The organism is Gemmatimonadales bacterium (genome assembly GCA_030697825.1).
Lineage (GTDB): Bacteria > Gemmatimonadota > Gemmatimonadetes > Gemmatimonadales > JACORV01 > JACORV01.
In genome coordinates this window covers 1-108801 of the sequence record JAUYOW010000049.1, presented here as the reverse complement: position 1 = coordinate 108801, position 108801 = coordinate 1, and the positions used below count along the sequence as shown (strand labels likewise).

109 protein-coding genes, 2 tRNA genes, 1 rRNA gene and 1 pseudogene are annotated in these 108801 nt (G+C 69.1%); 50 read left to right on the top strand and 63 right to left on the bottom strand.

Annotated elements, in window-relative coordinates; genetic code table 11:
• From Q8Q85_02530 to Q8Q85_02500, 7 genes are all read left to right on the top strand, one after another.
• A 23S ribosomal RNA gene (locus Q8Q85_02530) occupies window positions 1–245 on the top strand; the annotation flags it as partial.
• 463 nt (window positions 246–708) lie between these two features.
• On the top strand, window positions 709–1581 hold the full coding sequence (gene era / locus Q8Q85_02525) for a GTPase Era (protein MDP3773120.1): 873 nt from the start codon (window positions 709–711) through the stop codon (window positions 1579–1581).
• Window positions 1578–1748: a Trm112 family protein gene (locus Q8Q85_02520; protein ID MDP3773119.1), complete on the top strand. Its 171-nt coding sequence runs from the start codon at window positions 1578–1580 to the stop codon at window positions 1746–1748. The genes era and Q8Q85_02520 overlap by 4 nt, the downstream gene beginning before the upstream one ends.
• Window positions 1729–2706, top strand: coding sequence for a PorV/PorQ family protein (locus Q8Q85_02515; GenBank protein MDP3773118.1), 978 nt, complete (start codon window positions 1729–1731; stop codon window positions 2704–2706). The genes Q8Q85_02520 and Q8Q85_02515 overlap by 20 nt, the downstream gene beginning before the upstream one ends.
• Window position 2707: 1 nt before the next feature.
• Complete coding sequence (locus tag Q8Q85_02510) at window positions 2708–3604, top strand: hypothetical protein (GenBank protein MDP3773117.1); 897 nt, start codon at window positions 2708–2710, stop codon at window positions 3602–3604.
• A complete protein-coding gene (cax, locus tag Q8Q85_02505) occupies window positions 3586–4650 on the top strand; it encodes a calcium/proton exchanger (protein MDP3773116.1) in 1065 nt (354 codons plus the stop codon). Before Q8Q85_02510 ends, cax begins: the two co-directional genes overlap by 19 nt.
• 105 nt (window positions 4651–4755) lie before the next feature.
• Window positions 4756–5667 carry a diguanylate cyclase gene (locus Q8Q85_02500; protein ID MDP3773115.1) on the top strand — a complete coding sequence of 304 codons (912 nt, stop codon included), beginning with the start codon at window positions 4756–4758 and terminating at the stop codon, window positions 5665–5667.
• A gap of 26 nt (window positions 5668–5693) precedes the next feature.
• On the opposite strand, the gene Q8Q85_02495 is transcribed toward Q8Q85_02500, so the two are convergent.
• Window positions 5694–6038: a hypothetical protein gene (locus Q8Q85_02495; protein MDP3773114.1), complete on the bottom strand. Its 345-nt coding sequence runs from the start codon at window positions 6036–6038 to the stop codon at window positions 5694–5696.
• Between the two features lie 175 nt (window positions 6039–6213).
• Between Q8Q85_02495 and Q8Q85_02490 the strand changes: the two genes are divergently transcribed.
• The 40 genes and pseudogenes from Q8Q85_02490 (at window position 6214) to Q8Q85_02295 (ending at window position 45050) form a co-directional block, all read left to right on the top strand.
• Window positions 6214–6543, top strand: a complete 330-nt coding sequence (locus tag Q8Q85_02490; protein ID MDP3773113.1) for a hypothetical protein — start codon at window positions 6214–6216, stop codon at window positions 6541–6543.
• Complete coding sequence (locus Q8Q85_02485) at window positions 6540–7073, top strand: glycerol-3-phosphate acyltransferase (protein MDP3773112.1); 534 nt, start codon at window positions 6540–6542, stop codon at window positions 7071–7073. Before Q8Q85_02490 ends, Q8Q85_02485 begins: the two co-directional genes overlap by 4 nt.
• 117 nt (window positions 7074–7190) lie before the next feature.
• The gene (gene prfB / locus Q8Q85_02480) at window positions 7191–8234 is read left to right on the top strand and encodes a peptide chain release factor 2 (protein MDP3773111.1); all 1044 of its coding nucleotides are present in this window, start codon (window positions 7191–7193) and stop codon (window positions 8232–8234) included.
• On the top strand, window positions 8231–9736 hold the full coding sequence (lysS, locus tag Q8Q85_02475) for a lysine--tRNA ligase (GenBank protein MDP3773110.1): 1506 nt from the start codon (window positions 8231–8233) through the stop codon (window positions 9734–9736). Before prfB ends, lysS begins: the two co-directional genes overlap by 4 nt.
• Window positions 9733–10983 (top strand): ABC transporter permease, encoded by a 1251-nt coding sequence (locus Q8Q85_02470; GenBank protein MDP3773109.1) that lies wholly within the window; start codon window positions 9733–9735, stop codon window positions 10981–10983. The genes lysS and Q8Q85_02470 overlap by 4 nt, the downstream gene beginning before the upstream one ends.
• The gene (locus tag Q8Q85_02465) at window positions 10980–11681 is read left to right on the top strand and encodes an ABC transporter ATP-binding protein (GenBank protein MDP3773108.1); all 702 of its coding nucleotides are present in this window, start codon (window positions 10980–10982) and stop codon (window positions 11679–11681) included. The genes Q8Q85_02470 and Q8Q85_02465 overlap by 4 nt, the downstream gene beginning before the upstream one ends.
• Window positions 11681–12181, top strand: coding sequence for a UvrB/UvrC motif-containing protein (locus Q8Q85_02460; protein ID MDP3773107.1), 501 nt, complete (start codon window positions 11681–11683; stop codon window positions 12179–12181). Before Q8Q85_02465 ends, Q8Q85_02460 begins: the two co-directional genes overlap by 1 nt.
• Window positions 12178–13263: a protein arginine kinase gene (locus tag Q8Q85_02455; GenBank protein MDP3773106.1), complete on the top strand. Its 1086-nt coding sequence runs from the start codon at window positions 12178–12180 to the stop codon at window positions 13261–13263. Before Q8Q85_02460 ends, Q8Q85_02455 begins: the two co-directional genes overlap by 4 nt.
• Before the next feature lie 36 nt (window positions 13264–13299).
• Entirely contained in the window at window positions 13300–15771 is a 2472-nt protein-coding gene (locus Q8Q85_02450; protein MDP3773105.1) for an ATP-dependent Clp protease ATP-binding subunit, read from the top strand.
• Between the two features lie 10 nt (window positions 15772–15781).
• Entirely contained in the window at window positions 15782–18208 is a 2427-nt protein-coding gene (gene bamA, locus Q8Q85_02445) for an outer membrane protein assembly factor BamA (GenBank protein MDP3773104.1), read from the top strand.
• A gap of 18 nt (window positions 18209–18226) precedes the next feature.
• On the top strand, window positions 18227–18916 hold the full coding sequence (locus Q8Q85_02440) for an OmpH family outer membrane protein (protein ID MDP3773103.1): 690 nt from the start codon (window positions 18227–18229) through the stop codon (window positions 18914–18916).
• Between the two features lie 23 nt (window positions 18917–18939).
• The gene (gene lpxD / locus Q8Q85_02435; GenBank protein ID MDP3773102.1) at window positions 18940–19977 is read left to right on the top strand and encodes a UDP-3-O-(3-hydroxymyristoyl)glucosamine N-acyltransferase; all 1038 of its coding nucleotides are present in this window, start codon (window positions 18940–18942) and stop codon (window positions 19975–19977) included.
• A pseudogene (gene lpxC / locus Q8Q85_02430) lies at window positions 19955–20779 on the top strand (UDP-3-O-acyl-N-acetylglucosamine deacetylase). Before lpxD ends, lpxC begins: the two are co-directional and overlap by 23 nt.
• A gap of 42 nt (window positions 20780–20821) precedes the next feature.
• Window positions 20822–21256: a 3-hydroxyacyl-ACP dehydratase FabZ gene (gene fabZ, locus Q8Q85_02425; GenBank protein MDP3773101.1), complete on the top strand. Its 435-nt coding sequence runs from the start codon at window positions 20822–20824 to the stop codon at window positions 21254–21256.
• Between the two features lie 16 nt (window positions 21257–21272).
• The gene (lpxA, locus tag Q8Q85_02420; GenBank protein MDP3773100.1) at window positions 21273–22043 is read left to right on the top strand and encodes an acyl-ACP--UDP-N-acetylglucosamine O-acyltransferase; all 771 of its coding nucleotides are present in this window, start codon (window positions 21273–21275) and stop codon (window positions 22041–22043) included.
• Window positions 22040–23020: a Gfo/Idh/MocA family oxidoreductase gene (locus tag Q8Q85_02415; protein ID MDP3773099.1), complete on the top strand. Its 981-nt coding sequence runs from the start codon at window positions 22040–22042 to the stop codon at window positions 23018–23020. The genes lpxA and Q8Q85_02415 overlap by 4 nt, the downstream gene beginning before the upstream one ends.
• Window positions 23017–24132 carry a lipid-A-disaccharide synthase gene (gene lpxB, locus Q8Q85_02410; protein MDP3773098.1) on the top strand — a complete coding sequence of 372 codons (1116 nt, stop codon included), beginning with the start codon at window positions 23017–23019 and terminating at the stop codon, window positions 24130–24132. Before Q8Q85_02415 ends, lpxB begins: the two co-directional genes overlap by 4 nt.
• Window positions 24129–25208 (top strand): tetraacyldisaccharide 4'-kinase, encoded by a 1080-nt coding sequence (locus tag Q8Q85_02405; protein ID MDP3773097.1) that lies wholly within the window; start codon window positions 24129–24131, stop codon window positions 25206–25208. The genes lpxB and Q8Q85_02405 overlap by 4 nt, the downstream gene beginning before the upstream one ends.
• On the top strand, window positions 25205–26500 hold the full coding sequence (locus tag Q8Q85_02400; GenBank protein MDP3773096.1) for a Glu/Leu/Phe/Val dehydrogenase: 1296 nt from the start codon (window positions 25205–25207) through the stop codon (window positions 26498–26500). The genes Q8Q85_02405 and Q8Q85_02400 overlap by 4 nt, the downstream gene beginning before the upstream one ends.
• Window positions 26463–27101 carry an AmmeMemoRadiSam system protein A gene (amrA, locus tag Q8Q85_02395; protein MDP3773095.1) on the top strand — a complete coding sequence of 213 codons (639 nt, stop codon included), beginning with the start codon at window positions 26463–26465 and terminating at the stop codon, window positions 27099–27101. Before Q8Q85_02400 ends, amrA begins: the two co-directional genes overlap by 38 nt.
• Window positions 27098–27817 (top strand): methyltransferase domain-containing protein, encoded by a 720-nt coding sequence (locus tag Q8Q85_02390; GenBank protein ID MDP3773094.1) that lies wholly within the window; start codon window positions 27098–27100, stop codon window positions 27815–27817. The genes amrA and Q8Q85_02390 overlap by 4 nt, the downstream gene beginning before the upstream one ends.
• The gene (bshC, locus tag Q8Q85_02385; protein ID MDP3773093.1) at window positions 27814–29367 is read left to right on the top strand and encodes a bacillithiol biosynthesis cysteine-adding enzyme BshC; all 1554 of its coding nucleotides are present in this window, start codon (window positions 27814–27816) and stop codon (window positions 29365–29367) included. The genes Q8Q85_02390 and bshC overlap by 4 nt, the downstream gene beginning before the upstream one ends.
• A 9-nt stretch (window positions 29368–29376) precedes the next feature.
• The gene (locus tag Q8Q85_02380) at window positions 29377–29667 is read left to right on the top strand and encodes a hypothetical protein (GenBank protein ID MDP3773092.1); all 291 of its coding nucleotides are present in this window, start codon (window positions 29377–29379) and stop codon (window positions 29665–29667) included.
• Between the two features lie 2 nt (window positions 29668–29669).
• The gene (murJ, locus tag Q8Q85_02375) at window positions 29670–31235 is read left to right on the top strand and encodes a murein biosynthesis integral membrane protein MurJ (protein ID MDP3773091.1); all 1566 of its coding nucleotides are present in this window, start codon (window positions 29670–29672) and stop codon (window positions 31233–31235) included.
• A complete protein-coding gene (uvrC, locus tag Q8Q85_02370) occupies window positions 31228–33036 on the top strand; it encodes an excinuclease ABC subunit UvrC (protein MDP3773090.1) in 1809 nt (602 codons plus the stop codon). Before murJ ends, uvrC begins: the two co-directional genes overlap by 8 nt.
• 47 nt (window positions 33037–33083) lie before the next feature.
• Window positions 33084–34250, top strand: coding sequence for a threonine synthase (locus Q8Q85_02365; protein MDP3773089.1), 1167 nt, complete (start codon window positions 33084–33086; stop codon window positions 34248–34250).
• A 104-nt stretch (window positions 34251–34354) separates the two neighbouring features.
• Window positions 34355–35797 (top strand): tetratricopeptide repeat protein, encoded by a 1443-nt coding sequence (locus tag Q8Q85_02360; protein MDP3773088.1) that lies wholly within the window; start codon window positions 34355–34357, stop codon window positions 35795–35797.
• Between the two features lie 45 nt (window positions 35798–35842).
• Window positions 35843–35914, top strand: a tRNA-Gly gene (locus Q8Q85_02355).
• Window positions 35915–35977: 63 nt separating this feature from the next.
• Entirely contained in the window at window positions 35978–37255 is a 1278-nt protein-coding gene (locus Q8Q85_02350; GenBank protein ID MDP3773087.1) for a DUF512 domain-containing protein, read from the top strand.
• Complete coding sequence (gene der / locus Q8Q85_02345) at window positions 37252–38580, top strand: ribosome biogenesis GTPase Der (GenBank protein ID MDP3773086.1); 1329 nt, start codon at window positions 37252–37254, stop codon at window positions 38578–38580. Before Q8Q85_02350 ends, der begins: the two co-directional genes overlap by 4 nt.
• The gene (plsY, locus tag Q8Q85_02340; GenBank protein MDP3773085.1) at window positions 38577–39182 is read left to right on the top strand and encodes a glycerol-3-phosphate 1-O-acyltransferase PlsY; all 606 of its coding nucleotides are present in this window, start codon (window positions 38577–38579) and stop codon (window positions 39180–39182) included. Before der ends, plsY begins: the two co-directional genes overlap by 4 nt.
• Entirely contained in the window at window positions 39179–40180 is a 1002-nt protein-coding gene (locus tag Q8Q85_02335; GenBank protein ID MDP3773084.1) for an NAD(P)H-dependent glycerol-3-phosphate dehydrogenase, read from the top strand. The genes plsY and Q8Q85_02335 overlap by 4 nt, the downstream gene beginning before the upstream one ends.
• A 3-nt stretch (window positions 40181–40183) precedes the next feature.
• The gene (locus tag Q8Q85_02330) at window positions 40184–40573 is read left to right on the top strand and encodes a MerR family transcriptional regulator (GenBank protein ID MDP3773083.1); all 390 of its coding nucleotides are present in this window, start codon (window positions 40184–40186) and stop codon (window positions 40571–40573) included.
• Window positions 40566–41264 carry a glycosyltransferase family 2 protein gene (locus tag Q8Q85_02325; GenBank protein ID MDP3773082.1) on the top strand — a complete coding sequence of 233 codons (699 nt, stop codon included), beginning with the start codon at window positions 40566–40568 and terminating at the stop codon, window positions 41262–41264. Before Q8Q85_02330 ends, Q8Q85_02325 begins: the two co-directional genes overlap by 8 nt.
• Window positions 41261–42010 (top strand): 5'/3'-nucleotidase SurE, encoded by a 750-nt coding sequence (gene surE / locus Q8Q85_02320; protein ID MDP3773081.1) that lies wholly within the window; start codon window positions 41261–41263, stop codon window positions 42008–42010. The genes Q8Q85_02325 and surE overlap by 4 nt, the downstream gene beginning before the upstream one ends.
• A gap of 2 nt (window positions 42011–42012) precedes the next feature.
• A complete protein-coding gene (locus tag Q8Q85_02315; protein ID MDP3773080.1) occupies window positions 42013–42663 on the top strand; it encodes a protein-L-isoaspartate(D-aspartate) O-methyltransferase in 651 nt (216 codons plus the stop codon).
• Window positions 42656–43333, top strand: a complete 678-nt coding sequence (locus Q8Q85_02310) for a DedA family protein (GenBank protein MDP3773079.1) — start codon at window positions 42656–42658, stop codon at window positions 43331–43333. The genes Q8Q85_02315 and Q8Q85_02310 overlap by 8 nt, the downstream gene beginning before the upstream one ends.
• A 310-nt stretch (window positions 43334–43643) precedes the next feature.
• Window positions 43644–44171 (top strand): adenine phosphoribosyltransferase, encoded by a 528-nt coding sequence (locus tag Q8Q85_02305; GenBank protein ID MDP3773078.1) that lies wholly within the window; start codon window positions 43644–43646, stop codon window positions 44169–44171.
• Between the two features lie 57 nt (window positions 44172–44228).
• Window positions 44229–44303: transfer RNA gene (locus Q8Q85_02300), tRNA-Arg, on the top strand.
• A 42-nt stretch (window positions 44304–44345) separates the two neighbouring features.
• Complete coding sequence (locus tag Q8Q85_02295; GenBank protein ID MDP3773077.1) at window positions 44346–45050, top strand: hypothetical protein; 705 nt, start codon at window positions 44346–44348, stop codon at window positions 45048–45050.
• 166 nt (window positions 45051–45216) lie between these two features.
• Here Q8Q85_02295 and dapF read toward each other — a convergent pair whose 3' ends face one another.
• From dapF to Q8Q85_02015, 56 genes are all read right to left on the bottom strand, one after another.
• Entirely contained in the window at window positions 45217–46065 is an 849-nt protein-coding gene (gene dapF, locus Q8Q85_02290) for a diaminopimelate epimerase (GenBank protein ID MDP3773076.1), read from the bottom strand.
• The gene (locus Q8Q85_02285) at window positions 46062–46787 is read right to left on the bottom strand and encodes a polyprenol monophosphomannose synthase (GenBank protein MDP3773075.1); all 726 of its coding nucleotides are present in this window, start codon (window positions 46785–46787) and stop codon (window positions 46062–46064) included. The genes dapF and Q8Q85_02285 overlap by 4 nt, the downstream gene beginning before the upstream one ends.
• Entirely contained in the window at window positions 46777–49176 is a 2400-nt protein-coding gene (locus tag Q8Q85_02280) for a hypothetical protein (GenBank protein MDP3773074.1), read from the bottom strand. The genes Q8Q85_02285 and Q8Q85_02280 overlap by 11 nt, the downstream gene beginning before the upstream one ends.
• Window positions 49166–50080: a lysylphosphatidylglycerol synthase domain-containing protein gene (locus Q8Q85_02275; GenBank protein ID MDP3773073.1), complete on the bottom strand. Its 915-nt coding sequence runs from the start codon at window positions 50078–50080 to the stop codon at window positions 49166–49168. Before Q8Q85_02275 ends, Q8Q85_02280 begins: the two co-directional genes overlap by 11 nt.
• The gene (locus tag Q8Q85_02270) at window positions 50077–51273 is read right to left on the bottom strand and encodes a glycosyltransferase (GenBank protein ID MDP3773072.1); all 1197 of its coding nucleotides are present in this window, start codon (window positions 51271–51273) and stop codon (window positions 50077–50079) included. Before Q8Q85_02270 ends, Q8Q85_02275 begins: the two co-directional genes overlap by 4 nt.
• Before the next feature lie 6 nt (window positions 51274–51279).
• Window positions 51280–52254 (bottom strand): glycosyltransferase family 2 protein, encoded by a 975-nt coding sequence (locus Q8Q85_02265; GenBank protein ID MDP3773071.1) that lies wholly within the window; start codon window positions 52252–52254, stop codon window positions 51280–51282.
• Window positions 52251–53714 (bottom strand): RNA polymerase factor sigma-54, encoded by a 1464-nt coding sequence (gene rpoN / locus Q8Q85_02260; GenBank protein ID MDP3773070.1) that lies wholly within the window; start codon window positions 53712–53714, stop codon window positions 52251–52253. Before rpoN ends, Q8Q85_02265 begins: the two co-directional genes overlap by 4 nt.
• The gene (gene lptB, locus Q8Q85_02255) at window positions 53711–54454 is read right to left on the bottom strand and encodes an LPS export ABC transporter ATP-binding protein (GenBank protein MDP3773069.1); all 744 of its coding nucleotides are present in this window, start codon (window positions 54452–54454) and stop codon (window positions 53711–53713) included. Before lptB ends, rpoN begins: the two co-directional genes overlap by 4 nt.
• Window positions 54455–54906: 452 nt before the next feature.
• Window positions 54907–56283: a hypothetical protein gene (locus Q8Q85_02250; protein MDP3773068.1), complete on the bottom strand. Its 1377-nt coding sequence runs from the start codon at window positions 56281–56283 to the stop codon at window positions 54907–54909.
• A 1-nt stretch (window position 56284) separates the two neighbouring features.
• Window positions 56285–56788, bottom strand: a complete 504-nt coding sequence (gene lptC / locus Q8Q85_02245; protein ID MDP3773067.1) for an LPS export ABC transporter periplasmic protein LptC — start codon at window positions 56786–56788, stop codon at window positions 56285–56287.
• A gap of 107 nt (window positions 56789–56895) precedes the next feature.
• Window positions 56896–57876 (bottom strand): KpsF/GutQ family sugar-phosphate isomerase, encoded by a 981-nt coding sequence (locus tag Q8Q85_02240; GenBank protein ID MDP3773066.1) that lies wholly within the window; start codon window positions 57874–57876, stop codon window positions 56896–56898.
• Window positions 57860–58414 (bottom strand): HAD hydrolase family protein, encoded by a 555-nt coding sequence (locus tag Q8Q85_02235; protein MDP3773065.1) that lies wholly within the window; start codon window positions 58412–58414, stop codon window positions 57860–57862. Before Q8Q85_02235 ends, Q8Q85_02240 begins: the two co-directional genes overlap by 17 nt.
• Window positions 58411–59226 carry a 3-deoxy-8-phosphooctulonate synthase gene (gene kdsA / locus Q8Q85_02230; protein MDP3773064.1) on the bottom strand — a complete coding sequence of 272 codons (816 nt, stop codon included), beginning with the start codon at window positions 59224–59226 and terminating at the stop codon, window positions 58411–58413. Before kdsA ends, Q8Q85_02235 begins: the two co-directional genes overlap by 4 nt.
• Before the next feature lies 1 nt (window position 59227).
• Window positions 59228–60889 carry a CTP synthase gene (locus Q8Q85_02225; GenBank protein ID MDP3773063.1) on the bottom strand — a complete coding sequence of 554 codons (1662 nt, stop codon included), beginning with the start codon at window positions 60887–60889 and terminating at the stop codon, window positions 59228–59230.
• A gap of 13 nt (window positions 60890–60902) precedes the next feature.
• Window positions 60903–61655 carry a 3-deoxy-manno-octulosonate cytidylyltransferase gene (kdsB, locus tag Q8Q85_02220; GenBank protein MDP3773062.1) on the bottom strand — a complete coding sequence of 251 codons (753 nt, stop codon included), beginning with the start codon at window positions 61653–61655 and terminating at the stop codon, window positions 60903–60905.
• A 169-nt stretch (window positions 61656–61824) separates the two neighbouring features.
• Complete coding sequence (locus Q8Q85_02215) at window positions 61825–62421, bottom strand: aminodeoxychorismate/anthranilate synthase component II (protein MDP3773061.1); 597 nt, start codon at window positions 62419–62421, stop codon at window positions 61825–61827.
• 8 nt (window positions 62422–62429) lie between these two features.
• Window positions 62430–62843 carry a hypothetical protein gene (locus Q8Q85_02210; protein ID MDP3773060.1) on the bottom strand — a complete coding sequence of 138 codons (414 nt, stop codon included), beginning with the start codon at window positions 62841–62843 and terminating at the stop codon, window positions 62430–62432.
• Entirely contained in the window at window positions 62840–64696 is a 1857-nt protein-coding gene (locus Q8Q85_02205) for a pre-peptidase C-terminal domain-containing protein (GenBank protein MDP3773059.1), read from the bottom strand. The genes Q8Q85_02210 and Q8Q85_02205 overlap by 4 nt, the downstream gene beginning before the upstream one ends.
• Before the next feature lie 68 nt (window positions 64697–64764).
• Window positions 64765–65220, bottom strand: a complete 456-nt coding sequence (locus Q8Q85_02200) for a BsuPI-related putative proteinase inhibitor (protein MDP3773058.1) — start codon at window positions 65218–65220, stop codon at window positions 64765–64767.
• Between the two features lie 115 nt (window positions 65221–65335).
• Window positions 65336–67645: a hypothetical protein gene (locus Q8Q85_02195; protein ID MDP3773057.1), complete on the bottom strand. Its 2310-nt coding sequence runs from the start codon at window positions 67643–67645 to the stop codon at window positions 65336–65338.
• 156 nt (window positions 67646–67801) lie between these two features.
• Entirely contained in the window at window positions 67802–69640 is a 1839-nt protein-coding gene (locus Q8Q85_02190; GenBank protein MDP3773056.1) for an SUMF1/EgtB/PvdO family nonheme iron enzyme, read from the bottom strand.
• Complete coding sequence (gene xerD, locus Q8Q85_02185) at window positions 69637–70557, bottom strand: site-specific tyrosine recombinase XerD (GenBank protein MDP3773055.1); 921 nt, start codon at window positions 70555–70557, stop codon at window positions 69637–69639. Before xerD ends, Q8Q85_02190 begins: the two co-directional genes overlap by 4 nt.
• A complete protein-coding gene (locus Q8Q85_02180; protein MDP3773054.1) occupies window positions 70547–71194 on the bottom strand; it encodes a DedA family protein in 648 nt (215 codons plus the stop codon). The genes xerD and Q8Q85_02180 overlap by 11 nt, the downstream gene beginning before the upstream one ends.
• On the bottom strand, window positions 71173–71661 hold the full coding sequence (gene ispF / locus Q8Q85_02175) for a 2-C-methyl-D-erythritol 2,4-cyclodiphosphate synthase (protein ID MDP3773053.1): 489 nt from the start codon (window positions 71659–71661) through the stop codon (window positions 71173–71175). The genes Q8Q85_02180 and ispF overlap by 22 nt, the downstream gene beginning before the upstream one ends.
• Window positions 71658–72065, bottom strand: coding sequence for a 5-(carboxyamino)imidazole ribonucleotide mutase (locus Q8Q85_02170; GenBank protein MDP3773052.1), 408 nt, complete (start codon window positions 72063–72065; stop codon window positions 71658–71660). Before Q8Q85_02170 ends, ispF begins: the two co-directional genes overlap by 4 nt.
• The gene (gene mqnC / locus Q8Q85_02165; protein MDP3773051.1) at window positions 72062–73090 is read right to left on the bottom strand and encodes a cyclic dehypoxanthinyl futalosine synthase; all 1029 of its coding nucleotides are present in this window, start codon (window positions 73088–73090) and stop codon (window positions 72062–72064) included. Before mqnC ends, Q8Q85_02170 begins: the two co-directional genes overlap by 4 nt.
• A gap of 60 nt (window positions 73091–73150) precedes the next feature.
• Window positions 73151–73972 carry a menaquinone biosynthesis protein gene (locus Q8Q85_02160; protein MDP3773050.1) on the bottom strand — a complete coding sequence of 274 codons (822 nt, stop codon included), beginning with the start codon at window positions 73970–73972 and terminating at the stop codon, window positions 73151–73153.
• Window positions 73972–75114, bottom strand: coding sequence for an aminofutalosine synthase MqnE (gene mqnE / locus Q8Q85_02155; protein MDP3773049.1), 1143 nt, complete (start codon window positions 75112–75114; stop codon window positions 73972–73974). The genes Q8Q85_02160 and mqnE overlap by 1 nt, the downstream gene beginning before the upstream one ends.
• A gap of 17 nt (window positions 75115–75131) precedes the next feature.
• On the bottom strand, window positions 75132–76373 hold the full coding sequence (gene fabF, locus Q8Q85_02150) for a beta-ketoacyl-ACP synthase II (protein ID MDP3773048.1): 1242 nt from the start codon (window positions 76371–76373) through the stop codon (window positions 75132–75134).
• Window positions 76373–76615, bottom strand: a complete 243-nt coding sequence (acpP, locus tag Q8Q85_02145; GenBank protein MDP3773047.1) for an acyl carrier protein — start codon at window positions 76613–76615, stop codon at window positions 76373–76375. The genes fabF and acpP overlap by 1 nt, the downstream gene beginning before the upstream one ends.
• Window positions 76616–76654: 39 nt before the next feature.
• On the bottom strand, window positions 76655–77392 hold the full coding sequence (gene fabG, locus Q8Q85_02140; GenBank protein MDP3773046.1) for a 3-oxoacyl-[acyl-carrier-protein] reductase: 738 nt from the start codon (window positions 77390–77392) through the stop codon (window positions 76655–76657).
• Window positions 77389–78327 carry an ACP S-malonyltransferase gene (gene fabD, locus Q8Q85_02135; protein MDP3773045.1) on the bottom strand — a complete coding sequence of 313 codons (939 nt, stop codon included), beginning with the start codon at window positions 78325–78327 and terminating at the stop codon, window positions 77389–77391. The genes fabG and fabD overlap by 4 nt, the downstream gene beginning before the upstream one ends.
• Window positions 78324–79310, bottom strand: a complete 987-nt coding sequence (locus Q8Q85_02130) for a beta-ketoacyl-ACP synthase III (GenBank protein MDP3773044.1) — start codon at window positions 79308–79310, stop codon at window positions 78324–78326. The genes fabD and Q8Q85_02130 overlap by 4 nt, the downstream gene beginning before the upstream one ends.
• A complete protein-coding gene (gene plsX, locus Q8Q85_02125) occupies window positions 79307–80311 on the bottom strand; it encodes a phosphate acyltransferase PlsX (GenBank protein ID MDP3773043.1) in 1005 nt (334 codons plus the stop codon). Before plsX ends, Q8Q85_02130 begins: the two co-directional genes overlap by 4 nt.
• Window positions 80312–80316: 5 nt before the next feature.
• Window positions 80317–80496 carry a 50S ribosomal protein L32 gene (gene rpmF, locus Q8Q85_02120; GenBank protein ID MDP3773042.1) on the bottom strand — a complete coding sequence of 60 codons (180 nt, stop codon included), beginning with the start codon at window positions 80494–80496 and terminating at the stop codon, window positions 80317–80319.
• Window positions 80497–80503: 7 nt separating this feature from the next.
• Window positions 80504–81025: a DUF177 domain-containing protein gene (locus Q8Q85_02115; GenBank protein MDP3773041.1), complete on the bottom strand. Its 522-nt coding sequence runs from the start codon at window positions 81023–81025 to the stop codon at window positions 80504–80506.
• 34 nt (window positions 81026–81059) lie between these two features.
• Window positions 81060–81476 carry a nucleoside-diphosphate kinase gene (ndk, locus tag Q8Q85_02110; protein ID MDP3773040.1) on the bottom strand — a complete coding sequence of 139 codons (417 nt, stop codon included), beginning with the start codon at window positions 81474–81476 and terminating at the stop codon, window positions 81060–81062.
• Window positions 81477–82391, bottom strand: coding sequence for a CBS domain-containing protein (locus tag Q8Q85_02105; protein MDP3773039.1), 915 nt, complete (start codon window positions 82389–82391; stop codon window positions 81477–81479).
• On the bottom strand, window positions 82388–83257 hold the full coding sequence (gene sucD, locus Q8Q85_02100) for a succinate--CoA ligase subunit alpha (GenBank protein MDP3773038.1): 870 nt from the start codon (window positions 83255–83257) through the stop codon (window positions 82388–82390). The genes Q8Q85_02105 and sucD overlap by 4 nt, the downstream gene beginning before the upstream one ends.
• Window positions 83254–84402: an ADP-forming succinate--CoA ligase subunit beta gene (sucC, locus tag Q8Q85_02095; GenBank protein MDP3773037.1), complete on the bottom strand. Its 1149-nt coding sequence runs from the start codon at window positions 84400–84402 to the stop codon at window positions 83254–83256. Before sucC ends, sucD begins: the two co-directional genes overlap by 4 nt.
• The gene (locus Q8Q85_02090) at window positions 84399–85349 is read right to left on the bottom strand and encodes a carbamate kinase (protein MDP3773036.1); all 951 of its coding nucleotides are present in this window, start codon (window positions 85347–85349) and stop codon (window positions 84399–84401) included. Before Q8Q85_02090 ends, sucC begins: the two co-directional genes overlap by 4 nt.
• A gap of 43 nt (window positions 85350–85392) precedes the next feature.
• Window positions 85393–88035, bottom strand: a complete 2643-nt coding sequence (locus Q8Q85_02085; protein MDP3773035.1) for a UPF0182 family protein — start codon at window positions 88033–88035, stop codon at window positions 85393–85395.
• Window positions 88032–89414 carry a phosphomannomutase/phosphoglucomutase gene (locus Q8Q85_02080; protein MDP3773034.1) on the bottom strand — a complete coding sequence of 461 codons (1383 nt, stop codon included), beginning with the start codon at window positions 89412–89414 and terminating at the stop codon, window positions 88032–88034. The genes Q8Q85_02085 and Q8Q85_02080 overlap by 4 nt, the downstream gene beginning before the upstream one ends.
• Window positions 89415–89453: 39 nt before the next feature.
• Window positions 89454–90974, bottom strand: a complete 1521-nt coding sequence (locus Q8Q85_02075; GenBank protein ID MDP3773033.1) for an NADH-quinone oxidoreductase subunit N — start codon at window positions 90972–90974, stop codon at window positions 89454–89456.
• 1 nt (window position 90975) lies between these two features.
• Window positions 90976–92526: an NADH-quinone oxidoreductase subunit M gene (locus Q8Q85_02070; GenBank protein MDP3773032.1), complete on the bottom strand. Its 1551-nt coding sequence runs from the start codon at window positions 92524–92526 to the stop codon at window positions 90976–90978.
• Between the two features lie 5 nt (window positions 92527–92531).
• Window positions 92532–94508, bottom strand: a complete 1977-nt coding sequence (nuoL, locus tag Q8Q85_02065) for an NADH-quinone oxidoreductase subunit L (protein ID MDP3773031.1) — start codon at window positions 94506–94508, stop codon at window positions 92532–92534.
• Window positions 94505–94798, bottom strand: coding sequence for an NADH-quinone oxidoreductase subunit NuoK (gene nuoK / locus Q8Q85_02060; protein MDP3773030.1), 294 nt, complete (start codon window positions 94796–94798; stop codon window positions 94505–94507). Before nuoK ends, nuoL begins: the two co-directional genes overlap by 4 nt.
• A 2-nt stretch (window positions 94799–94800) precedes the next feature.
• Window positions 94801–95316: an NADH-quinone oxidoreductase subunit J gene (locus Q8Q85_02055; GenBank protein MDP3773029.1), complete on the bottom strand. Its 516-nt coding sequence runs from the start codon at window positions 95314–95316 to the stop codon at window positions 94801–94803.
• Between the two features lie 3 nt (window positions 95317–95319).
• Window positions 95320–95826: an NADH-quinone oxidoreductase subunit I gene (locus tag Q8Q85_02050; protein ID MDP3773028.1), complete on the bottom strand. Its 507-nt coding sequence runs from the start codon at window positions 95824–95826 to the stop codon at window positions 95320–95322.
• A gap of 1 nt (window position 95827) precedes the next feature.
• Window positions 95828–97045 (bottom strand): NADH-quinone oxidoreductase subunit NuoH, encoded by a 1218-nt coding sequence (gene nuoH / locus Q8Q85_02045; protein ID MDP3773027.1) that lies wholly within the window; start codon window positions 97043–97045, stop codon window positions 95828–95830.
• Complete coding sequence (locus tag Q8Q85_02040) at window positions 97042–98499, bottom strand: 2Fe-2S iron-sulfur cluster-binding protein (protein ID MDP3773026.1); 1458 nt, start codon at window positions 98497–98499, stop codon at window positions 97042–97044. Before Q8Q85_02040 ends, nuoH begins: the two co-directional genes overlap by 4 nt.
• Window positions 98496–99797, bottom strand: a complete 1302-nt coding sequence (gene nuoF, locus Q8Q85_02035) for an NADH-quinone oxidoreductase subunit NuoF (protein MDP3773025.1) — start codon at window positions 99795–99797, stop codon at window positions 98496–98498. The genes Q8Q85_02040 and nuoF overlap by 4 nt, the downstream gene beginning before the upstream one ends.
• Window positions 99798–99801: 4 nt before the next feature.
• Window positions 99802–100326 (bottom strand): NAD(P)H-dependent oxidoreductase subunit E, encoded by a 525-nt coding sequence (locus Q8Q85_02030; GenBank protein ID MDP3773024.1) that lies wholly within the window; start codon window positions 100324–100326, stop codon window positions 99802–99804.
• A complete protein-coding gene (gene nuoD, locus Q8Q85_02025; protein MDP3773023.1) occupies window positions 100323–102116 on the bottom strand; it encodes an NADH dehydrogenase (quinone) subunit D in 1794 nt (597 codons plus the stop codon). Before nuoD ends, Q8Q85_02030 begins: the two co-directional genes overlap by 4 nt.
• Before the next feature lie 7 nt (window positions 102117–102123).
• Window positions 102124–102699: an NADH-quinone oxidoreductase subunit NuoB gene (gene nuoB / locus Q8Q85_02020; GenBank protein ID MDP3773022.1), complete on the bottom strand. Its 576-nt coding sequence runs from the start codon at window positions 102697–102699 to the stop codon at window positions 102124–102126.
• A 23-nt stretch (window positions 102700–102722) separates the two neighbouring features.
• Window positions 102723–103097 carry an NADH-quinone oxidoreductase subunit A gene (locus Q8Q85_02015; protein ID MDP3773021.1) on the bottom strand — a complete coding sequence of 125 codons (375 nt, stop codon included), beginning with the start codon at window positions 103095–103097 and terminating at the stop codon, window positions 102723–102725.
• Window positions 103098–103201: 104 nt separating this feature from the next.
• On the opposite strand from Q8Q85_02015, the gene dcd reads away from it, so the two are divergent.
• Window positions 103202–103756, top strand: a complete 555-nt coding sequence (gene dcd / locus Q8Q85_02010; GenBank protein ID MDP3773020.1) for a dCTP deaminase — start codon at window positions 103202–103204, stop codon at window positions 103754–103756.
• 107 nt (window positions 103757–103863) lie between these two features.
• On the opposite strand, the gene Q8Q85_02005 is transcribed toward dcd, so the two are convergent.
• The 6 genes from Q8Q85_02005 to Q8Q85_01980 form a co-directional block, all read right to left on the bottom strand.
• On the bottom strand, window positions 103864–104331 hold the full coding sequence (locus Q8Q85_02005; protein ID MDP3773019.1) for a group 1 truncated hemoglobin: 468 nt from the start codon (window positions 104329–104331) through the stop codon (window positions 103864–103866).
• A gap of 64 nt (window positions 104332–104395) precedes the next feature.
• Window positions 104396–104857, bottom strand: coding sequence for a hypothetical protein (locus tag Q8Q85_02000; GenBank protein ID MDP3773018.1), 462 nt, complete (start codon window positions 104855–104857; stop codon window positions 104396–104398).
• Window positions 104858–105007: 150 nt separating this feature from the next.
• Complete coding sequence (locus tag Q8Q85_01995) at window positions 105008–106354, bottom strand: hypothetical protein (GenBank protein MDP3773017.1); 1347 nt, start codon at window positions 106352–106354, stop codon at window positions 105008–105010.
• Complete coding sequence (locus tag Q8Q85_01990; GenBank protein MDP3773016.1) at window positions 106355–106735, bottom strand: co-chaperone GroES family protein; 381 nt, start codon at window positions 106733–106735, stop codon at window positions 106355–106357. It lies immediately after the preceding gene.
• A gap of 36 nt (window positions 106736–106771) precedes the next feature.
• Entirely contained in the window at window positions 106772–107203 is a 432-nt protein-coding gene (locus tag Q8Q85_01985; protein ID MDP3773015.1) for a hypothetical protein, read from the bottom strand.
• Window positions 107204–107243: 40 nt separating this feature from the next.
• The gene (locus Q8Q85_01980) at window positions 107244–107540 is read right to left on the bottom strand and encodes a YciI family protein (GenBank protein ID MDP3773014.1); all 297 of its coding nucleotides are present in this window, start codon (window positions 107538–107540) and stop codon (window positions 107244–107246) included.
• 66 nt (window positions 107541–107606) lie between these two features.
• Between Q8Q85_01980 and Q8Q85_01975 the strand changes: the two genes are divergently transcribed.
• Together Q8Q85_01975 and Q8Q85_01970 are read left to right on the top strand one after the other, a co-directional pair.
• Window positions 107607–108269: a succinate dehydrogenase cytochrome b subunit gene (locus Q8Q85_01975; GenBank protein ID MDP3773013.1), complete on the top strand. Its 663-nt coding sequence runs from the start codon at window positions 107607–107609 to the stop codon at window positions 108267–108269.
• On the top strand, window positions 108266–108801 hold a 536-nt coding region (locus Q8Q85_01970; GenBank protein ID MDP3773012.1), incomplete at its 3' end, for an FAD-binding protein. The genes Q8Q85_01975 and Q8Q85_01970, both read left to right, overlap by 4 nt.

Below are 108801 nucleotides of genomic sequence, written 5' to 3'. Positions count from 1 at the left end.
GGTACATGAGCTGGGTTCAGAACGTCGTGAGACAGTTCGGTCTGTATCCGTCGTGGGCGTAGGAGCATTGAGGGGCGCCGACCTTAGTACGAGAGGACCGGGTCGGACCGACCGCTCGTGTACCGGCTGTCACGCCAGTGGGGCACGGGGGCACGGAGGCACGGGGGGCACGGAGGCACGGGGCACAGAAAGGGCACAATGTGCGTTGAAACGGGTTACCTGCAGCACACCGGAAGCAGCACATTGGGCGCATGGACCAGCACCGGAAGCTCCTGGCATGGCAGCAGTGTCGCGAACTGACGCGCGAGGTTTATCGCGCAACCCAACACTTTCCTTCGGACGAGCGTTTCGGACTGACCTCTCAGCTCCGACGGGCCGCAGTATCGAGTGCCGCGAATATCGCAGAGGGTTACGCCCGATACGGTCGACGCGAGCTGGCCCACGCCCTGAGCATCGCGCTCGGCTCCTTGGCCGAGGTTGACACGCTCCTCGCCATCGCCGGGGATCTCGGCTATCTGAATGCCGAGCAAGCAGAAGCTCTGAATGCGCTTCGGCAGCGTGCCAGCAGAATGACGTTTGGGCTTCAACGGAGAGTGCGAAAGTTGTAGACGAAAAAGGGGCACAGAGGCACGGAGGCACAGAGGCACGCAATAGGCGTTTCCCGTGCCCCCGTGCCTCCGTGCCCCCGTCCCCGCTATCTTGCCCGACATGACCCGCTGCGGCTTCGTCGCCCTCGCCGGCGCCCCCAACGTCGGAAAGTCCACCCTGCTCAACGCCCTGGTCGGCGAACCGCTGGCCATCATCTCCCCCAAGCCGCAGACCACGCGCGAGCCGGTCCGCGGCATCCTCTGCGACCAGACAACCCAGATCATCTTCGTAGATCCCGCCGGCCTCCTCGATCCGGCCTACCCACTCCAGAAGGGCATGCTCCGCGCCGCGCTCGACGCGATCGCCGACGCGGACCTCGTGCTGCACCTGCACCCGCTCACCGAGTTCCCCGCACCGGCCTTCGACCAATTGGTCAGAGGGTCGAGGGTCGATGGTTCGAAGGTGATTACAGTGTACACCAAGGCCGACCTCGTTCCGCCGTCCCGCCGTCCCGCCGTCCCGCCCGATGCGCTCGTCACATCCGCTCCGGCCCGCGACGGGATCGAAGCACTCCTCGCCACAGTCCGGGCGCGGCTTCCTGAGGGCCCGTTCCTGTATGACTCCGAGGACGTCGGCACCCAGCCGCTGCGCTTCTTCGCCGCCGAGTTCATCCGCGAGGCCGCCTTCGCCGAGCTGGAGCAGGAGCTGCCCTACGCCCTGGCGGTCGAGATAGAAGAGTTCCGCGAAGCGGAAACGCCGGTGTATATTCGGGCCACCCTGGCCGTCGAGCGCGAAAGCCAGAAGCCGATCGTCCTCGGCAAGGGCGGTCGCACCATCAAGGCCATCGGCACCGCGGCGCGGATCCGGATCGCGGCGTTCATCGACCGGAAGGTCCATCTGGACCTCTGGGTCACGGTCTGGCCTAAGTGGCGCAAGAACCCGTCGACGCTGGCGCGCCTTGGTCTCCCACTTCCGTCGGAGTCTCATCCATGACCTTGCCGAAGGACCTGCTCGAGATCCTCGTCTGTCCCAAGTGCAAGGGCGATCTCGAGTACCGCACGTCGCCCCAGGAAGAGCTGGTCTGCAATGCCTGCCGCCTCCGCTACGCGGTGGACGACGGCATTCCTATCATGCTCATCGATGAGGCCAAGCCGCTGTAGGCTCAGCCTCACCGCGCTGCTCCTCACCGCCGTCCCAGCCGCCGCGCAGAGGGCGCCTACGGCGGCGGGCGGCGCGTTCTTGCTCCTGCCCGTGGGAGCGCGGGCCACCGCCCTGGGTCAGGCCACCGCGGCCGACGGCGGCACCAGCGAGGCGCTGTTCTGGAACCCGGCCGGCCTCGCCGCCCTAGCCCGCTCCGAGTTCGCGATCCACCACACCACCCAGTTCTTCGGCGCCACCGACGCAATCGTCATCGCCGTTCCCTCGTCCAGCTTCGGGACCTTCGCACTCGCCGCATACGTCGTCGACTACGGCGACGACCAGGTCACGCTCCCCGGTGGGAGCGACCCGGTCGGCACGGTGACCTCCCGCAACGTTGAGCTGCTCGCCGGCTACGCCACCGACGTCGTCGGCGGACTCGCCGCCGGCATCGCATACAAGCTGATCCAGTTCAGGGTGGACTGCTCGGGAGACTGCGCGAACGTGCCCACCGCCACCGGGACGACGCACGCCGTGGACGTGGGCCTGCGCTACGTCTTTCCCGCCTTCCCCCTGGTGATCGGCGCGGCGGTGCGCAACGTGGGCTTCAAGCTCCAGGTGAACAACCAGGCGCAGGCCGACCCGCTCCCCGCCCGCCTCCAGGTGGGGGTGAGCTACGGATTGCGACGGCCGCCTACCGGCGTCGAGGGGCTCGATGTCCGCGTCCTCGCCGACCTGCAGGGCACGGTGGGGCAGGGCACCCTCTCTCCAGTGACGTTGGTCGGCGTCGAATGGGGCGTGCGTGACGTGGTGCGCATCCGGGGCGGGTACGCTTTCCTCGACTCCGAGGCCAGGGGCCCGAGCATCGGGATCGGTGTCACTTTCGGCAGCGTGGCGTTCGACATCGCGAAGGTCTTCTTCGCCAACGACGATCTCGGCGAGAAGGAGCCGATACACCTTTCGTTGCGGGCGATGTTCTAGCGTGACGGAAGACGGACGGACGGACGGACGGTGGGCGCGGTGTCGCAACCGCGCGTCGCAGGCGCTCGGTCTGCTGCTCGTCGCCGGTCCCGCGCTTTCGCAGCAGATCGCGCCGCCGGCGGTAGAGCCGCGGCCGGCGCTATCCGGAGACTCGGTGGCTGGCGCGCTCCTGGGCCCGGACGACGCCGCGCTCCCGCTGTACCGGCGCCCGTGGATTCGGCCCCTGGCGTCATTGGTGTTGCCGGGCTCGGGACAACTGCTCGGTGGGCAGGAACGCGGTCTGGCGTACCTGGCCACGGAGGTCTGGCTGGTCGCGCGCGCCCTGTCTCTCGCCCAGCAGGGCCGGCGCGAGCGCTCGGCCTTCCAGGAGCTAGCGTACGCCGTCGCCCGGCGGCCGTTCTCGAGCGTCCGCCAGGACGGGCCGTTCGAGTACTACGAGTCGATGGGTCACTTCGTGGCGAGCGGCGACTACGATTCGGACCCCGGAGCTGGGTTCGTTCCCGAGCCGGACACGACGACATTCAACGGCTCGGTCTGGCTCCTGGCGCGCCGCACCTTTCTCGAGGACCCGGATTCGCTGCCGGACCCGGCCTCGCCAGCCTATAGCGCGGCGATAGCGTTCTATGCGAGCCGGGCGGTGTCGGGCGCGTTCCGCTGGAGCTGGAGGGACGCGAGGCTAGAGCAGGACGTTTTCGGCGCGCAGATCGTCGCGAGCGACGAAGCGTTTCGCTCGGCGACCAACTACCTGGGGGTGGTGGTGCTCAACCACATCGGGAGCGCGGTGGACGCGCTCATCACGCAGCGGCTGCGTCGAGGCGGCGCGCCGGGCGCCGTGCCGCGCCTAGGTATCGACTCGAACGTTGGGAGGGTGACGCTGTCATGGCACGCCGGATTCTAGGACTGGGTCCGGTGACGTGGGTGCTGCTCGCCGCCGTACCGGCGGCCGTCGCGCTCTCCTTCGGCGGGGCGCCGCCCGCGCTGGTATTCGCGGCTTGCGCTCTGGGCATCGTGCCCCTGGCGGGGCTGATGGGTGAGGCGACGGAGGCGCTGGCGCATCGTACCGGGCCGGCGGTCGGCGGCCTCCTCAACGCGACGTTCGGCAACGCGGCGGAGCTCATCATCACTGTCTTCGCGCTCCGCGCCGGACTCATCGCGCTCGTCAAGGCCTCCCTGATCGGCTCGATCCTCGGCAACCTGCTCGTCATCCTCGGCCTGTCGATCGTGGCGGCTTCGTGGCGGGTGCCGGAGATCCGATTCAGCGCGACCGCGGCGGCGGCCTCGCTCGGGATGATGGTGCTCGCGGTAGCGGCGTTCGCGGCTCCGGCGCTCTACGCGATCGCGCACCCCGCGCCGGAGCCCGACGTGATCCTCCACATCTCGGACGGGGTGGCGATCTTCCTCGTCGCGACGTACCTGCTGAGCCTGCTCTTCACGCTGCGCACGCACCGAACGCTCCTCACGCCCGACGCGGGCGGAGGCGAGCACCATTGGGGACCGGGCCAGGCCGTCGTCATCCTGGCGGCGGCGACCGCTTTCGTGGCCTGGCTCAGCGAGATCCTGGTCGGTGTCACGGAGCAGGCGAGCCACTCGATCGGTCTCTCCGAGGTGTTCCTGGGTCTCGTCGTCATCCCGATCATCGGCAACGCCGCCGAGCACGCTACGGCGGTGGTCGTCGCTCGGAAGGGCCAGATGGAGCTGGCGTTCCAGATCGCGACCGGTTCATCCACGCAGGTGGCGCTGTTCGTAGCGCCGCTCCTGGTGGGCGCCGGTCACCTGATGGGCCGCCGGATGGACTTCGCCTTCACCAGTTTCGAGGTGGCAGCGCTCGGCCTGACCAGCATCGCCGTTGCGTTCGTCGCGCTCGACGGGAAGTCGAATTGGTTCGAGGGGGTGCAGCTCCTGGGGCTGTACGGCGTGCTCGCGGTGGTCGCCTTTTTCATTTGACACCTCCTGCGAAGCGGGCTAAGTTGCTATCTTCTCGCACTTTGCGAGAGGAGTTCGGTGCGAACCAGGCCCACGGTAATCTTCTTTTCGTCCGCCGGTCGCCCGATGCCGCCACTGGTGGCGGGCTGGCTAACGGGGAAGGGATTCCCCTCGCTGGCGGTCGGCGACGCGGCCCAGATCGAGGCCATGACGCTACGCGCGCTCCCTGCCATGGTGCTGGTGGACGGGAACGGGGACGTGGCGCCGGGCCTCGGGCTCTGTCGCCGCCTCAAGGCCGACGCCTACACGGCGATCGTCCCCGTCGCGTTCCTGGAGGACGCGCACGTGGAGCCGCGGGTGCACGAGGCCTTCCGCGCGGGCGCGGACGAAGTCCTCACGCCGCTCTTCGATCCGGAGGAACAGCGCGCGCGGCTGGACGTCCTGCTCACGCGCACCGAGCGCAACGTGAGCGTGCATCCGTCCACGCGCCTCCCCGGCACCAACGAGATCGAGCGCGACATCAAGCGGCGCATGGACAGCGGCCGGGAGTTCGCGGTGTGCTACGCGGACCTGGACCACTTCAAGGAGTACAACGATCGGTACTCGTACAACGACGGGGACCGCGTCATCCTGCTGCTGTCGCGCATCCTTCACGACGTCGTGAAGGGGCTGTGCGGGCAGGAGGGATTCGTGGGACACATCGGCGGCGACGACTTCATCGTCATATTGTCCCTCGAGATGACCGACCCATGCTGCAGCGAGATAATCACGGTGTTCGACCTGCTGATCCCGCTGCAGTACTCGGAGCAGGACCGACGGGCGGGGTACTTCTTCGGGAAGGACCGTCGCGGCCAGCTGCACAAGGTCCCGTATATGACGCTGTCCATCGGGATCGTCACGAACGAGCGCCGGCGTTTCACGCACCCGGCGCAGGTGAGCGGGCTGGCGACCGAAATGAAGAGTTATGCTAAGACGCTTCCGGGTTCGGTGTTTGTCGTCGATCGGCGCCAGGACCCCGAGCTTGGCAAGGAAAGCTGATCGATGAACGCGACCTGTCCTGCGTGTCAGACCGTCTTCCGCGTCGATCCGGCCAAGGTGCCGGCGGGCGGGGTGCGCGCCCGCTGTTCGGTGTGCCGAACGGTCTTTCCGGTGAACGCGAACGGGGCTTCGGCGGTCGCCATGGCCGCGGCCCCAGCCGCTTCGGCCGCCCTGCCGGTATCGCCGGCTCCGCCTCCCGTAGTGGCCGCTCCGCCCGCGCCGCCTCCGCCCTCGATGGCTCCGGTGGCCGCGCCGCCGCTCCGGCCTTCGAGTCCCCAGTCGCCACTGGTCGCACCGGCGCCTCCGTTCATGGCCCCGCCGGCCGCACCGCGACCGGTCATGGCCCCGCCGGTCGCACCGCGACCGGTCATGGCCCCTCTGGTCGCGGTGGCGCCGGCCCAGCCGCCGACGATTCGCGACCTGCCGGCCGTGAGCGTCCCGCGCGCGGCGGTAGCGCCGCCTCCGATAGCGGCGCCGGCTGCGCCTCCGGCACCGGCACCCGCTCCTCCTGCGCCGCGCCCGGTGGGACCGCCGTCTGCGCCCGCGGTGCCCGCGTCCGCGCCCGCAGCCCCGGTGCCGCCGCTCTCCACCATGCCGGGCGGCCCCAGCAGGGTCATCAACCCGTTCCTGGTGCAGGATCCGCAGGTCAAGGCTCGGCGTCTGGCACGCGCGCTGATCTCGGACATGATCTCCTATCATCCCGCGAAGCGCGCTCAGGGCCTGAAGGACGGGACCCTGAAGGACATCTTCGCCGAGGAGATCAAGAAGAGCTACGAGGAGTACGCGATGCAGGTCGGCGCGGAGGTCGCCAAGTCCACGCCGCATTTCACCGACGCGCTGAACGAGATCCTGGCCGGAGGGCAGAGGACCTTTTGATCCGCATCGTCGGGCCGGCGCTGGCGTCCTACCTCGTAGGATCGCTCCCCATCGCCCGCCTCCTGCCACCCGCGCGCGAGGCGGGCGTTTCTCCGCCTTGGGTCCGCGCGGCACTCATTGTCGCCGACGTGCTCAAGGGCGCGGTAGCGATGAGCTTGATCGGGTCGAGCGCCAATCCGTACGCACAGTCGATGGTCGCCACTGCTGTCGTCGCCGGGCACCAGTGGCCGTTCTGGCCCTCGGCGCGGGACGAGCTGGGCCTGGCGGTGGCCGCGGGCGCGCTCACCGTCGTGACTCCGATCGCCGTGCCGGTGTGGGCCGTGCTGTGGGGGATAGGCTACGTCACGTCGGGCTTTGTCGCGGCGGGTAGTGCGGCCGCGACCTTGCTGTTCCCCGTGGTCATCGGGCTCCTCGCGGGATGGCCATTCGCCCTCGGCTCGCTCCCGGTCTGCGCGCTCCTGCTCGAGCGGCTGCGGGCGCCGCTCCGACGGATCCTGGCCGGCGAGGAGCCGAAGCACTACTGGCGCTGAGCGGCGTAACTTCTTATCTTGCCGAATCTTGGACCTTTGACGAGCTGGCCATGATCGCCACCGAAGTCCGTGACGCCTTGAAGAACCTGGATCGCCGCCTCGCCGAACTCCGAGGCTATCTTTGACGTCGATTCAAAGGTAGCCCGCCTCACGGCCCTGGATGCCGCCATGGCCGTCCCTGGTTTCTGGGACAAGCCCGACGCCGCCCAAAAGACCGTAGAAGAAGGGAAGTCGCTGAGGCGCTGGACGCAGCCCTATGCGGAGTTGCGGCGTCGCGTCGATCATGCCGCCGAGCTGTCGGACCTCCTGGAGCACGAGTCGGACCCGGAGATCGAGCAGGAGTTGGAGAAAGAAGTGGCCGACCTGGATGCCGCGGTAGAGCGGCTCTCCCTCCAGACGATGCTCCAGGGCCCCGAGGACGCGCTCGACGCGTTGCTCACGATCCATCCCGGCGCCGGAGGCACCGAGTCGCAGGACTGGGCCGAGATGCTGATGCGCATGTATCGCCGCTGGGCCGAACGCCGTGGCTACATGGTCGGCGTGCTGGACCTGGTGCCGGGCGAGGAGGCGGGGATCAAGTCGGTCACCCTGGAGATCAAGGGCCAGTACGCCTGCGGTTTCCTCAAGGCGGAGAAGGGCGTGCACCGTCTGGTGCGCATCTCGCCCTTCGATTCGCAGGCACGCCGGCACACTTCGTTCGCATCGGTCTTCGTCTATCCGCTGGTGGACGACACGATCGAGATCGACCTCCGCGAGGAGGACATCAGGATGGACGTCTTCCGCGCCTCCGGCGCCGGCGGGCAGCACGTCAACAAGACTTCCTCGGCGGTCCGGCTGACGCACCACCCCTCTGGCATCGTCGTCTCGTGCCAGCAGGAGCGGTCGCAGCACAAAAACAAGGCCGTGGCGATGAAGGTGCTGAAGGCGGCGCTCTACCAGCGCGCGCTCGACGAGCGCGAGAAGAAGCGGCAGGCGCTGGAGGCGACGAAGACGGACAACTCGTGGGGGAACCAGATCCGCTCGTACGTCTTCCAGCCGTACACGATGGTCAACGACCACCGGACGGAGCTGAAGGTGGGCGACGTGCAGCGGGTGATGGACGGAGACCTGGACCCGTTCATCGAGGCGTTCCTCCAGAAGTTCGGCGGGGGGAGACGATGAGCGGCGACGCGGCGGGCCGTCCGCCGGTGGAGCTGGCGCGGCGCGACAAGCTCGAGGCGCTGAAGAGCCGCGGCGTGGCGCCGTTCGCTTACCGTTACGTGCGCTCGCACACCGCGGCCCACGCACTCGCCGCCTTCACCGACGGCGCAGCGGGGCCGGAGGTCGCGGTAGCCGGCCGGGTGGTCGCGCTGCGGTCGCACGGGAAGTCCACCTTCGCGCACCTCGCCGACGCTTCGGGCCGGCTCCAACTCTACTTCAAGCAGGATCAGCTGGGCGGTGGCGCGTACGAGCAGGTCGGGTTGCTGGACCTCGGCGATCACCTGGGCGTGTCGGGCCCTCTGTTCCGCACCCGCACCGGCGAAGTGACGGTCAGGGTGGACCGTTTCGAGCTGCTGGCGAAGGCGCTCAGGCCGCTGCCGCTGGGCAAGAGCGCGGAGCAGGAGGACGGGTCGGTCGAGCACTACTCCGAGCTGGCGGATCCCGAGGTGCGCTACCGGCAGCGCTACGCCGACCTCGCCGTGCACCCGGAGCGGCGCGCCGTGTTCGAGCGGCGCGCGGCGATCACCCGCGCGGTGCGGCAGTTCCTGGACGACCGCGGATTCCTCGAGGTGGAAACGCCCATCCTGCAACCGCTTTACGGTGGCGCTTCGGCTCGGCCGTTCGTCACGAAGTACCACGCGCTGGACTCGGACTTCTATCTCCGGATCGCCGACGAGCTGTACCTCAAGCGGCTCATCGTGGGCGGCATCGAGCGGGTCTACGAGATCGGGCGCGACTTCCGGAACGAGGGGATGGACCGGCTGCACAACCCCGAGTTCACGATGCTCGAGTGTTACCAGGCGTATGCCGACTACACCGACATCATGGACCTGACCGAGCAGATGGTGCGGGCGGTGGTACGCGGGGTCACCGGCGGCTCGACGCTGCACGCACGCGGCCACGCCATCGACCTCTCCGGGGACTGGCGCCGGGTCGGGTTCGTCGAGCTGCTGAAGGAGAACAGCGGCGTGGACCTGCGGCGCGCGGACGATGCCGAGCTCGCCGCGGCCTTGAGGGAGCGCGGGCTCGAGCCGGACGTGCGGCTGGGCCGCCCCCGGCTGATAGACCAACTCTTCGGGCTAACCGTGGAACCGCACCTGGACCAGCCGACCTTCGTTCTGGATTACCCGATCGAGGTCTCGCCGCTGGCCAAGCCCAAGCGCGGTGACGCTGCGCTCGCCGAGCGCTTCGAGCTGTTCGTGGGCGGTTACGAGCTGGCCAACGCCTTCTCGGAACTGAACGATCCCGACGACCAGCGCGCCCGGCTCGAGGCGCAGGGTGCGCGGCGCGCCGCCGGCGACGAGGAGGCGCAGCAGGTGGATGAGGACTACCTGCGCGCCCTCGAGTACGGGATGCCGCCCACCGGCGGCCTGGGTCTTGGCATCGACCGGTTCACGATGCTGGTGACGGGAGAGCGCAGCATCCGTGACGTGATCCTCTTCCCGGCGCTGCGCCCCGAATGAAGCGGGTCGAGTGGTGGATCGCCTCGCGCTACCTGCGCAGCCGGCGGGCGTCTCGTTTCGTCTCGCTCATCACCTTCATCGCGACCGCGGGCGTGGCCCTGGGCGTGATGGCGCTGATAGTGGTGACGGGGATCATGAGCGGCCTTCAGAAGGACCTGCGCGAGAAGATCCTGGTCGCCAATCCGCACCTGCGGGTGCTTACCTACGGCGAAGGGCTGCGGCTCGACGACTGGAGGTGGGTCCTCGATTCGGTGCGCACCACGCCCGGCGTGGTGGCGGCGGCCCCATTCGTGCTCTCGCAGGGGCTTATGTCCTCGGGCCACGACTATGCCGAAGGCGTGGCCGTGATCGGGGTCGAGACCGACACCGGAGGGGCAGCGGTGACGGGGCTGGCGCGCAGCTTCACCGCGGGAGACCTTCGCTTCGCCACCCACGCGGCGGACGTGGACGGTGGCGTGGTGCTGGGGCGGCGCCTGGCGGACCGATTCAGCGCTTACCCCGGCACGGTAGTGACCTTGGTATCCCCGGCCGGGTCGTCGTTCAACTCGGCCCTGGGCGCGTTCGTGCCGCGATACTTCCGTTTCGAGGTGACGGGGCTGTTCGACACCGGGATGTACGAGTACGACAACACCTATGTGGTGATGCCGCGCGCGGTCGCCCAGCGGTTCGCCGGGCTCGATTCGGCGGTGAGCGGCGTCGAGGTGCGGGTCGCGGACGCCTGGCGGTCGGACCGGACTGCCCGCGCCATCGAGGACCGGCTCGGCTTCCCGTACCGCGCCCTGGACTGGAAGGCGCAGAACTCCCAGCTCTTCTCGGCGCTCCAGCTGGAGAAGCTGGCGATGAGCGTGATCCTGCTGCTCATCGTGCTGGTGGCGGCGTTCAACATCGTGAGCACGCTCACGATGGCGGTGAGCGATCGCACCAAGGAGATCGGGATCCTGCGCGCCATGGGCATGACCGCGGCGCAGGTCCGGCGGATCTTCGTCGCGCAGGGAGTGGTGGTCGGTGTGGTCGGCACGGCCATCGGACTGGGCGGTGGCCTGCTGCTCGGAGCGGTGCTGGACCGCTGGCGTCTGATCCGGCTCGACGCTTCGGTCTATTTCATTGACCACCTGCCGGTGGAGTTGGCAGTGACGGACGTCGCCGCGATCGTGGCGGCCAGTCTGGTCATCGCCATGGTGGCCACGCTGTACCCGTCGGCGCAGGCCGCGCGGCTCGAACCGGTGGACGCGATAAGGCACGAATGACGCCGCTGCTGGAGGTCCGGGGGCTCCGGAAGCGTTTTCCGTCGGGTGACGCGGGCTGGCTCGACGTACTGAGGGACCTGGACCTCACCCTCGGTCGCGGCGAGGTCGTGGCGGTCGTGGGAGCGAGCGGATCGGGGAAGAGCACCTTGCTCCACCTCATCGGCGCGCTCGACCGCGCGACCGGCGGTACCGTCGCCCTGGACGGCGTGGGGTACGAGACGCTGGACACGCTCGCGCTCGCCGAGCTCCGGAACCGGCGGATCGGGTTCGTGTTTCAGTTCCATCATCTGCTGAGGGAGTTCAGCGCGCTGGAGAACGTGATGATGCCGTTGCGCATCGGTGGGTGGGGTGACGGGGAGGCGCGTTCGCGCGCGGAGCAGCTCCTGGCTGAGGTCGGGCTGGCTGGCCGGATGACACATCGGCCGGCGGCGCTCTCGGGCGGGGAGCAGCAGCGCTGCGCGGTGGCGCGGGCCCTGGTGCGGGACCCCGGCCTCCTGCTGGCGGATGAGCCGACCGGTAACCTCGATCACAGCAATAGCGCGATGGTCGCCGATCTGTTCTTCAGGCTGGCTCGCGAGCTCGAGACCGCGGTCATCATCGTGACCCACAACCGGCAGCTGGCGCTGCGCGCGGACCGGATGCTCGTACTGGACGACGGGCGGCTCTCGCCGGTCCGTGAAGTGGAGGCGCTGCCGTGATGCTGTGCGAGAACTGCAAGGAACGGGAGGCGGTCATCCACCTCACCCAGATCGTCAACAACTCCGTGACGACGATGCACCTCTGCGAGGGGTGCGCCGCCGAGAAGGGCGTGGAGACGGAGGCCGCGGTGGCCAAGTTCCCGCTCGGTGACTTCCTCGCCTCGCTCGGCAAGCCCGCGACGCCGGAACAGGGCGAGCCGGCCGCCGGAGTCCCGTGCCGGTACTGCGGCGCCACTCTGGCGGACTTCCGGCAGACCGGGCGGTTGGGGTGCGCGCGTTGCTACGAGAGCTTCGAGCCGCACCTGCGCGACCTGCTGCGGCGACTGCACGGCAGCACCAGACACGTGGGCGAGGCGTACCGCGCGCCGGGCGCGGCCCCGGCCGCCGCGCCGGCCGAGAGCGAGCTGCTAGGTCTCCGCGACCAGCTGCGGCGCGCGGTCGATTCCGAGAACTTCGAGCTGGCGGCGCAGCTCCGGGACCAGATCCGGGTGAAGGAGTGATCGACCTCACCCTCATCCCCGACGGAGGCCTCGGCTGGCTGGATGCCAGCGGTCCGCTCGCGCACGTGGTGCTGTCCACGCGCATCCGGCTGGCCCGCAACCTCGCCCGAGTGCCGTTCACCGTGCGCGCGGGCGACGGGGAGCGTCGGCGGGTGCTGGACGAACTGGACTCCGCCTGGCAGGAGAGCCCGATAGGAAAGGGCGGCGCGCGGTTCCTCCTCGACCAGCTCGAGCCCAACGACCGCCAGCTCCTGCACGAGCGGCACCTCATCAGCAAGGAGCTCGCCGGCGCCGTGGAGGGCCGCTCGGGCGGCGCGAGCGGCGCGGCGGTGTACCTGGCCGGCTCGGTCGGCGTGATGGTGAACGAGGAGGACCACCTCCGGCTCCAGTCCATGCAGTCGGGGTTCGCGCTGACCCAGGCCTACGCGGCGCTGGAGCGGCTCGACGCCGATCTCGGCGCGCGGCTTCCCTTCGCCTTCCACCATGAGTTTGGCTATCTTACGGCGTGCCCGACGAACGCCGGCACGGGGCTCCGGGCGTCGGTCCTGATCCACCTCCCCGGGCTCGTGCTCACCAAGGAGATCTCCAAGGTCCTGCAAGGGCTGACGCAGGTGGGGCTGACGTTCCGCGGGCTGTACGGCGAGGGGAGCGAAGTGGTCGGCAACTTCTTCCAGTTGTCGAACCAGACCACCCTCGGGAAGTCCGAGGAGGAGTTGCTCGATCACCTCGGCAAGATCGTCCGGCAGGTCGTCGCGTACGAGGAGCAGGCGCGGCAGGTGCTCCTCCGCGACGCGCCGACGATCATCGAGGACAAGGTTTGGCGGGCGTACGGGCTGCTGCGCTACGCGCGCAGCCTCTCGTTCGACGAAGCGATGAACCTGTTGTCGGGTGTGCGGTTGGGGGTCGGGCTGAAACTGATCCCGGGGCTGAGTGTATACACGTTGAACAAGCTGCTGATCTACACGCAGCCCGCCCACCTTGCCGCCCTCGAGGTAGGCGCGGCGAACGATCCCGAACTGCGCGCGGCGCGCGCGGGGTATGTACGCAGGCTGCTGGATGACGAGGCGGCCGCACCGGCCTGAGCGCCGGTCCTGCAGAACGAGACGAGGTCCAGGGGAATGAACGGCTACAACTTCACCGATCGCGTCCGCAAGGTCCTGCAGATGGCCCGCGAAGAGGCGGCCCGCCTGCACCATGAGTACGTGGGCACTGAGCACATCCTGCTCGGGCTGATCCGCGAGGGTGAGGGCGTGGCGGCGGCCGTGCTCTCCAACCTCAACGTGGACCTCGAGGAGACCCAGCAGAAGATCGAGGATTCGGTCAAGAAGGGGAAAGCGGCCGCGGCGGCCGGCCCCGACCTGCCGTACACGTCCAGGGCCAAGAAGGTGCTGGAGCTGGCGATGTCCGAGGCGCGCGAGCTCAACCACTCGTACGTAGGCACCGAGCACCTGCTCCTCGGCCTGCTGCGCGAGGAGAAAGGGATCGCGGCGCAGGTGCTGACCGATGTCGGCGTGAACCTGGAGCAGGCGCGCGCCGAGACGCTGCGCCTCCTGGGCAGTGAGATGCCGCAGCCCTCGGGGGCGCCCGCGGCGCCGGTCCCCCAGAAGAGCGAGAAGAAGAGCAAGACGCCTGCGCTGGACCACTTCTGCCGCGACCTGACGCAGCTGGCGGGCGAGGGCCAGCTCGACCCGACCATCGGTCGCCAGAAGGAGATCGAGCGGGTCATGGAGGTGTTGTCTCGCCGGAAGAAGAACAACCCGGTGTTGATCGGCGAGCCTGGCGTGGGCAAGACGGCCATCGTCGAGGGGCTCGCGCAGCTGATCGCCTCGGGCAACTGCCCCGACGCGCTGAAGGACCACCGCGTCCTGGCGCTCGACATGGCGGCCGTCATCGCCGGCACCAAGTACCGCGGCCAGTTCGAGGAGCGGCTCAAGGCGGTGATGAACGAGGTCGCCCAGAACCGCAACATCGTGCTGTTCATCGACGAGCTGCACACGCTGGTGGGCGCGGGCGCGGCCGAAGGGGCGATCGACGCTTCGAACATGCTGAAGCCGGCGCTGGCTCGCGGCGAGCTCCAGTGCGTGGGCGCCTCGACGCTCAACGAGTACCGCAAGTACATCGAGAAGGACGGAGCGCTGGAGCGGCGCTTCCAGACGGTGATCGTCGAACCGCCTACCCTCGAGGAGACCTACGCGATCCTGAGGGGGCTCCGCAAGCGGTACGAGGACCATCACCGGATCGTGATCCCCGACGAGTCGCTCGACGCTGCGGCCAAGCTGTCGGAGCGCTACATCACCGACCGCTTCCTGCCGGACAAGGCGATCGACGTGATCGACGAGGCAGGGGCGCGGGCGCGGATCGGCGCGCAGGTGCCGCCGCCCGAAGTGGCCGAGCTCAAGGGCAAGCTCGAGGGGATCAACCGGGAGAAGGAGGCGGCGGTCCGCGACCAGAACTTCGAGCGCGCCGCGGCGCTGCGCGACCAGGAGCGCGAGGCCCAGGCCGAGATCGTGTCGCGGCAGGAGGCCTGGGAGCGCGAGCGGCAGACGCGCCGGCCGGTGGTGGGCGAGGAGGACGTCGCGTTCATCGTGTCGCGGTGGACCGGGATCCCGGTCACCCGCCTGCGGGAGGCGGAGTCATCGCGGCTGCTGCGCATGGAAGAGGAGATGCACGAGTCGGTGGTCGGCCAGGACGAGGCGATCACGGCCATCTCGCGGGCCATCCGCCGCTCGCGGGCGGGGCTCAAGGACCCGCGGCGTCCCATCGGCTCTTTCATCTTCTCGGGGCCCACGGGCGTCGGGAAGACCGAGTTGGCGCGCGCGCTGGCCAGATTCCTTTTCGCCGACGTGCAGGCGCTGATCCGGGTGGACATGTCGGAGTACATGGAGAAGTTCAGCGTCTCCCGCCTCATCGGAGCGCCCCCCGGGTACGTCGGCTACGAGGACTCGGGCGCGCTGACCAAGGCCGTTCGCCGCAAGCCGTACTCGGTCGTGCTGCTGGACGAGATCGAGAAGGCGCACCCGGACGTGTTCAACATCCTTCTCCAGGTGCTGGACGAGGGGCGGCTCACCGACAACTACGGCCGGGTGATCGACTTCAAGAACACGGTCGTCATCATGACGTCGAACGTCGGGGCGCGGGACATCACCAAGGGCGGCACGCTCGGCTTCGTGCAGTCGACGACCGAGAGCGCTTTCAGCAAGATCGCCGAGAAGGTCAAGGACGAGATCAACAAGACCTTCAACCCCGAGTTCCTGAACCGGCTGGATGACGTGATCGTCTTCCACCCGCTGTCGCGCCTGCACATCGCGCAGATCGTGGGGATCGTGCTCAAGGAGCTGACGCTGCGGCTCTCGGACGAGGAGCTGACGATCCGGCTGACCGAGTCGGCGACGGACTTCCTCGTGAAGCACGGCTACGACGAGCACTACGGCGCGCGGCAGCTGAAGCGCGCCATCCAGCGCTACATCGAGGATCCGCTTTCGGAGAAGATCCTGCTCAGCGAGTTCAGTCGCGGTGACGAGATCGAAGTCGACACGGCGCCGGACGGGGAGCGGCTGCAGTTCCGGGCGCTCACCAGCACCAAAGCGTAGCCGGCCGCCCGTGACGCGAGGTACGATCGTCGCGGCCGCCCTGGCGGTCGCGCTCTGGGGCGCGGTGGCGGGGCCGTCGCCGCTGGCGGCCCAAGGGCCGGACTCGACGGCCGCCATCGTGGACTCGCTGGAGGTCGTCGGGAACCGGCGCACCACCGCCGAGACCATCCTCAACGTCGCCGGGATCCCGGTCCGTACCCCCATCGGCTATCGCGACATCCAGCGCGCCCTGCGCGCGGTATTCGCGCTGGCCCAGTTCGACGACGTGCAGTTCCACCGCTACACCGGAGCGGCCGGCGAGGAGATCGTGGTCATCAGCGTGCACGAGCGGCCGCTGCTGGTGCGCACCGCGGTGCGCGGCGTGGAGAAGCTCTCGGAGCGGGCGGTGCGGGAACGGATCGAGGTCCCCAACAATCGCCCGCTCGACCCGGTGCTGGTGGAGCGGGCCAGGTTCCGGATCGACTCGCTCTACGAGACCGAGGGCTACTACCTGGCGGAGGTCCGCCCGACGATCGTGCCGCAGGACAGCGATCACGTTCGCCTCGTCTTCGACATCACCGAGGGCCGGCGCGTCGCGATCGCCGCCATCCGAATCGAAGGCAACCACGACTTCACGGCCGCCGAGGTGGTGGCGCCCATGAAGACCCGGCCGGAGGGTTTCTGGTGGTTCCGGCGCGGGGAGTACGCTGAGGACCAGCTGCGGGAGGACCTCGAGCGGCGCCTCCCGGAGTTCTACGGCGAGCGCGGCTACATCGATTTCCGCGTGCTGCGCGACACGCTGCTCGTGGACCACGACAACGGCAAGGCCACCCTGGTCGTCACGGTGGACGAGGGGCGGTCGTACCGGGTGGGACGCGTCACGGTGGACGGCAACCGGTTCTTCTCCACCGACCAGGTTATCACGCTCAATCCCTTCGACCCGCGCCCGGGCGGCGGGCTGGGCTGCATGCTCCGCCATTGCCCGGATTCGACGGTGCACGCCTTCGACCAGACGGCCTGGGAAGATGCCACCCAGAAATTGCGCACCCAGTACGCCAACGCCGGCTACATCTACGCCGACGTGCGGCCGCGAGTGGAGCGCGTCGAGCCGGCGGATTCGGCCGCGACTCCCCAGGTCAACCTGACCTGGCAGATCCAGGAGGGGCGGCCCGCGATCATCAACCGGGTGGACATCCTCGGCAACGACGTCACCTACGAGCGGGTGATCCGCGAGGCCATCGCCATCCTTCCCGGAGACGTGTTCGCGCAGGACCGCGTGCTGCGGTCGTACCAGAACATCTCCAACCTCGGCTTCTTCGCGCAGCCCTTGCCGTTCCCGGACACGCGGCCCGCCAACGATCAGGGCGACATCGACCTCGTTTTCCGCGTCGAGGAGCGGCACACCGGCAACGTGAACTTCGGCGCGTCGGTGGGGCAGGGCACCGGAGTCGGCGGTTTCCTCGGCCTGGACGAGCCGAACCTCTTCGGGCAGGGGAAGCGCGGCAAGCTCCAGTGGCAGTTCGGCCGGAACATCAGCGACTTTGACCTGAGCTACACCGATCCCGCCCTCTACGGGAGCCGCATCTCGGGCACCTTCGGAGTACACAACACCCGCATCCGCTACACCATCGCGGACCTCGGCCGCATCAGGACGCGCGGCGCTTCGGTCCAGCTGGGATTCCCGCTGCCCCGCAGCCGGTACAGCAGAGTGTTCTCGTCGTACGCGATCGAGTTCGAGTCGTATTCGGGCGCCTCGCGCGGGCTCACCGGCTCCTTCCGCTGCGCCAACTGCGTGCGCTCCACGGTCGGCCTGTCATTCCTCCGGGACACCCGGATCGGCCTGCCATTCGCCACCGGGGGCTCGATGCACTCGGTCGGGGCCAACCTGACGGGCGGCGTGCTGGGTGGGTCGGCGACGTTCCAGAAGTACGACTTCGAGGGACGCTGGTACGCGCCCGCGGGGCACCTGGGCGGCGGGCCGGTGGGGAGCGGCGTGCAGTTCGTGCTCGGCCTCACTACCAGGTCCGGGTTCGTCTTCGGGGACGCAGGCCCGTTCTTCCGGCAGCTGTACGCGCTGGGCGGGACGCAGTACGGGATCCAGCTCCGCGGCTACGACGAGTTCTCGGTGACACCCGAGGGGTTCAACCCCGGCGCGGGCCTCTCCGGCGTGCCGCGCGGCGCGTTCGGCCACTCGTATTTCACGACGACGGCCGAGTTCGGAGCGCGGTTCAGCCAGCAGATCTACGCCTCCGTCTTCTACGACGCGGGCAACGTCTGGGCGAGCGCGGCGGGATTCAACCCGACGCGGCTCTTCCGTGGCGCCGGGGTAGGCGTGGCGATGATCACCCCCCTCGGCCCGCTGGGGCTGGACTACGCCTACGGCTTCGACCGGACCGACCGGGCCGGCAATCCACGTCCGGCCTGGAAACTCCACTTCAAGATCGGCAACTTCTTCTAACACTTTGAGGAGAGACACATGGCTCGCTTGACCGGGGCGGCGATCGTCGTGGTGCTGCTCGCGGGGCTCGCCGCCGCACCCGCGGCAGAGCGGACCCCTGCACCGCCACAGGGCCAACCGTTGCGGCTCGCCTACATCAACTCCCAGCTCATCCTGGCCAACACGCCCGGCCGGGCGGCGGCGGAGTCGCTGTTCACCCGGGAGATGGTGACCTTCCGCACCGAAGTGGCTCGGATGCAGCAGCAGCTCGATTCGTCGGTGGCGGAGTACAACCGCACTTCGCTGGTGATGACGCCGGCGGCGAAGGCGAGGATAGAGGGTGAGCTGAGGCAGATGGAGCAGCGGACCCGCCAGCGGGCGTCGGAGCTGGAGCAGCAGGCAAGCACTCGCGAGCAGGAGTTGACCGCGCCGATCATGCGGCGGGTCAATGCCGTGATCGAGGGGATCCGGGCCGAGTTCAACTACTCGATGATCTTCGACGCGTCGGCCCAGGCCGGGGCGCTGGTCACGGCGGACCAGTCGCTGGACATCTCCCAGCTGGTGATCCAGCGGCTCCAGGCCGGTGCCGGCCAGGCGCCGGGCGGGGCGCTCCAGCCCTCGCCGGCGCCTCCGTTCGGAGTACGGCCGGACTCCGCGGCGGGACGGCCTCAGCAGCGCCCCGACACCGCCACGCGACCGGCCGCACCTCTCCGGCCGCGCCGCCCGTAGAAGTTCCGGCCCGGGGTCGCAGCGTGACCGCCGCCCCCCTGTCGGCCGCCGAGGTCGCCACCCTGGTGGGCGGCGCCCTCGTCGGCGACGGTGCGGTGCTGGTGACCGCGGTGGCCCCGCTCGACCGAGCCGGCCCCAAGGACCTGTCGTTCCTGTCCGCGGGCCGGTACCTGCCCGCCTTTCACACCTCCCGCGCGGGCCTGGTGCTCTGTACCCGTGAGCACGAGACCGCCCAGCCGGGGCCCGCTACCCGGATCGTGGTGGACGACCCCCATCGCGCCCTGCTCCGGGTGGTGAGGGCCCTATACCCCGAGGCGCCGCGACGCTTCGGGGTTGACCCGACGGCGACCGTGGGCGAGGGCGTGATCCTCGGGCGCGACGTCTTCCTCGGACCGCACGTGGTCGTCGGCCCCGGGGCGCGGCTGGGAGACCGGGTCGAGGTTATGGCGGGTGCCGTGATCGGTCCCGGCGTCGCGGTGGGCGACGACGTCACCATCCATCCCCACGTCGTCTGCTACCCCGGTACGGTCGTCGGCTCACGGGTGATCCTCCACGCCGGCGTTTGCCTGGGAGCGGACGGGTTCGGCTATATCCCGGGCAAGGCGGGTCATACCAAGATCCCCCAGGTGGGGCGCTGCATCATCGGCGACGACGTGGAGATCGGGGCCAATTCCACGGTGGACCGCGGCAGCGTGGACGATACGGTGATCGGCCCGGGCACCAAGATCGACAACCTGGTGCAGGTCGGCCACAATTGCCGGATCGGGGCGCGGTGCCTGATCATGGCGCAGGTGGGCCTGGCGGGCTCGTGCCACGTCGAGGACGACGTCATCATCGCGGGACAGGCGGGGTTGGGGGGCCACCTCACGGTGGGAAAGGCGGCGCGGATCGGGGCGCAGTCAGGCGTACTTCGCGACGTAGCCCCCGGGCTGATGGTGTCGGGCTTCCCGGCGAGGCCGCACCGGGAATCGATGCGCGCGTACGCGGCGCTCTACCGTCTGGCCGGGATCGTGGACGAACTGGAGGAGATGCTCGAGCGTGCCGGTCGCACAGCCGGGTAGTCCTGCGCGGCGCTCCGTCCGTGGAACCGCGTCCCTCTCGGGCGTGGGGATGCACACGGGTGCGGAGACGCGCGTCACTTTCCGCGCGGCTGAGCCCGGGGAGGGAGTCACGTTCCGGCGCGTGGACCTGGACGGCGCGCCGAACATACCGGCCCGCCTGTCGAGCGTCACCGCGGTCGAGCGGCGCACTACCCTCGCCGGCAACGGTGCGGAAGTCCACACGGTCGAGCACCTGCTCGCGGCGGTGGCCGCGCTGGAGATCGACGACCTGCTGGTCGAGATCACCGGCCCCGAGCCACCGATCCTCGACGGCTCGTTCGCCCCGTTCCTGGCGGCGCTCGAGGTAGCGGAGCCGGCGGAGCATGGCGGCGAGGCCCGGGAGTTCACGGTGCGCGAGCCGTTCTCGGTCGCCGAGGGGGAATCGTCGTACCTGGTGGGCCCGTCGCCTTCGCTGCGTCTCTCCGCCACGATAGAGTTCCCGCACCCGCTGATCGGGCGTCAGACCGGGAGCTACGACATCACGGCCGAGACGTTCGCGCGGGAGCTGGCCCCGGCGCGCACCTTCGGCTTTATGAGCGAGGTGGAGGCGCTCCGCGCCAAGGGACTCATCTCGGGGGCTTCGCTCACCAACGCGATCGTGCTGGACGAGCGCGCGGTCGTCGGGACGGCGCTCTTGTGGCCTGACGAGTTCGTCCGCCACAAGACGGCCGACCTGCTCGGCGATCTCGCCCTGCTCGGCGGCCGGCTCAAGGCCCACGTCGTGGCGACGCGCCCCAGCCACCGTGGCAACGTCGCGCTGGGGCGGGCGATCCGCCTGCGCGCCACCCGCACCTCGGGCATCGTCATGGACATCGGCGACATCCTCAACGTCATCCCACATCGCTACCCATTCCTGCTCGTGGACCGCATCGTCGAGATCGAGGACAAGAAGCGGATCGTCGGGATCAAGAACGTCTCGATCAACGAGCCGTTCTTCCAGGGACACTTCCCGGGTCATCCGGTGATGCCGGGCGTCCTCGTGATAGAGGCGATGGCGCAGGTCGGCGGCATGCTGCTGATGCAATACATCGGGCCGGACGACCACAAGAACAAGGTCGTGTACTTCATGTCGCTCGACCACGTGAAGTTCCGGCGGCCGGTGGTCCCGGGCGACCAGCTACGCTGCGAGCTCGAGATGCTGCAGTTCCGCGGCCGGACCTGCCGGATGAAGGGCGTGGCGTACGTGGACGGCAACGTGGTCGCGGAGGCCGAGATGATGGCGGCCTTCGTGGACCGGTGAGTACGGCGGGTCCGCGGTGAAGGTGCATCCCACGGCGATCGTCGCCCCCGACGCGGAGTTGGGCGAGGAGGTGGAGATCGGGCCGTACGCCATCGTCGGGCCCAAGGTCACGGTCGGCGCCGGGACGTTCATCGGCCCCCGCGTGATCCTGGAGCGCAACGTGAGGCTGGGCGCCGGCTGTCGGGTGGGCGCCGGCTCGATCCTGGGGGGCGACCCGCAGGACCTGAAGTACCAGGGCGAGGAGACCTGGGTCGAGGTCGGCGACGGCACGGTCATCCGCGAGTACGCCACCCTCAACCGCGGTACCGCGCAGTCGGGAAGGACGTCGGTCGGGAAGGGGTGCCTCGTCATGACGTACGCGCATCTCGCTCACGACTGCCACGTGGGGGACGGCGTGATCCTCTCGAACGGGGTAGGGCTGGCGGGCCACGTCACGATCGACTCGCGGGCCATCATCGGCGGGATGACGGGGGTACACCAGTTCGTGCGCGTCGGCACGTTCGCGTTCGTGGGAGGCATGGCGAAGGTGACGAAGGACGTGCCGCCGTACTGCAAGGCCGACGGCAACCCCATCAAGCTCTACGGCCTCAACGCCATCGGGCTCCAGCGCAACGGGTTCACTCGCGAGACCCTGGACGAGTTGAAGAAGGCCTACCGCCTCTTCTTCCGGTCCGACCTGAACATCAGCCAGGCGCAGGCGCGCGCGCGGACCGACCTCGCGTCGTTCCCCGAAGTGGAGACGTTCATCCGGTTCATCGAGGGCAGCGAGCGCGGGGTGCTGGTTTGAGCGGTTCGCCCATCAGGGTGGGTGTCGTCGGGGTGGGGAGTCTCGGCTTCCATCACGCGCGGCTCTACGCGGGCATGGCGGACGTCCGCCTCGTCGGGGTACACGACTCCCGGCCGGAGCGCGTGACCCAGGTCGCCGCGCAGTTCGGCACCACCGCGTATCCATCCTTAGAGGCTCTGCTCGAGGACGTCGAGGCGGTGTCGGTCGTCGTGCCCACGCCGGCGCACCACGCCGTCGGCATGGCGGCGATCGCCACGGGCCGGCACGTGCTGATGGAGAAGCCTCTCGCGGGCGCGATCGTGGAGGCTGAGGAGCTCGTGGCGGCGGCTGAGGCGGCCGGCGTGCTGCTCCAGACCGGCCACGTCGAGCGCTTCAACCGCGCGGTGCGCGCCGCCGCCCCGCACCTCGCGTCGCCCCGGTTCATCGAGTCGGATCGCATTGCCCCGTTCGGCGTGCGCGGCAGCGACGTCGCCGTCATCCTGGACCTCATGATACACGACCTCGACTTGATCCTGGCGCTGGTGCGCGAGCCGGTCGTGGACGTGCGCGCGTCCGGCATCGGCGTGATCACGCCGCACGTGGACATCGCGACGGCGCGAATCGAGTTCGCGTCGGGAGCGGTCGCCAACCTGACGGCGAGCCGGCTGGCGAGGGAACGGCTTCGCAAGCTCAGGATCTTCCAATCCACCGGGTACCTCTCCCTTGACCTCGCGGCGGGCACGGGGGAGTTCCTGCGCCGGCGCGCGGACGCGGCGACGGCGCTGGCGAACGACCCCGTACCGGACCTCGCCACGGTGGTCGAGCGCGTGCCTCTGGAGGCGCCGGATGGGGAGCCACTCGGGCTGGAGCTCCAGAACTTCGTGCGCGCGGCGCGCGGGCTGGAGCCGGTCGTGGTGTCCGGGCGGGACGGACTCGAGGCACTGCGGCTGGCGTTCCGCGTGATCGAGGCCATGGGCCGAGTGGCGGTCCCGGCGTGAGCGCCGGCACCGTGTTCGTCTCGGCGGGGGAGCCCTCAGGCGACGCCCACGCGGCGGCGTTCGTCAGCGCGCTGCGCGGACTCCTGCCGGACCTTGCGGTGGAGGGCGTGGGCGGGCCGGGCCTCGCGGCGGCGGGCGCCACCCTCATGGCCCGCATCGAGGACCTCACGGTGATCGGGCTCGTCGAGGTGCTCAGCAAAGTGCCGGCCCACTTCCGGCTGCTGAAGGCGATCGAGCGGCGGCTGGCCCGCGGTGACGTGCGGCTCATCGTGCTCGTGGACTACCCCGGGTTCCACCTCAGGGTGGCCGCGGCCGCGCACCGCGCCGGGGTGCCGGTGCTGTACTACATCGCGCCGCAGCTCTGGGCCTGGGGCGAGAAGCGGATGCGGCTGATCGCGCGCGACGTGACGCGGCTGGCGGTGATCCTTCCCTTCGAGGAGAAGTTCTTCGGCGAGCGCGGCGTGCCGGCCACGTTCGTGGGCCATCCGCTGCTCGATCGCCCGGCCCCAGGCGATCGCGGCGCGGTCAAACGGGCCTTGGGCCTGGATCCCGATCGGCAGGTGCTCGGGCTCTTTCCAGGCAGCCGCCCGCAGGAGACTTTGCGCCTCTGGCCCGTGTTCCGCGACGCGGCGAGTGCCGTGGCGCGGCTGCGCCCCGACCTACAGGTCCTCGTGGCGGCGGTCCCGGGCGCCGAGTATCCGCATCCGGGCGAAGTGCGCGTGGTGAGCGGCCGCGCGCCCGAGTGCTTCGCCGCGGCTGACGCCGCGCTCTGCAAGTCGGGTACGACGACGCTCGAGGCGGCGTTGGCGGACACGCCCCTGGTGGTGGCGTACCGCATGAACCCACTCACGTATCTCATGGCGAGACGGCTGGTGCGCGTCCGGTGGATCGGCTTGGTGAACCTGGTGGCCGGGCGCCAGATCGCCCCGGAGTTCGTGCAGGGCCAGGTGACGGCTTCCAACCTCGCCAAGGCGGTGCTGCCGCTGCTGGCCGGAGCCTCGCCGGAGCGGTCGGAGCAGCTGGATGGCCTGGCGGAAGTACGCCGCCTGCTGGGCGGCCCGGGGGCCGCGGGACGCGCCGCCCTGCTGGCGCGCGATCTGCTCGCGGCGTGAGCGGCGGCATTGACTGGGGCCTGGTGGCGCGGTGGGTGTGGCGATCGCGGTCGCCGATGGCGGCGCTGACCCGCGGGGCGTTACTCCCGGCGGCCGGCCTCTACCGTCTCGGCGTGCTCGCGCGGAACACCGCCTATGACGTCGGCGCGATGCGAGTGTCGCGGCTCCCGCGGCCGGCGGTCGGGGTGGGGAACCTCGTCGTCGGGGGAGTGGGGAAGACACCGATCGCCTCGTTCGTCGCCGCCGAAGTGGTGCGGCGCGGACTGAGACCCGGCATCATTCTTCGCGGCTACGGTGCGGACGAGACGCGGGAACACCAAGCGGCGGTCCCCTTGGCGGTCGTCGTCGCCGACCCCGACAGGCACGCGGCAGGCGCGCGCGCGACCGCGCTGGGCGCGGATGTCCTGGTGTTCGACGACTGCCTTCAGCGGCGCGACGTCCTGACGGACGTGATGCTAGCCGTGGTGAGCGCGGAATCGGCCGCGGAGCGACACTGGCCGCTTCCCGCCGGCCCGTGGCGCGAGGGACTGGGCGCACTCGCCCGCGCGGACGCCGTGGTCGTGAGCCACAAGACAGCCTCCGCCGCCGAGGCGGTCGCTCTGGCGGCACGGCTGGCCCGGCGCACCCGTGGCGGACAGGGCGCGACCGTCGAGCTGGCGGTAGGCGGGTTCAGATCGCTCACCGGCGGTGAGCTGCAAGGCCCGGACCTGATCGCCGGCCGCGAAGTCTTGGCGGTCTGCGGAATCGGCGAGCCGGAACTGTTCGCCGCCCAGCTGGCTCGGTTGGGCGCGAAGGTGCGCCTCATGGCGTTCGGGGACCATCATGCGTACGATGGGGCGGACGTCCGGGAGATCGCTCGGAGGGCGGGCGGGGCGCTCGTGTTGACCACCGCGAAGGACGCCGTGAAGCTCGGCCCGCTCTGGCCGCCAGACGGCCCGCAGCTCCGGGTCGCCGCGGTCGCGGTTCGGATAACGTCCGGCGGCGACGCGTTCGCAGCCATGCTGGATCGCGTCGCGGCAGCGACGCCGACCATACTCGACCCCGGGGCGGTTCGTCCGCCCTCGAGAGACTCATGACCGACACCAGACAGCGCCTCATCCGTCGCGACAAGGACACCTTCCTCGCCGACGAGAACCCCTTCGAAGCGATGATGTCGCGGTTCGACTACGCGGCGGAGCTCCTGAATCTCGACGCGGGGCTCTACAAGGTCCTTCGCAACCCCGAGAAGCAGATAATCATTTCGATCCCCGTGAGCATGGACTCCGGCGACGTCGAAGTGTTCACGGGATATCGGGTGCTGTACAACACGTCGCGCGGGCCGGCCAAGGGCGGGATCCGCTTCGACCTCGCCGTCACGCTGGAGGAGGTGAAGGCCCTCGCCGCGTGGATGACGTGGAAGTGCGCGGTCGTGAACATCCCCTTCGGCGGCTCCAAGGGGGGCGTGATCTGCGACCCGACGACGATGTCCGAGAGAGAGCTGGAGAAGCTCACCCGGCGCTACACCTCCGGCATCATCGAGACGCTCGGCCCCGACTCCGACGTCCCCGCGCCCGACGTGAACACCAACGAGCGGGTGATGGCGTGGGTGATGGACACCTACTCGATGCACAAGCGGCACACCGTCACGGCCGTGGTCACCGGCAAGCCCATAGAAATGGGAGGCTCGCAGGGCCGCCGCGAGGCGACGGGCCGAGGGTGCATGATCTGCACGCGCGAGGCGCTGAAGCACCAGGGGATGCAGTTGAAGGGCGCGCGCGTGGCGGTGCAGGGGTTCGGGAACGTGGGGTCGGTCACGGCGGACCTCCTGCAGAAGGAGGGCTGCACCATAGTCGGCGTCAGCGACGTCGCGGGCGGCGTCTACGATCCCAAGGGACTCGACGTGCATGACGTGATGGCGTGGCGGCAGTCGCACCGCTACCTCACCGGCTACCCGAAGGCCGAAGGCATCACGAACGAGGAGCTGCTGGCGCTCGATTGCGACGTGCTCGTGCCGGCGGCCCTCGAAAACGTGATAACGTCGCGCAACGCCGCTGACATCAAGGCCAAGGTCATCATCGAGGGCGCCAACGGCCCCACCGCCGCGGGGGCCGACGAGATCCTCGACCGCAAGGGGATCTTCGTCATTCCGGACATCCTGGCGAACGCGGGGGGCGTCACGGTCAGCTACTTCGAGTGGGTCCAGAACCGCGGGGGTTACTTCTGGTCCGAGGAGACCGTCAACAGCCGGCTCAACGAGATCATGGTGAGAAGCTTCGAGAACGTGCTGGGCGTGTCGAAGCGTTACAACGTCAACATGCGCATCGCGGCATACACGCTGGCCATAGACCGCGTTGCCGCGGTGCACCGGCTGCGCGGCCTTTACGCCTGAGGCGCCGCGGAGGAAACCGACCGGCGCGGACGGCTCCGCGTTCGAGCGCGCGGAGCTGTTGGGCGTCGAGGCAGCGGCGCAACTGCACGCATTCGCCCGGGACACCGTGCACGCCTGGGCGCGAGGCGGAGCGCTGCCACGACCGCCCGACCACCCGGAGTTGATGGCGCTCGCAGGCGCGTTCGTCACGTTGCACCGCGCCGGAGCGCTCCGCGGCTGCATCGGCCACATCGAGAACGACCTGTCCATCAGAGAGGCGACCGGCCGAATGGCGGTCGCGGCCGCTAGAGACGACCCGCGGTTCCCGCCGCTCGGGGCGGGCGAGTTGGAGGGGCTCACGGTGGAGGTAACCGTCCTGACGCCTCCGCTGCCCACCCGGCCGGATGAGGTGGTCCCGGGGCGCGACGGGGTGATCGTCCGCCGCGCGGGGCGGCTGGGCGTCCTCCTGCCGCAGGTGGCGCCCGAGATGGGATGGGGCCGGGTCGAGTTGCTCGACGGGGTGTGTCGCAAGGCGGGGCTGGCCGCCGTATCATGGCGCGACGCCGGGACCGAGATCCTGACGTTCCGGGCCCAGGTGATCGCGGAGCGGGACGCCCAGTGACGGAATGGTTCGAGCGCTGGTTCGGAGAGGAGTACCTGCACCTCTACCGCCATCGTGACGATGAGGAGGCGGACCAACTGGTCGCCCTGCTGTGGGATCGGCGGTTCGTCCGGGCGGGAGACCGGGTGCTGGATCTGGCGTGCGGCGCGGGCCGGCACGCCGAGGCGCTCCGGCGGCGCGGTGCGGAGGTGGTCGGGCTCGACCTCTCCATGCCGCTGCTGCGCGCCGCCCGCCGGCGAGACCCGGGTCCGCTCCTGCGCGGGGACATCCGCGCTCTGGCGCTGCGGGACGAGACTTTCGACGTGGTGCTCAACCTCTTCACGAGCTTCGGCTATTTCGACGAGGACCGCGACCACGAGCGCGTCCTCCAGGAAGTGGCGAGGGTGTTGCGTCCCGGTGGCGGGTTCGTGCTCGACTTCCTGAACGCGACGGCCCTGCGAGCTTCGCTCGTGCCGCGCGACGAGCGCACCTCGGGGGCCACCGTCGTCGTGCAGGAGCGCCGGCTGAGCGACGACGGGCGCTTCGTCACCAAGACCATCCACCTGGGCGGCGAAGGACGGAGTTTCGTGGAGCGGGTGCGATTGTACGAACGGTCGGATCTCGAGACCATGCTTGCCGGAGCCGGCCTCATGCCGGAGGCGGCGCTCGGGGACTACCTCGGCTCGCCCTACTCTCCGTTCAGCCCCCGGCTCCTGCTGGTGGCGCGCCGCCCGTGACGCTGCGCTTTGCACTTGGGGCCGGCGCGACCGCGCCCGGCGAGGGCGACCTCGCCGGGGCCATCGCCGCCCAGAAGGTGCGGCGCGTTCCGTCCGAGGCGTTTCCGGCGCTCCTCGCCGAGGGGCGGGCGAAGGAGTCGCTCGGCCTGCTCACCGAAGGCCGAGCCCTGGCGGTGACGACCGGGCAGCAGGCGGGGCTGTTCACCGGCCCGCTCTTCGCCGTCCACAAGGCGCTCACTGTTGCGGCGCTCGCGTCGGCGCTGACGGAGGTGCACGGCGCACCATTCGTGCCGGTATTCTGGGTGGCCGGCGACGATCACGACTTTGCCGAGATCAACCACTGCGACGTGCTCGGCGCCGACGGACACGCGTCGCGCGTCGTCTTGAGGGAACGCGCGGCTGATGCGCCCATGCTGCCGGCGTACCGGGAGATGGTGGGCCCCGAGGGAACGGCGGCGCTCGGACAACTCGAGTCTCTGCTTCCGCCCAGCGAGTTCCGGGCCGAGACGATTTCGTGGCTGGCGCGCGCCTACCAGGCCGGACACTCGCTGGCGGAGGCGTGCGCCAACGCACTCGCCGAGTTGCTCGGTCCCTTTGGCGTCGTCGTGTGCCGGGGCTGGCACCCCGCACTCAAGGCCGCGGCCAGGCCGGCTTTCATGGCGGCGCTCAAAGCCGCCGCGTCGCTCGACCGCGAGCTCGGGGCTGAAGCAGAGCGCCTGCGCGCAGCGGGCCGGGAGACTCCGGTCCAGGTCGGCGACGGGATGAGCCTGCTGATGCTCGAGACCCGCCTCGGACGCGACCGGCTCAAGATCGATGGTGCCGGCCGGTTCGTGACGCGGCGTGGTCATGAAGCCTTCACGGTGGACGAGGTCTTGGCCGTCGCCACGTCCGAGCCGGGCAGGCTCTCCGGCAACGTGCTGCTTCGGCCCGCGATCGAAGCGTTCGTTCTCCCGACGGTCGCGTACGTCGGTGGCCCGGCCGAGATCTCCTATCTGGCGCAGGCGCGTCCCGTCTTCGATCACCTCGCGGTGCCGCGTCCGGCCCGCGTCCCACGCGTTTCGGGCTTCCTGGTCGAAGCCAAGGTGGACAAGGTGCTCGAGCGCCATCACCTGACCGCCGAGAGCCTGGGCCGTCCGGAGAGCGAGCTGTCCGCGGCACTCGCGCGCGAGGCGTTGCCCTCCGCCGCGGCCGACGCGCTCGCCTTGCTCCGCAGCGCGTTGGGCGAGCGCTATGGCGCGCTCCTCGGCGAAGCGGTAGCCATTGACCGCACCCTGGAGAAGACGGTCGAGTCGGCGCGCACCCAGGCGCTTGGCGCTACCCACGAGATCGAGAAGAAGCTCATCGCGCACCTCAAGCGCCAGAACAAGACCGTCCTCCAGCAGGTCGCCCGGGCGCGGGAACAGCTGTTCCCGGAGGGAAAACCCCAGGAACGCGTGGTGACGGTGGCCTCCTATCTCTCCCGGCACGGAAAGGCGGTCCTGGACCTGATCAGCGACGGCGCGCGGACCCACGCGCGGCAGCTACTTGAAGCCACCTTCCGGCAGACCTAGGTTTCGCCGATGGTCTGGCTCGTCATCTTCGTAGCGCTGATGATCCCGCTCACCGCGGTGGTCCTCGACTCGCCCGTAGTGCGGGCGTGGGTGGATCGCCGGCACGGGGGCGACGTGGACTCGCCCAACGTCGGCATCAGAGATCTGGCTGAGAAGGTCGGCGTGCTCGAGGCCGAGCTCGAGGTCGTGAACCGCCAGGTCGCCCAACTCCAGGAAGAACAGCAGTTCCTCCAGCGGCTGATCGAAGACCCGGCCAACCGGCAGGTCGTTCCGAAGTCCCTTCCCAAGCCCGGCTCGTAACAGTGGCGCGCTCGACGGGGCGCTCCGCGGCGCTCGTCGGCGCCGGCATCCTCCTCAGCCGGATCGCCGGTCTCGTCCGGCAGCGGGTCTTCTCCCACTTCCTGGGTCTCTCGGACGCCGCCGACGCACTGTCGGCGGCGTTCCGCATTCCCAACCTCCTCCAGAACCTCTTCGGTGAGGGCGTGCTATCCGCCTCCTTCATCCCGGTCTACGCACGGCTGGTGGGCCAGGGGAGGGACGAGGAGGCGGGGAAGGTGGCGGGCGCCGTGGCGGGCCTGCTCGGCTTCGTGGTGGCGCTCATCGTGCTCGCGGGCGTTGCCGCGACGCCGCTGGTGGTGGATCTGCTCGCTCCTGGGTTCACCGGCGACAAGCGGGTCCTCACGATCGTGCTGGTCAGGATCCTCTTCCCGGCTACGGGCGTCCTCGTCATGTCGGCGTGGTGCCTCGGCGTTCTCAACAGTCACGGGAAGTTCTTCCTGTCCTACGCGGCGCCGGTGGTGTGGAACGCGGTCATCATCGCCACCGCCATCGTCGCCGGACGCCGCGAGGGACAGCGCGACCTCGTCGTCATCATCGCCTGGGGCGCGGTCGCCGGCAGCTTCCTCCAGGTACTGGTGCAGCTCCCGTCCGTCGTCGGGCTGGTCCGCTCGCTCCGCCTCTCGGCCGACACCACGAGCCCGGAGGTGCGCACCGTCCTCTCCAACTTCGGTCCGGCGCTCATGGGACGCGGCGCCTATCAGATCAGCGCGTACGTGGACGGCGTGATCGCGAGCCTGCTCGGGACGGGCGCGGCGGCGGCCGTCGCCAACGCGCAACTGCTCTATACGCTGCCGGTGAGCATCTTCGGAATGTCGGTCTCCGCGGCCGAGCTGCCGGCGATGTCGGCGGCGCAGGGGAGCGACGAGGAGCGGAATGCCATCCTCCGGTCGCGGCTCGAGGCAGGCATCCACCGGCTGGCGTTCTTCATCGTCCCGTGTGCCGTGGCGTTCCTGGTCCTGGGTGACGTCGTGGCCGGCGCGGTGTTCCAGACCGGACAGTTCGGGCCGGCCGACAGCCGCTACGTGTGGGCGATCCTCGCGGGTTCCACCGTGGGACTCCTGGCTTCGACCATGAGCAGGCTGTCGTCGTCCACATTCTACGCGCTGGGCGACACCCGTACTCCGCTCCGATTCGCCGTCGTGCGTGTCGCGCTCACGACGGTCCTCGGATTCGCCTGCGCCGTGCCCCTGCCACGCGCACTCGGCATCGAGCTGCGCTGGGGCGCCGTAGGTCTCACGGCGACGGCCGGCTTCGCGGGATGGGTCGAGTTCCTGCTGCTCCGCAGGCGGCTCGCGGCTCGCATCGGAGCGGCGCGGTTCGAGCCGTGGTACATGGCGAAGCTCTGGCTCGCGGCGCTCGCGGCTGCCGCCGCGGCGTGGGGCATCCTGCGCGGCGTTGGTCCGCTGGGCCCGATCGCAGCCTCAGTCGCGGGGCTGGTGCCCTACGCCGCGGTGTATGGCGCCGCAACGCTGGCGCTCCGGATCCCCATCGCGCGGGCGCTCCTCGACCGGGGGCTCCGCCGTGCCTGACGAGTCGCTCCAGCGCTCACTGGCCGCGCTGCCCGACGCTCCAGGCGTCTACTTGTGGAAGGATGCCGAAGGGAACGTCATCTACGTCGGAAAGGCCAACAACCTTCGGACCCGCGCGCGCTGGTACTTCGGGGACGAGGCGGCGGGCAACCCTCGCCTCGCGCTCCTTCAGCGCCGTATCGCCGGCGTGGAGACCATAGTCGTGCCGAGCGAGGCTCAGGCGCTGCTCCTCGAGAACAACCTCATCAAGGAGCACCTCCCTCGGTTCAACGTGAACCTGCGCGACGACAAGCGGTACCCGTGGCTCGCCGTCACGGTGCAGGAGCCGTTCCCGCGTATCCTGGTGACCCGCGCCGCCGCGGACGACGGAGCGCGTTACTTCGGGCCGTACACCGACGTGGGCGCGCTCCGGCAGACGCTGCGCGTGGTCCGGCGTCTCTTCACGGTGCGCTCCTGCCACTACGACCTCCCGCGCGACGCGCCCGAACGGCCATGTCTCGACTACCACATCGGAAAGTGCCGGGCGCCGTGCGTCGGCCGGGAGAGCGCGGAGTCGTACCGCCGCATGGTGCAGGATGTACTCCTGTTCCTGGAGGGCAAAACGCTCGAAGTGCGCAACCGGCTCCGCGGGCGGATGCGGCGGGCTTCGGGGGCGATGGATTTCGAGCTGGCCGCGGAGCTTCGCGACGGGCTCAAGCGGCTCGACCAGATCGAGGAGCCGCCGACCGTCGAGCGCGTCGGCGGAGGCGACTGCGACGCGATCGCCCTCGCGCGGGACGAGGACGATGCTTGCGCGGTCGTGATGCGGGTCCGCGATGGCAAGGTGATCGGCCGGGAGCATACGTTCCTCGTCGGCGTCGACGGCGTGCCCGAGCCCGAGGTCCTGACGGCTTTCGTAGTGCGCTACTACCTGCCGAGGCCGCGTCGCGCGCGCAGCGTGCTGCTGCCGTGCCCGCCCGCCGACGAGGAGGCGCTCCGGGAGATGCTGGGCGACGCGCGGTTGGCCGTGCCTCAGCGGGGACTCGGCCGCCGTCTCGTTGACCTCGCCGAGCAGAACGCCATCCACCTCCTCGAAACGCTGCGCCTCGAGACCTTCGAGGGCGCCGAGCGCGCCGAGGACCCGGTCTACGCGCTGGGCCGGGATCTCGGACTCGCGGCAGTGCCGCGGAGCCTGGTCTGCGCGGACATCAGCACGGCGCAGGGCAGGGACACCGTCGGCTCCATCGTGTGGTTCGAGAACGGCCGCCCGAAGCGGAGCGAGTATCGCAGCTACAAGATCAAGTCGGTCGAGGGCCAGGACGACTTCGCCTCGATGGGGGAGATGGTGACGCGCTTCTTCACGCGACGCCTCGCCGAGGACAAGCCCCTGCCCGACCTCTTCGTGGTGGACGGCGGTCGCGGCCAGTTGAACGCCGCGCTCGCGGCGGCGCGCGGCGCTGCGGCCCCGCCGCTGCCCTTCGTGGGCCTGGCAAAGCGGGAGGAGGAGATCTATCTGCCCGACCGGCCCGATCCGCTGCGGCTGCCACGGCGGAGCCCCTCGCTTCGATTGCTCCAGCGCGCCCGCGACGAGGCGCATAGGGTGGCCGTCACCTTCAATCGGAAACGGGGGACGGCGCGCACCATCACATCGGCGCTGCTCGAGATTCCCGGCGTCGGCCCGACCCGGCGGCGCGCCCTGCTGGAGCGATTCGGTTCGCTCGAGGGCGTGAAGTCGGCGACGGTCGAAGAGCTGGCTACGGTGCCCGGCATTTCGGCGGTGATGGCCGAGCGGATCCTCCAGAATGTCCACCTCGGAGACTGACCCCATCACCCCATTACCTATCACCCATTACCCATAACGTGTCTCTCATGGACTGGTCACTCGAATGTTCAGGATGCCGGCGGGTGGTCGGCGCCGACGGCCTTCCCACGGTCTGCCCCGACTGCGGGTCGCCCTATCTAGTGCGGTACGCGCGACGCATTCCCGCCGCGGCGCGTGAGGCGCTGCCGGCGCGGGCGCGCACCATGTGGCGCTACCGGGAGTTCCTCCCGCTGGTCGGCGATGAGGCGCCGATCTCGCTCGGCGAAGGCGGGACACCGCTGCTGCGCGCCAGGAGGCTCGGCGGCGCCATCGGCATCGAGGACCTGTGGGTGAAAGACGAGGCCGTCAATCCGACCGGCTCGTTCAAGGCGCGCGGCCTCGCGGCGGCGATCACGCGGGCGGTACTGGCCGGGGTGACCAGGTTCGTTCTACCCACGGCTGGAAACGCCGGCGTCGCCGCGGCTGCCTACGGGGCGCGCGCGGGCGCCGCGGTAAAGGTGTACGCCCCACGCACGACACCCGCGCCACTCCTCGGGCAGATCGCCGCGTATGGGGCCGACCTCGAAACCATCGACGGTCACATCGGAGACTGCGGCAAACTGGCGCGGGCCCACGCGGCCCAAACGCAGGCCATGGATCTATCGACGCTGAGGGAACCCTACCGGATCGAGGGGAAGAAGACTCTCGGTCTGGAGATCGCTGAGCAGCTGGGATGGACACTGCCCGGAGCCATCATCTACCCGACCGGCGGCGGCACCGGCCTCATCGGCATGTGGAAGGTCTTCGGTGAGCTGCTAGACGCCGGCTGGGTGGAGGGGCCCATGCCCCGGCTCTTCTCCGTCCAGGCCACCGGCTGCGCCCCCGTGGTCACGGCGTTCGAGCGGGGGGATAACCAGTGCGAGCCTTGGCCGAACCCCGAAACGGTGGCGAGCGGGCTGCGGGTTCCGGATCCGCTTGGCGGGGCCCTGATGCTTCGAGCGCTCCGCGAGAGCAGGGGTGGGGCGGTCGCGGTGTCCGACGCCGCCCTAGTGGCCGCTGCGAACCGGCTTTCCACCCTCGAGGGGGTCGATGCGTGCCCGGAGGGCGGAGCGGCGGTCGCGGCGGCTCAAGTACTGGTTGAACGGGGTAAGATTGCACCGGATGAGCGAATCGTGGTGGTCAACACGGGCGCCGGTGTGCTTTACGGTAGGACTTCAAGTAACCTGTTGACGTAATGCGTTAACTTGTGGAGATTATTGCACTTCGGCGGCGCCGGTGAGAGCCGGACTACCGCCCTTGTTACGGACGTGAGGGGGAGATAACAAGGATGTTTTCGCGCATGCTTCGGCTCATGGTGCCAGCCTTGGCGCTCGGTCTCGTGGCAGGCCCGGCCGCGGCCCAACAGGCCGCGCCGCAGCCCCAATGCCGTTTGAACTATCGAAGCAATTTCCGGCTGAACGGAGCCCAGCAGTACCTGGATCAGGTGCAGCGCACCCGTTTCGAGGACGATCGCCAGCGGCACCTCGCCAACTCGATGCGGGTGCTGACGGAAGCAGCCCAGGCGGGCAACGCGGATCAGTTGACCCTCTGGTACTTCTTCGGCCAGACCTACCTCGCCAAGCACGACCTTCCCGGCGCCGACTCGTCGTTCCGCAAGGTCGAGGCACTGGGTGACGCGGACTGCCGGCGCGCCGTCGACCGGCTCCGACGCAACGAGTACGTGCCCATCCAGAACCTCGCGGTAGAGCAGATCCAGGGGCAGCACTACGACTCGGCGCTGGCGCTGCTCCGGCGTGCGCACGTCATCTATCGGTCGGAGCCCAACAGCTTCGCGAACATGGCCAGCATCTTCTCGCAGCAGGACGCCACGGACAGCGCGGTGGCCTACTACCGCAGGGCCGCGGCCGCCGGGGATGACCCGCGTCGCGACGGGCTGCGGACCACCTCGCTCTTCAACGCGGCGCGGCTTCTGCACCTGGCCAATCGGTTCGCGGCGGCGGACTCGGCGTATCGGGAATACCTGCGCCGGAAGCCACGTGACATGGAGGCGCTGACCAGCCTGGCGTCGGTGCTGTCGAGCCTCAGCCGGACCGAGGAGGCGGCCGCGATCTACGACTCGATCCTGGCCCACCCCGATTCGCTCGGCTCGTTCGAGCTGTTCGAGACCGGAGTGGCGCTTTTCCGGCAGAACCGGTATCAGATCGCGGCGCAGGCGTTCCAACTGGGGCTTCAGAAGAACCCGCTCCACCGCGATGCGCTCTTCAACCTGGCGAACACCTACGTCGCGGGGAACGACACGGCGCGGGCCCTGCCCGCGGCGAAACGGCTGGTCGCCGTGGATTCGATGAATCGCAGCTCGATTCGTCTCCTCGCGGCGGCGTATCAGAGGGTCGGCGCGGGGGCCCGCACCCAGGACTCGATCCTGCGCGCGCGGCGCGATACCTCCGCCGCCAGGTTCCGCCGCATCTACAATGCCTACGCGGACTCGACGCTGCGTCAGCTGCAGCGCCAGGATTCGTTGCCGTGGGAGATCTCGGTGCAGCGCTTCGAGCCGCGCGACAGCACCGCGACGCTCCGGGGCGTCATCCAGAACCTCCAGTCCCGCCAGCAGCGCGCGTTCGTGTTCGTCCTGGAGTTCGTGGACAGCACCGGCGCGGTGATCGCGCACGAGAACGTCGAGATCCCCGATCTCTCTGCGCTGGGGCAGCCGGGGAACCAGTATGATTTCAACATCATCGCAAGCGGGCGGGGCATCCTCGCCTACCGGTACAGGACCAATTGACGATGCTTGACACGGGGCGGAGCGGTCCTACATTCCGCCTCGCACGCGGGCGTAATTCAGCGGTAGAATGCCAGCTTCCCAAGCTGGACGTCGTGGGTTCGACTCCCATCGCCCGCTCCTCGACGCCGGGGGCCGGCCCTTCAGGGGCCGACCCCCGCGCGCGCTAGCGGTGGTCCTGCCGTGCTGCGCGTTTCATCCGTCGCTCCAGACTCGCTGGCGTCCGAGCTCGGTCTCGGGCCGGGCGACGAGCTGCTGGCCATCAACGGCCGCGAGCTGGTGGACTTCCTCGACTGGGAGTTCCTAGCCGCCGACGAGGCCTTCCTGCTCCGCACCCGCTCGGCGGCCGGTGAGGAGATAGAGTTCGACATCGAGCGCCCCGAAGGGCTTCCCCTCGGCGTCACGCTCGAACCGCCCAAGATCCGCCGTTGCGCCAACCGCTGCGACTTCTGCTTCGTGGACGGCAACCCCGAGAGTGCGCGCAAGACGCTCTTCGTCCGCGACGACGACTACCGCCTCTCGTTCCGGCACGGGAACTTCGCGACGCTGTCGAACCTGAGGGACAAGGACGTGCGGCGAATCATGGAGTACCGGCTCTCGCCGCTGTACGTGTCGGTGCATTCCACCGACGCCGAGGTCAGGCGGCTGCTGCTGCGCAATCCGAAGGCTCCCGCCATCCTCGAGCAGCTCGCGATGTTCGCCGCGGGCGGCATCCAGTTCCATGCCCAGATCGTGCTGGTCCCCGGCGCCAACGACGGGCCGGTGCTCGAGCGATCGCTTCGAGATCTCTACGCGATGGGCGATGCCATCCTCACGGTGTCCATCGTGCCGGTCGCGCTGACGGCGTTCTCGAGGAACGGGCTGGTGCGGAGCCCCGCCGAGGCAGAGGGCCGGGCCGCCATAGAAGTGTTGCGTAGCTGGGAGAGGAAGGGGAGAGGGGAGAGGGGAGAGGGATGGGTGTATGGCTCGGACGAGCTGTACATGCTCGCCGGGATGCCGTTCCCGCCCGCCGAGTCCTACGACGGATTCCCGCAGGTGGAGAACGGGGTCGGGGCCGTGCGCTATCTGGAGGGACTCATCGCGGCGGAAACCGGCGCGCTGCCGGACCTGACCGGGCAGCGCGTGCTGGTGTGCACCGGCGCGGCGATGGGCACCCTCATGCCGTCCATCCTTCCTGCGCTCGAGCAGGCGACGGGTGCGAAGTTCGAGCTCGCCGTGCTGGAGAACACCTACTTCGGCCCTACGGTCTCGACGGCGGGATTGCTGGGGGGCGAGGATTTCCGCCGCGCGCTCGCGGGCCGGGTCGATTGCGCCCTGGCCTTGCTGCCGGCGGAGTCCGTGAACGAGGACGGATTGTTCGTGGACGATGTCCCTCTCGATGCGATAGCCGGCACGGCCCCGATGCCGGTGCTGCTCTCGTACCACTTCACGGATGCCTTGGCGGGAGTGCCGGCACGATGAGAGCCGCAACGGTCGCCGTCATCGGCCGCCCCAACGTCGGGAAGTCCACGCTGTTCAATCGGCTCGTGGGCGGGCGCACGGCCATCGTGGATGACCGTCCCGGCTCGACCCGCGACCGCCACTTCGGCAAGGCTGAGTGGAACGGCCGCGGCTTCTGGCTGGTGGACACCGGCGGGCTGCTCCCCTCCTCCGACGAGCCGATGGACGCGGCCATACGCGACCAGGTCGGGCTCGCGGTGGACTCCGCCGACGTCGTCCTCTTCCTGGTGGACGTGGAGACCGGCCCCACGCCGGGTGATCAGGAGATCGCCGAGTACGTGCGTTCTCGCGGCAAGCCGGTGGTCCTGGTCGTGAACAAGGCGGACGAGCTGGCCGGCGAGCAGCGGCACCTGGGGTTCTACGAGCTGGGGATCGGTGATCCGTTCCCCGTGTCGGCCGCGACGGGGAAGGGAACGGGTGACCTCCTCGACATCATCGTCGAGGCGCTGCCGCCGGCGCCGCCGCCCGCGGCGGAGGACGAGATCGCCGTCGCCGTCATCGGGCGCCCCAACGTCGGGAAGTCGAGCCTCGTGAACCGTCTGCTCGGCGAGGAGCGGCTCATCGTCGCCGACCAGCCGGGAACTACGCGCGACGCCATCGACACGCCGATGCGCTACAACGGGCGCGTCCTCAACTTCGTGGACACCGCCGGTCTCAGGCGTCGCGGCAAGATCGACGAGGCGGTCGAGTTCTACGCCCTGCTGCGGGCCCAGCGCGCCATCGAGCGCGCCGACGTCTGCGTCATCGTGGTGGATGCGTCGAGCGGGCTCCACACGATGGACATCAAGATCGCCGCGCAGGCGTGGGAGGCGGGGACCGGGCTGGTCTTCGCCGTGAACAAGTGGGACCTCGTCGAGAAGGACCAGAACACCGCCGATGCCGGCCGCAAGGTCGCGACCGAACGGGCGCCGTTCCTCGACGACGTGCCGTTCATCTACCTCTCGGCCCTGACGGGCATGCGGGCGCAGAAGGTGCTGGAAGCCGTAGTGCAGGCCGCCGACGCGCGCCGCCAGCGGATCCAGACCGCCGAGGTCAACCGCGTGCTGCGCGAGCTGGTCGCCCGGCGGCAGCCGCCGCAGGCGGGCGGCTCCGAGGTGAAGCTCTTGTACGGCTCGCAGATAGGAACCGAGCCTCCGACGTTCGCGATCGTGAGCAGCCGCCCGGACGAGATCCCGGACCAGTATCGCCGTTTCATCCTCAACGGTTTCCGGGAGCACTTCGGCTTCCTCGGCGCGCCGATCCGCCTACGCTTCACCGGCCGCCGGCGCTCGAGAGCGCACGGATGATAGCGGTCTGGCTCCTGCTCGCGTACCTCGCGGGTTCGATTCCGACCTCGTTGGTCGTGGCGAAGCTCGCGGGAGGTGTGGACCTGCGCGAGTTCGGCAGCAGGAACCTCGGCGCGACGAACCTCTACCGCCTGCTCGGGTGGAAGGCGGCCGTGCCGGTAGGGTTCTTCGACGTCGCGAAGGGAACGGTGCCGGTCCTCCTCGCGGGGCGCGCGGCCGGCGGAGCGGAGTGGTGGCCGTACGCGATCGGCGTAGCCGCGGTACTGGGGCACGTCTTCTCCCCGTTCGTCCGGTTCAAGGGAGGGAAGGGAGTCGCAACGGCGGCGGGCGTTTTCCTCGCGCTCGCGCCCGGCTCGCTGGGCGTCGGCGCGCTGGTCTGGGCAGGCGTCGTGTACCTCAGCGGCTACGTCTCCCTCGGCTCGATGATCGCAGCCATGGCCTTCGCCGCCAGCGTGCCACTGCTCTATCCGGGCAGGTCTGAGCTGCTCTGGGGATCCATCGCTGTCTGCGTCTTCGTCGTCTACACGCACCGCGCCAACATCGGGCGCCTGCGCTCCGGGACCGAGGCGCGTTTCGGGCGCCGCAAGGCCGCATCGCAATGACACGCATCGCGGTCGTGGGCGCGGGCAGCTGGGGGACCGCGCTTGCCGACACGCTCGCCGCCAACGGCGGGCAGGTGACCGTCTGGGCGTACGAGCCCGAGGTCGCCGACGAGATCAACCGCCGGCACCGCAACGACCTGTTCCTTCCCGAGGCGCCGCTCCATGCGGCGCTCCGTGCGACCACCGACCTCGCGTCGGCCGTGCGTGACGCCGAGACGGTCATATCCGCGGCGCCGTCGCACGCGGTGCGCAGCGTGATGACGGAGGCCGCGAACAGCCTGACGCCGGGGACGCTCGTGATCAGCGTTTCGAAGGGGCTCGAGTCGAAGGGCCTGATGCGCATGACGGAAGTGCTGGGCGAAGTGCTTCCCGCCGGCACGCCGGTGGCTGCCCTCTCCGGCCCGACCTTCGCGCGCGAGGTCTACGAACGGCAGCCTACCGCGGCGGCCGTGGCGGGCACCTCGGCCGAGGCGGCGGTGCGAGCGCAGCGCGTTTTGAGCGCACCGCACTTCCGCATCTACACCAACGACGACGTGGTCGGTGTGGAGCTGGGGGGCGCACTCAAGAACGTGGTCGCCATCGCGGCGGGGATCCTCGAAGGTCTCGGCCTCGGGAACAACGCCCGCGCCGCCCTGGTCACCCGAGGGCTGGCCGAGATCACCCGCCTGGGCGTGGCGATGGGCGCGCGCCCGATGACCTTCGCGGGCCTCGCCGGACTGGGCGACCTGGTCCTCACGGCGACCGGACTGCTCTCGCGCAACCGGAGCCTGGGAGTCGAGCTGGGGAAGGGAAGGACGCTCGAAGAGATCCTGGCGAAGCGCCTCTCGGTGGCCGAGGGGGTCGGTACCGCGCGGGCCGCCGTAGCGCTCGGCGAACGGGTGGGAGTCGAGTTGCCGATCGCGCGCGAGGTCTCGCACGTGCTCTTCGACGGCAAGCCGCCGAAGCTGGCGATCAGCGACCTGATGGAGCGCGCCCCTAAGAGCGAGACCTGGGGCTAGGGGATGGCGGCCGGCCCTGTTCCCGTGCAGGAGTTCTTCTCGATCGGAGAGGTCTGCACTCTCACCGACCTCAAGCCGCACGTGCTGCGTTACTGGGAGAGCCAGTTCCGGTTCCTCAATCCGGCCAAGAACCGGTCCGGCAACCGCGTTTACCAGCGGCGCGAGATCGAGCTGATCATGCTCGTCAAGCACCTGCTGTACACCGAGAAGTACACGATCGAAGGGGCGCGCCAGCGCATCGAGCACTTCCGCCGCACCGGCGAGCTCAAGCCGGTGGCGCACGAGGCACTCGCGGCGGAGATGGTCCGCGACCTGAAAGCGGAGCTGGAGAACGTGCTTCGCATCCTCAACGGTGAGAAGCCGGCGCCGCGCGCCGAGCCGCCGAGTGAGTAGCTCCGTGGCGGTGGTGATCCCGGCCTACCGCGCCGCGCGGACGCTCGCTCAGGTGGTGGCCGACGCCCGGCGAGCGGCTCCGGAGGCCGCGGTGCTCGTCGTGGACGACGGCTCGGACGACGCGACCGCCGGCGTGGCGCGCGCTGCCGGGGCGGAAGTCCTGTGTCACCCCGCCAACCTGGGCAAGGGACGCGCGCTCGCTACCGGACTGGAAGGAGCGCTCGCGAGGGGCGCGAAGGAGATCGTCACGTGCGATGCCGACGGCCAGCACCCTCCCGCGTCGATCCCCGCGCTACTGGCCCCGGTACGCGCGGGCGAGGCAGACCTGGTGGTCGGGGCACGGCGCCGTGATCCCCGGCTGATGCCGGCGGGCCGCCGGGCCACCAACTGGCTCTCCAGCACGCTGCTGTCCCGCGCCGTCGGCAGCAGCGTGCCGGACTCGCAGTCCGGCTTCCGCGCCATGAGTGCCGCGGTGGCGCGCGACGTGCGGCCCGACGGCCGGCGCTACGAGTACGAGACCGAGTTCCTGTTCCTCGCCGCGGCGCGGGGTTTCCGCATTGCCGCCATCGGAGTCCCGACGGTGTACGACGGCGCCCCGAGCCACTTCCGCTACGGCTCCGACTCGGTGGCGCTCGCCGCCGTGTTCCTCCGCCACTGGCGCAGCATCCTGGCAGGGCCACCCCCGACATGAGAATCCTCTGCACCAACGACGACGGCATCCAGGCGCGCGGGTTGGAGATCTCGAGCGAGATCTGCGCCGGCCTGGGCGAAGTGGTGTGCGTAGCCCCCGACCGGGAGCAGAGCGCCACCAGCCATTCGCTCACGCTCTTCAAGCCGCTCAGGCCCACGCTGCGCGGCCCCAACCGCTGGCAGGTGGACGGCACCCCGACCGACTGCGTTCTCCTCGCGCTCGGCGCGCTGATCGGCGAGCGGCCTGACTTTGTCGTTTCGGGGATAAACCACGGCCCCAACATGGGGGAGGATGTCCTCTATTCGGGTACGGTCGCCGCCGCGATGGAAGGACTTTCGCTCGGGATCCCCGGCGTCGCGCTGTCGCTGGCCGGCAGTGACCTCGACCTGCTCCCCGCGTACCATGAGCGAGTCGGAGCGCTGCTCCGGAGCATCTTCGCCGTGACGCCGTTCCCCCGGGACACGTTGCTCAACGTCAACCTTCCTCCCATCCCCTCCGACCAGGTGAAGGGCGTGAGGGTGACGACGCTCGGCAGCCGCGTGTACTCCGAATCCCTCACGAAGATGAAGGACCCGTGGGGCCGCGAGATCTACTGGATCGGCGGCGGCCACCTCAACTGGACCGGCGGAGCGAACTCGGACTTTCAGGCGATCCACGACGGCCACGTCTCAGTGACGCCGCTGCACCTCGACCTCACCAGCTATTCGCACCTGGAGTCCGTCCGGTCCTGGAAACTGGGAGGGTAGAGGTGCCCCGCGATTCTTACGCCGGCTATCGGGCGCAACTCGTGGAAGCTGTGAGGAAGACGGGCGTCCGAGATCTTTCCGTCCTGCGCGCCATCGGGGAAGTCCCGCGCCACGTTTTCGTCCCGCCGGCGATGCTGAGGCAGGCGTACCAGGACACCTCGCTCCCCATCGGCAACGGCCAGACCATCAGCCAGCCGTCCACCCAGGCACGGGCGCTGGAGGCGCTGAAGCTTACCGGGCGCGAGAAGGTCCTCGAGGTGGGCACGGGCTCCGGCTACCAGACCGCGTTGCTCGCGCTGGTGGCGGGGCAGGTCTTCTCGATCGAGCGCGTGGCGAGCCTGGCGGCACGGGCTCGGGCGGCACTCGCCGCTGCCGGCGTGAGCAACGTCTCCCTGCTCGTAGGCGACGGGACGCTGGGCTGGCGCGCGTACGCGCCGTACGACGCGATGGTGGTGGCCGCGGCGTCGCCTGAGGTGCCGGCCCCGCTCCTGGAGCAGCTCGGTCCCGGAGGGCGGATGCTGCTCCCGCTCGGTGATCGAGCGAACCAGGTGCTGACCCTGGTGACCGTCGGCGCGAATGGAACGCCGGTCGCGACCCCCCTCACCGACGCCCGGTTCGTCCCCCTGCTCGGCAGGCACGGCTTCGATGCTTGAACAGTTCAGCTTGTGGCTCGTGGACACGATCGGCAGGCTGGGCTACGGAGGAATCGTCGTCCTCATGGCCATGGAGTCGTCGGTGCTGCCGGTCCCGTCCGAGTTGGTGATGCCTCCCGCCGGCTACCTGGCATTCAAGGGAGAAATGAACCTCTGGCTGGCGCTCCTTTCTGGTACAGTTGGAAGCGTGATCGGCGCGTACGCCAACTACTGGGTGTCGAGTCGGCTCGGCCGATGGGTGTTCGTGCGATACGGGAGGTGGGTGTTGCTGAGCGAGCGGTCGCTGGAGCGCACCGAGCGGTTCTTCGCGCGCCACGGCGAGATCGCCACGTTCGTTGGGCGCCTGTTCCCGGTCATCAGGCACCTCATCTCCATTCCGGCGGGCCTCGCCCGCATGCGGCTCGACCGGTTCTTCGCCTATACGTCGGCCGGAGCGGCGATCTGGTGCCTGGTCCTTCTGGCAGTCGGCTGGGTCATTGGGAAGGCGGGAAGCGGTCTCACCAGCGAGCTGCGCCGGGAGCTGTTCCGGGACTATGCTCACCGGGCGATCCTCCTGATGGTGCCGCTAACAGTGGTCGTGGTGGTCGCATATGTTGTTTGGCACCGGACACGGCGGGGCGGGGATGGACCGGCGCCGGACAGCGGAGGGACGGGTGGCGGAGGGCGCTGAGCCGGTAGGCCGCCGCTGGGTGATCGAGGGCAGGGTCCAGGGCGTCGGCTTCCGATGGTACGTTCTCGATCAGGCCCAGGCGCTGGGAGTTCGAGGTTGGGTCAGGAACACCGAGGACGGAGCGGTGGAGGTGGTGGGACTGGCTTCCTCCAAATCCCTGAGCCAGCTTGACGCGATCTTGGCGAAGGGACCCCCTGGTGCCCGGATCACGGGAATCATCCGGGACGAAGTTCCACATCAGTCTGTGGAGTCCAAGTCGTTTAAGATCAAGCACTAAGGACACCTCGTTCACACACTGTGAGAAGACTTCATGTCGGAAACTCTGTACGGCTTGATTCGCGACGTCCCCGACTTCCCCAAGGCTGGCATCCTCTTCAGGGACATCACGCCCCTGCTGCTCGAAAGCCGTGCGCTCGATGAGGCGGTCTGCTTGCTGACGGCACCCCTCCGAGCCCTGAACGTGAATCGCGTGGTGGCAATCGAGTCCCGAGGGTTCATCCTCGGTTCGCCCGTAGCACTGGCACTGGGCGCGGGGCTCGTGCTGGTTCGGAAGCCAGGCAAGCTCCCATCCGGCACCCACCGGATAGACTACGACCTCGAGTACGGCCAGGACGCACTGGAAATGCACTCGGACTCGCTTGCCCCGGGAGATCGTGTCGCGGTGGTCGATGACGTACTGGCGACGGGAGGAACGGCTGCAGCAGCTGCCCAGCTCGTGTCCATGGGAGGCGCGACTATCGCGGCGTTCAGCTTTCTCATCGAGCTGGCGGACCTCGGGGGAAGGGGAAGGCTGGGCGGGACGCCGGTGCACTCCGTCCTTCGATACCCTCGGCCGTAGGAAGCCGCGACAGGCGCCTTGAGAAAGGGGCATCTCGTAGCGACGTTTAAAGGCTACGCCCCTGTAGCTCAGCTTGGATAGAGCAGCGGTTTCCTAAACCGTTGGCCGGGTGTTCGAGTCACCCCAGGGGCATGGCAGGGCATCCGGACTTCTCATGGCGATCGAAGGGTGACGATGACGGCACCGGTGACTGGTTCGACGGTATCTGTGGCCCAGCAGGATTGGGAGGCTTGGGCCAAGGAGAACGCGCGGAAGCTGGCGATCGGCGCCGGACTGGTGGCCGCGATCGGCGGCGGCAGCTGGCTGTACGTCGTCTCCTCACAGCGCAAGGAAGCGTTTGCGTCGCAGGCGCTGACGAGCGCCCGATCCAGCGCCGAATCGGGGAACCTGCCGCTCGCCGCACGGGATCTCGCGGGAGTCGTCCAGAGGTTCGGGGGCACCAGGGCGGCCGACGAGGCGTTCATCCTGCTCAACCAGATCCGGCTCCTTCAGGGTCAACGAGACAGTGCGGTGGCCGCGCTTCAGGAGTTCGTGGGTGCCCGCCATCCGGATTACATGAAGGCGTCGGCGTACGGGTTGTTGGGTGGAGGCCTGGAGGACGAAAACAAGCCAAGGGAGGCGGGGGAGGCTTACCGCCAAGCTGCTGCGGCCGCACCGCTCGACTTCCTCAAGGCCCAGTACCTGATCGACGCCGGCCGGGCTTTGGCCGTCGCCGGTGACACCGCCGGAGCGCGCACCGCCCTCGCCGAGGTGTTGGAGAAGTACGCCGAGCTCGACCAGGCCGCGGAAGCCCGGGTGCGGATGGCCGAGATTGGCGGAACGGTCCCGCCGCCGCCCAAGACTCGTCGCGGACAGGGTCTTCGGCCGAGGGCCGGCTGACCGGGATCACACCCGCCAAGTGCTCTAAAAGCGACGCCGGCCCAGGCGCCTGAACGAGGAGCCGGGCAGTGTTTTCGCACCTTCCGTGCACCTATCCGCCACTTCGTATAAGATATGTTATGTTAAATTGCAGTGTTGAAAGAGGTGGAAAACAGCAAACCTACGGCTAAGCCTTTGTAGGACCGCCGGTTGGAATGTCGCCAACGATGCCGCGGAAGACCAGTCGCCCCTCGCCGCGGAGCCGTATCGACGTGGCTCCACGCTTGTTAAGCTCCCAAGTCACTTCTAGCGGCATGCCGCTCCGGGTCCAGATCCTCACCGGCGGCTTGGCGAGTCCCTGCTCCTCCAGTGCCAAGGCGCACGCTACGGCCCCCGTGCCGCAGGACAGCGTCTCGCCCTCGACGCCGCGCTCGAAGGTCCTCATACGGAAGGACCCGTCCCCCGCCGGCGCGACCCAGTTGACGTTGGCGCCTCCGGGACCGAGAACCGGGTGGTGCCGGAGCGGCGGGCCACGGGTTTCCAGCGGAATCTGGTTCACGTCGTCCACGAAGAGAATCAGGTGCGGTACCGACGGGTTGCAGGCCATTGGGGTCCGCTCCCCTTCGGCTGTGGGCACTGTGACGGGCCGGGGCATCTCGCAATCGGGGAAGAAGATCTCGGACTCCCCTCCAATCACTCGGCCACGGTGCGTTCCTACCGGCGTGACGAAGCGTACGTCGTCGGTCGTGGGAGCCAGCTCGATGGTCGTGGCCAGGCGAACGGCGCAAAGGGCCCCGTTCCCGCACATCGGGCCCGGCGACCCGTCGCTGTTCCAGAAGTGGAACGCGAAGTGGACGCCCGCCGGAGCCCCCGGGTCCAGCAGGATCACGCCGTCGGCGCCGACTCCGTGCCGGCGGTCGCAGAGCGCGCGGATGGTCGGGGCCGTCAGCTCCGCGAGGTAGGCATACCGTCCGTCGAACATCACAAAGTCGTTGCCGGAGCCTGACATCTTGTAGAAGACGGTGCCAGGTCTCATACCCGCCCCGCCAGAGCCCACCATCGAAGCCGCCACACCATCCAGACCGCCTCCCAGATGATGCCGCGGGACATCTTGCTGTGGCCGAGGCTTCGGTCGGTGAACAGGATGGTGATCTCCTTCAGGCGGAACCCTTTCCGCCAGGCCCGGAACGACATCTCGATCTGGAATGAATAGCCGTTGGAGCGGACGCGGTCGAGGTCCACTGCCTCGAGCACCCGCCTGCGGTAGCACTTGAAGCCGCCCGTCGAGTCCCAGAGCTTCAGCCCCGTCACCCAGCGCGCGTACACGTTGGCGAAGTACGAGAGGAGCAGTCGCGTCATCGGCCAGTTCACGACGGTGACGCGCTTGTCGAGGTACCGCGACCCTATCACCAGGTCTGCATCGCTGATTTCGGCGAGGAAGATGGGCAGGTGTTTCGGGTCGTGGGAGAAGTCCGCGTCCATCTCGAACACGTAGTCGAACCCGCGCTCGATGGCCCACCGGAACCCGGTCACGTAAGCCGTGCCGAGGCCCTGCTTCCCGCCGCGGTGCAGCACGTGCACCCGCGGCTCGGCCGAAGCCAGCGCGTCGGCCAGCTCGCCGGTACCGTCGGGCGAGTTGTCGTCCACGACCAGCACCTCGATTCGCGGGTCCTGCTCGAGGATCTGCGGCACCAGCTTGGGGAGGTTCTGGTGCTCGTTGTAGGTCGGGATGATGACGAGCGCGCGCTCAGACGGCACGACGCCTCCTGAGGAGCAGCGGCAGCCCTATCCACCCGAGGATCCCGGCCAGCGAGGCGGACGTCATGAGCGCACCCTGGCGATAGCGGTCGCGAGACACCTCCAGGCGAATCTCCCTCGCCCCTCGCGCGACCGGCACGCTGATGAACGTGTAATCTCCCCGCAGCACGATGGCGGGCCTGCCGTCCACCGTGGCTTGCCAGTCGGGATACCAATTCTCGCTCACCAGCAGATACGCGTCCGACTCCGCGGGGTGCTCGAGCGTGATCGTCATGGCGCCGGGATGCCACGAGGTCACTTCGGCGCGATTGGCGATCGCGGGCGGCAGCGAGTCTATTCGCGGCACCTCGACGGGTGCGTCGTCGGGCAGTAGCAGAACTCGATCCGGGTCGAGGCGAGGATCCAGGAGCGTGGGGACAATCCGGTCGTCGGGCAGCTTGGCGGCCGCTGGGACGAGCCGCGCGTATCGCGGCACGGTGTCCCTCTCGTACAAGTATATCTGCTGGCCTCGAGCCGTGACCGCCGGTGCGCCCCCGAAGACAGAGTGGAACCCGGGGATGCTGATCGTATCCGGCAGGATGACGAAGCGGACCGCGAGCAGCGACCAGAGGGTGCGACTGGGCGCGGCGAAGTCGGAGGCGGCCGGTCCGCGCGGATCGTGCGGGTACAGGTTCTGCCAGACGTTCTTGCCGCCGAGCAAGTTGTCGTAGGCGTCGAGCTCGTTGCCGTGGTGGCCGAGAACGTTGGATACGCCCTTCGCCATCAGGTACGCGGTGGGATAGATGCCGGGGTCGAGCACGCGGAAGGGCGCGGGCGTCTGCTTGAGACGCAACGTCACCGCGTCATCGGCATACAGCTCGGTCACGCGCGGCGAGTACTCGAAGAAACGGCGGTCGTTGATGAAGAGGTCGAGCCCGACGGCTAGCGCCAGAGCGAGCGCGAGGCCGAAGCCGCGCAGCTTGCCGCGCAGCTTGCCGCGCAGCGCGGCGAGCGCGATGCCGGCAGTCGCCGCGGCGAACACCGCCGATCTCACGGCGCTGAAGGTGATCGCGCCGGCGTTCTGCCGGGCGAGGTCCACCTTCTGGGGATCCGCCCAACCGGCGGCCATGCCGCCCAGCGCGCCGCTCACGCCGAGGAGGAGCAGCGCCCCGGCCCCGACGAGCCAGCCGTAGAGGGTCCTAACACCCTCGCCCCGCTCCAGGCGCTCGACGCCCATCGCGGCGACCATAGCGACGATGAACGCGGGGATGAAGAACGCCATGCCGGCTGCGCGCGTGACCTTCACACCGGGGACCAGCGCGTACCAGAGCCGGTAGAACGGCGTGTGACCGCCAAGGCTCACCAGCAGGAACAGGAGCAAAGCGCCGCCCGCGAACCAGAGGAGCCGGCGCCGTTCCTTGTTCCCGATGCCGACGGCGGCCAGGACCAGCGTCGCGGCGCCGAGGTACTCCGAGTGGTACTTCACCGCGTTTTCGCCCCAGTACCTGCGCAGGATGCCGGTGAAGTCGGGCACCAGCCAGTCCACGATGTTCGCGGGCGGCATGGACCACGATGTCGCGTACGCCCAACCCTGCGCGCCGGCGCTGCGCGCGGCATACGGCATATATTGGATGAACGGCCACAGCTGGATCATCGCGGCGCCGAAGCCCAGCACCACGGCGCCCAGGGCGAGTCCCAACGCCAGCCAGCGCTTCCCCCCTTCCGGCCTGTCCTCGCTCCAGAAGGCGAGGTACAGGGTGAAGAGGCCGGCGAAGACGAGCGTGTACTGCATCATCTGGATGTGTGGACTGATGATCCCCATGCCCACGGCGAGCGCGAGGATGCCGTAGCCTTCCATCCGCTGTCTTCTCACTCCTACGACGAGCCCCAGCAGGACGAGCGGCATCCACGCCGACACGAAGAGCTTGCCGTCGTGCCCCGGATGGACCAGCGTGGCCACTACGCCGGTGAGCTGGTACGCGAGTCCGCCGACTAGCGAGCCGGTCCAGCTGATCTCGAGCGCGCGGAAGAACAGGTAGGCGAAGAAACCGGCCAGCACGAGGTGTACGGCGAAGCCGAGGTTCATCACGATATCGATTGGCAGGAATAGGCGGAGCCACGCGGTGGGATAGAAAATGTCGCCGTGCATCGCGCCGACGAACGGCAGCCCGCCGAACATGTAGGGATTCCAGAGCGGGACCTCTCCGGTGCGGCGCCACTCGTTGGCGCCGAACCACCGGAACGGGACGCCGGTCCAGATCTGGTCGCTGTCGGGGCCGACCAGGAACTTCCCTGAGAGCATGGGCAGGCAGAGCACCAGGACCCAGGCCGTGAGGAATGCCAGGGCGATCAGGGTCGCGTGGCGCGGCGTGAACGTATCGGCGCCGGGCGGTAGCGGCTTACGTGCCATCGGGGCTTCGCGTGGTGAGAGGTAGAGTGATGAGCGCGGCCAGCAGCTCCGCCGCGGTCATGAGGAGCCGCGAGCCGATCGTGACGACTACCGCCCCGGCCGGTCCCAGCGGTCCCGTCAGCCAGAACAAGAGGGCGCCCTCGCGGATGCCGAGTCCACCGGGCGTCATGACGGCAATAAGACCGAGGACGTAGCTCCCGGTGAATACACCGATCGCGGTCCGGAGGTCGAGGGCCGCGCGTCCGAGCAGCGCGGCGGTGCAGAGGTAGAGCGCGAGGCCGTATGCCAGCCAGGCGAGCGTGGTGACGGCGGCCGAGAGGAGCAGGGCCCCCTTCCCCACGGGCCGCAGCTCGAACGGGCGGCCGAGCGCGGCGCTGAGCCATCTGGAGAAGATGGCGGTCATCCGTTCCCAGGTGAGCGTGAGTGCGGCCAGCAGGGCGATGACGCCGCTCGCCGCCACCCACATCGGATGCTCCGCCTGTGGCGCGGCGAGGCCGGTCACCATCGCCCCGGTCGCTATCGCCAGGAGTTGGACGATGATAGCGGAGCCCACGGCCGCCCACGGCGTGATGCCAGCCTTCTGTGCCAGCGCCGCCATGCCGGCGATCTGCCAGACGCGGCCGGGCACGTAGCGGGCGAGGTTCGACAGGCACCAGATGCGAGCCGCGACCGGATACCGAAGTCGCTCGCCCCAGCCCACGAGCACCGCGCGCCAGGCGCCGATGAGCAGAGCGTAGGTGGCGAGGATGATGCCCGCCGCGGCCGCGAGCGCGCCGAGGTCGAAGTGGACCACGGAACCGGAATCGCGGATCTCCGCCCAATTGTGCGCCACCGACTTCACGACGAACCAGGCGACCGCCGCGACGAGCGCCCACTGGACCACCAGCCAGAGCCGTCGCATCACTCGGCGACCTTTACGGCGCCCGCGCTGCCGCGCCGACCGCCCCGTGCCCGCAGGTACACTTCTTCGAAGCCCTCCGCCACGCGCGCCGGGGAGAGCCGATCGGCCAGCGCCCGTCCCGCGGCCTTGGCGCCGGCCAGAAAGCGGTCGTCGGTGGCGAGCGTCTTGATGGCGGCCGCGAGGGCCGTCGGATCGGACGGCGGGACCAGCAACCCGGCTTCGGGATCGGTGAGGAGGTCCGGGATCCCCCCCGAGCGCGTGGCCACGACCGGTACGCCGAGGGTGAGCGCCTCGGCGACGACGAGGCCCAGCCCCTCGTTGACCGACGGCAGCACCAGCAGTCTCTTGCCCGCGACCTGTCCGGCGACGTGTTCCGGCGCCACGAAGCCGGTGAAGACGACCGGGACGCCGAGCGCCAGTGCCTGCGCCTTGAGGGCCGCGCGCTCGGGTCCGTCGCCGACTACGGTGAGGTAGAGCGGAAGGCCGCCCTTCTTCAGGATCGCCAGCGCGTCCAGGAGATCGTGAACGCATTTCTGCCGGGTGAGCCGCCCGACGAAAACGACGCCGCTCGGCACCTGTGCCTGGTTCATGGCAGGAAGCGCTGGGAGCAATGGCATCGGGGTGACGGCGATCGACTCGCGAGGCTTGCCCGAAGCCGCGGCGGCCTCATCCGCGAGGTACGACGACACGGCGGTTACGGCCGCGGCACGGCGGAGGACCGCGCCCATGGCACGCCGTGCGCCGGGGACCTTCCGCGCCAGCGCCACGTCGGTCCCGTGCATCGTGACGACGAGCGGCCTGCCGCGACGGTCGGACAGGCTCGCCGCGAGCCCACCGGGCACCCACCAGTGCGCATGCACCAGGTTGACGTCGCCGCCGCGGCATTCGTCCGTGACCGCGCGGCTCAACGCGCGCACCATTCGCAGGAATGCCAGCGCAGCGAGCGGCGAGGCGCCGCTCAGGCGGTGCATCGTTCCCTGATAGGCCAGTATCTCGCGCGCCGGCGACGCATAGCGCACTCGGCGCACGTCCACGCGGCCCAGCACCGGCGGCCCGATCTCGCCCCGGTCGGCAGGCGCGATCACCAGCACCCGGTGCCCGCGGTCCACCAGCGCCTCCGCGAATCGCCACAGGAACGCGCCCGCGACGTCGGTCTCGCTACGCGGGAACGAATGCGCCACCATCACCAGCCGCATGGGTCGCTAACGCTCGTCCCGGCGCCGGCGCGACAACTCGTCGTTGAGGCCCTGGAGCGCGCGGCCCAGCTCGCGCACCTCCTCCCGCTGGCCCGCGAGCAGCTCGCCGATGAATCCGAAGCCGAAGAGGGCGATCCCCGAGATGACGAGGACCTCGATGAGGTTGAGGAGCGGGCGGAAGCCGATGCCGAACCCGAACCGGAGCACCAGCGCGGCGACTCCCACGAGGAAGCCGAGCAGGAAGAGGAGCGTTCCCGACACGCCGAAGAACAGCATCGGCTTGCGGCCGAAACGGAGTTGGAACCAGACCGACAGCAGGTCCATCGCGCCGATCGGGATCCGGCCCAGGCCGAACTTGCTGTTGCCGGCGCGGCGCTGGTGGAGCGTCACCGGCCGCTCGGCCAGGCGGTATCCCTGGGCGCTCGCGATCACCGCGAAGAAGCGATGCCAGTCGGGGCGGACCGGCACGGCGTTCATTATCTCGCGGCGATACGCCTTGACCGAGTTCAGGTCGGTGACGTTCACGCCGAACAGGGCGCGGCAGAGCCGGTTGTAGATCCCGGAGACGAACGCCTTCTCGTACTGGCCCTGTTTCGCGCCGGTGACGAGGTCCGCCTCACCGGCGAGGATCGGCGCCACGAGCGCGGGGATCTCCGCCGGCAGGAACTGGAGGTCGGCGGGATAGAACACGAAAACACCCCCGCGGGCCGCGTTCCCGGCGGTGCGCAGCGCCTCCGTGATGCCGAGCCGGGTGCGGTGCCGCTCGTAGCGAAGGAAAGGGTGGTGCGCCGCGAGGTCCTGGAGCACCTGCGCGGTGGCGTCCGAGCTCCCGTCGTCCACCACGACGACCTCGGCCGTGAACGGCGCGTCCTTGAAGGCAGCGGCCGCCTGGCGGACGAACTCGGGCAGGTTCTCGGCCTCGTCCTTGGCCGGGACCAGGACGCTCACGTCCACCGGGCCCTTGCCGTCGGCGAGGCTCATATGCGCTTTCGCATGCGCGCCGAGAGGATGCCGAGCTGGTCGCGGTACTTGGCGACGGTGCGGCGCGCAATCCTTACGCCGCGCTCGCGCAGCTTCTGCACGATCTGCTGGTCCGTGAGCGGCTCCAGGGCGTCCTCCTCGTCCACCAGCTTCTGGGTCTGGGCCTTGATGGCGCGGGCACTCGCGTCCTCGCCGGTCGTCGTGGAGAGGGCGCTGGAGAAGAAGAACTTGAGCGGCAGTACGCCGCGCGGGGTCTGGACGAACTTCTCGTTGGTCACGCGGCTGACCGTGCTCTCGTGCATGTTGATGACCTCGGCCACCTCGCGGAGCGTGAGGGGCCTCAGGTGCTCGATCCCCTTCTCGAGGAAGTCGTGCTGCCGGTCCACGATGAAGTTCATCACCTTGAGCATGGTCTGCCGGCGCTGCTCGATGGCCTGGATCATCCACTGTGCGCTGTTGAGCCGCTGGGTGATGAACTCCCGGTTCTCTCCCACGAACTTCTTCTTGTCCCGCGCGACCTCCCGGTAGGCCCGGGAGAGCCTGAGGCGCGGCAGGTTGGTGTCGTTGAGGTAGACTCGGTAGGCGCCATCTATCTTCTCGACGACGAGGTCGGGGATGATGTAGTCGCCCCCCGAGGCGCTGTACCGCAGCCCCGGCTTCGGGTCGAGCTTGGCGATCTCGTCGGCCGCGTCCTGGACCTGCCCCGCGTCCAGGCCGAGACGCTTGGCGAGGTCGCTCCAGCGGTGAGCGATCAGGTCGTCGTACGCCTCGCTGAGCAGGCGGTACGGCAAGGTGTCGGTCTGGCGCTTCTCGCGCAGCTGGAGCATCAGGCATTCGCGCAGGTCCCGGGCGCCCACGCCGGGCGGGTCCAGGGCGAGGATCGTCCCGAGCAGCGCTTCAGCTTCCTCGATCGTGTAGGGCTCGGGGCGCACCGCGTCGGGGCGCTCGCCGGCGTACTCCTCCAGCATCTCGTTCGCGCACCGCACCACGTCCTCGAGCGTCGTGGTCAGGTACCCGTCGTCGGCGATGTTCCCGATGAACTCTTCGGCGAGGAGGCGCTGGCGGTCGGAGAGCTCCAGCATCTGCACCTGCTCGCGCAGGTGGTCTGAGAGGTCTGAGGACTGCACGGTGACGGGCTCGCGGTACTCGCGTGTCTCGGTATCCTCTCGCCAGCCGCCGTCGTCGAAGCCGTCGAGCAGGATGTCTTCCCAGTTGGTGGCCGTGCTGTCGCCGGTCTTGACGAGCTCCCGTTGTTCCGCGGCGGTCGCGGTCGGCGTCTCTTCCTCCTCTTCCGGCTCCAGCAACTCGAGGAACGGATTGATCAGCAGCTCCTGCTTGAGGTGCTGCTGGAGGTCGAGCAACGGCATGTAGAGGAGATCCATCGCCTGGTAGAGGCGTGGATTGATCCTCAGGTCCTGCCTGAGGACGGCGTGCTGGCCGAGTCCGGCTCTGATGTTCATGCCGCGGGCGAGAGCCGGGCCCTGAGGCGCGCGGTCAGGGTCGGGCCGAGGTACAGCTCGGCGACGCGGTCGTTGAAGACCAGCTCGCGGACCGTGCCGGCCACCTGCACGCGGCCCTCGAACATGATGTACGCGCGGTCGACGATGTCGAGCGTCTGCTCGACGTTGTGGTCGGTGATGAGGACGCCGATCCCCTTGTGCCTGAGACCGGCCACGATGGTCTGGATGTCGTGTACGGCGATGGGGTCCACGCCCGAGAACGGTTCGTCGAGCAGCATGAACTTGGGGTGCGTGACCAGGGCGCGAGTGATCTCGAGCCGGCGGCGTTCTCCGCCGGAGAGCGAGTACGCCCTGCTGCGTCTCAGGTGCCGGATGGACAGCTCGTCGAGCAGCCTCTCGAGGCGGCGAAGGCGTTCCCCGTGGTCGATGGGGAGGGTCTCGAGGATCGCCATGAGGTTCTCCTCGACGGTCAGCTTCCGGAAGACCGACGGTTCCTGCGCGAGGTACCCGATGCCGCGGCGGGCGCGCTGGTACATCGGCAGGGCGCTGATCTCCTCGCCGTCGAGGAGGATCCGCCCTTCCTGCGGCTTCACGAGCCCGACGAGCATGTAGAAGGTGGTGGTCTTCCCCGCCCCGTTCGGGCCCAGGAGTCCCACGATCTCGCCCTGTGAGAGGCGGACATCCACGCCGTCGACGACGCGGCGGCCGCCGTACGTCTTGGTGAGCCCCGTCCCCTCCAGCCGGCTCGCGGATTCCGGCGCCACCGCCTCGCGTCGGGCCGCGCGCTCACCGGTGGAGTGCGTGATCATGCCCAGCGAGGCGGCATCGAGTAGAGCCTGGCGCGTTTCGGAGGAGACGCCCAGCAGCTCCCACACCGCCGGCCGGAACTGCGCGGTGGTCTCGTCGGTCCAGCCGCGAAGCGGCTCTTCGAGGATCCCCTCGGTAGCGAGCCGGGGCAGCACCGACGTCGCGAGGTGCCGGCGGACCTCGTCCACTGAGAGCGTCCCGGGGTCCGGCCGACCCGCCTCGCCCGCGGCGACGCGGAGCGCGGCGAGGTAGTCCTCCCGGTACGCGACCGCGACCTGGCCGAACCGGGTGGCGCCCGCCGCGTCCACGCACTTGAGGAGCGCGGCCACCGCGAGACACACCGACGGGTCGCGCGTCTGCAACTGGGCGATCAACTGGTCGGCGGTCATGGTCTGGTCGGCCGTCCCGTGGGGGCGCGCGGCGACGGCGGGCGCGGTACGGCCGCGGTATCAGGCCGGGTGGTGTCGGAGGGCGCGGCGGCGCGCGGGATCGGCTCGAGGTAGAGCCCGTCCACCTGCCCGACCACGTCCACCGTGCGCACCCTCTTCGCGCGCATCGCGATGTCGATCCGGCGGCCGCGCGAGTAGTTGATCCCGCGCTCGCCTCCCGGGTCCCGGTCGTTGCTGGTGTGGTAGTACGCCCGCGCCGATCCGAACGCGGTCAAGTGCTCCAGCTCCGAATCGCGGCGCACCGCGGAATCGCGCACCGCGAAGTCGGCGCGCAGGGTGTCGCCGGCGAGCCAGTCGCTCTCCTGTACCGTCGAGTCGGTCTTGGAGGTCGCCTGCCCGCGGCCGTAGGCCCAGACGAGACGCACGACCTGCTCGGGCATGTGGATGTCGAGGGAATCGGCGACGATCGTGTTGAGCCCGGACGTCGCGGTGGCGCGGCCCGGCCGCCCCCAGGCCTGCGCGCGCTGGACCACGCCGCTGTCCACCGCGACGTCGAGCGTGTCGCCGCGAAGCACCCAGTCGGGGCCCTGCGCGTTCGCATCCCCCTGGGAGACCACCCGGCGAACCTCGTGCTCCTGCGTGAGGTCGAAGTCGATCCGGCGGCCCGTCATGGCATGGCGTCCGCCGACGGAATCGCGCAGCTCCGGATCGCCCAGCAGGAATCCCGCGTTGCCGCCCAGATCGAGCGACGCCGAATCGCCCCGCGCCGCGAGGCCCGTCCGGTCGATGGTGACGCGCCCCCCGCCCCACATCCGCTCGTTCCCGCGCATTCGGACCCGGTCGGCGACGATGACGAAGGGCTTGGCGCTGTCGCCGGACGCGGAGTCCCGCTGCGCGTAGAAGTGGATGGTCGGTCGCCCGGTCGCGACCAGCTCCACGGTGTCTCGGATCGGCGGCACGGCACGGTAGTAGTCCAGGTTGGGTCCGCGCAGGTCCGAGTTCGATTTGAGGTTGCGGGTGTAGACGTTTCCCTGAGCCACGAGCCTTTCCTGCCGCACCCAGTAGGTCAGCCGGTCGGCGTCGAGGAACCCGGTGCTGTCGCTGAAGTGGACCCGACGCAGCAGACGCAGCTCGCCGCGGTCGGCGAACCAGGCGAACGAGTCCGCGCTCATCGTGGTGGACTGGTCGCGGCAGTGGGCGAGCACCCCGCCCCCCGCGAAGACGTGGAACTGGCCCGTGGGTTGCTTCACGAAGTTCGCCAAGTGGCCGACGGAATCGATGTCCACCACGCAGGGCTGGGCCTGCTGCTGCGCCAAGGCGACCGCGGGAACAGCTGCCAGCGCGAGCACCGCGAACCAGCATGGGGTGCGCATCTCACTGGCCCGGCAGCGTGAAGCGGCCCGCCGTGCCGCGCGGGCGTTGGGTGATGATGTTCGAGAACGACGGATCCGACACGAACCCGTCGCCCACGATGTGGCGGTCAGCCGCGTCGTACACGAAGTGCTGGTCGGTGCTCACCTCGTTCTTCGTCTGGTCGTAGCGCAGCACTTCGCTGGTGAGCCGCGCCCCGTTGGTCATCACGACCACGCAGTTCCCGCGCGCCTCCATCTGGCCGCTGCGCAGGTTGTAGAGCCCGCCCCGCGCCGTCAGCACCGATGTCTGGACCCCGTTCACAGTGAAGAAAGTGACCCTGATCGTCTTGAGGTCCACCCGGCCGCTGTTCTCGTAGATGAACGCCGAGTCGGCCTCGAGCTTGGCCTGCCGCACGCCCTCCGAGGTCAGGTACTGGGTGAGACCGATCATGAGCTGGTCGGCGGAGTCGGCGGCCTGCTCGACCTGGGCGACGATGTCGCGGCCTCGGCCGGAGCAAGCGGGCACAGCCGCACAGGCGCACAGGCGCACGGCAAGCCAAAGCGCCGCCCACCGGTGCGGCGGTGCGGCGGTACGCCTGTGCGGCGGTGCGCCCGTGCGCCCGTGCCCGCTATTCACGCTGCCCCCGCCCGCATCAAGTCGTGCAAGTGCACGATCCCCTGTAGCACGCCATCCCCGTCCACCACCGGCATCGCCATGATCCCGTGCTGCTCCATCCGGAAGACCACCGCGCCGCCCAGCTCGCCCGCCTTGGCCACCTTTGGAGTTCGCGTCATCACCCCGCGGACCGGGACGTCGAGGAAGCTCGACTCCTTCTCCATGAGCCGGGTGAGGTCGCCCGCGGTCACCACGCCGATCACCTTGCGCTGCCCGTCCACGACCGCGACGGTCCCCCGCCGTTCGGCGAGCAGGATCACACACTCCCGCATCGGCGCGTCGGGGCCGAGAGCCGGCACGTTCTCCCTGACCATCACGTCACTCACGAGGATGAGGAGCTTGCGGCCGAGCGCCCCGCCCGGATGCAGCCGGGCGAAGTCCTCGGCGCGGAAACCCTTGGCCTCGAAGAGGGCGACGGCGAGCGCGTCTCCCAGGGCGACGGCGACCGTGGTGCTGGTGGTAGGGGCGAGGTCGAAGGGGCAGGCCTCGGCGTCCACCGCTGCGTCGAGCGCGACGTCCGCGTGGCGCGCGAGCGTGGAATCGAGGTTCCCGATGAGCGCGACGACCGGCGTGCCCAGCCGCTTGAGGTGCGACACCAGCTCGAGCAGCTCCTCGGTCTCCCCGCTCTTGGAGAGGACGATCGCGGCGTCGCCGCGGCCCACGATCCCCAGGTCACCGTGAACGCTGTCCACCGGGTGAAGGAACGTCGCGGGTGTCCCCGTCGAAGTGAGCGTCGCCGCGATCTTCCGCGCGATGACGCCGGACTTCCCCACGCCCGAGACCACGACCCGGCCGGTGCACGCCTTGAGGAGCTCCACGGCGTCGCCGAAGCGGCCGTCGAGCCGTGACGCGAGCGCGGCCACGGCGCCCGCCTCCTGCTCGAGCACTTGGCGCCCGCGGCGCAGCGCAGCCTCGCGTCCGTCAGCGTGCGGTGACATCGCCCCGCTCCCTGAGGTACGCTCGCACCACTTCGTTCCATACGCCGCGCGCCTTGAGGAAGGTCTCGGCCAGCTCGCGGACCGCGCCGTGCCCGCCGCCGGCCGCGGTCGTGTAGCGCGCCGCCTCCTTCACCTCTTTGCACGCGTCGGCCACGGCCACCGGCAGCCCCACCTGACGGAGGATGGGCAGGTCGGGCAGGTCGTCGCCGATGAAGCACACCTCTTCCCAGCGCACCTGCCGCTTCTGGAGGATCGCCTCGAAGGCCGGCAGCTTGTGGCCCCCTGAGATCACGAACTCGTCCACGCCCATCTCCGAAGAGCGTATCCGCGCGGCCTCGCCGGCACGGGCGGTCACCACGGCGGTAAGCAACCCGGCCCGCGTCAGCAGCTTCACGCCCAGGCCGTCCTGGATGTCGAACCGCTTGAGCTCCACTGGCTGCCCGCCGGCAGCGCCGATGTAGAGCCCGCCGTCGGTCAGCGTGCCGTCCACGTCGAAACCGATCAGCTTGATGCGACCGGCGACCGCGAGCTCGATCATCCGTGGTTCCCTCTCGCCGCGCGCCACACGTCGAGCGCGGCGACGAGCAACTCGGGCAGCGCATCGAGGCGGATCATGTTGGGGCCGTCGGAGGGAGCGTGGTCAGGGTCGGGGTGCGTCTCGAGGAAGAATCCGTCGGCGCCGGCGGCCGCGGCGGCGAATAGCAGCGGCGGGATGAACTCGCGGAGCCCGCCGCTCGCGCCATCCGCGCCGCGCCCCGGCTGCTGGACGCTGTGCGTGGCATCGAAGATCACAGGGGCGCTACACGCGTCGCGGAGCCGCGCGAAGTTCCGCATGTCCACGACCAGGTCGCCGTAGCCGAAGAAGCTCCCGCGCTCGGTCACGGCGACGCTCGGCGCGCCGCCGCTCCGGATCTTCTCGACCGCGCCCGACATCCCCTCGGCGGACATCCACTGGCCTTTCTTCACGTTCACCGGTTTCCCCGCGCGGCCCGCCGCCACGAGCAGATCGGTCTGGCGGCAGAGGAAGGCCGGGATCTGGAGCACGTCCGCGACCTCGGCGGCAGTGGGCACTTGGGAGGCGTCGTGCACGTCCGTCAGCACCGGCAGTCCGCTCTGCGTGCGTACCCGCTCGAGCGCCCTCAGTCCCTCGTCCATGCCGGGCCCCCGGGTGGCGCCGAGGCGGGAGCGGTTCGCCTTGTCGAAGGAGGCCTTGTAGATGATCGGCAGCGCAAGGCGGCGCCCCAGCTCCGCGAGGCGCTCGGCGACCGCGAGGTTCAAGCGGTCATCCTCCAGAACACACGGGCCCGCTATCAGGAACGGGCCCGGCCCGAACGGCGCTGGGTGCTCCACGCTATCGCGAGACCTCCGCCAGGGGAGTCGCCCGCTCGGCTGCGGTCTCGCCACGGCGCCGGCGCACGTCGAACGCCGCCGCGATGAAGCTCGCGAAGAGCGGATGCGGCCGGGTGGGCCGCGACTTCAGCTCGGGGTGGAACTGGCAGCCCACATACCACGGATGGTCAGGCAGCTCGATCATCTCGACCAGCGACCCGTCGGGCGAGAGTCCGGTGAGGCGCAGCCCGTGCTCGGCGAGCTGATCGCGATAGCCGTTGTCCACCTCGTAGCGGTGGCGGTGCCGCTCGCTCGTCTCCGACGCGCCGTAGATCTTGGCGACCCGCGAGCCGGAGCGAAGCTTGCACGCGTACGCGCCCAGGCGCATCGTGCCGCCCAGGTCCTCGACGTTGCGCTGGGAGGGCAGCAGCGAGACCACCGGATTTCCGCATTCGGCCTCGAACTCCGATGAGTTCGCGTCCCCGATGCCGCACACGTTCCGCGCGAACTCGATGATCTGCACCTGCATTCCAAGGCAGATCCCGAAGAACGGGAGCTTGTCCCGCCGCGCGGCCTGGGCCGCCTGCGTCATCCCTTCGATCCCCCGCACTCCGAACCCGCCGGGGATGAGGAGCGCGTCGTACGGAGCGAGGATCGCGGTCGCGGCATCGGGATCGGTGAAGCGGTCGCTCGAGACCCAGTCGATCGTCACGCCGACGTCGTTGGCGATGCCGCCGTGGATGAGCGCTTCCCTCACCGACTTATAGGCGTCTTGCAGTTCGGTGTACTTGCCCACGACCGCTACCCTCACGCGATCGGCGGGGTGCAGGATCTTCTCGACCATCTCGCGCCACTTGCGAAGATCCGGCTCCGGCGCGTCGAGGCGCAGCCGCTGGCAGACCTCGCGGTCGAGTCCCTGCTCGCTGAACCGCAGCGGGATGTCGTAGATCGTCTCGACGTCCGGGGACTCGATCACGCACCCGAAGTCCACGTTGCAGAAGAGGGCGATCTTGCGGCGCAGCTCCTCGGGGAGCGGGCGCTCGCACCGCGCGATGAGGATGTCGGGCTGGATCCCGATCTCCATCAGCTCGCGGACGGAGTGCTGGGTGGGCTTGGTCTTGAGCTCGGCGGTGGCGGCGATGAAGGGGACGAGGGTGAGGTGGATGAAGAGCGCGTTGTCACGGCCGACTTCCTGGCGGAACTGCCGGATCGCCTCGAGGAAGGGCAGCGACTCGATGTCGCCCACCGTGCCGCCGATCTCGGTGATGACCACGTCATGATCGGGCGCGAGGCGGCGGATGGCGCCCTTGATCTCGTCGGTGATGTGGGGGATGACCTGCACGGTGGAGCCGAGGTACTCGCCGCGGCGTTCCTTCGTAATGACGCTCTGGTAGATGCGTCCGGTGGTGATGTTGTTGGCCTGGGAGAGGGAGCGGTCGATGAAGCGTTCGTAGTGGCCGAGGTCGAGGTCGGTTTCAGCGCCGTCGTCGGTGACGTAGACCTCGCCGTGCTGGAACGGGGACATCGTCCCCGGGTCCACGTTGATGTAGGGATCGAACTTCTGAATGGTGACGCGCAGGCCGCGCTCGGTGAGAAGGCGCCCCAGCGACGCGGCGGCGATGCCTTTCCCGAGGGAAGACACTACGCCGCCGGTCACGAACACGAACTTGGTCGAATGCTGCATCGTCACCTCGCGCTCAGCCGCTGAAGGTCGCTCCCCGGGAGGCCATCCAGGCCTCCGCCCGCTCCAGATCCTCCTCCGTGTCGATGCCCGGCATCGCGGGATCGCTCAAGAGCGCCACGCCGAAGGTGAGCCCGTTGGCGAGCGGTGTCAGCTGCTCGAGCTTCTCCGCGTCCTCAAGTGGCGAGCGCGGCAGCTCCATCCAGCGCGCCAGCGTCGCGGGGCGGTACGCGTACACGCCCAAGTGCTGCCAGTAGCGTCCCGGTGTCCCCGAACGGTTGAAGGGGATGGGGCTGCGCGAGAAATACAGCGCCCGGTTCCCCTCTCCCATCGCCACCTTCACGAGGCTCGGCCTTGCGACGGCCTCCTCGTCCACCGGCACGGCGGCCGTGCCGACATCGAAGCCCGCCACGACCTGCTCCACCGCGCCCCGGATCGCCGCGTGCGGCAGGAACGGCTCGTCCCCCTGCACGTTCACGACGATGTCGTAGGCCGCGTACTCGAGCCGCGCCGCGACCTCCGCCACCCGCGAGGTCCCCGACGGGTGATGCGCTCCCGTCATCACGACTTCGCACTTGCTCCCGTTCACCGCCTCGGCGACGGATGGGGAGTCGGTGGCAACTACCACCCGGTCCGAGACCCCGCTCGCGACGGCGTTCGCTACCACGTGCGCGACCAGCGGCTTGCCGGCGAGGAGTCGGATCGGCTTGTTCGGCAGCCGCTGGGCGCCGAGACGGGCCGGGATGACCACCAGTGCCCTAGGCCCCACAGCTAAAACTCGCGCGCGCAGGCAAGAATCACACCAGCAACCTAATGCTTCGGCGTAGGACTGTCAAAACTTGTTGTGGGAGGCCTACTTACGAGTTTGGCGGGAAAGGGAGTGAAAGGTGATGCCAAGCCGTTTCGGCCGCCAGTAGGGAGGGTGTAGGGTTTGGGGTTTAGGGTGTAGTGGCGCGCGAGGCGGAGATCGCCAGGAAGTTGGCGAGAATCGTTTTCCCGACGTCGGTCCCGATGGACTCGGGATGGAACTGCACCCCGTGGATGGGCGCCGCAACGTGCTGCGCCGCCATCAACTCCTCGCCCCAGCCCTCGTCGTCCGACCAGGCGGTGGGTTCGATCGATGACGGGAGATCCTCCACCACCAGCGAGTGATAGCGCATGGCGGTGAACGGGGATGGTAGCCCCGCGAGGACGCCCTTCCCCTCGTGCCGGATCTGCGAGGTCTTGCCGTGCATGAGCCGCCTGGCGCGCACTACTTTGCCACCGAACGCCTCGCCGATGGCCTGATGCCCCAGGCACACTCCCAGTAGCGGCACTCCCCGCTCGGCGGCCGCGCGCACCAGCGGTACCGAGATGCCGGCGTTCGCGGGCACGCCGGGGCCGGGCGAGATGACGATGCCGTCGGGATCGAGGGCGAAGACCTCGTCCACCGCCAGCACGTCGTTGCGGCGCACGACGGGGTCGGCACCCAGCTCGCCCAGGTACTGGACGAGGTTGAAGGTGAACGAGTCGTAGTTGTCGAGTACGAAGATCACGCCGAAAGCTACCGGCCCGCCGCCGTGAGCGTCACCCCGTAGCCCGCCAGGGACGCGCGCGCCGAGTCTGCGCGCGTCACGACATCGTTGACGGTGACGACGTAGTCGCCGAGGTTCCCGACGTCGGCGACGCCGACGCTGAAGACCGGCCCCGCCACCAGGTTGCCGACGACGATCACCCGCATCTCCCCGTCCGACGCGAGGCGGAAGTAGAGGCGGTAGGCGGAATTGACCGCCTGCACCGTGCTGACACCCGGGCCCGTGATCGTCACGGCCACGGCGCCGTCGTCGCTGCTCGGTGTCGCCAACGAGGCCGTGACGACGCCAGGGGTCGCGGCGGACGTCGAATCAGCGCACGCCGCGAGCACCGCCGACATGCTCAACGCCGCCCCGGCGAGCAGTCTGGAGACATAGCGTTTCATCGGGGACTCTCCGTTGCCCTGCGGGTGGACGCCGCCGCCGCGGTCGGGAGTTGGCCCTGCGCTCTCAGGTAGGCGCGGAAGTCGGCCAGGTCGTACCGGCCGTTCCGGTTCCCCTGCAGGTCCATGAACCGTTCGAGCGCCGGCGTGAAGAGGTTGGCGCCGAGGAGATGGTTCGCCGCGTCGGCGACCGTGACCTCCGGCCGCGCAACGTCGATCACGTAGCCGCCGAACCCGAACCGCGCGCCGGCGTCCACGCGCACGGACACCGCGAAGCTGCCGCTGTCCCGTGGAATGCCCGCGATGACGCCCGTCGCCGCGCTGAGCGTGAGGCCGGGTGGCAGCGCTCCGCGCGCGACGCTCCAGGCCGGCGTGCCCGGTGTGCTCTGGACGCGGAGCGTATCGGCGTAGTCCGCGCCAACCACGCCGTCCCTGAGCGCGGCGTTCGTCACCCGCAGGAGGTCCGCGCCCACCCGGAGGCCAGGGGCCCGCATGCCCGCGGGGTTCATCTCCACGATCCCGCCCGCGTACGGCGGCTGAAGGTTGAAGCCAACGTTCGCGGCGAAGAGGCGTGACGTCATGGCTCCGGCTGTGGTCCGGCCAAAGACCAGATCAATGGGGCCGCCGAGGTTCGACCTGGCGAACACGCCGCCCACTTGCTGATAGCCCGGCGTGAAAAGCTGCACCTCCCCCAAGTACCCGTTGGCGACATAGAGGTACCCGTCGCGGTCGAAGGCGAGCCCCTCGAGGTACGGGCCGGCCTGAATCACGACCTGAGGCGTGCGGCCCACCAGCTTGAGAACCTGATCGTAGCCGTTGCTGAAGTGCAGCTCGCCGGCCGGTGAGAAGGTCAGGTCGGACATGAAGCCGACGAAGATCGAGTCCTTCCGCGTCCCGACCGGATCGAACCGCAAGAGGCAGCCGCACCCGTTGTCGCCCACCCACACGTCACCGTCGGGACCGACGGCGATGGCGCCCGCGAAGATGAAGCCTCTCGCGAAGAACGTGGGCGGAGCGCTGGGGTTCCCGATCCGCATCACCACGCCGCCGCTGAAGTTGGTGTCGGTGCTGGCCACCAGCAGGTCCCCGAAGCCGTCAATGGCGATGTCGCTGGGACTGCGCCCGAGGCCGAAAAACACGTAGTCCGAGGTCGAGCCGGTGGGGCTCACGCGCACGATGCGAGCGACCGTGGGGTCGACGACGAACAGCTCCCCGGCCGCGGACGCGGCCATGCCCGCAGGCGATCCCAGGCCGGTCGCGAAGGAAGTCGTTGGGTCGCCGGGCCCGGGCGTCGCGACGCCGAAGATGAGTGTATATGTGTACGATGGTGAGCCGTCGCCTGCGTACGAGGCGATGCCGACGAAGTAGCGGCCGGTCGTAGCGACCGTGAACCGGATCCGGCTGTCGAGGCCGTCGAAGTCGTCGTTGAAGGCGAGCACGGTGACGCTGTCGGGCGCGATCAGGACGAGTATCGCGTCTAGCGGGGAGCCGAGCGCCTGGGCGTCCACGTCCAGGTTGAGCCGGGTGCCGCCGGTGACGTTGAGCGCGAAGTAGTCAACGTCGCCGGCCGGGTCCACGACTCCGGTCAGCGTGTCGCCCAGGGTTACAGGATCCGCGGTGGCAAGGCTGTCGTTGGGCTCGCTCTCCGTCACCGTCGCGCGGGCCGCACGTAGACGGAGGGCCGTGGGAGGCGGGAACGCCTGCTGGAGCCGGCGGGCGCCATACGACTGGCGGGCTCCAACGGCCGGTTTGGGACGCGAGGGCCACGACTGCGCCTGGGCGCCCTCCGGGACGGAGAGCAGAATCGCCAGGAAGACGCCTACCGAGTGCGACCAGATCCTTCGGTTGGGAGCCACCACGCCTCCTCGGCTGAGTCGGACGAAGCCACACTACTAGCGGCCCGTCAAGGAGCCGTCAAGGAGCCTCAGCGAGTGACGGCGAGGTCGGCGCTCGCCGCGAAGTCTCGACCGATCGCCACGAACCGGCCGGCGAGACGGTAGGTGCCGGCTAGGGCCGGCGCCCGAAACCGTTGCGGGTACGTGAGCCGCCCGCCCGGCTCGATCGTCTCCTCGCCGATGGCCTGGCCGAACATCATGTCCGCCCCCCAACGCCAGACCTCGTTGCCGGCTTGGTCGGTGATCGCGAAGTCGTAGCGCTGGGTAGTCGAGAAGCGGAGCAATACGGGCGCCGCCGTGCGGTTGGTAACGACGAGCGTCGCGACGACGGTCTCGCCGGCGGAATATGCCATCTTGTCCACCGAGAGCGTGACGATCAGCGACTGCCCGTCCAACCTCGCTAGCTCCGCGCCGGGGGCCGGCGCAATGGTCCCGCAGCTCGCGACCAACGCCGCGAGGAGGGTTCCCGCCGCAACCCGGAACATGTCACCGAGTCCGGAGGCCGCGATACAAAGCGAGCCTAACGGCTAGAAACCGACGCGCGCGAAGCCTCCGATGAAATACCGTCGATCGCCACGCGCGAGCGCCGCGACGGTTCGACTAGCTGCCGCCGAGCCTCTGGAGCGCCTCACGGGCGCGCGTGACTCCTGGTTGGACCTCGGCGTCGCCGCCGCTCCACATGCCGACGACCCGCCGGTACGCGCGCACCGCGACCTCGTTCTGTCCCCGGGCCGCGGCCACGTCGCCCATGAGGAGCCAGGTGCGGCCCCAGAGCATTGAACTGAAGATGATGCCCTGCGTCCAGAGCTGTCCGGTCAAAGGCTGGTAGACCCACCGCCGCTCGAATTCCACGAGCCGTTCGAGCGCGACGGCCGAGTCGCCGAGCATGAGGTGCGACTCGGCGGAGAGGAGAAGCGAGCCGTTCTCCGGCGTTTCGATGGGAGTGGCGAGCACGGTGGAATCGAACTTCGCGAGCTCCAGGCGGGCGCGCCCGGGATTCCCGGAAGTCATGAACGCGGCCAGCCTGAGGCGTGGATCCCGCTCGGTGGTGTCGAGCGCGAGCGTCCCCGCCGGATGCATCGTCATTCCCCAGATGTACAGCGGGCCGAGGACAGCGCTCGGGCGCACCCGACCGCCTCCCTGGCTGGTGATCAACGTCGCGAACGACTGCTCGATCGCGATCAGGCTGTCCGGCGTCACGCCGAGCGCGATTCGGCCCGTCGCCCAGAAGTAGCGCTGGACCACAGGCAAGGGGCTGAGGGTCCTGGTCCGCGCGTCGAACCGCGATAGGCGTCCGATGGTCGCGGCGATCACCCCGCCCATCACGCCTGCGCTTTGCACGCTGTCGGTCGCCGCGAAGACCGAGTCGATGACCCCGACCGCTTCCGCCAGCTGGTCCAGTTTGAGAAGGACCTCTACCTGGTCGGTGGCGAGTTGAGTGCGCTCGATGGGCGAGCGGGGCTCCAGGCCTCCGGCTCGGAGCTCGCGCGCGGCGGCCTGGAGGTTGCCGGTGCGCAGGAGGGCGCGACCGTACGCGGCGCGGGCTCGCGGCTCGGGCCGGCCGGCACCCGCGTCCACCCACGCGCGCGCGATCTCCACGGCTTGAAGGTAGTTGGCGCGGCGGGCGTTGGTCCGCGACGCCTCGGCCAGCTGCCGCGCTATCTCCTCGCTGCCGGTCGCCCGCGGGACCGGCGCCGTGACCAGTGTATCACCACCGCGGAGCACTACCGCCACGTAGGGAACGGTGCAGTCCTGTCCCGCGGACTCCGGCCGGCACCCGCCGCGCTGATCCGACTGAAGGATGTCCGGGATGTGGGCGAAAGCGAGGTGATAGGTCGGATCCAACTCCAGGGCCTTCCGGAAGGCGCGCAGTGCGTTGTTCCAGCTGCCGCGGAAAACCAGGCGCGTCGTGTCGCCGCCGAGGGCGATCACCTCGGGGTCGTGGTAGCTGCACTCGCCGAAGTTGTACCACGCCTCCACGTCGGAGGAGTCGGCGCGGACCAGCGACCCGTAGGCGCCGCACGCGTCGCCCCATCGGTTGCGCGACTGCGCCAGCTGTCCCGTGATGAGCGTGCGCTCCCGCGGCGGCAGCGAAGCACCAAGCCGGGACGCCGCTTCCGCGTGGCTGAGCCGTTGCGGGGCGTTGGGGCTTTCCCACCCGTAGACGATGCTCAGCTTGTAGTGGGCGAGCGCGAAGGTCGAATCGAGGCGCAGCGCGCCATCGAAGTGGACGTGTGCGGAGTCGAGGTTCCAGCGGTTGAGCGCGGCCACGCCCGCGACGTACTCCTGGTACGCGCCGAGCGAAGTGGTCCCGATGGCCGAGAGCGTCGCACCGGCAGCCGCCTCGACGTTGAGGATGCCGCGCGCGAGTCTGGTGAAGAGACCCATGAGCGAGTCGGGGTTGGCGGTCTCCTCGCGGACGGACCTGACCCGCTGGCCGGTGCGAACATCGAACACCTTGGCAACGATCTGGGTGCGGCTCCCCAACTTGAGGAGGTCGCCCATTACGAGCTTCCCCGCCCCGGCCCGCCGCGCCACGGCGAGGCCGGACTGAAGGCCGAGCGTCTGCTGGGTGCGGGTCTCCGGCAGATCGCGCATGAGGTCGGCGACGCGCTCGTCGTCTATGACGCGGATGTCGCGCCATTTCGAGAGGTCGAGGTACAGCAGGTTCACGCTGGCGTCGCGCAGCCAGTCGATGTCAGCTGCGCGGGCGACGTTCTCGAAGGGGAGAACGATCCAGGTACGCTCGTCGAGCGCCGGGTTGGCGCGTCGGACGGGCGTAACGGCCGAGGTGATGCCGCGGCAGGGGGGCGGCGAGCCGTCGGGGCACTGCGCGTAGGCCGCCGCAGCGGGTGCGGCGGCGAGAAGAACGCCTAGCAAACTGGAGCGCATGAACAATGACGGCCGCATCGGGACTCCAGGGGGGTGCCGACAACCAAGTTACGCTGCGGGGTCTCGGGAGTAAACTCGACGCCTGGCGGCGGGCTCCGGGGCCCCGGGTGCGGGAGAATGTCACTTCAGTGACAGCAGCCGAGCCGCGGCTTTAGCCGCGAGTGCGCAGGGTTGCTAGCCGCGAGCGCGGGTGCCCTGCCTCAGCGGCATCATGCACCGGAACCCCGTCGCCCCCAGGGCCGGCCGGTCGACCCGGAACGGGATGTACCCGCGCTGGGTCGGGTTGGCGAGCGCGTCAGGGGTGCTGAAGGCCCCGCCCCGGATCACGTACGAGTCGGCGCCCTCCGGCGGCGCCTGGCCACCCGGATAGGGCAGCATCCTCGACGACGTCCACTCCCACACGTTGCCGATGAGGTCGTGAACGCCGGATGCGCTCGCCCCGCGCGGGAAGCTTCCCACCCGCGCCGCGCTCTGCCTGCCGCTCGAGGCGGTATTGGCGGCCACCGGATCCCACCCGTTGCCCCAGGGATAGGCGAGCGCCTGCGGACCGCGGGCTGACGCCTCCCACTCCTCTTCGGTCGGCAGTCGTCCGCCGTCGTGGCGCCAGGCGCAGTACTGTGCCGCCTCGGCCCACAGCACGCCCGTCACCGGGATGAGGCTGTCCGGCTCCGCCGTCCACGGCAGCGGCGCGCGCGTCGCATTGGCAAACGCCTTGAACTCCCTGACCGCCACCTCGTGTGCATCGATGGCGAACGAGTCGAGCTGAACCGGATGGGCGGGCCGCGAAGGGATGGGGCCGTCGTCACGCCCGATGGTGTACTGCCCGGCCGGGATCACAACCATCCCCGGGTCCACCCGCGCCGCGTGCTCGGCCGCGTTTCCGGCCCGCGAGCGAGCGTCCCACCACCACACCGTGACCGCGCCGGCGACGACCAGGGCCGCGATGGTGAAGCCAAAGGACATCGTCCACCGCCGGCGCTGGCGCCGCATCCGCAGCACGATCTCGGCCGTGGGGTGCCCCCCCGAGGCCGGCGTCGCGCCGCCTAACGCGCGCACCACTTCGCCCGCCGACTGGAATCGGTCCTCCGGCGCCGTCGCCATGCACCCGCTGATCACGTCGAGCAGCGGTCGAGGGATGTCCGGCCGCGACTTGTCGAGCCTGGGCGGGTCGCCCTCCAGGCGCTTCATCATCACGGCGGTGGGCGTAGGGCCGGTGAACGGCGGGATCCCCGCGAGCATCTCGTAGCCCATCACACCTAACGCGTAGATGTCGGCGCGATGGTCGCTGGCCGTGCCGGTCACCTGCTCGGGACTCAGGTACTGCGGCGTGCCCACCACCATCCCCGAGGCGGTGAGCGACGCGCCTTCGGCCGTGCGCGCGATGCCGAAATCGGTGACCAGCGCCCGCCCCGACTCCCCTTCGATGAGCACGTTGTGCGGCTTGATGTCCCGATGGATCACGCCGCGCTTGTGCGCGTGCTCGAGCGCGCTGGCGATCTCGCGGAGCAGCCGCGCCACGTCCTCAGGCGGCAGCCGCTTCTCCTTCTCGATCCGGCCGGCCAGGGTGTCGCCCTCCACGCACTCCATCGCGAGGTAGAGGAGGTCTTCCTTCTGGCCGATGAAGTGGAGCGGGACGATGTGCGGGTGGTGGAGCTGCGCGACCGTCTCGGCTTCACGCCGGAACCGCTCCAGCACCGTCTTCGAGGCGATGAGGTCCGGGGAGAGCACCTTCACGGCCAGTTTGCGCTTGAGGCTGAGGTCGCGGACCAGGAACACCACCGCGAAGCCGCCGGCGCCCAACACCCCCTCGACCTGGTAGTTCTCGCCGAGCGCTTCCTGGAGGCGCTGACCGAGCAGGTCCTCCATGTTCATCGGCCGGGGCGGGACCCCTATGTCGGGGGGCGTGAGCGCACCCGTGGCCACATGCCGGGCGGTGGTCCCTACCGCACGGGCGCACGAGGGGCAGGTGCTCGCCCCAGCGGGGATCGGGGTGCCGCAGTCAGGACAGTTCAAGCGCGGGGATGATAGGTCTTATGGACGCTACGAAGGTAGTCTCGGTCCACGTGCGTGTAAACCTGTGTGGTGCTTAGGTCTGCGTGGCCCAGCATCTCCTGGACGGCCCTGAGGTCCGCCCCGCCCTCGAGGAGATGCGTGGCAAAAGTGTGGCGCAGGGTATGAGGCGTTACCCGCTTGCTGATGCCCGCCACCCGGGCGCATCGCTTGATTATCCCCCACACCCCAACCCTCGACATCGGCCCGCCGCGGGCGTTCAGGAACAGGATCCCCTGCCCCTTCCCGCGCTCGATCCTGGGGCGTACTTCGCGAGCGTACAGCGCCACGGCCCCCAGAGCCCGCCTTCCTACCGGCACGATGCGCTCCTTGTTCCCCTTCCCGAACAGGCGGACCAGCCCATCATCGAACAGCACGTCCCGCAGCGCGACGCGAGTCAGCTCCGTGACGCGGGCGCCCGTGGCGTAGGCGAACTCGAGGATCGCCCGGTCGCGCCGGGCCAGCGGGTCGTCGGCGCTGGGAGCGGCGAGCAGACGCTCCATCTCCGTGATTGAGAGCACGGCCGGCAGCGTGCGCCAGCGCTTGGGACTCGCCAGCCGGTCGCTCGGGTCGCGGATGACGTGCCCTTCACCAGCCAGGAACTTGAAGTACGTGCGCGTGGCCGAGATGTGGCGGCGGATGCTGGAGGCCTCGAGCCCCAGGTCCTTCAAGTGAAAGATGAAGTCCCTGAGCAGCGTGGAGGTAACGCCCGAGGGCGCTCGGACTCGGCGGGTCGCGAGGAAGTCCGTCAGGTGCGCCAAGTCCCGCCGGTAGGCCGCCAGCGTGTTGGGTGACGAGCCGCGCTCGAGCGAAAGGTAGTCCGCGAACTGCTCGAGCAGGAAGGCGCGCGGGTCGGGGCCGGGGCCGGTCTCAGTCGCCATCCACGGTCCTTCGCCGCCGGGCACGCCAGACCAGCCAGCCCACGACCAACGTGACGGCGATCGCGACGAGCCCTAAGCCGATGCCGATGTGGCCGAGCCACGCCCGCACCGACTCCCAATTCTGTCCCACCCGGTGGGCACCCCAGACGAGCACCGCGTAGTAGATGGCGGTGGCGAGGATCACGGGCGGAAGCGCCTTCGAGGCCGGCAGCCCGATCATGCCCGCGAACGGCGGCACCACGGCACGATACCCGGGGAGGAAGCGTGAAACGAAGATCCCCCAGAGGTGGTGCCTCTGATACTCTCGCTCCAGCGCCGCCTTCGACCGCGCCGAGAGCAGGCGCTGCCCGGTGCGGGACTCGAGGAAGCTCTTCCCCACGGTGCGCGCGACCGCGTACATCCCGATCGCGGTCGTGACGTTCGCCACCACGGTCACGATGTAGACGGCGGTGACCGAGACCGGCGCGTCGTCCCGCGCGGCGAGAAAAGCCCCCAATGCCACCGCCAGGTCGGCGGGCACGGGGGGCACGATGTTCTCCAGGGCGGCGAGCAGGGCCAGCGCGCCATAGATCCCCTGCGGCGGCAGCCCGGCGAGCCAGGTCAGCACTCCGTCGATCAGCCGGTCCCCGCCGGGCACACGGTCGCCACGGCGATGGCCCCGATGCCTTCGCTGCGACCGACCCATCCCATGCCCTCGTTGGTCTTCGCCTTGATGCTGACCATCTCCATCGGCACGCCGAGGGCTCGGGCGGTGGCGGCACGCATCGCACCGATGTGCGGGGCGAGCTTGGGGCGTTCGGTGATGACGGTAACGTCCACCTGGTTGACGGCGAGCCCGCCGCCCGCCAAAGCATCCACGGCGCCCTTCACGAATCGCAGCGAGTCCGCGCCCTTCCACTGCGGGTCGTCGTCCGGGAAGTAGCTCCCGATATCGCCGAGGGCCGCGGCGCCGAGGAGCGCGTCCACGATGGCGTGCAGGACGACGTCGCCGTCGGAGTGGCCCACGAGGCCGTGGGTGTGCGGGACCGTGACGCCGCCCAGGCGCAGTGGACGTCCCGCGGCGAAGCGGTGCGAGTCGTAGCCGATTCCGCTGCGTATGCTCACGACTTGAGTATCCTGATGGCGAGATAAGCTGCGTTCTTCGCATTGTCGATCCCGACGGTAGCGACGGGCACGCCGCTCGGCGTCTGGACCATCGAGTAGAGCGCGTCGGTGCCATGCAGCGCCCCGACGTCGAACGGGACTCCGATGACGGGAAGGTCGGTCTGCGCGGCAACGGCGCCAGGGAGCGCGGCCGCGAGCCCCGCGCCGCAGATCACGACGCGGTATCCCTTGCTCCTAGCCTCGCGCGCCGTCTGCGCCGTGCGCTCCGGCTCGCGATGGGAGGAGCAGACCATGAAATCGTAGCCAACGCCGGCCTGGTCGAGGATCGGGAACAGCGGCTCGATGCGCGGCCGGTCGGACTCCGACCCAATCAGGACGAGCACCGCCTTGCCGTCGGCCGTCACGCTGCCTCGCGGATGATCGAGTAGTCCTGGCGGCGGCGCTGGGGCGTGAAGCCCGCGCCCCGGATCAGGTATTCCATCTCCGGCGCGGTGGTGCGGAAGGTGGTCCCCGCCGCCGACACGACGTTCTCCTCCATCATGATGGAGCCGAAGTCGTTGGCCCCGAAACGCAGCGCTACCTGCCCGATCTTCAGCCCCATCGTCACCCAGGAGGACTGGAGGTTGGGGAAGTTGTCGAGCGCGATCCGCGCGATCGCCAGCGTGCGGAGGTACGTGACCGCGTCGGTCTTCGGCGTGTCCGCCATGTCGGTGTTCTCGGGCTGGAGCGGCCAGCAGATGAAGGCGGTGAAACCGCCCGTCTCCGCCTGCTGCTCCCGGAGACGCATCAGGTGCTCGATACGCTCCGCGTTGGTCTCGCCGATCCCGTACATCATCGTGGCCGAGGTCTTCATGCCGTGGCGGTGCGCCGTCTCCATCACGCCGAGCCACGCGTCGGTCTGCGCCTTCTTCTTCGCCACCAGCTGCCGCACCCGGTCCACCAGGATCTCGCCGCCGCCGCCGGGAATGGAGTCCAGGCCCGCCGCCTGGAGCCGCCCGACCACGTCGTCGATCGTCAGCCGGAACCGCTTGGCGAAGAACTCCACCTCGGAGGGCGAGAAGGCGTGGATGTGGATCGGGTGGTGGCGCTTGATGTAGCGCAGCAGGTCCTCGTACCACTCGAACGGGATGTAGGGGTTGTGCCCGCCCTGCATCAGGATCTGCACCGCGCCGATCGCCTTGGCGTCGTCTATCTTCTGCCCGATCTCCTCGAACGAGAGGACGTAGCCTTCGGCGTGCCTGGGGCGGCGGTAGAACGCGCAGAACTTGCAGTCGGCGACGCAGACGTTGGTGTAGTTGATGTTCCGGTCGATGATGTAGGTGACGACGTCGTCCGAATGGCGCTTCTTGCGCTCGGCATCCGCCAGTGCGCCCAGCTCGATGAGTGGGGCGCGCTCGTAAAGCTCCAGGAGTTCGGTGGCGTCAGACATGGCAACCGCCCTGAGCCGGGAGCCGGGAGCCGTACCCTTCGGTGCTCACGACAGGCCCTGTCACGCGGCACCCACAAAGGCCAGGGTGCCGTCCGGTACGAGGCCGCGCGCCGCCAGACGGCGCAGGAAGTCCGTGAGCCCCGCGAGGTGACGGTACGAGAGACCGTAGTCCAGCCCTGTCAGGTACTCGACGCAATCACCCAGGTCAACGTCGGTGACGCGGGCGGCCTGCTCGGCGAGGTCGCCGAGGTGGGCGAGTCCCCACCGCCGGCTGGCGACCAACGCCCGGTGCACGTCGTGCACGGCCTTGCGGTCCACGTCGCGGCGTGCCGCCCACACGGCGAAGACGAACGGGAGCCCGGTCCACCGCTGCCATTCCTCTCCCAAGTCCATCTGGTAGGGATAGGCTCGTTGCGCGCCCAACAGCAGCGCCGCGTCGCCGATGACGAGGACCGCGTCGTGAGGCGACGTCGCGAGTCGTCCGAGGTCACCGGCCTCGGTAGGCGCCGGCGTCGTCACCAACGTGACACCCCAGCGCTCGCGCGCCAGAAGGTCAAGCAAGAGCACCGAGGTGCGTGACGCCGAAGAGACCAGCACTCGCGCGCCGCCGAGCTCCGCCGGCGGCCGGCGGCTGAAGAGGATCACGCTGCGCACGGGGCCGTCGGAACTGATCGCGAGATCGGGCAGCAGCTCGAGCACGTCCGCGTGCTGCGCGTAGGCGACCGCGGAGATCACACTCACGTCAAGGCGCCCTTCGGCGAGCCGGTCGTTCAACTCAGCGGGCGTTCCGGTGACGAGCGTGCCCGGCGGCACGACGATGCCGCGGTCCATGGCGCCGTAGACCGGGTAGCAGTTCACGTAGCCGATCCGCCCGATCCGCATCAGTCGAACACCCTGACCGCCTGGTACAGCGAGTCGCGCTCGACCGGTACCTTCCCCGCCCCGCGGATCAGGCCCACCAGGTCGTCGTAGAGCATTTCCATGGGCGTCTGGGCGCCCGCTTCGTGGTAGACGCGTTCGTAGACGACAGTGCCCTCGACGTCGTCCGCGCCGAAGTTCAGCGCCACCTGCGAGACGAACGCCGTCACCATCGGCCAGTGGGTCTTCACGTGCGGGATGTTGTCCAGCACGAGGCGGCCCACCGCGACGTTCTTGAGATCGTCGACGCCTTGCGTATCGCGGCCCGTCCATCCCATCTGCTCGCCCAGCTCGTTGTTGTCCGGGTGGTAGGCCAGCGGGATGTAGGTGAGGAACCCGCCGGTCTCGTCCTGGAGGTTCCTCAGCATCAGAAGGTGCTCGGCCCGGTCGCGCGCCGTCTCCACGTGACCGTAGAGCATCGTGCAGTTGGATGGGATGCCGAGCTGGTGCGCCTCGCGGTGCACCGCGATCCATTCTTCGCCCTGAAGCTTGCGGTCGGCGATGGTGGCGCGCACCGCCGTGCTGAAGACCTCGGCACCGCCGCCGGGCATGGAAGTGAGCCCTGCGTCCTTGAGGGCGACGAGCACCTCCCGAACCGACCTGCGCTCGATCCGCGCCAGGTGCGCGATCTCGACCGCCGTGAGCGCCTTCACGTGAACGCCGGGGTGCGCCGTGCGCAGAGCCCGGATCATGTCCGTGTAGTACGACAGCCGCAGCTTGGGGTGCAGCCCGCCCACGATGTGGAACTCACGGGTCGGCGCCGACCTCGCCAGGGACGCCTCGGCCAGCACTTCGTCCATGGTCCGCGTGTACGAACCCTCCTCCTTCGGCAACCGCGCGAAGGAGCAGAAGACGCACGTGTTCCTGAGGACGCAGACGTTGGTGGGGTTGATGTGCTGGTTGGACGAGAAGAAGACCCGGTCGCCGTTCTTCGCGCGGTTGGCAGCGTCCGCCAGCGCGCCGATGCCCAGCAGGTCGTGGCTCTCGAAGAGCGCCACCGCGTCTTCGGCGGACAGCCTATCGCCCGACGCCACCCGGTTCGCGATGGGGCGGAGCGTGTCGTCGGTGATGCGGATGTCGCCGATCTCGCGGACTGCCGTCGCCATAGGATTCCCTCGGGCCGCTAGGCGGCGAAACGCTTCACGACGAGACTCACGTTGTGCCCGCCGAAGCCGAAGGAGTTGGACATCGCGACGTCGACCCGGCGCGCTACGGCCACGTTGGGCGCGCAGTCCAGGTCGCAGTCCGGGTCCGGGGTCCGGTGATTGATGGTGGGCGGGATCACACCGCGCTCGATAACCAGCGTGCAGATGGCGAACTCGAGCCCGCCGGCGGCGCCCAGCAGGTGCCCGGTCATGGACTTGGTGGAGCCGAAGACCAGCTTCCGGGCGCACTCCCCGAAGACCGCCTTGACCGCCTGCGTCTCGGCGAGGTCGCCATGCGGCGTGGACGTGCCGTGCGCGTTGATGTAGCCGATGTCGGCGGCGGCGACGCGGGCGTCCTTGAGCGCCGCGCGCATCGCCTGCTGCGCGCCGCGGCCTTCGGGCGCCGGCTGCGTCATGTGGTAGGCATCCGCGCTCATCCCATAACCATCCGCCTCGACAAGGATCCTCGCGCCCCGTTGCTCGGCGCTCTCGAGGCTCTCCAGCACCACTACCCCTGCCCCGGCGCCCATCACGAAGCCGTCGCGAGTCCGGTCGAAGGGCCGTGAAGCGCCCTGGGGGTCGTCGTTGCGCGTGGAGAGCGCCTTCATGTTGCCGAAGCCCGCCATGGCGAGCGGCGTGATGGCAGCCTCGGCGCCGCCCGCGATCATCATGTCGGCGTCACCGTCCTGGATGAGACGCAGCGCCTCTCCGATCGAGTGCGCGGACGAGGCGCAGGCGGACACCGTGCAGTAGTTGGGCCCGGTGACCCCGAAGCGCATCGCCACCAGGCCCGCCGCCATGTCGGAGATGAACATGGGAACGAAGAAGGGGGAGACGCGGTTCGGCCCCTTCTCGTGGAAGGCGCGGCACTGCTCCTCGAAGGTCCAGATGCCGCCGATCCCGCTGCCGATCACGACGCCGGTCATGGCCGGGTCGGGGAAGCCGCCGCCCAGGCCCGCGTGGTCCACAGCCTGCTGCGCCGCGGCCACCGCGTACTGCGCGAAGAGGTCCCAACGCTTGGCCTCCTTACGGTCGATGTACGCCAGAGCGTCGAAGTCCTTGACCTCGCAGCCGAACTGGACCTCGAACGGCGTGGGGTCGAAACGCTGGATGCGAGCCGCACCGGACTTCCCGGCCACCAGCGCGCTCCAACTCTCTTCGACGGTGTTCCCCAGGGGCGTCACCAGGCCGAGGCCGGTGACGACGACGCGTCGTCTCACTACTTCGCGCCCATCCGCGAATGCAAATAGGTGAGCGCGTCGCCGACGGTGCGGAGCTTCTCCGCCTCCTCGTCGGGGATGTCGAGATCGAACTCCTTCTCGAAGGCCATCACGAGCTCGACCGTGTCGAGACTGTCCGCGCCGAGGTCTTCCATGAAGCTCGCTTCGTTGCTGAGCTTCTCCTTCTCGACGCCGAGCTCCTCGGCGATGATGTCCTTGACCCGCGCCTCGAGTTCCGCCATGTCCGCCATGAGTGTTCCACCCCTCAATAGGTTGGACCGCTACATCACCATGCCGCCGTCGACGACGAAGACCTGGCCCGTAATGTACGATGCCCCCTCGGACGCGAGGAAGAGCACGAGGGGCGCGAGGTCGCCCGGCGTGCCGAGCCGCCCCAGCGGGATCTGTGACGCCAGTGCCTCCCGCTGCTCGGCGTTGAGGGCCGCCGTCATGTCGGTGTCGATGAAGCCGGGCGCGATGACGTTGACCAGAACGTTCCGCGACGCCAGCTCCTTGGCTACCGACTTGCTCAGTCCCAGCAGCCCCGCCTTGGACGCCGCGTAGTTGGCTTGACCCTTGTTCCCGATCAGGCCCACCACGCTGGAGACGTTGATGACCCGGCCGTTACGCCGCTTCATCATCCCCCGGCTGACTGCCCGCATCGTGTGGAAGGCGCCCTTGAGGTTCGCGTCCACCACCGTGTCCCAGTCGGCGTCCGAGATGCGCACCAGGAGGTTGTCCTTGGTGACGCCGGCGTTGTTGACCAGGACGTCGATCGGGCCCAGGTCTTTCTCGATGGCCTCGACGGCGGCGTTGACCTGCGCCTCGTCCGCCACGTCGCAGGCGTAGCCCTTCGCCCCTCCGCCCATCTCGGCCGCGGCTGCCTCGGCCCGCGAGAGGTCCCGGCCCACGATCGCGACCTTGGCCCCGGCGCCCGCCAGAGCGGCCGCCAGTGCCCGGCCGATGCCCCGGCCGCCGCCCGTCACCATCGCGACCTTGCCGTCGAGCCGCACGCTCACGCCGCCTCCAGGAACGCCCGCACTTCCGCCGCGGTACCCAGGTTCACGGTCTCCGCCCCGCTCACGATCCGCTTGGCCAGGCCGGTCAGCACGTTCCCCGGACCGATCTCGACGAACCGCGGCGCGCCGCCGGCGGCCGCCGCCAGCACCCGGACGCACTCGACCCACCGCACCGGCGCGGTGAGCTGCTCGGACAGGAGCCGCCTCGCCAGATCCACGTTCATCACCGGCTCAGCGCTCGCCGTGGAGACGACGGGGAACGACGGCCGCGCCATCGGTGCGCGCGCCAGCTCGGCTTCGAGACCCGTCGCCGCGGGAGCCATCAGCGGCGAGTGGAACGCTCCGCTCACCTTGAGCAGCACCACGCGCTTCGCACCGGCGGCCTTGAGCAGCTCGCTCGCCCGGGCCACCGCGATAGGGTCACCGGAGATGACGGTCTGGTCCGGGGCGTTGAGGTTGGCGGCCACGACCACGCCGTTGGTCGCGCTCGCTTCACGGCAAGCAGCCGCGACCTTCTCCGTCTCGAGCCCGAGCACCGCGGCCATCGCCCCCGCCCGCGCGGTCCCCGCCTGGTGCATCAACTCACCGCGCCGGCGCACCAGCCGCGCGCCATCCGCCACCCCCAGGGTTCCCGCGGCCACATAGGCGCTGTACTCGCCGAGGGAGTGCCCGGCGGCCGCCGCAACGGACGGCCCGAGCCGGGGACTCACGACCGCCCACACCGCGGCCGAATGAGCCAGGATCGCCGGCTGTGCGACGGCGGTCCGCGTCAGCTGGGCCTCCGGCCCTCCCCACATCACGTCCGACAGCCGAAAGCCGAGAGCATCGTCGATGGCTTCGAAGGTCTGCCGAGCCTCGGGGAACGCCTCAGCCAGGTCCTTCCCCATGCCGACCCGCTGAGCGCCCTGTCCGGGACACAGCAGGGCGACGTTCACCACCGGAGAACGAGCGATCCCCAAGTGAACCCGGCGCCGAAAGTGACCAGCAGCACGACCATCCCGGGCTCGAGCCGGCCGCACGTGCGGGCCTCGGAGAGCGCGTTCGGGATGGACGCGGAGCTGGTGTTGCCGTATCGGTCCACGTTGACGTAGACGCGCTCCTTCGGGATGTGCGCGTGCTCGGCAGTGGCCTCGATGATGCGGATGTTGGCCTGGTGCGGGACCAGGAGGTCTACGTCGTCGCCGGTCAGCCCGGCGCGCTCCAGTGCCTTGCCGGCCGCGTCCGCCATCGAACGCACCGCGTTCTTGAAGACTTCCCGGCCCGCCATCTTGATGAAGTAGCTGTGGTCCTTGATCATCTCCTCGCTGGGAGGGTGGATCGTGCCGCCGCCCGGGCGCCACAGCAGCTCCGCGAGGGTGCCGTCGGTCCTGAGATAGTTCGAGAGGATTCCGCGGTCTCCGGTAGCCTTGGTCAGCACCGCCGCGCCCGCCCCGTCCCCGAAGAGCACGGCCGTCGAGCGGTCCGTGTAGTCGGTGATAGCGCTCAGCTTTTCGGCGCCGAGGACGAGCACGCGCTCGCCCGTGCCCGCGGCGATCATCGCCTCGCCGACCACCAAGCCGTAGACCCAACCCGAACACGCAGCCGAGATGTCGAAAGCGGTGGCGTTCTTCGCGCCGAGCAGCGCCTGGAGGTCGCACGCCACCGACGGCAGCAGGCGGTCCGGCGTCGCGGTGGCAAGGATAATGGTGTCGATGTCTTCCGGCCCCAGGCCCGCTTCCGTCATCGCCTGGAGGCTGGCGTCGCGCGCCATGAGCGCCGTGGTCTGGTCGGGTTCCGCGATGTGCCGTTCCCGGATGCCGGTCCGCTCGCGGATCCACGTGTCCGACGTGTCCAGCATCTTCTCGAAGTCGGCGTTGGTCAGGACCCGCTCCGGGCTGTACGTGCCCAGGCCAGCGAACGCGGCGATGGGCCGTTTCACCTCGCCAGGCTCCCCGCGGAGAACTCGCTCGTCATGTGCTGGACCAGGTGGTGCCGGGCGGCCTCCACGCCGACCTTTACCGCGGCCTTGAACGCCGCGGGAGACGAGCGCCCGTGGCAGATGATCGAAACGCCCTTGACGCCCAACAGCGGGGCGCCCCCGTACTGGGCGTAGTCGAGCGAGTGCCATATCCGCTTCATCGCGTCGCCGCCCGCGACCTCGGCGCCCAAATCCCTGATCACCAGCTGGTGGAAGAGCTTGGCTACCGACTCGTAGAACTTGAGCAGCACGTTGCCCACGAACCCGTCGCACACCACCACGTCGAATTCGCCCTTCTCGCACTTGCCGAGAAGGATGTCGTCTCCCTCGATGTTCCCGACGAACCTGAGTCCGCTCTCTGTAAGCAGGCGGTGCGCCTCCTTCGTGGCGACGTTTCCCTTCTCTTCCTCTTCGCCGATGTTCAGCAGACCCACGGCCGGATCGGCCTTCCCCATCACGTCGCGCGCGTAGAGCACACCCAGGTGGGCGAAGCCGACCAGCTCCTGCGGGGAGCAATCCACGTTGGCGCCGCCGTCCAGGACCAGGACGATCCTGTCGGAGGTCGGGAACGGTGTCCCGATGGCGGGGCGCTCGAAGCCGGGATAAAGCTTGAGAATGAGGGTGGATGCCGCCATCACGGCGCCGGTGTTTCCAGCGCTGATGAAGGCATCCGACTTCCCCTCTTTCTGGAGGGAAAGACCTAACGCTATAGAGGACTTGCGCTTGCTGCGCACGGCCTGAAGTGGCTTCTCCGCCATCCCGATCACTTCAGGGGCGTCCACCACCTCTATCCGGGAGTGGTCGACGTGCTGCTTGGTCAGTTCGGCCTCTATCGCTTCGGGCCGGCCGACCAGTTGGATCACGAAGTCGCCGGGGACCTCACAAAGCGCCAGCGCGGCGCCGGAAACCGGCGCTGCGGGGGCGTGGTCCCCGCCCATCGCGTCGATAGCGACCCGGATCACGCCAGTCAGTCCTCGATCTCCAGCCTTTTCTCGCCGTTGTAGAAGCCGCAGTTCCCGCAAACGTAGTGGGGGCGGCGCGCCTCGCCGCACTTCGGGCAGGGCGACAGGGTGGGCGCCTTGGCCTTGTAGTGCGTTCGGCGCATGCGCTTCTTCGATTTGGAGGTCCGTCTCTTGGGAACAGCCATGATCGCCTCAGTGGTTCTTTCGTTCGGGTTTTGTCAGCGCGTGCAATGCGTCCCACCGCGGATCACCCGCGGGCGCGCAGCCACACGGACCGTCGTTCAGGTTGGCGCCGCATTTCGGACACAGCCCGCGGCAATCGGGCCGGCACTCCACAAAGTGCGGGAGCGTCAGAATCAACTCCTCCCGCACCACTTCCGTCAAATCCAGCGTCTTGGCCCGGGCCGGGATGACGTAGCACCCGTCGTCCTCGGCGGCCTCGTCCTCGGGGACAAAAACGATGGCCAGGGACGCCTCCAGGGGCACGTCCACCGGATTCAGACAACGACGGCATGGGGCGCGCACGGCCGTCTCCAGCCTGGCGCGCCAGTAATACTTCCCTTCTCCGGCAGCGCTCAGCCTCCCCTTCACCAGAACCGGGGCGACCAGGGCGATGTCCGGCCCAACTTCGGCCAGCACGGGGTCATCATCGGCAAGCCGACCGACGGTTTCCGCCGCACCGACCCGCACGTCAGCGAGGTCGACGCGCAACATAGCCGGTGAAGCTAACCCGTTGGCATTAAGACTGCTAGGTGTTGATCAGCGCGGCCTCGGCGAAGAAAAAACCGACCTCCCACCTGGCGTTATCCTCGCTGTCGGAGGCGTGGATCGCGTTCCGCTCCTTCGATTCGGCTAAGAGGGCCCGAACGGTGCCGGGGGCCGCCTCTTTCGGGTCGGTCGCGCCGATGACCTCCCGCAGCTTGAGCACTGCGTCATCCCGTTCGAGCGCGAGGGGCATGCAGGGGCCCGACGTCATGAAGGTCACCAGGGGCCGGAAGAACGGGCGGTCCCGATGGACGGCGTAGAACGCCTCGGCCTGGGCGGTGGTGAGCTGGATGAAGGTGGCCGCGCGGATCGCGAAGCCCGACTGTTCGAGGTGCGCCAGTACCTTGCCGGCCTTGCCGGCGGCCACGGCGTCCGGTTTGATGATCGCCAGAGTCAGCATTCAAGCTCCCAGCAATTTGCGAACGATGTCACCCCGGGTGAGGAAGCCCACCAGGGCCCCGTCGCGGGTGACGGGAAAACGGTCCAACTCCTTCGACAGCATGAGCGCCGCGACGTCGGCGATCGTCTGGTCCTCCGCGAGGCACATCACGGTTCGCTCCATCACGTCTCGAACCGGAACGTCGCCCGGCTCGACGACACCCGCAGCCGCGCCCTTCGCGCGCCGCTTCACGGCGCGCATCTGGCCGGTGCTCAGTTGGCTCACGGTCTGCGGCAGCAGATAGCGCATCAAGTGCTGGTCGGTGAGCATGCCCACCACCTCGCCGCCCGGGCCGGTCACCGGGACCGCGCTCACGCCTCGTCGCAACAGCACCTGGGCCGCATCGCGCAGCTTCATGTCCGGCGTCACGTGGGTGACGCCGGCCGTCATGACGTCGCGCACGGCGACGTCGCTCGGCACCAACGCACCGCCCAGACCCGGGAGGGCAAGGACCTCTGCCGGGCCGGTCGCGCGGTGCAGCCCGTCGAGCACTTCGTCCGACGAGAGGACCCGGGCGACGGCGGCCATCGCCCGAAGGTACGCGGACGACTCCGCCGTCGGCGCTACGATCAGCACGATCACGCGCGCGCACCGGTTGGGGTCGTCGCCCAGGCAGAGCGGCGTGGCGGACACGCCGAGCGCGAGCGCCAGCGAGCGCGCCGCGTCGGTGCGGAAGTGGGGGAGGAACGCCCTCCCGCCCACCGACACGATGTCCTCCGGCCACTCGCTCTTCAGCAGCTCCTTGAGCCGCGCCTCGTCGGCGACGGCGCCGGAACGTACCAGCGTCTGCGCGAGCTGGGTCGTCGCGTCGCGGACGTTGCGTGCCTTGAGGGGCACGATCAGCCGATTCGCATCCAGCAGCTCGCCGAGGTTCACAGGCGCTCGTTCAGCAACGGCACCACGTCGGCGGGCCGCTTCATCACGGAGATCCCCGCGCGCTCGAAGGACGTCATCTTCTCGGCCGCGGTGCCTGAGGAACCGGAGATGATCGCGCCGGCATGGCCCATCCGGCGCCCCGGCGGAGCCGTCTGCCCGGCGATGAAGCCCACTACGGGCTTGGTCATCTTCGCCTTGACGAAGTCGGCGGCCAGCTGCTCGTCGGTGCCGCCGATCTCTCCGATCATCACGACCGCCGTCGTGGCCGGATCGGCCTGGAAGGCCTCGAGGCAGTCGATGAAGTTGGTGCCGATGATCGGGTCGCCGCCGATGCCGATGCAGGTGGTCTGGCCGAGGCCCGCGCGCGTCAACTGGTAGACCACCTCGTAGGTGAGCGTACCCGAGCGCGACACGACGCCGATCGGGCCGGGCGCGCAGATCTGCCCGGGGATGATGCCTACCTTCGCGACGCCCGGCGTGATGAGGCCGGGACAGTTCGGGCCGATGAGCCGCGCGCCCCGCTCCTTCACGTACGGGTACACGCGCGTCATGTCGAGGACCGGGACGCCCTCGCTGATGCATACCACGAGCCCGATCCCGGCGTCGGCCGCCTCGAAGACCGCGTCGGCGGCGAACTTCGCGGGCACGTAGATCACGGAGGTGTTGGCGCCCGTTTCGGTTACCGCTTCCGCGACCGTGTTGAAGATCGGGACCGTGCCCTCGAACCGCTGCCCGCCCTTGCCCGGTGTCACGCCGGCCACCACCCGCGTGCCGTAGGCGATCATCTGCTTGGTGTGGAAGGAACCGTCGCGGCCGGTGATGCCCTGCACCACCAGGCGGGTCTTCTCGTTGACGAACACGCTCACGCGGCCGCCGCTCCCTTCGCGAGCGCCACGGCCTGCTTCACCGCTTCGTCCATGTCGGTCAGCGCCTTCATGCCGGCGCCGTTCAGGATCGCGATCGCTTCCTTCTCGTTGGTGCCCGTCAGGCGTATCACGATGGGGCGGTCAACCTTGAACTGCTTCGTAGCCGTGACGATGCCGTTGGCCACGTCGTCGCAGCGGGTGATCCCGCCGAAGATGTTGAAGAGGATGGCCTTCACGTGGCGGTCGGCGGTGATGATGCGGAGCGCGCTCACGACCTTCTCGGGGTTGGAAGACCCGCCGATGTCGAGGAAGTTAGCGGGCTCTCCACCGTAGTACTTCACCAGGTCCATGGTGGCCATCGCGAGTCCGGCGCCGTTGACCACACAGCCTACATCGCCGTCGAGCTTGATGTAGGTGAGGCTGGCCTCGCGCGCCTGGACCTCCGACGGCTCTTCGGCGGTCGAGTCGCGCAGCGCGGAGATCTCGGGCCGCCGGTCCAGTTCGTTGTCGTCCACGGCGATCTTGGCGTCCAGCGCCACGATTTCGCCACCGGGCGTCTTCACCAGCGGGTTGATCTCCGCGAGGGAGGCGCCGGCGTCCACGAAGGCGCGGTAGAGCTTCCCCAGGATGTCGGCCGCCTGTCTCGCCATGCCGACGTCGCCGTACAGGCGGAACGCCAGGCCCAGCGCCTGGTGCGGAAGGAGTCCGTAACGGGCGTCCACGCGACAGCGGAAGATTTTCTCCGGGGTGGTGGCTGCCACTTCCTCGATGTCGATCCCGCCCGCGGGGCTAACCATGAACACCGGCGACTGCGAGGCACGGTCCACTATCACGCCCACGTACGCCTCGCTGGCGATCTCGGCGGCCGGGGCGATCAACACCCGGTGGACCGTCAGGCCCTTGATCGTCATGCCGAGGATCTTCGCCGCGACCTGTTCCGCCTCTTCCGGCGATGAAGCGAGCTTGACGCCCCCCGCCTTGCCTCGCCCTCCAGCGTGGACCTGCGCCTTGACCACGACCCGGCCGGCGCCGAGCCGTTCGGCGACCTGCCTGGCTTCCCTTGCTGTCGTCGCGACTCCGTCCGGCGGTACCGGGATCCCCGCCCGCCTCAACAGCTCGCGCGCCTGATACTCGTGCAAGTTCATCGGCCCTCGGCCATGATCGTTGTCCCCGCTTCGCCACGCATCGCCGCGGGACCGGCGCCCAGCTCCGCGATCACCGCCCGCCCGCCCCCGCCTCGCACGAACGCGAGCGCGGCCTCCACCTTCGGCCCCATGCTGCCTTCACCGAACACTCCGGACGCCAGCATCGCCTCGGCTTCACCGATCGTCATGCGCCGGACCGGGCGGGCGCGATCGGTGCCGAAGTCGCGGTACACGGCGTCCACGTTGGTGAGGATGAGCAGGAACTCGGCCCCCAGCCCGCGGGCCAGGATCGCCGCCGTGCGATCCTTGTCCACCACAGCGTCCACCCCTTCCCACCCGAGCGAAGCGTCGCGGTAGACCGGCGGGCCGCCGCCCCCCGCGGCGATCACGATCGTCCCCGCCTCCATCAGGCGCCGCACCACCTCGCTCTCCACCACGCCGATCGGCACCGGACTCGACGTCAGCCGGCGCCACCCTTCGCCGCCGCCGGACCCCACCGGGACACCGCGTCGCTTCAGCTCCGCGAGCCTTTCGGGCGGTAGCGGGTGCCCGATGGGCTTCGTCGCCTTGCGGAGCAGCGGGTCGTCCGCCTCCACGACCGTCTGGGTGATCACAGTGACGACGTCGCGGTCGATGCCGGCCCGGTCGAGCGCGTTCCGGAGCGACTGCTGGATCATGTAGCCGATCCAACCGGCGGTCTCAGCCACCAGCACTCCCAGCGGCAATGGCTCGACGTCGCCGGCCGCGATCTCGTTGCGCGCGAGCGAGTCGCCGACCTGCGGGCCGTTGCCGTGCACCACGGCGATGCGCCAGCCGTCCCGCGCCAGTGTCACCACCGGCGCCAGGCTCTCGCGGGTGTGGCGGAACTGGGTGGCGATGGTCGGCCGCTCGCCGGCTGGCGCCAGGGCATTGCCGCCGAGGGCGATCACGACCGTTCGCTCCGTCATGGGCTGGTCCGGCGGCGCAAAGTAGGGCCGCACCCCATGGCGTTCAAGGCCGCTCCCCGACGCCCACCCCGAGCGCACGGCGAAGGACCGCATATGCCCGCGCGAACTCAGCCCAATCGGCGCGCCGGACCGCGGAATCCAGCGACAGGAATGCGGCGCGTGCCACCGCCAGCGAGATCCCGGCGCCGAAATCTCCGCCGCCCGTTTCGCCGCGCTCCAGCGCCCGCGCCGCCGAGGCGGCGTCCGATCCGACGCCGACGCGGCCGCCCACGGCCAAGGCGACGGCGCGTACGCTCAGAGGTTTGGCGGTGCGGTGCGTCGAGCCGTAGATCACCTGCTGGTAAGCTATGGTTCCTGCCGCCGGTACCGGGAAGACCGGTCCCCGGCGCACCGCGCCTTCGGGGCCGGAGGCCGCGGCTGATGCCGCCAGGACCGCCGGCGCCGAGGACAGGCGGCTCGCGGCGGCCGAAGGCGTGGGGAACCCTTCGGGCAAGCGCAGCAGCTCCAGCCGGAGCGAACCGTCCTCCCCGCCGGTCGCCGCGACGATCGCGGCGAGCCGGTTGCCGGCGGCGTCGGTGAGCGGCAGGAGATACCACAGCCGGCGCTCGGCCTCACCGAGAGCCAGCAGCGCGACCGCCGGCCGGAGCAGTGCCGCGTCGCCGGCGGACGCCACGCCGCTGTCTCGTGCGGCGAGAGCCCAGCGGCGCTCGCCGCGGGCGCTGTCGTCACCCCGACGCGCCAGCATCGCGGCCTGCGCTCCGAACAACCCGAGAGGGTAGTCCAGGCGCCGGCGCAGGTCGGCGCTCATGCTATCGCTCGGGAGCGCCTCCGTGCCCTCGCCGCGAGCCACTTCGGCGGCGAAGGCGAGCCCGGTCCCGCGCAGGTAGAGGCGAGTGGAGCCGGTCACGGCGTCCACAGTCACTACGTACGGGGCGGTCAGGAAATTGACGTTGTCACCGTGCCAGCGGACGTACTCGCCGAGCGGGAACCGGGAAGACGCTAGATATCCGTCCACGATCCACACGAGCCTTCCCCCCACCAGGGCGGCCCGCGGTGCGTCGAACGCCGCAAAAGGATAGAGCCGGGCGAGACGCGAGGGCACATCGCGCCAGAAGATCACTCGATCGGCGGCGCTGGTGTGGTCGTCGAGCAAGGGCGGCGCTTGCAACGCCCAAGCGAAGAGGAGTCGCCGCACGAAGGTTCCCAGCAGAAGGCCGGGCGGCGGCTCGAGAACCGTCCCCTCGTCGGGGCCGACGACGCCCAGCTCGGCCGCGCGCGGCAGGAAGCGGATGCGGCCCGGGGCGCGCGCCACGGGCACCGCTCCCGACGCCGTGTCCAGGGGATCCAGCGACGCAAGGTTTCGGGAACCGCCCCCACCGGCGTTCAACGCTATCGGCTCCCCGCCCCATGCCAGGGCGCCGCGGTGGAGCGCCGCCCAGCGCGGCCTCGGCGTGAGCCGCGCGGCGCGGAGCGGGTCGGTCTGAGGGACGGCCAGCGCGGCAAGCCACTCTGCGCCCGACGCCCCAGCAAGCCGCCCCACGCTCACGGTCCACGCCTGCACCCGCGCCGTGTCCGCCGGTGCGGAGGCAGAGACCAGCGCCTCCAGTATCCCCGGCTCTCCGCTCCACGGCGAGACGCCCTCCAGCTCGGCGGCGAGGCGGCCGGCGCTCTCGGGCGTCAGCTCGGGCGTCGCCGGGAGTGCCTTTCCGCGCACCTCCAGCAACCCGAACCCGACCCGTGAGTAACCGTCCGCGTAGCTGGCAAGCGCCTGCGCGACCCCTGGTCCACCCGGCGCGCCCCACCCTTCGGCGAGGAACGGCACGACGAAACGACCCAGGAGCGAGGCCGCGACGAGCGTAGCCCACAGGCCGATCAGGACGCCGGGGCGCATCCATCGCAGGGCCGACACCGTGCCCGCCGCGACGATCAGCGCGATGATGGCAAGCGACGTGGACGCGGGGATCCGGATGGCGCGGTCCACGGCCGAAAGCGCCCCCTGCACGGAACCGCCCCCGCCGACGAGTTGGTAGGCGTCGAGATGGAACGCCCAGGCCACCACGAGCGCGGTGACGGTCATGAGCAGGATCACGTGAGTGCGCGCGTGCGGGGTGATCCGCAGCCGGCGCTGCGCGACCGACAGGTTGCCGGTGAGCGCGTAGAGTCCCACCGTGAGTGCGCTCGCCAGCAGCACCGAGATCGCCGCCAGCATGTTCAGGGTCTCGAGCAGCGGGAGCCGGGCGAGATAGAACGACGCGTCGCGCTGGAGTACGGGCTCGGTGAACCCTAGCGGGACCGCGTGGCGGTAGAGTGCGACGAGGTGATCAACGTCGGAGAAGCTGTAGGCGGTGGCGACGCCGAGGAGGAGCGCGACGCCGAGCGCGACCAGACGGAGGAGGTGACGCGGCACTTGCTCGGCGATCTCGAGGTTACCTACGCGGCGCGGGAGGTGGACCGACCCGATCGAGCGATACACGCCGAGGGTGTGCGCCGCGTACCACCCCGTCGCCGCGAGGACGACGCCGAGCTGCCATCCTGCCGCCCGAAGCAGCAGCACCCAGAATTGACGGGCGAGGCCTAGGTCGGAATACCAGGCATGCTCGGTGTACCGGAGCGCCACCCACCGGCCCCCGAACAGCGTGACGAGGACGGCGACGACGAGGAGTCCCGCGACACGGCGCCGGCTCATTGGCCCGGGACGCTCACCCCCTCCGCCGCGAGTACGTCGAGTGCCTCCCGGCGAATGCGGCCCAGCCCCTCGGCGGTTCGGGCCTCGAAGCGGAGGACGAGTATGGGTTGGGTGTTCGAGGCCCTGATCAGTCCCCATCCGTCTTCGGCGCGCCACCGCACGCCGTCTATGGTGATCGTCGGGTAGCGGGCGGAGAAATGGCGTGCCGCCGCCGCCACCGCCTTCACCTTCCGGTCCTCCGCGCAGTCCACCCTGATCTCCGGGGTGGACACGTAGCGAGGCAGGTCGGCCAGGAGCCCCGACATCGGACCTTGCCGCTCGGCGACGATCTTGAGGAGCCGCGCCGCGGCATACAGAGCGTCGTCGAAGCCGAGGTAGTCCGGCGGGCCGAAGAACATGTGGCCGCTCATCTCGCCGGCCAGCGGAGCGCCCGACTCCTTCATCTTGGTCTTGATGTACGAATGACCCGTCATCCACATGACCGGCCGCGCGCCGGCTTGCTCCAGCGCCATCGGGAGCAGGTCGGAGCACTTCACGTCGAAGATGACCTCGCGGCCCGGTCCGAGGCGGCGGGTCATGTCCCGGCCGTAGATCACCAGGAGTTGGTCGCCGAAGAGCACATCCGCCCTCTCGTCCACAGCGCCGATGCGGTCGCCGTCGCCGTCGAAGGCGATCCCCAACTCGGCGCGCTCGCGCTTCACCGTGGCGCGCAGGTCCTCGAGGTTGTGCAGGACGGTCGGATCGGGGTGGTGGTTCGGGAAGCTGCCGTCCGACTCGCAGAAGAGCTCGATAACGTCGGCCCCCAGCGCCCTCAGCAACTCCGGCGCCGCCACGGAGGCGGTGCCGTTGCCGCAGTCCACGACGGCGCGCACCCGGCGCGGCAATTTGCCGACTCGGCGCACGACCTCGTCACGATAGGCGTCGAGAACCTCGTGGCTCAGGACGGCGCCACTTCCCGCCGTAAAGCGCTCCGCCTCGATGCGCGCTCGCAGCCCCTGGATGTCATCGCCGGCGAACGGCAGGCCATCGAGCACCATCTTGAAACCGTTGAACTCCGGCGGGTTGTGCGAGCCGGTGACCTGAACGCCTCCGTCGGCACGCAGGTGGTGGATGGCGAAGTACAACGTGGGAGTGGGGACGAGACCGACCGAGAGCACCTTTGCTCCGGTGGCGATCAGTCCCTCGGTGAGCGCGCCGACCAGTGCTTCGCCGCTCGGACGGTTGTCTCGCCCCACGGCAAGCGTGGGGATGCGACCAAGACGCTGGCGAGACTCGGAGCCCACGGCCAGTCCGATGGCGCGGGCAACGTCGGGCGTGAGATCCACTCCGACGGTGCCGCGGATGTCGTACTGGCGGAAGATGACCGGATCGACTCGCATGGGCCGGTAACGGAGACCGCGAGCGGTCCCCGAGGCTCGCTAGTGGGTGGCCATGGGCGAGGCGACGACCGCGGCGCTCGCCGGCAGGAAGGCGTGCGAGCCGTCGCGCGCCGCCTTCAACACCTCGTTGGGCCACACGCCGAACAGGAGCAGGGCCGCCACGACGGCCACGAGCATCCCGCGCACCAGGCCCGGGAGCTTCACCTCAGCGTGCGCCTGCTCGTGGAGCCGGGGCTTCATGTACATGGCCATGATGACCGGGAGATAATAGCCCGCCGAGACCACGCTCGTCAGGACCAGGACCGCGGCCAGCACCGCATACCCGCTCCCCGTAGCGGACGTCAGGATGTACCACTTGCCGATGAACCCGGCCGTACCCGGGAAACCCAGCAGTGAGAGCATGCACACGGCCATGACGAACGCGAGCCACGGGTCGGATTCGGCCAGGCCGGCGAGGTCGTCGGTCGTGACGTCACGCTCGCCTCCCCGGCCCTTGGCGATGAGCACGGCGAAGGCACCCACCGTCATGAGCGTGTAGAACAAGAGGTAGAAGAGGAACGCCGCCGCCCCGGCGAGCGATCCGCTGACCAGCGCGGTCAGCAGGTAACCCGCGTGGGCGACGCTCGAGTAGGCCAGCATGCGCTTCAGGTTGCGTTGCGCCAACGCGACGAGGTTCCCGACCGCCATCGTCACCGCGGCCAGCCACCAGATGACGACGTCCCAGCTCGGGTGCATGCTCGAGAACCCCATCAGCAGCAGCCGCACGAAGGCGCCGAACGCCGCGGCTTTCACCGCCGCGGCCATGAAGGCCGTGACCGGCGAAGGAGCGCCGTCGTATACGTCGGGCGCCCACATATGGAAAGGCACGGCAGCGACCTTGAAGGCGAAGCCGATGAAGAGGAGCCCGAGGCCGGCCACGAGCATCGGGTGCTTCGCGACCCCGAGGCTGCTCACCTGCATGCCCATCACCGCGAGCTTGGTCGTGCCGGTCGCCCCGTAGACCAGCGCGATTCCGTACAGGAAGAACGCGGAGGCGAACGCCCCGAGCAGAAAGTACTTCAGCGCCGCCTCGGCGCCGACGGCACTCCTCCGGTTGATCCCGGCGAGCACGTACACCGAGACCGACATCAGCTCGAGTCCGAGGAAGATCACGAAGAGGTCCGCCCCGCCGGCCAGGAGCATCATCCCGACCGTGGCGAAGAGGACGAGGATGTGGTACTCGGGGACCTGGATCCCCTCACGGTCGAGGTACCCGATCGAGAGGAGGATCGTCAGCGCCGCGCCCAGCAGGACGATGAGGTCCACCGCCCACCGGAACGCGTCCACCGCCATCGAGGTCGTCAGGCCCTCGGCGTGCACGCCCTTCGCCCACAGCCACGCGACGACCACCGATGTGAGCGTCAGGCCTGCCACGCTGAGCCAGCCCAGCTGGCGCTGCGCGCCCGGCTCGCGGTGACGCCACGCGGCGACCAGCAGCAGCAGCATCGCCCAGCCACTCAGGATGATCTCGGGCAACAGCCCGACGGCGAGGCCGCGTCCGGTATCTAGATCGAGCGGCATGTTATCGGCGCTCCCTGTCGGCGACCCGCACGTCGCCGGCCGGTCCCTGCACCGACTCGATGAAGTTCCGCGCCGACGGCTCCATCCTGCGCAGCATCGGCCCCGGCGAAAGGCCGAGCCAGAAGATCATGGCCAGCAGCGGGACCAGGATCGCGTACTCGCGCGGCGTGAGGTCCGTCAGCGACTCGTTCTCCTTCTTGTCCAGTGGGCCGTAGAGCATGCGCAGCAGCGCCCACAGCAGGTAAGCGGCAGCGAGGATCACGGCCGTGGTGGCGATCCCGGCGGCCACCGGGTGGGTCTTGAACGAGCCGAGCAGCACCAGGAACTCGCCGACGAAGCCGTTGGTCCCGGGGAGCCCTATGGACGACAGGCTGACGATGGTGAGCACGGCCGCGAACGCCGGCACCACCCGCGCGATCCCGCCGAAGTCGCCGATCATCCGGCTGTGCCGCCGCTCGTAGATCATGCCCACCAGGAAGAACAGCGCCCCGGTCGAGATACCGTGGCTTATCATGACCATCAGAGCGCCCTGGACGCTCTCCACGGTGAGTGCCCAGATGCCCAGTACGACGAACCCCATATGGCTCACCGACGAGTACGCGATCAGCTTCTTGAAGTCGGGTTGCACCATCGCGACGAGGGCCCCGTATACGATGCCGATCACAGCCAGCGTGATGACGACGGCGCTCACCGTCGGGTCGAAGGCGACTCGCGGGAAGAACGGCAGCGCGAAGCGGATGAAGCCGTAGGTGCCCATCTTCAGGAGGATGCCCGCCAGGATGACCGAACCCGCCGTCGGCGCCTCGACGTGCGCGTCGGGGAGCCAGGTGTGGAACGGCACCATCGGCACCTTGATGGCGAACGCGAGGAAGAACGCCGCGAAGAGCCAGAACTGCGCGCCGATGGGCACCGAGGCGTGCTGGAGGATCCGGTCGTACGCGAAGGAGGGTGGCCCGCCGGCGGTTCGGTAGGCGTTGTAGTACAGGTAGAGGATGGCGACCAGCATGAGCAGCGAGCCGAGCATCGTGTACACGAAGAACTTGATGCTCGCGTAGAGCCGGCCCCTGCCGCCCCAGACCCCGATGATGAAGTACATCGGGATCAGCATCACCTCCCAGAACACGTAGAAGAGGAACAGGTCGGTCGCGACGAACACCCCAATCATGCCGGAGGTGAGCACTAGCATGAGGCTGTAGAACGACCGCTCCCGCGTCGTGATGCCGCTCCAGCTCCCCAGCACCGCGAGCGGCATGAGGAAGGTCGTGAGCAGAACCATCGCGAGCGAGATGCCGTCGATCGCCACCCGGTAGGCGATGCCCCACGCCGGGATCCACGGCGCCGTGGCGGTGAGCTGGAACGCCCCGCCGGAAGGATCGTACGCCCACCAGAGGCCCAGCGAGACCACCAACTCGACCAGCGTCACAAACAGCGCCACGCGCTTCGCCAGGCGGGTGGGCAACCCCGGGATGATGAGTGCGCCGGCCATCGGGATGAGGAGGAGCGCCGTGATCGCCCAGCGCGCGTAGCCGACGTTGGTGAGGAATGCCTGCATGCCAGCTACCGGGCCATCGCGCCGAGTACCGCCAGCGCGCCGAGGACGAAGAAGAGGACGTACGAACTCACCTGGCCGGTCTGCAGGCGGCTGCCAAGCCAGCCCAGCGCGCGCGCCACGGCCGCGGAACCGTTGACGCCGGCCCCGTCGATCGCGCCGGCGTCGACTCCCTTCCAAAGGACCACCCGCGACAGCCATACGACGGGCCGCACGACGACGGCGTCGTACAGCTCGTCCACGCGGTACTTCTCGAGCAGGAGCCGCTCGAATCCCCGCTCCGGCGGCGCCTGGTCGGCCGGCACGAGCCGCTCCGGCCGCAGCCGCGTCCGGGCGAGCTGGATGCCCGCGACCGCGAGGACCACCGCGATCGCCATCAGCACTAGCTCCAGGCCGAGGGACGGCACGGCCTCCCCCAGGAACTGCGCGGCGCGACCGGTCACCGGCTCGAGCCAGTGGTGCAACGATCCCACGTGCGGCAGGTTGACCGCGCCGCCCAGGACGGTGAGCGCGGCGAGCACCACCAGCGGGACGGTCATCACCTTCGGCGATTCCTTGAGGTGCGGCTGCTCGGCCTCACCGGTGCGGTTCGGGCCGTAAAAGGTGTAGAGCATGAGCCGGGTCATGTAGAAGGCCGTGAGCAGCGCCGCGACCGCGCCCACCACCCACACCAGGTACCAGAAAGGATGCTCCGACCCGCGGGCGAACGCGGAGGCCAGGATCTCGTCCTTCGAGAAGAACCCCGCCAGCGGCGGGATCCCCGCGATGGCCAGGGTCGCGATCCCCATCGTCTTGAACGTGATCGGGAGGGCGTGCCGCAGGCCGCCCATGTTCCGCATGTCCTGCGGATCGGCGTGGCGATCGGTCTGGTGGTACGCGTGGTGCAGCGCGTGGATCACGCTCCCCGAGCCCAGGAAGAGCAGCGCCTTGAAAAAGGCGTGCGTCACCAGGTGGAAGATGCCGGCGCTGTAGGCGCCGACGCCGACCCCGACGAACATGTAGCCCAGCTGCGAGACGGTGCTGTAGGCGAGCACCTTCTTGATGTCCCACTGCTTGAGGCCGATCGTGGCCGCGAAGAGCGCCGTGACCGCGCCGACGCCGGCCACCACCGCGCCCGCCGTCGGCGCCATCGCGAACAGGATGCCGGCCCGCGCCACCAGGAAGACGCCCGCCGTCACCATCGTCGCGGCGTGGATCAGCGCGGAGACCGGAGTGGGGCCGGCCATCGCGTCGGGCAGCCAGGTGTAGAGCGGGATCTGCGCCGACTTCCCGGCGCAACCCAGGAAGAGGAGCAGGGCGATCGCAGTGACCGTCGGCCCCGCCGCGGTGAGCCGCTCGGGCGCGAGCGCGTTCACCGCGACGAAGTCCAGCGTGCCGAGGTGCCGGTACAGCAGGAACATCGCGACCAGGAAGCCGGAGTCGCCGATGCGGTTCACCACGAAGGCCTTCAGCCCGGCCGCGGCCTTTTGCCGGTCCGTGAACCAGAAGCCGATCAGCAGGTAGGAGCAGAGACCCACGCCCTCCCATCCGATGAAGAGCACCGGGAAGCTCGCGCCCAGCACCAGCACCAGCATGAACGCGATGAAGAGGTTGAGGTACGCGAAGTAGCGTGCGTACCCCGGGTCATCGTGCATGTACCCGACGCTGAAGACGTGGATCAGCGCGCCCACCCCCGTGACCACCAGCATCATCACGACCGACAGCTGGTCCACCTGGAGCGCGGCGCGCACTTCCAGGTCTCCGGCGGCCATCCAGGTCCAGAAGCTCCGGACGTACGGTTCCTCCGGGTGCTTGCCCAGCACCGCGAGGAAGACCAGCACCGCCACCACGAAAGCGGCCGCGACCGACCCGACGCCCACGATGCTGACGACGCGCTGGTCATTCGGGCGCGCGAACGCGAGGGCGCCGTTCACCAGGAAGCCCAGGAACGGCAGGAGGATCGCCAGGCCGACGTAGTCGGCCGCGGTGCCGGTGAGTGGGTTCACCCGCGCAGCAAGTTCATGTTCTGGAGGTCGAGGGTGTCGCGATGGCGGTAGAGAGCGATGATGATCGCGAGCCCAACGGCGGCCTCTGCGGCGGCGACCGTCATGACGAAGAACACGAACACCTGGCCGTCGAGCCCCAGCTGTTGCGACAGAGCGACGAAGGTGAGGTTCACCGCATTGAGCATCAGCTCGATGCACATGAAGATCACGATCGCGTTGCGCCGAAGCAGGACGCCGACGACACCGAGGGAGAAGAGGATCGCCGAGACGGCGAGTGACGGCCCGAGCACGGTCAGAGCTTCCGTTTCGCGAGGACCACGGCGCCGACCATCGCCGCGAGGAGCATCAACGAGGTGATCTCGAACGGGACGAGGTAGGCCTCGAAGAGCGGCTTCGCCACCGCCGTCACCGCGCCTTGCTCCTCGACCATCCGCGACACCGTCCCCGCCGGCAGGACGAGCTCGCCCGGCGGCACCGCCAGCCGGAAGGCCAGCAGCTCGCCGGCCAGAACCAGCCCCGCCACGCCGGCGACCACCCGGCGGCCCGCGCCCGCCATGTCGCTCGGCCCCGCGCGCCCCAGGTTGAGCAGCATGATGACGAACAGGAACAGCACCATGATGGCGCCGGCGTACACCAGCACCTGGACGGCCGCTATGAAGTGCGCGTCAAGCAGGACGTAGAGCACCGCGAGCTGGTACAGGGTCGAAACCAGCCACAGCGCGCTCGCCACCGGGCTCTTGCGCGTGATGCACAGCACCGCCGAAGCGATGGCGATCGCGGCGCTGGCGTAGAACACGACTTCACGCATCCGCTACTGGCCCTTGGGGTCGCCGGGGTCCCACAGCGACGACACTTCGTGCTTCTGGTTCATCAGCCGTTCCAGGTCGTACACGAAGCCGTCCCGGCTGTACTCGGCGTTCTCGTAGTGGACGCCGACGTGGATGGCCTCCTCAGGGCATACTTCCTGGCAGTAGCCGCAGAACACGCACCGGAACTCGTCGATCTCGTAGACCAGCGGGTAGCGGTTGCCGTGCTCGTCCTCGCCCGGGATGAGCTTGATGCAGTTGGCCGGGCAGACCTGCGGGCAGAGCCCGCACGCTGTGCACTTGGCCTTCCCGTTCTCGTCCACCGCCATGCGGTGCGTGCCGCGCCATCGTTTCGAGATCGTCCACTCGGCGTCGGACGTCTCCTCCGGATACTGCATCGTCCAGCTTTTCTGGAAGATGTGCTTGAAGGTGAGCGACATCCCCTTGAGCGTGGCGCGCACGTACGAGGTGTCGCCCGCGGGCCGCTTCACCGTCTTCACGCCGATGGCCATCTCAGCTACTTCCCGCGGCGCGGAGTGCCGCCGCCTCCGCCCGCCACTTCACCCGCCCGCGCTGCCCTGCCCCGCCGATCATCCGGCGTCGGTCGAGGACCCGGAAGAGGAGCACGGCCAGCACCAGGTTCACTCCGCCCAGGACCAGGGCGCCCGTCCGGCCCACGCCGAGGCCCGCCGCCTCCAGCGCCCAGACCCCGGTGGCCGTGATCATCACGTACGCGAGCGCGATCGGGAGCATGACCTTCCAGCCCAGGTCCATCAGCTGGTCGAAGCGGAACCGCGGCAGCGTCCAGCGCACCCAGATATAGAGGAACATGAAGAACAGCGTCTTGGCCCAGAACGCGAAGAACGTGGCGATGCTCTTGCCGGCGGTCCACGGCGCCTCGTCCCAATGGGTGAACGGGATGTCCCATCCACCCCAGAACAGTGTCACCAGCAGCGCCGACGCCGTCACCATGTTCGAGTACTCCGCTATGTAGAACATCGAGAACTTCATGGCGGAATACTCGGTGTGGTATCCCGCTACCAGCTCCGCCTCTGCCTCGGGAAGGTCGAACGGGAGCCGGTTGGTCTCCGCGAACGCCGACACCAGGAAGAGGAAGAACGCGATGAAGAGCGGGATGACGAACCAGGTGCTCTGCTGCTGGCGCTGAATGATCTCGGGGAGGGTGATGTTCCCCGCCAGCACGAGCACCGCGACGGCGGAGAGGCCCATCGAGACTTCGTACGAGATCATCTGTGCCGAGGCGCGCAGGCCGCCCAGCAACGCGTACTTGTTGTTGGACGACCAGCCGGCCATGGTGAAGCCGTATACTCCCAGCGAGCTGATCGCGAGGATGTAGAGGAAGCCCACCGGCAGGTCGGCGATGGCGGTGGTCACGAGACCCCACGGCGTCGGCACCGGAGCGGCCATCGGCACCACCGCGAAGGTGATCAGCGCGGGGATGAAGGCCATCATGGGGGCGAGGACGAAGAGGAACTTGTCGGCGAACGGCGGAAGGGTCTCTTCCTTGAAGAAATTCTTGAGCCCGTCGGCCGCCGGCTGGAGGATGCCCTGGGGGCCGACGCGATTGGGCCCGAGCCGGTTCTGGATGAAGGCGGCGACGCGCCGCTCGACCAGCGTCCACAGCGCGATGAGCACCAGGAGCATCGTGAAGATCGCCAGGATCTTCACGACCGAGGCCGCCAGGAACGCGCCGCCGGAGATCGGGTTCACGCCGAGGCTGCCACGCGCGCGCCGGGCCGTCCCGCCGCCTCGAGCATCTCGTCGAGGATCCACGCCGCGGGCCTCGCCATCCCGGGCGGTGTGTTGGCCTGGTAGTACCGCTGCACCCGGCCGCGCAGGTTCCGGAAGGTGCCCTCCTCCTCAGCCATGGTGGCGCACGGCAGCACGACCGCCGCGGAGACGCGCGCCGCCTCGGGCAGCACCGTGCCGACGTAGATCATCGTGCCTGAGCCGAGCGACGGTACTCCGTCCAGCGGTTCATCGAGCACCAGCACGAGACCGGCGCCATTCGCGCGCCCGACCGCTGCATCCCAGTCCCGAGAGAAGCCCGCTTCGAGCGCTCCGTACACGTTGGCCGCGCGTTCCTTCCGCAGCGCGAGGTCCGGCACTCCGGCGAGCGGGACTTCCGCCCCCTCCCGGACCCGGAACGCTCCCGAGCCGCCTGCATGGTTCAGCAGCCTTGCCGCGCGCTCCAGCGCCTCGCACGAGGCGCCCGCCGAAACGAGTCCGACCGACGGGCCCTTCGAGGCGCGCCACAACGCGGCAACGCGATCCATCGCCCGATCCCAGTCCACCGGCGTGAGGCGGCCGCCCTCGCGCACCATCGGCACCTCGAGGCGGTCGGCCCGGTTCATCCACTGGTAGCCCAGCCGCCCTTCATCGCACATGAAGTGTCGGTTGACCTCGGCGTTGGGCCGGGGACGGATGCGAAGCACCTGATTGTCCCGCGTCTCGAGCGTGATGTTGCAGCCCTGCGTGCACCCCGGACACACCGAAGGCGTCTTGTCGAGGTCCCACGCCCGGGCCTTGTGCAGGAAGTCCTTCGAGATGAGCGAGCCCACCGGGCACAGATCAACGACGTTGCCCGACCATCCGTGGTCGAGCTGCTGTCCCTCGAAGATGCCGATGAAGGCGCGGTCCCCTCTTTCGGAGACGTTGAGCACCGGCTCCTCCGCCAGGTGCTCCATGAACCTGACGCAGCGCGTGCAGAGGATGCACCGGTTGGGGACGTAGAGGACGTCCGGCCCGAAATCCTCGACCGGATTGAAGCGCTTGGCGTAATCGCCGTAGCGGGTCCCGCTCCGGCCTTCCTGGTAGACGTAGTCCTGGAGCTCGCACTCGCCGGCCTGGTCGCAGATCGGGCAGTCGAGCGGATGGTTGATGAGGAGGAACTCGAGGACGCTCTTCCGCGCCTCCTTGGCCTGCGGGCTGTCCACATGGACGACCATCCCCTCGGCCACCGGCATCGCGCACGACGCCGCGAGCTTGGGGGCCTTCTCGATCTCCACCAGGCACATCCGGCACACGCCCGCCACCGGGAGCGACGGATGGTAGCAATAGTGCGGGATGAGCACGCCGGCGAGCTTGGCGGCCTCGAGCACCGAGGTCCCTTTCGGCACCTCGACCTCGCGTCCTTCGATGGTCAGCTTGACCAGATCGCTCATGCGCCGGCCACCGCCCGGCCGCTACGGATGTATGCCTCGAACTCGGGGCGGAACTTCTTGATGCCGCTCACGACGGGGGCGGCGCACGAATCGGAAAGCACGCAGATCGTCGTGCCCGTCATCTGGTCGGCGAGGTCGAGGAGCAGATCGAGGTCTTCCAGCTTCCCCTGCCCGTTCAGGATCCGCTCGAGGATCTTGGTGGTCCACGCCGTGCCCTCGCGGCACTGGGTGCACTGCCCGCACGACTCATGGGCGTAGAACTTCGCCAGCCGCATGATCTGGTAAACCATGTCCACCGAGTCGTCCATCACGATCACGCCGCCCGAGCCGAGCATCGTGCCCTGCGCGACGCAGCCCTCGTAATCGAGCAGCGTGGCGTCGGCTTCGTCCGCCGTCAGGATGGGCACGGACGAGCCGCCCGGTATCACCGCCTTGAGCCGGCGTCCCTGCGGCACGCCGCCGCAGAGGTCGTGAATGAGGTCCTTGAGCGGGAACCCCATCGTCACTTCATAGTTGCCGGGCTTCCCGATAGTACCGCAGACTGAGAGGAGCTTGGTGCCGGTGCTCTTCGGGTTGGAAAGGCACATCGCCTTGTACCAGGCCGCGCCCTTCGCGACGATGTGCGGCACCACGGCCAGCGTCTCGACGTTGTTGATGGTCGTCGGACAGCCGAAGAGCCCAGCGGCCGCCGGGAACGGCGGCTTGATCCGCGGGTTCCCGCGCTTGCCCTCGATCGAGTTCATCAGCGCCGTCTCTTCACCGCAGATGTAGGCGCCGGCGCCGCGGTGCAGCGTCATCTCGATCGTCGCGCCTTTGCCCATCGCATTCCTGCCGACCACGCCCTTCGCGTACGCCTCGGCGAGCGCCTGCTCCATGATAGCCCACTCCCCGGTGAACTCGCCGCGGATGTAGATGTAGGTCATCTCCGCACCGATGGCGTGGGCGCAGATCGCCGCTCCCTCGATCATCGCGTGGGGCGTCCATCGCATGATCTCCCGGTCCTTGAAGGTCCCGGGCTCCGACTCGTCCGCATTCACGCAGAGGTAGTGGGGCTTCTTCACTTCCTTCGGCATGAAGCTCCACTTGAGGCCGGTCGGGAAGCCGGCGCCGCCGCGGCCGCGCAGCCCGGAGGCTTTCACCTCCTCGATGACCTGATCGCGCGTCATGCCCAGCGCCTTCTCCAGCGCCGCGTAACCCCCGCGCTTTTTCCAGCCGTCGTAGCTCCGCGCCTCGGCCTCGCCGAAGTGGGTGCTGAGGACCGGCGTCTCTTTCGGGTGACTCCGATGAGGATAGCCCATGGCGCTACCGGTACTTCGAGACGAGCGCCGGGACCGACTCCGGCGTCACGCTCTCGATGAAGTCGTCATCCACCAGCACGGGCGTGGCGAACCCGCACGCGCCGAGGCACTCGACCTCGACCACCGTCCAGTTGCCGTCGGGGCTCGTCTCGCCCATCCGCTTGCACCCGGTGGACTTCAGGAACGCGTCCACGACCTGCTCGGCCCCGCAGACGTTGCACGGGGTCGTGGTGCAGACCTGCACGAAGTGCTTCCCGACCGGGTGCTGGTGATACATCGTGTAGAAGGTCACGACACCCTTCACGTAGGCCATCGTTAGGCCCAGCGCGGTGGCCACCTCAGCCATCCCCTCCGGCGAGATCCAGCCGTGCTTTCGCTGCACCATCCAGAGCGCCGGCAGCAGCGCCGCAGCCTTGATCGGATAGCGCGTCAGGACCTGGTCCAGCTCCGCGCGCCCCGCCGCATCGAACACCCGCGGCAGCTCTTCGGTGCGGCCGTACGCCGGTGCGCCCGTGCCCGCTGTACTCATCGATCGACCTCACCCATGACGATGTCCACACTGGCATTGATCGCGATCAGGTCCGACAGGAGGTGCCCCTCGGACATCCTGGGCAGCGCCGCCAGGTTGATGAACGCGGGCGGCCGGATGCGCCACCGCACTGGCTTGGCCGTGCCGTCGGACACGAAGTACGTGCCCAGCTCGCCGCGCGGGTTCTCCACCGGGAAGTACACCTCGCCGATCGGCGCCGGCACGCCTTCCATGACCTGCTTGAAGTGGAAGATCATCGCTTCCATGTCGGCCATCGCGCGGTTCTTGGGCGGGAGCACGACGCGCGGATCGCTCACGTTGATCGGTCCGTCCGGCAGCCGCTCGAGCGCCTGGAGCAGGAGGCGCGTGGACTGGCGCATCTCCTCCATCCGGACCAGGTAGCGGTCGTACACGTCGCCGTGCTCGCCCACCGGCACGTCGAAGTCGTAGTCCTCGTAGCCGAGGTACGGCCGGTCCTTGCGCAAGTCGTAGGCGACGCCGCTGGCTCGCAGCATCGGGCCCGAGAGGGAGAAGTTGATCGCCTCCGCCGCCGGCATTACGCCGACATCCACGGTGCGGCCGAGCCAGATGCCGTTCTTCGACAGCATCGCCTCGACCTCGTCGAGCGTCTTGGGGAAGCGCCGGGCCCACTCCTTGAGGCCGTCCACCCAACCGTCGGGCACGTCGGCCATCATCCCGCCCACGCGGGTGAGCGAGGTGGTGAGCCTCGCACCGGTCCACGACTCGATGAAGTTGGTGATCCGCTCCCGCTCTTGGAACATCCAGAGGAAGACGGAGAACGCTCCGATGTCGATCGCGGTCGTCCCGGCCCACACCAGGTGGGAGGCGATGCGCGTCATCTCGCACGCGATCACTCGCAGCACGCGGCAGCGGTCCGTGATCTCGATCCCCATCAGCTTCTCGGCCGCCAGCGCCAGCGCGACGTTGTTCGACATCGCGGCGAGGTAATCGGTGCGGTCGGTGAGCGGGATGATCTGGTTGTAGTGCCGGTACTCGCCGAGCTTCTCGAAACCGGAGTGCAGGTAGCCCACGTGCGGGATGACGCGCACGACGACCTCGCCGTCCAGCTCGACCAGGAGCCGCAGCACGCCGTGCGTGGCCGGGTGCTGCGGGCCGAGGTTGAGGAGCATGTGGTCGGAGTCGAGCTCGGGCTCCTGGTCGCCCACCGTCACCATGAGCCGCAGCCGCATCGCGGAGGGCACCTGTTTCGCCGCCTCGGCGATGGACAGCTCTTCCACGGAGTAGTGCGCGTCCAGCTCACCGGAGAGAGCGCGGCGCACTTGCTCGGAGCGGCTGAATCGCCCGCGGAGGGGGAAGTCCTTTCGAAGCGGATAGCCCTCCGAGTAGTTCTCCCACATCAGGATGCGCCGAAGGTCCGGGTGCCCGCGGAAGGTGATGCCGAACATGTCGTACACCTCCCGCTCGAGCCAGTTGGCGCCCTGCCAGAGGTCCACGACCGAGTCCACCTCGAGGGGCCGGTCCCTGGACAGCTCGATCTTGACCCGCAGGAACTGCTTCCGGTCCAGCGACCAGAGCTGATAGACCACCTCGAGGGGGAGCTCGCGGTCCCGGTACTCCACCGCGGTGACGTCCGCCAGGTAGTCGTAGTGCTCCGAGGGCGTGTCTTTCAGCCACGCGAGAACCTCGTGGGCCCGCTCGCGCGCGACGACGACGATGGTGTCCCCGCAGGAAACGAGCGACCGGCCCACGGCCGCGCCGAAGCGCGCCCGGAGCGTTTCAACCGAGGGATTGGGTGGCGTGGCCGTCACCGAAACGTCAGGCGGAGCGGGTCTGGTGGACCGAGTTCCCGAACGGCTCGGAGAGCTCGTCCACGACGGCAGGCTCGAGGAAGAGCCCATGGTCGTTCGCGAGCTTCTCGACCCGCAGCGAGGGATCGAACACCGTCTCGCCCTTTATCTTCTTCTGAAGCAGCATGATCCCGTAGAGCAGCCCCTCGGGCCGCGGCGGGCAACCGGGGACGTACACGTCCACCGGCACGATGGTGTCGATTCCCTGCACCATGGCGTAGTTGTCGAAGATGCCGCCGGTGGAGGCGCACGCGCCCATCGAGATGCACCACTTGGGCTGCGTCATCTGGTCCCAGACCTTGCGGATGACCGGGGCGAGCTTGAAGGGGAGCCGGCCGGCGCAGATCAGCACGTCGGCCTGGCGGGGCGAGAACGCCATCCGCTCCATGCCGAAGCGGGCGAGGTCGAAGCGGCTGGCGGCGGTGGCCATGAACTCGATCGCGCAGCAGGCGGTGCCGAACGGCATCGGCCAGAGCGAGTTGGCGCGCGACCAGTTGACGAGGAAGTCGAGCTTCGTCGTCATCCAGTTGGGTGACGACATCACCACGCCGCTGGTGGTCCCGGGCATCACGTCCACTCCAACGCCCCCCTCTTCCACACGTACACGTAGCCGACCGCTAGGATCAACACGAAGACGCCCATCTCGATCAAGCCGCCCAGCATACCGAGGCCGAAGAGATCCAGTTGCCTGAAAGCGACGCCCCAGGGCAGCATGAAGACGACTTCGATGTCGAAGATGATGAACAACACCGCGACGAGGTAGAACTTCACGTCGAACCGTTCCCGGGCGGAGCCCAGGGGAGGCATGCCCGACTCGTACGGCTGGTTCTTCACGGCGGTTGGGCGGGACGCGGACAGGATGTGCGACGCCGCGATCATGCCCACGGCGTTAAGCACGACGAACGCGATAAGCATCGCCAGCGGAACGTACGGTTGCAGCATCGTCTCCAGCGCTGGTGTGGCGGTTCGGCGCAACCTCGGTGAAGCCTCGGGAAGGTAGCCGCGCGCAAATCGGATTTCAAGAAAAACGAGTATATTGGGCGCCCATGACCATCAAGTCCGATTCGTGGATCCGGCGCATGGCGCGCGAACACGGCATGATCGAACCATTCGCCGACGCGCAGGTGCGCGCCGGGGTCATCTCGTATGGGGTCTCGAGCTACGGCTACGACATGCGCGTGGCGCGGGAGTTCAAGATCTTCACCAACGTCCTCTCGGCGGTGGTGGACCCGAAAGCCTTCGACCCGAAGTCGTTCGTCGAGTACGAGGGGGACGTCTGCATCGTCCCGCCCAACTCGTTCGTCCTCGCGCGGTCGGTGGAGTACTTCCGCATTCCCCGCAACGTCCTGACGATCTGCGTCGGCAAGTCCACCTACGCCCGCTGCGGCATCATCACTAACGTGACGCCGTTCGAGCCGGAGTGGGAAGGCTTCGTGACGCTGGAGATCTCGAACACCACGCCCCTCCCCGCGAAGATCTACGCCAACGAGGGCATCGCTCAGGTGCTGTTCTTCGAGAGCGACGAGGCGTGCGAGGTGTCGTATGCGGACAAGAAGGGGAAGTATCAGAGTCAGAAGGGTGTGACGTTGCCGAAGATTTGATGGGCAAAAACAAAGGGGAGTCAGGGGAGTTGGGGGAGTCACGGGAGATAGGGGAGTAAGGGATCGCTCCGCCACTCCCCTCTCTCCCCTTACTCCCCCTTCTCTCGTTATCTCCCAACAATATCCCCCTTCATCCCGCCCAAGGCCGTCAACAGCTCGTTCTTCTCACGTTCCGGCACGTTGAACTGGTTCAGCGCCCCCACCAGGTCCTCCACCAGCGCGTTGAAGTGCGCGTCGGTGAGGTTCATTCCAGTGTGGGTCTCGCGCATGGAGCGCCCGGTGTAGCGGCACGGGCCGCCGGTCTCCTGGCAGATCTGCTCGGTGAGCAGCCGCTTGAAGTTGTCCAGGTCCACGCCGCGGAAGAAGGTGTTGATGCGCGCGTCCGCGCCCACCCGTCCGACGAAGTTGTCCACCACCGCGCGGATGGCGTCCACTCCGCCAAGCCGCTCGTAGAGCGACGGCCCTGCGGGCGCCGCGGCGGCAGGTTGGGGAGCGGGCGACGCCTGGTAGCCGCCGCCCCGGCAGGCGGTGCCGACGAGGCCCAGCGCCAGCGTGAACGCATATCGTGCCTTCATCGTAGAGATCCTTCCGTCGAGAGTGAGGTCTGTCCGGCATCCCCACCGCTGATGCCCGTCACAGTTACGGCGGCGGTCCGCCGCCGGACCCGTCGCCGCCGTTGACACCTTCCGGGACGATCACGAGCGCCAGTTCCACCGTCGCCGCGAGCCGTCCGCCGACCGTCAACTCGACCGATCCCAGGCAGATGTGCCGGCGCAACCGGATCGTGCCGGTGAACACGACCGGCCCCGGCTGGGGCCGGATCGGCAGCTCGAACTCGGCGCTCACCTTGGCCAGGCGGGGCCTGCCGCGCAGCCCGTTGTGCCAGGCCCAGATCGCGACGACCTGGCCCGCCGCTTCCACCTGGAGGCAGCCGGGGTAGATCGGGTCGCCCGGGAAGTGCAGCGGGAAGACCCAGTGCGACGGGTGGACGTCCATCTCGCAAACGATGCGGTGCTCGTCCACCGAGATAGCGCGGTCGATCTGGAGCATGTTGCCGACCGGCAGGTATATCGAGCCCAGGTCGGCGCGCTGGTAAGTCACGGCTGTCAGGCGAACTCCGGTGCGAAGGGTACTCCAGTAATCTTCACCACACCGCCTCCCCACGGCAAATCGGGGCACCCCATCTGCGACGGGAGTCACCCAACGGATTCATTCCCTTCCCCGTTCAGCCACTCCTCTGACGGGCACGTTTCATGTCAGACCTCCCAGGATGGCCACGACCACGGCCCCGGCGCCGACCAGCAACAAAGTCCCGAACAGCGGTGCGGCGAACTTCAACCACTTCTCATAGGGCACGCCCGCGGCGGCGATCACCGCCATCAGCGAGCCGTTGGTCGGGGTGAGCAGGTCAGCGAGCCCGGCACCGTACTGGTAGGAGAGCACCGTGACCTGCCGCGGCAGGCCGATCAAGTCTGACAGCGGCGTGAGCACCGGCATCGTGAGTACCGCTTGGCCGCTCACGCTCGGCACCGGGAAGTGGATGGCCGCCTGCGCTACCATCATCGCGAGCGCCGATAACGTGGCGGGCAGGACCGCGATGGGGGCGAACAGCCCGTGCACCACGGTATCGATCACCTGCCCCTGGTCGAGGACCACGAAGATCGCCCGCGCGAATCCGATGAGCATCGCCGCGTACGCCATCCCTGCGAACCCCTCGGCGAACGCCGCCGCCGTTCCCGTCACGCCGAGACCACCGACCAGGCCCGCCGCCACGCCCATCACGAAGAACATCGCCGAGAGCTGGTCGAAGTCCCAGCCTTGGGTCATGACGCCGTACACCAGCAGCGTGAAGGCCGTGAGGACGAGCAGCAGCACTACGACGCCCCGCGCCCCCAGCACCGAGGCGGCCGAGGGCTCTTCCACGCTCCCTGCGACATCGGCGGCGACCCGCATCTTCATCGCGTAGCGCATCGTCATCCCGATCCACACCGCCAGTGCCACCGCCATCACGGCCGACCGGAAAGCCGCCCCCGACAACGGGGGCAGCTGCGCCAGCTTCTGCGCGATGAGCACCTGGAACGGGTTGATGGGGCTGAACGCGGCGCCGACAGCCGCGGCGCCGATGCTCATGGCCACCGCCACGAGGGGATCGAAGCCGAGTCGTCCGGTCAGCAAGAGCAGTACGGGAACGAGCGCGATGATCTCTTCCGACATGTTCTCCAGCGCGCCGCCCGCCGCGAAGAACAGCGCGATGATCGGGATGACCAGTATCTCCCGGCGTGCGAGCTTCCGGGCGAGCCAGCTCGTCGCGCGCCGGAGAGCGCCGGTCTTGTCCACCACGGTGAAGGCGCCGCCCACCAGGAACACGAGGAAGATCACGGAGCCGGCGTCCGCCATTCCTTTGGGGACGGCAACGACCGCCTGGAACGGCGTGACCGGTGCAGGAGCGACGTGGTGGTAGGTGCCGGCGACGACGACGGAGCGGCCGGTGAGTGGATCGTCGCGGCGCTCGTAGCGGCCGGCCGGCAGGAGGTAGCTGGCCGCGGCCGCGAGCACGATGCAGCCCGCCAGCAGGGCGAGCGGATGCGGGAACTTCACCTATTGGTCGTCGTGCTCTGGCTGGCGGACGAGGATGAGGATCGCCGCCTGAGGCACGACGAGGTACTTCTTCTCCTCGAAAGTGATCTCGACGGCGGCCTTACGGAAGAACAGCGCGTAGTCCCCGATGTGGGCCTGCATCGGCACGAACCGCCCGCCGGCGTCCCGTGCGCCGATCCTCCACGGCTCGTCATCGAGGTTCGCGGGCTCGGCTACCGGAGTCCCGGGGCCCGTCGCGAGCACTCGCCCGCCCTGCACCGCCAGAGTGTCGATCGCGGTCTGCGGCAGGTACAGACCGACCCGGGTCCGCTCCTCGCCCTCTTCCGGTGTGATGAGCACCCGGTCGCCGACGACGATCAGCTTCTTCGGGCTAGCGCCCATCGGGTCCTCGTTAGTCATCGGGGTGCGCTCCCGGTCTCATACCGGGACCGCGGGCTCCTTCTCGGGCACCTTCACGGCGTACCATCCGGCGGCCGCTCCGGCCGCGCCAAGGATGATGAGATCGAGCGTCCAGCCGAGCTCCGTGGCCGGCACCGCCATCTGCGCGAAGTACATGAGTCCGTTGAAGGCACCCACTACGAGCGCCCCCACGAGTCCCCGCTTGGGGCTGATATAATGCTCGCCGCGCCCTCGCGCGAGGGCAGTCGCCGCGGCTGTTAGCCCCTGCCCTGCACCGATCGCCACCACCGTTACAACGTCGGTCGTGAGCATCCAGGCGAAGGAGAGCGGACCGCCGGAGACGATGATGCTGTGCACCGCCGCCGGCATCAGCCCGCCCACGGTGCCGAGCACAGCCGTCGCTGCACCAGTGAATCCCGCCGGTTTGATGTCGTCCTTGATGTCGCTCATCGGTCCTCCATAACCCTGGACCACGCGCCCTACACCCCTCTTACCCATACGTGACGGCGAACATCTCGTGCAACTCGACCGACAGCAGTCCCGCCCTCACCATCGGCTGCTCCTCGACCAGATGCTCGGCTTCCTTGAGCGACTGCACGTCGTACACGACGAGGCCGGCGGAGCCGTCGGCCAGAGGGGCCGAGAGCATCAGCTCGCCGGAACGCTGGATGCCCGCGAGGTATTCCTTCTCGCGCATCTGGAGGTGGTCGTCGCAGCGGGAGTTGAATACTTCCGCCGCCACGCAGACCTTCACCCAGCCCATGATCATCTTGCGTTCGGTAGACATGACCAAAGGTAGCTTAGGGACGCCCTTGCGTCGCACGCAAGCTATCTCCGATTATTCGCAGCCCCGATGACCTCGAACCCAGGTTTCTTCCGCTCCACGATCGGCCGCAAGGTGGTGATGGCCGTGACCGGCGTCATCCTCTTCGGTTTCGTCCTCGCCCACATGGCCGGCAACCTGCAAGTCTACCTCGGACCCGAGGCCTTCAACCAGTACGCCGTCAACCTGCGGCTGCTGCTCCACGGCGCCGGATTGTGGATCGCGCGTAGCGGGTTGCTCGTTTCGGCCATCCTCCACATCTGGTCCGCCACGTCGCTGACCCTGGAGAGCCGGGCCGCACGCCCCGTGTCCTATCGGAAGTGGCAAGCCCAGGAGTCCACGTACGCTTCGCGAACCATGCGCTGGAGCGGCGTCATCGTTCTCGGGTTCGTGATCTACCACCTGATGCACTTCACTTTCGGAAACGTCCATCCCGACTTCGTCCCCGACGACGTCTACCACAACTTCGTCTCGGGCTTCCGGGTGGTGCCCGTCTCCATCTTCTACATCATCGCCAACGTCCTCCTCGGCCTACACCTGCGTCACGGGGTCTGGTCCATGCTTCGCACCCTCGGACTGAGCCATCCGCGCTACCTGCGACTCGCCCAAGCCGCGGCGCTGGGTTTCGCTGGGATCGTGGTACTGGGCAACCTCTCGTTCCCCATCGCCGTGCTCGCGGGGATCGTCCGATGAACCTCGACGCCAAGGCCCCTACCGGTCCCCTCGACCAGACGTGGGACAAGCACCGCTTCGACCTGAAGCTCGTCAGCCCCGCCAACAAGCGGAAATACTCGGTGATAATGGTGGGCTCCGGCCTGGCAGGTGCTGGCGGGGCCGCGTCGCTGGCCGAGTTGGGTTACGGGGTGAAGTGTTTCTGCTTCCAGGACAGCCCGCGGCGAGCGCACTCGATCGCGGCGCAGGGCGGGATCAACGCCGCCAAGAACTACCGGAACGACGGCGACAGCGTCTGGCGGCTGTTCTACGACACCATCAAGGGCGGCGACTTCCGCGCCCGCGAGGCGAACGTCTACCGGCTGGCGCAGATCTCCGTCAACATCATCGACCAGTGCGTCGCGCTCGGCGTGCCGTTCGCGCGCGAGTACGGGGGCCTGCTCGATAACCGCTCCTTCGGCGGCGCGCAGGTCTCCCGCACCTTCTACGCCCGCGGCCAGACCGGCCAGCAGCTCCTCCTCGGCGCGTACCAGGCGCTGGAGCGGCAGATCGG

What these genes read in the sequence shown, in the direction of transcription:
- Q8Q85_02055 (MDP3773029.1), bottom strand. Translation starts at nt 95,316, where the DNA reads ATGCGTGAAGTCGTGTTCTACGCCAGCGCCGCGATCGCCATCGCTTCG.
- Q8Q85_02240 (MDP3773066.1), bottom strand. Translation starts at nt 57,876, where the DNA reads ATGTCACCGCACGCTGACGGACGCGAGGCTGCGCTGCGCCGCGGGCGC.
- Q8Q85_02515 (MDP3773118.1), top strand. Translation starts at nt 1,729, where the DNA reads ATGAGGCCAAGCCGCTGTAGGCTCAGCCTCACCGCGCTGCTCCTCACC.
- Q8Q85_02250 (MDP3773068.1), bottom strand. Translation starts at nt 56,283, where the DNA reads ATGCGCACCCCATGCTGGTTCGCGGTGCTCGCGCTGGCAGCTGTTCCC.
- Q8Q85_02080 (MDP3773034.1), bottom strand. Translation starts at nt 89,414, where the DNA reads ATGCGAGTCGATCCGGTCATCTTCCGCCAGTACGACATCCGCGGCACC.
- Q8Q85_02195 (MDP3773057.1), bottom strand. Translation starts at nt 67,645, where the DNA reads ATGCGGCCGTCATTGTTCATGCGCTCCAGTTTGCTAGGCGTTCTTCTC.
- Q8Q85_02030 (MDP3773024.1), bottom strand. Translation starts at nt 100,326, where the DNA reads ATGAGTACAGCGGGCACGGGCGCACCGGCGTACGGCCGCACCGAAGAG.
- Q8Q85_02075 (MDP3773033.1), bottom strand. Translation starts at nt 90,974, where the DNA reads ATGCCGCTCGATCTAGATACCGGACGCGGCCTCGCCGTCGGGCTGTTG.
- mqnE (MDP3773049.1), bottom strand. Translation starts at nt 75,114, where the DNA reads ATGGCGACGGCAGTCCGCGAGATCGGCGACATCCGCATCACCGACGAC.
- Q8Q85_02380 (MDP3773092.1), top strand. Translation starts at nt 29,377, where the DNA reads ATGGTCTGGCTCGTCATCTTCGTAGCGCTGATGATCCCGCTCACCGCG.
- Q8Q85_02085 (MDP3773035.1), bottom strand. Translation starts at nt 88,035, where the DNA reads ATGAGCCGGCGCCGTGTCGCGGGACTCCTCGTCGTCGCCGTCCTCGTC.
- lysS (MDP3773110.1), top strand. Translation starts at nt 8,231, where the DNA reads ATGAGCGGCGACGCGGCGGGCCGTCCGCCGGTGGAGCTGGCGCGGCGC.
- Q8Q85_02330 (MDP3773083.1), top strand. Translation starts at nt 40,184, where the DNA reads ATGGCGGCCGGCCCTGTTCCCGTGCAGGAGTTCTTCTCGATCGGAGAG.
- Q8Q85_02265 (MDP3773071.1), bottom strand. Translation starts at nt 52,254, where the DNA reads ATGAGCCTCGCCGACGGCAAGGGCCCGGTGGACGTGAGCGTCCTGGTC.
- Q8Q85_02310 (MDP3773079.1), top strand. Translation starts at nt 42,656, where the DNA reads ATGCTTGAACAGTTCAGCTTGTGGCTCGTGGACACGATCGGCAGGCTG.
- Q8Q85_02070 (MDP3773032.1), bottom strand. Translation starts at nt 92,526, where the DNA reads ATGCAGGCATTCCTCACCAACGTCGGCTACGCGCGCTGGGCGATCACG.
- rpoN (MDP3773070.1), bottom strand. Translation starts at nt 53,714, where the DNA reads ATGAACATCAGAGCCGGACTCGGCCAGCACGCCGTCCTCAGGCAGGAC.
- Q8Q85_02015 (MDP3773021.1), bottom strand. Translation starts at nt 103,097, where the DNA reads ATGCTGCAACCGTACGTTCCGCTGGCGATGCTTATCGCGTTCGTCGTG.
- acpP (MDP3773047.1), bottom strand. Translation starts at nt 76,615, where the DNA reads ATGGCGGAACTCGAGGCGCGGGTCAAGGACATCATCGCCGAGGAGCTC.
- Q8Q85_02365 (MDP3773089.1), top strand. Translation starts at nt 33,084, where the DNA reads ATGGACTGGTCACTCGAATGTTCAGGATGCCGGCGGGTGGTCGGCGCC.
- Q8Q85_02005 (MDP3773019.1), bottom strand. Translation starts at nt 104,331, where the DNA reads ATGAAGGCACGATATGCGTTCACGCTGGCGCTGGGCCTCGTCGGCACC.
- Q8Q85_01980 (MDP3773014.1), bottom strand. Translation starts at nt 107,540, where the DNA reads ATGTCTACCGAACGCAAGATGATCATGGGCTGGGTGAAGGTCTGCGTG.
- Q8Q85_02280 (MDP3773074.1), bottom strand. Translation starts at nt 49,176, where the DNA reads ATGGCACGTAAGCCGCTACCGCCCGGCGCCGATACGTTCACGCCGCGC.
- Q8Q85_02295 (MDP3773077.1), top strand. Translation starts at nt 44,346, where the DNA reads ATGACGGCACCGGTGACTGGTTCGACGGTATCTGTGGCCCAGCAGGAT.
- Q8Q85_01985 (MDP3773015.1), bottom strand. Translation starts at nt 107,203, where the DNA reads ATGAGCGACATCAAGGACGACATCAAACCGGCGGGATTCACTGGTGCA.
- dcd (MDP3773020.1), top strand. Translation starts at nt 103,202, where the DNA reads ATGACCATCAAGTCCGATTCGTGGATCCGGCGCATGGCGCGCGAACAC.
- xerD (MDP3773055.1), bottom strand. Translation starts at nt 70,557, where the DNA reads ATGGCGACTGAGACCGGCCCCGGCCCCGACCCGCGCGCCTTCCTGCTC.
- Q8Q85_02335 (MDP3773084.1), top strand. Translation starts at nt 39,179, where the DNA reads ATGACACGCATCGCGGTCGTGGGCGCGGGCAGCTGGGGGACCGCGCTT.
- Q8Q85_01975 (MDP3773013.1), top strand. Translation starts at nt 107,607, where the DNA reads ATGACCTCGAACCCAGGTTTCTTCCGCTCCACGATCGGCCGCAAGGTG.
- era (MDP3773120.1), top strand. Translation starts at nt 709, where the DNA reads ATGACCCGCTGCGGCTTCGTCGCCCTCGCCGGCGCCCCCAACGTCGGA.
- Q8Q85_02090 (MDP3773036.1), bottom strand. Translation starts at nt 85,349, where the DNA reads ATGACGGAGCGAACGGTCGTGATCGCCCTCGGCGGCAATGCCCTGGCG.
- Q8Q85_02305 (MDP3773078.1), top strand. Translation starts at nt 43,644, where the DNA reads ATGTCGGAAACTCTGTACGGCTTGATTCGCGACGTCCCCGACTTCCCC.
- Q8Q85_02050 (MDP3773028.1), bottom strand. Translation starts at nt 95,826, where the DNA reads ATGGCCATCGGCGTGAAGACGGTGAAGCGGCCCGCGGGCGACACCTCG.
- ndk (MDP3773040.1), bottom strand. Translation starts at nt 81,476, where the DNA reads ATGCTGACTCTGGCGATCATCAAACCGGACGCCGTGGCCGCCGGCAAG.
- Q8Q85_02465 (MDP3773108.1), top strand. Translation starts at nt 10,980, where the DNA reads ATGACGCCGCTGCTGGAGGTCCGGGGGCTCCGGAAGCGTTTTCCGTCG.
- Q8Q85_02470 (MDP3773109.1), top strand. Translation starts at nt 9,733, where the DNA reads ATGAAGCGGGTCGAGTGGTGGATCGCCTCGCGCTACCTGCGCAGCCGG.
- cax (MDP3773116.1), top strand. Translation starts at nt 3,586, where the DNA reads ATGGCACGCCGGATTCTAGGACTGGGTCCGGTGACGTGGGTGCTGCTC.
- fabZ (MDP3773101.1), top strand. Translation starts at nt 20,822, where the DNA reads ATGGACATCGGCGACATCCTCAACGTCATCCCACATCGCTACCCATTC.
- Q8Q85_02115 (MDP3773041.1), bottom strand. Translation starts at nt 81,025, where the DNA reads ATGTTGCGCGTCGACCTCGCTGACGTGCGGGTCGGTGCGGCGGAAACC.
- rpmF (MDP3773042.1), bottom strand. Translation starts at nt 80,496, where the DNA reads ATGGCTGTTCCCAAGAGACGGACCTCCAAATCGAAGAAGCGCATGCGC.
- sucC (MDP3773037.1), bottom strand. Translation starts at nt 84,402, where the DNA reads ATGAACTTGCACGAGTATCAGGCGCGCGAGCTGTTGAGGCGGGCGGGG.
- Q8Q85_02440 (MDP3773103.1), top strand. Translation starts at nt 18,227, where the DNA reads ATGGCTCGCTTGACCGGGGCGGCGATCGTCGTGGTGCTGCTCGCGGGG.
- Q8Q85_02520 (MDP3773119.1), top strand. Translation starts at nt 1,578, where the DNA reads ATGACCTTGCCGAAGGACCTGCTCGAGATCCTCGTCTGTCCCAAGTGC.
- Q8Q85_02270 (MDP3773072.1), bottom strand. Translation starts at nt 51,273, where the DNA reads ATGCGGCTGGTGATGGTGGCGCATTCGTTCCCGCGTAGCGAGACCGAC.
- Q8Q85_02360 (MDP3773088.1), top strand. Translation starts at nt 34,355, where the DNA reads ATGCTTCGGCTCATGGTGCCAGCCTTGGCGCTCGGTCTCGTGGCAGGC.
- Q8Q85_02460 (MDP3773107.1), top strand. Translation starts at nt 11,681, where the DNA reads ATGCTGTGCGAGAACTGCAAGGAACGGGAGGCGGTCATCCACCTCACC.
- Q8Q85_02040 (MDP3773026.1), bottom strand. Translation starts at nt 98,499, where the DNA reads ATGAGCGATCTGGTCAAGCTGACCATCGAAGGACGCGAGGTCGAGGTG.
- Q8Q85_02160 (MDP3773050.1), bottom strand. Translation starts at nt 73,972, where the DNA reads ATGCGGATCGGGCGGATCGGCTACGTGAACTGCTACCCGGTCTACGGC.
- Q8Q85_02450 (MDP3773105.1), top strand. Translation starts at nt 13,300, where the DNA reads ATGAACGGCTACAACTTCACCGATCGCGTCCGCAAGGTCCTGCAGATG.
- Q8Q85_01990 (MDP3773016.1), bottom strand. Translation starts at nt 106,735, where the DNA reads ATGGGCGCTAGCCCGAAGAAGCTGATCGTCGTCGGCGACCGGGTGCTC.
- Q8Q85_02495 (MDP3773114.1), bottom strand. Translation starts at nt 6,038, where the DNA reads ATGACCGGTCGCGGTGCGACCGGCGGGGCCATGACCGGTCGCGGTGCG.
- plsY (MDP3773085.1), top strand. Translation starts at nt 38,577, where the DNA reads ATGATAGCGGTCTGGCTCCTGCTCGCGTACCTCGCGGGTTCGATTCCG.
- nuoF (MDP3773025.1), bottom strand. Translation starts at nt 99,797, where the DNA reads ATGGGCTATCCTCATCGGAGTCACCCGAAAGAGACGCCGGTCCTCAGC.
- surE (MDP3773081.1), top strand. Translation starts at nt 41,261, where the DNA reads ATGAGAATCCTCTGCACCAACGACGACGGCATCCAGGCGCGCGGGTTG.
- mqnC (MDP3773051.1), bottom strand. Translation starts at nt 73,090, where the DNA reads ATGTCTGACGCCACCGAACTCCTGGAGCTTTACGAGCGCGCCCCACTC.
- Q8Q85_02200 (MDP3773058.1), bottom strand. Translation starts at nt 65,220, where the DNA reads ATGTTCCGGGTTGCGGCGGGAACCCTCCTCGCGGCGTTGGTCGCGAGC.
- der (MDP3773086.1), top strand. Translation starts at nt 37,252, where the DNA reads ATGAGAGCCGCAACGGTCGCCGTCATCGGCCGCCCCAACGTCGGGAAG.
- dapF (MDP3773076.1), bottom strand. Translation starts at nt 46,065, where the DNA reads ATGAGACCTGGCACCGTCTTCTACAAGATGTCAGGCTCCGGCAACGAC.
- Q8Q85_02225 (MDP3773063.1), bottom strand. Translation starts at nt 60,889, where the DNA reads ATGCAGCATTCGACCAAGTTCGTGTTCGTGACCGGCGGCGTAGTGTCT.
- Q8Q85_02235 (MDP3773065.1), bottom strand. Translation starts at nt 58,414, where the DNA reads ATGATCGAGCTCGCGGTCGCCGGTCGCATCAAGCTGATCGGTTTCGAC.
- Q8Q85_02500 (MDP3773115.1), top strand. Translation starts at nt 4,756, where the DNA reads ATGCCGCCACTGGTGGCGGGCTGGCTAACGGGGAAGGGATTCCCCTCG.
- Q8Q85_02400 (MDP3773096.1), top strand. Translation starts at nt 25,205, where the DNA reads ATGACCGACACCAGACAGCGCCTCATCCGTCGCGACAAGGACACCTTC.
- Q8Q85_02210 (MDP3773060.1), bottom strand. Translation starts at nt 62,843, where the DNA reads ATGAAACGCTATGTCTCCAGACTGCTCGCCGGGGCGGCGTTGAGCATG.